The sequence below is a fragment of the Kitasatospora terrestris genome, assembly GCF_039542905.1.
In the GTDB taxonomy this organism is placed as follows: Bacteria; Actinomycetota; Actinomycetes; order Streptomycetales; family Streptomycetaceae; genus Kitasatospora; species Kitasatospora terrestris.
This window is the reverse complement of the sequence record NZ_BAABIS010000001.1, coordinates 730138-840015: the sequence shown is the minus strand read 5'-3', so window position 1 is coordinate 840015 and position 109878 is coordinate 730138. Positions and strand designations below refer to the sequence as shown.

Genomic DNA, 109878 nt, shown 5'->3' with positions numbered 1-109878 from the left:
GGAGAACGCGGAGGCCGGCAGCTCCCCGATGCCCTTCTGGACCTCGCGGACGGTCGGGTCGTAGTCGTCCAGGGCGGCTGCGACGTCGAGGTTGGCGAGGAAGGGGGTCGCGGTCATCCCGGGCTGGATGATCGTGACCTTGATGCCGAGCGGTGCGACCTCGGCCGCGAGCGCGTCCGACAGCCCTTCGACCGCGTACTTGGTGGCGGCCAGCAGCCCAACGCCGGGGTGGGCGGACTGCCCGTAGACGGAGGAGCCCTGGAGGACGTGCCCGGACCGCTGGGCACGGAGGACCGGCAGCGTTGCGCGGAGCACGTTGAGGACGCCGAAGACGTTGGTGTCGAACACGGCCCGGGCCTGCGGGTCGGAGGCCTCCTCGACGGCTCCGAACAGCCCGTAGCCCGCGTTGTTGGCCACGACGTCGATCCGGCCGAAGCGGGCGAGCGCGCCGTCCACCGCGTCCCGGACGGCTCGTTCGTCGCGGACGTCCGCCGTGACGGGGAGCAGGCGCTCGCCGTGGGCCCGGGCCAGGTCGTCCAGGGGCGAGGTGTCGCGGGCGAGGGCCGCGACGGTGTCGCCGTTCTCCAGTGCCTGGAGCGTCAGTTCGCGGCCGATGCCGGAGGTCGCGCCGGTGATCAGCCAGGTGCGGGGGTGGGTCCGGTGCTTGGGTGTCTCATTCATGTTGCGACCGTAAGCGGTTAGCTCGCAACAAGTCAACGCCGGATCGGATGTCGGTTGCTCGCTAGTCGGATTAGCGCAGCTCGTGCTGCTGTACTGTGGGGGCATGGTCACTGCGTCAGCCGGATCCCCCGAACCCAGCCCGCGCGCCGTCACGCCGACGGTGGAGACCGTGCTCGCGTTCGTGAACACGCGCGCCGACGGATCGGGCCGCCGAGAGCTCTTCGCGGACGGGGAATCGTTCGGGGCGTGGCTGGCGGAGCACGACGCGTTCGGCGGCGAGACCGTGGTGACCGACGCCGACGCCGCGGTCGCGCGCGAGCTGCGCGACGCCCTCGTCACCCTGCTGCTCGCGCACTCGGGCGACGAGGAGAGCCTGGGCGAGCCGCTGCTGCGCGCCGAGCGGCACCTGCGGCGGGTGGGCTCGCTCTACCCGCTCGCGACGGTGGTCACGGCCGGCGGTGTCCAGCTGGCCTCCCCGCAGGCGGGGGTGCCGCGCGTGTTCGGGACGGTGCTGGCCGCGGTGGCGACGTTCGCGCAGAGCGGCGACTGGGGGCGGATCAAGGCCTGCCGGAACCCCCCGTGCCACTTCGGCTTCCTCGACCGCACCCGCAACGGCGGGGGGCTGTACTGCAGCACCGGCTGCGGCTCCCAGGTGTCGATGCGCAAGCACCGCCGGCGGCAGCGCGAGGACGCCGCCGCGCAGGCACCGGAGGCGTGAGGCCGCCCGCCTCCGGGGCAGGAGCGCGTCCGTGTCGGTGCCGGATGCGAGTCTGGCGGGCATGGACGACGAGGCGCTGATGCGGGGACGGGTCTACGGAGCCGACCACGACGACCCCGACCCCGGCCCGCGGCCCGGCCGCGCCTACCGGGAGCTGTGCGGCGGACCGCTGGACGGCCTCCTCCTGGACGTCACCGGCTGGAGCGCCGAGGACCTCGCCGACGGTGCCGCGCTGCCCACCGAGATCGGCCGCTACGGCGCGGGCGGCCGGGCCCACTACGAGCCGCGCCCCGCCGACCCGCGCCGCTGGGACTGGACCGGCGACAGCCGATGACCCCCGGACCGGCGCTCCCCCTCGACGGTGCGCCGTAGGGTGGCGGCCATGTCCCTCCTCGACGCGATCCGCGCCAACGACACCGCCGCCGAATACCTCGCCTGGCCGGGCGAGTTCGACCCCTCCCGCCGCTACGGGCACGTGGAGGAGGTGGTGCTGGCCTCCGGCGCGGAGCTGGAGGTGGTGGCCAAGGACGGCGCGGGCGGCACCTACTTCCTGTGCGGCGCGGGCGGCGAGGAGCGGCCCGTGCTGTACGCCGACTCCGAGGGCGGCGCGGCCCTGCTCGCCGTGGGGGTGCCGGAGCTGGTCCGGCTGCTGCTGGCCGTCCCGTGGTGGCGGGACTGCCCGGGGCTGACAGTGGAGGAGAGCGCGGCGGCGGCCGAGGAGTACCTGGAGGAGGAGCCCGGCCTGTACGCCGACCGCGACGCGGCCGCGGCCGCGCTCGGCCTCGAAGTCCCTTCGGCGGCCGAGGCGTTGGCCCGGCTGCGGGAGGTCGCGTCCGGCCTCGGGGCGTCGTACGCGCTGCTCAACGCCGAGGAGGGCGGCGCGTACCGGCAGCTGCTCGCGCCCTAGCCTCGCGCCCCAGCCCCGGGTCGTGCCGGGGGGCGGGGCGGGCTTCACCCCTTCGCGTGGCCGACCGGGACCGGGCCGTCAAGGGCCGCGACCTGGCCGCCGGCCCCGGCACGATCGACGGCACCCGCTCCGTCCACGCCCTCGGGGGCGCCGAGCCCGTCCCCGAGGGCGCCCGACGTGGCGGAATCAGGCACATAAACGGTGATCCGTTACATTCGGTGCATGGAGATCGACGTCGACGCCGTGCTGCGTGAGGTCGCGCTCCGGCTCCAGCCGCGCACCCGCCGGCTGGCCGCGCGGCTGGTGGTACGGGTCCGCGAGGCGGTGCCCACGGTGTGGGCGCACGAGGACCTCGCCGAGCTCGCCACGCTCTCCGTCCAGCAGCACCTCGACAACGTGCTGGGCGTCATCGAGCACGGCCGGGACGCCGCCGCCGCCGAGGCGCCACCGGCCGCGATCGATTTCGCGACCCGCCTGGCCGAGTACGGCGGCGACATCAGCGAGCTGCTGCGCAGCTACCGGCTGGGCCACGTCGCCGCGCTCGGCCTGTTCCGCGACGAGGTGGCGCGCTCCAGCGCCGACCCGCAGCTCCCCGGCGCGGTGGCCGGCGCGCTGATCGAACTCTCCTTCGCGTACGTCGACCGCACCTCCGGGCAGGCGGTGGCCGCGTACCAGGACGCCCGCGACCGCCGGCTCCAGCGGCGGCTGATGGTGGTCAACGAGGCGGGCCGCCGGATCGGCACCAGCCTGGACATCACCCGCACCGCGCAGGAGCTCGCCGAGGTGGGCGTGGAGAACCTGGCCGACTTCGTGGTCGTCGACCTCCTCGACGCGGTGCTCGGCGCGGAGGACCCGCCGCTCGACCACGACGCCCTGACGCTGCGCCGGATCGCCCAGTACTCCGTCCTGGACGGCTACCCGGAGGCCGTGGTGCCGACCGGGCACACCCACACCTACCCGCCCGGCTCCGGCCCCGCCGAGGCCGTGCGCACCGGACACCCCTCCCGCTACCGGATCGCGGCCGACGGCATCCCGCTGTGGGCCGCGCACTCCGAGCCGCACCGGCACTCCGTCGAGGCGTTCGGCATCCACGAGGCGCTGATGACCCCGCTCTGGGCCCGGGGCGTCCCGCTCGGCATCGCGCAGTTCTTCCGCCACCGGGACGCCACGCCGTTCGACGACGACGACCTGCTGCTGGCCCAGGAGATCGCGTCCAGGGCCGCCGTCCACATCGACAACGCCCGCCGGTACACCCACCAGCGCACCACCGCGCTCGCCCTCCAGCAGAACCTGCTCCCCAGCCTGGTCACCCGGCACGGCGCCGTCGACACGGCCGTCCGCTACCTGCCCTCCGGCGCGCGGTCCGGCGTGGCGGGCGACTGGTACGACGTGATCCCGCTGTCGGGCGCCCGGATCGCCCTGGTCGTCGGCGACGTCGTCGGCCGCGGCCTGTACGCCTCCGCCACGATGGGCCGGCTGCGCACCGCGGTCCGCACGCTGGCCGACGTCGACCTGATGCCGGACGAGCTGCTCACCCACCTCGACGACGTGGTCATCCGGATGCAGCACGAGGAGGGCCGCCTCCCGGACGAGACCAGCGCCACCTGCCTGTACGCGGTGTACGACCCGGTCGCCCGGGTCTGCTCGCTGGCCAGCGCGGGGCACGTCCTGCCGGCGGTGGTCGAGGGCGGCGGGGCCGGGCAGGCGCGCTTCGTGGAGGCGCGGGTCGGGCCGCCGCTGGGGCTCGGAGGGCTCCCCTTCGAGACCACCCAGTGCGAACTGCCCGCGGGGAGCCTGCTCGCGCTGTTCACCGACGGCCTCGTGCAGGGCGCCGCCCGCAACCCGGTCGGCGGACTGGCCGACCTGCGCAGGCTGCTGGGCCGGCCCGGCCCGTCGCTGGAGGCGGTCTGCGACCGGATCGTGGCCGGCCTGCTGCCGGGGCGGCCCGCCGACGACGCCGTCCTCCTGCTGGCCCGCACACGCGCCCTGGACGCCGACCACGTCACCACCCTGGACCTGTCGGCGGACCCGTCGTCGGTCTCGCTCGCGCGGACGTTCGCCACCGACCGGCTCGCCGCCTGGGGCCTGGACGACCTGGCCTTCAGCACCGAACTCATCGTCAGCGAGCTCGTCACCAACGTCATCCGCTACGGGCGCCAGCCCGCGACGCTGCGGCTGATCCTCCAGTCGACGCTGATCTGCGAGGTGGCGGACGCCGCCAACACCTCGCCCCACCTGCGGCGCGCCCGGGTCTACGACGAGGGCGGCCGCGGCCTGTTCCTGGTCGCCCAGCTGTCCAAGAACTGGGGCACGCGGCACACCCGCGACGGCAAGGTGATCTGGGCGGAGCAGTCCCTGCCGGAGTCCTGACCGGGCGCACCGGTGGAGAGTCCTAGCGCTCCGTCAGGTGGCGGGCCAGGCACGCGGTGACCAGGAGGTGGTCCTCGACCTGCGGCAGGCCGGAGACGGTGACCGTTCCCACCATGCCGGTGCCGCGCACCAGCAGGGGGAAGGAGCCGCCGTGCGCGGCGTAGCGCACCGGGTCGAGGTCGAAGGACCGCCCCTTGGCCCGGTGGCGCTCGCCCACCAGGTACGAGGCCTCGCCGAACCGGCGGACCACCGCGGCCTTGCGGCGGATCCAGTCGTCGTTGTCGGCGCTGGTGCCCGGCAGCGCGGCGTGGAAGACCTGCTGCTCGCCGTGCTGGATGTCGACCGTGACCGCGAGGCCCCGCTGCCGGGCCTCGGCGACGATCAGGGAGCCGAGCCGCCAGGCGTCGTCCAGGTCGAAGGCGGGGAGCTGCAGTTCGCGGTGCTGGCGTTCCAGCTCGGCGACGTCCGGGGTCAAAGGGTCACCGCCGCGCCGTCGCGGGCGGAGCGCTGCGCGGCCTCCAGGACGCGCAGCGCCTCGATGGCGTCGTCCGCCCCGACCGGGACGGGCCCGTGCCCGTGCAGTGCCCGGACCAGGCCCGCGTAGTAGTCCTGGTAGGCGCCGGGCAGGGTGGCCACCGGTTCGACGGTGTCCCCGGCGCGCAGGGAGCCCCAGCGCTCGCGGGGGAGGACGCCCCAGTCGGGGTCGGCGGGGGTGCGGCCCCGGCGCAGCGCGTCCTCCTGGCCGTCGAGGCCGTGGGTGACGTATGCGCCCCGCGAGCCGAGGACCCGGAAGCGGGGGCCGAGGTCGCCGGCGGTGGCGCTCATCCACAGGTGGGAGCGGGTGCCGTCGGCGTGGGTGAGAGCGACGAAGCTGTCGTCGTCGGTGGCGGCACCGGTGCGGCGGGCGTCCAGTTCGGCGTAGACCCGGGTCGCGGGGCCGAAGAGCTGCAGCGCCTGGTCGACGAGGTGGGAGCCGAGGTCGAAGAGCAGGCCGCCGGCCTCGGCCGGGTCGCCGAGCTCCCGCCAGGCGCCGCTGAGCGCGGGGCGCCAGCGCTCGAAGCGCGACTCGAACCGGTTGACCCGGCCGAGCCGGCCGGAGGCGACCAGCTGCCGGACGGTGCGGAAGTCGCCGTCCCAGCGGCGGTTCTGGAAGACGCTGAGCAGCAGGCCCCGCTCGGCGGCGAGGGCGGCCAGCTTCTCGGCCTCGGCGGAGGTGGCGGCGAGCGGCTTGTCGACCACGACCGGCAGCCCGGCCTCCAGGGCGGCGGTGGCCAGCGGGATGTGGGTGCGGTTGGGGGAGGCGACCACGACCAGGTCCAGGCCCAGCTCGGGGGCGGCAGCCCACAGCGCGTCGGCGTCCGGGAGCAGCGCGGCCTGCGGGTGGTTGCGGGCGGCCTGCTCGCGGCGGGCCGGGTCGGAGGTCACCACGGCCGCGAGGCGCAGGCCCGGCGTGGTGCTGATCAGGGGCGCGTGGAAGACCGCACCGGCGATGCCGTAGCCGATGAGTCCCACATTGAGGGGCGCAAGGTCCGTGCTGAGGTCCATGCCCCCAAGTTAAACAACAGTGTGGACTAACCGGCAAGCTCCCATAATCGACAGGTGAGCACCGACCCCGCCCCCCACGGCGCCCTCAACCTCGCCCTGCTGCGCGACCGGAACGACACCGCGGTCCTGCGGGCCGTGCGCGCCGCGGCCGACAGCGGCACCAGCCGGGTCGAACTGGCCGCCCGCACCGGCCTCACCGCCCAGGCCATCAGCAAGATCACCGCACGCCTGCTCGACGAGGGCCTGCTCACCGAGGCCGGCCGGGAACGCGTCGCCGGCCGGAGCGGCAAGCCCCGCACCCTGCTGCGCCTGGTACCCGGCTCCCGCTGCGCCCTCGGCGTCGAGATCGGCCGCCGCGACCTGCGCCTGCTCCGGGTCGACCTCACCGGCACCGTCACCGCGCTGGCCGAGGCTCCGACGGACCCAGGCGGCGAACCCGGCCCGACCCTCGACCTGATCGCCGCCGCGGTCCGCGACCTGACGGCGGACTCCGCGCCGGGCCACGTGCTGGGCCTGGGCGTGGCCTGTCCGGGGCCGCTCGACACCCGCGACGGCGTCCTGCACCAGGTCACCGGCATGCCCAGCTGGCACGGCCTGCACCTGCGCGAGGCCCTGGCGTCCCGCACCGGGCTGCCGGTCCTGGTGGAGAAGAACACCACCGCCGGCGTCCTCGGCGGCCTGGGACCCGACAACCGGGCCTTCGTCTACCTCGGCGACGGCCTCGGGGCCGGTCTGGTCCTCGGCGGGCACGTCCAGCGCGGCGCCCGCACCAACGCCGGCGAGTTCGGCCACCAGTGCATCGACCCGGCCGGCCCGCCGTGCGCCTGCGGCGCCCGGGGGTGCCTGGAGGCCGTCTGCCTCGACGCCCTGCGGGCCGGTCGCACCGCGGACGCCGCGACCGCGCTCGCCATCGGCGTCGCCAACCTGGTCCGGCTGCTCGACGTCGAGGAGGTCGTCCTCGGCGGCGCCGCGCTCCTCGCGGATCCCGCGCCGTACGAGGCCGCGATCCGGGCCGAGCTCGGCGACCGCCTGCCCGACCCGCACTGGCAGCACGTCACCCTCTCCCGCGCCACCGGCCTCGCCGTCCCCCGGGGCGCCGCCGGTCTCGCGCTGGCCCGCCTCTTCGGCTGACGGCCTCGGCCGCCGTGGGCCGAAGAGACGGCGGGGCGCTCGCGTCCTCGCGTGACGGACGGCGCGGTCGACCGTTTGACCGGCAGAGGAGTGGTTCCGCCGCGCGCAGGGAGAACACATGACGACCGAACACCCCGTCGCCGCGGACCGGGAGCAGGCGGTGACCGACCGCGTGCTCGCGAGCTTCGACGGCGCCGCCGACCCGAGGCTGCGCGAGGTGATGCGGAGCCTGGTGAGGCACCTGCACGCCTTCGCCCGGGAGGTGCGGCTCAGCGAGGCGGAGTGGGAGGGCGCGATGGGCTTCCTCGCCCGGGCCGGCCGGATCACCGACGAGCGGCGGCAGGAGTTCGTCATGCTGTCCGACGTGCTCGGGCTGTCGATGCTCACCGTCGCCGTCAACGAGCACGGCGCGCCGGGGGCGACCGAGGCGACCGTGCTCGGGCCGTTCTTCGCCGAGGACGCGCCCGAGGTCCCGCTCGGCGGGGACCTCGGGCGCGGGGCCGCCGGGCCGCCGTGCTTCGTCTCGGGCCAGGTGCGCTCCCTGGACGGCACGCCCGTCGGCGGCGCGCGCCTGGACGTCTGGGGCGCCGACGCCGACGGCTTCTACGACGTCCAGTACGCCGGCGACCGCTCGGCGGGCCGCGGCCGGCCGGCGACGGACCCCGACGGCCGCTACCGCTTCTGGACCGTCCTGCCGGCGGCGTACCCGATCCCGTGCGACGGCCCGGTCGGCGACCTCCTCGCCGCCGCCGGCCGACGCCCGATGCGCCCGGCCCACCTGCACTTCCGGGCCGCCGCACCGGGCCACCGGACCCTGGTCACCCACGTCTTCGTGGCTGGCGACCCTTACCTCGCGGACGACGTGGTGTTCGGCGTCAGGGACAGCCTCGTCGTCGACGCCGAACACCACCCCGCCGGCCCCGCCCCCGACGGGACGCACCGCCCGACGCCGTGGACGAGCATCGCCTTCGACCTGGTGCTCGTCCCCGACGACCGGTCCTGACCGCGCGCTCCCGACCGACCGGGACAGGGGCGGGCGGGTCAGCCGAGCGGCAGGTCGAGGCGGGACTCGCGGCCGGCGGGGGAGCCGAGGTCGAGGGCGGCGAGCGGCGGGTTGGCGTCGGAGTAGAGCTTGTCCTTGGCGCCGACCACCAGCATCACCCGGTGGTCGGCGGCGACGTCGTAGGCCGCGGCCTGGAGGTCCCACTCGACGGTGGCGGGCCGGCCCGCCTCGGCCCCGGTGAGCGTGTACGGCTCGTGGGTGATGATGCGGGCGGTGCCGTCCGGCGCGAGGTCGAACAGGTAGGCCACCAGCGTCGCCGACGCGGCGGCGGGGGTGACGGTCAGCCGGACGTGCGGGGTGCCGCGCACCTTGCGCGCCCCGGCGGGGGAGACCCAGGTGGCGAGGTAGCGGCGGTCGAACTTCCCGGTCGCGTACGACTTCGGGTTGCCCTTCCACTCCTCCTGGCCGGTGGTCAGCAGCTCGTCCACGGCCTTGGCCTCGGTGAGCTGGCCGGTGGTGAACGACACCTGCCACCCGGCGGCGGGCGCCGTGCCGAGCACGCCGTCCTGGCCGCCGGTCGCCGCACCCAGGTACAGCTGCTCGGTGCGCCGGGTGACCTCGGCCCAACTCGCGCTGTCCTCGCGGACGGTGGGGGCGAACATCAGCTGGCTGCGGACCGGCTTCCAGCCGGGCACCTCGCCGGCCTTGCCCAGGACGTGGTGGTCGAGCCAGGCGAGCGCCTCGTCCACCGGCACGTTCTCGCCCGGCATGATCAGCCCGCTGCCCTCGGGCGCGGCGTGGTCGCCGATCCAGAGGTTGAGGTGCTTCGGGCCGGTCAGCGCCTCGAACACGGCCAGCGCGCCGTTGACCGGGAACAGCGTCTCGTGCCAGGTGTTGGAGAAGAAGGTCGGGACGGAGCGGGCGTTGGTCCCGGCGAGGTGGGTGCGCGGCGAGCGCTCCCGGGTCCAGTCGCGGACGCCTTCGAGGTTCGTCCCCTCGCGGAAGTCCTTGAGCAGCTGCCGGGTCGGCGGGTCGAACTTGCGCTCCTCCGGCCCGCCGGTGAACGCGGCGAGCGCCTCGACGGCGGCCAGGTGCCGGGTGTCGTTGCCGAGCAGGGCCTCCTCCAGGTCGCCCCAGGTGCTCAGCGCCACCACGGCGTCGACCCGGGCCGCCGGGTCGTTCGCCGCCACCAGCTGGCTGATGCCCGAACCGTAGGACTCGCCGAAGAACGCGACCTTGCTCGGCTCGAAGTACTGCTGCGCGTAGTCGATCACCGTGGAGCCGTCGTGCCAGTCGTTCGGCCCGGCGACGTCCACGAAGCCCTGGGAGGTGAACGGGGCGTCGAGGTAGCGGCCGTCGGAGAGCGGGAAGGTCAGGCCGATGCCGCGCGGGGAGTACGCGATCACGTGGTAGCCGCGCAGGGCCAGCCGCAGGTAGAGGTACTCGAACAGCACCCAGCCGAACGGCGTCCACCCGGACGGGACGACGACCACCGGGTGCGGCTTGCCGTCGTTGATCCGGATGGTGTGCGCGGAGAGCCGGATGCCGTCGTGCGCGGTGATGTACGGCCAGTCGAGGGTGGCGATCTGCTGCACGTCGCTCACCAGCTGCTGCAGCTCGGGCGTCAGCAGCGGCTGCTCGGCGGAGCCCTTCAGCGTGGCGACCAGCGCCTCGCCCACCCCGGCGGCCTCGGGCGAGACGGTGGTGGCCGAGGACCAGAGCCCCGAACTCCGCACCTTCGCCAGCTGGTTCGGGGTGATCGGGGTGGGTGCGCCGTCGGCCATGGGGTCGCTCATGGGATGCCGCCTTTCGCGGGAACCAGGGATGGTGGTTCGTGTGCGGCCATCCTCTCGGCCGGATCCGTTGGTGTACGGACGCCCCGCGCGGTGTTCACCGGAAATGGTGGCGCGGGCCCGGCGGGTTGACGCCCGTGGTGCGGGGGACTCCCGTCGGGCGGAGGGCCGGAGCGGCCGCCACCGGCCAGGGGTGGCGGCCGCTCCGGGCGCGGTCGGCGGGTGTGCTCGGCGGGGGCGTCAGCCCTTGAAGGCCGCGGTGCCGTTCGGCGTGCCGAGGCCGGTCGGGCCGTCGTAGCCGGCGCCGGCCTTGCAGAGGTAGGCCGGCGAGCAGCTGCCGTTGGAGCCGGTGGTCACGTCGAACAGCGCGGTGGTGCGGGCGTACGGGAAGGACGCCGGGGCGGAACCGCCGGACGGGGCGCCGCCCAGCGCGTACACGCCCGCGATGATCGGCGCGGAGGCGCTGGTGCCGCCGTACACCGCCCAGCCGCTGCCGCCGTAGGTCTGGTACACCGCGACACCGGTGGCCGGGTCGGCGACGGCGGAGACGTCGGCGACGGTGCGCTTGGCGCAGCCGGTGTCCTTCTGCCAGGTGGGCTTGGCGTCGTACTTGGAGCAGCCCGAGCCGGTGCCCTCGGTGGAGTTGGTGAGCCAGACGCTCTCCGTCCAGCCGCGGGCGGTGGAGGACCGCTTGAGGGCGGTGCCGCCGACCGCGGTCACGTACCGGGAGGCGGCCGGGTACTCCGCGCCGTACGCGGAGTCGCCGGAGGAGACGGTGATGGCGACGCCCGGGTGGTTGAAGTAGGAGCTGTCGTACGAGGTGTCGGCGGAGGACTCGCCGCCGCCGTAGCTGTTGGAGACGAACCTCGCGCCGAGGCTGACCGCGGTGTTCACCGAGGTGCCGAGGTTGGCCATGGTGGCACTGCTCGCCTCGACCAGGACGATCTTCGCGTTGGGGGCGATCGCCGAGACCATGTCGAGGTCGAGCGAGATCTCGCCCGCCCAGCCGGTGTTGTTCGCCGGGAGGCTGCTGCCGCCGGTCTGGTTGACCTGCCGGAAGCAGCCGCTGGCCTTGGTGCAGGCCGGCAGGCCGTACTGGGAGCGGTAGACCGCCATGTCCGACTCGGCGCTGGGGTCGTTGTAGGCGTCCACGATCGCGACGGTCATCCCGGCCCCGCCGTTCGCGGGCAGCTTGTACGCGCTCAGCAGGTCGCCCGGGCCGTAGCCGGACGGGACGGCGTTCGGGGTCACGCCCAGGGCGTTGACGTGCTCCACGGTGCTGGTCACGCGCAGCGCGTGGCAGGCCATGGTGTCGCCGTGGGCGAGGGTGTCGCACGCCCTGACCCAGGACGTGCCGTCCTTGGAGTACACCTGCGGGTCGGCGGCCGCGCCCGCCGGGGCGGCGGTCGCGAAGGCGGAGAGGGCGAGGGCGGCGGCGCCCGTGACGGCGAGGGCCGTGCGGCGGGCTGCGGCGGGAGTGCGCATGCGGAGGTGCCTCCTGTGGCTGGGGTGACCGGAAGCGGTGCGCGCCGGGCCGCGCGGACGGAGGGTGTCCGGGCGCGCGGCGGGGCGGGGGCCGACGGCGGGCGTGGGGCCGCCGTCGAACCCGGTGCGCCCCCGGGAATCCGGGGGTCGGGGTCCGACGCTAGAGGGGCATGCTCATGCCGAACAAGGAGGTGGAGCACATCCGAACCGGCCCTTTACCTCCGGCCCCTGAGTCTTTGTCAGCCGACGCCGATCCGCCTGGGGAGGGTTTGCCTCCGCATCCGGCCGGCGGCGCGCGGTGGCCGGCCCGCACGCCACCGGGTGCACCCGGGTCGCGGTCAGCCCCGCAGGGCGGCGATGGCCTTCTCGATCCGCCGCTGCCGCGTCTCCGGCTTCTTCGCACTCTCGACGGCGCGCACGTGCTCGCGCCGGCGGCTGGACGAGAGCCCGTCGTACGCGGCCCGGGCGGCCGGGTCGGCGTCCAGGGCCCGGGCGAAGTCGTCCGGCTCGACGACCGCGCGCGGCTCGGTGTCCAGCTCCACCTCCACCTCGACCTCCTCGCCGATCTCGACACCCGCGGCGTGGCGGTTGGCGTTGCTGAGGCCGAGCAGGTGGCGTCCGCGCAGGATCGCGACCCGGCTCTTCCACACGTGCCCGTTGACCGTGATCGTCACCGGCGGCCGCGCGCCCCCGCCGAGGGCCTCGACCACCTCGGGCGGAACCTCCAGGCCCCGCATGGGCTCGGGCGGCTCGACGAGGGCCAGAAACTTCATGATCTCTCCTCCTGTGGCTGGACGTGTTGCCGGGCCGGGCGCCGGACCGCTACTACTCGGCATAGGGCTGGTCGACGCCCGCGTCGCTGTGGCCGAGGCTCCAGATGTAGCCGTCCGGGTCGGCGAAGGTGCCGCCGTACCCGCCCCACGGCAGCGCGCCGGCCGGCTTGACGATCGTGGCGCCGGCCGCCGAGGCCTCCGCCATGATCTCGTCGACCCGCGCCTCGCTGCGCACGACGTACGTCAGGACCAGTCCGCTGAAGCCGCTGCCCTCCGCGTCCGTGCCCACCTGGGCGGCCAGGCCCTCGCGGTCGTAGAAGCCGACCGGCGAGGCGCCGTCCGACTCGAAGAACACCGAGATGCCGAAGTCGTTCCGGATCTTCCAGCCGAGGCCCTCGGTGTAGAACCGCTTGGCCCGGTCCAGGTCCCGGACGCCGAGCAGGATCGAGCTGACGTGCGCCTTCATGTGCGGTGCTCCTTGGGTTGGGACTGTCGCACCGGCGCGTGTTCGCCGGTCTACCGGTATGACGCGCCGGGAGACGGGAACGTGACGGACCGTCGGGCGGAACCTGCCGGGCGAACAAGGCCGACCCGGACGGCGCTCGTGCCGCAGAGGTTTCCGACCCGGTACCGCCGGTCAGTCCCCGAAGGCGTCCCGGCCGCCCGGCTCGGTCGTCAGCGACTCGCGGTAGAAGGTCAGCAGGCCGGCGAAGGTGATCAGTACCAACAGCACCCGCTCCGCTGCCCCGTCGAGGTGGTCGTGGATGATCGCGGCGACCGGGGAACCGTCGCCGCTGATCCGCGGGACGTCCTCGATCGCGACGGTGAGGGTGGTCAGGAAGAGCAGGCCGAGGACGCTCGCGGCCACGACCGGCTCCGCGATCGCGCGCGGGACGCTGCGGTGCGAGTCCTTCGCCTCTTCGGCGAGGTCGGCCGCGGAGTCGAAGCCGACCAGTGTGGCCGGACCAGTTCCACGCGAGCCGACGCGCACGTCCGCCGCCCGTTCGGCCGCCACGTCGCCGGGGTGGCCGTCGAGCCCGGGTCGGTGGACCGGTCGTGGTTACGTGTCCGCCCGTCCGGCCAGAAGCACCTGGAGGGGCCGGGGTGTGGTGCGCCCCTTCCGGCGGGGCGTCCGGCATCGCGACACATCGCCGAGGGAGCAACTGATGAAGATCACCACAAAGATCGCTCTCGGGATCGGGGTCCTCATCGGATACGTCCTGGGGCGGCTGAAGAAGGGCCGGTGGGCCATCGCCGTGGCGACGTTCTTCGCCGGACGGAGCCTCGACCTGCGGGCGCTCGCCGCGGACGCTCGGCAGAAGCTGCGCGAGGAGGTGCCCGGGGCCGCGAAGCTCTCGTCACCGTGACCGTGACTGTCCTCGCCGTGCCCAGAGATGCGGGCCGCCCCGGTCTCGTGTCCCCTGGATCGAGATCTCGGCCGCGGCTCGGCGCGGGGATCTCCGCCGCGCAGGCCGGCGCCCGTTCTGGACGGGCTCCGGCCGCGGCCGTAGTGTTCGGGGCTGCCGGACACACGGGGGAAGATCTTGAAGCGGTGGCAGCGCGGTGCGGTGATCGTCTGGGCGGTGCTGATGGCCGGCGGGTCGGCGGTGACGCTGCTCCTCGGGCAGGGGGAGGAGCCGTCGGCGGCGGTGCCGCCGGCCGTCCGGCCGTCGCCGACCCCGTCGTCCCCCTGCCAGGGCGTGAACGTGATGTGCGCCGCGACGTTCGAGAGCGGCCGCTGATCGCGGCTACGCGCTCCCCCCGCAGGAGGTCGGCTGCTGGTCGAGCCAGGCGCGGGCGGCCCCGGGGGCGTCGGTGATGAGCGCGTCCACGCCGTTGGCCCGCAGGGTCTGCCAGGTGCCGCTGTCGTTGGCGATCCAGCCGTAGACGGCCCGGCCGGCGGCGTGCTCGGCCCTGGTGCGCTCGGGGGTCGCGAGGACGTGCTCGACGGCGACGGCGGCCAGCGGCAGTCCCTCCGGGTCGCGGGCGTACCAGGAGCCCTGGATCAGCGTCAGCGGGAGGTCGGGCGCCGCCGCGTGCGCGGCCTTGAGGTGCTCGGGGTAGAAGGACGTGATCTCGATGTCCGCGCCGCTGGCGGCGGCGAGCCGGCCGATGGTCGTGGCGTCCTCCGGGCGGCCGATCTCCTTGATCTCCAGCAGCAGGTGGACGCCGGCCGCGCGCACCCAGTCCAGCAGGTCGGTCAGGTGCGGGATCGGCTGGGGGTCGCCGGGCCCGACCGTGATCCGGAGGCGGTCCAGTTCGGCGACGGTGAGGTCGGCGACCCGCCCGGCGGTGCCGGTGAGCCGTTCGAGCGTCGAATCGTGGAGGATCACCGGGACGCCGTCCTTGCTGACCAGGACGTCCGTCTCCAGCCAGTCCGCTCCGTCCCGGACGGCCGCCGCGAACGAGGCCATCGTGTTCTCCGGTGCGGTCGCGGGCGAACCGCGGTGCCCGACCACGGTCATCCGCGGGCAGGCGGGCGCCGCCCGCGCGGGCCCCGAACCGACCAGAGGCCACACCGCCGCAGTGAACAGCGCTGCGAGGGCGAGCGGCGACGCGAGGAACTCACCACGGATCCGTCCCATGGACCAGTGATAACCGGGCCGCGAGCCGTACGTATGCCAATAACGCGAGTCCGCCGGGCCGACCAGCCGATTGGCGGACAGCCTGCCCGCCCGGCGGTGCCCCAGTCAGCTTCTGTGAACATCCGCGCGATTTTCGTTATCCTCCGCCCCGGCGGGGGTCTCCTGTTGCGTAGAGCAGTTGACCTGAGGAGTGCGGAATGGCGGAGTACGCGACCGAGGACCAGGCCGGCCGGAGCGCCGCGCCCGGACGCGGGACGGGCGGCGGATCGCACCGGCGGACCGGCAGCGGCCGGCACCGGGCGAGAGCCCGGTCCGCCGCGAAGCCGCTGCTCACCGTGGTCGCGGTCGCGGCGACGGCGGCGAGCGCGGTGGTCGGGAGCAAGGTGCTGTTCACCTCCGGCCCGCAGGACGGCCGGACGGCCGCCGCCCCCGACCCCTCCCTCCCGGACGGCGACGTACCGCTCGCCTCCAGCCAGACCGCCCTGCCGCCGGTGGCCCCCTCCCCGCAGAACTCGGCGAGCCCGACCAGCCTGCCGAGCGGATCGGCCAGCACCGTCGCCGTCCAGCAGTCCAGCACCCCCACCGCCGCCCCGAGCACCCCGCGCACCACCGCTCCGTCCACCCCGCGGGCCACCCCGGCACCCACCGGCAAGCCCGGCACCGGCACCGGCGCCGACCTCGACGCCGCGGCCAACCAGGTGCTCGCCCTGATCAACCAGGCCCGCGCCGCCCAGGGCGTCGCCCCGCTGCAGATGCTCGCCGGCCTGCAGACCAGCGCGGACGCGCACAACCGCACCATGGCGGCCGGCTGCGGCCTGTCCCACCAGTGCCCCGGCGAGCCCGCCTTCGGCGACCGCGAACGCGCCGCCGGCGTCAAGTGGGGCACCGCGGGCGAGAACATCGGCGACGGCGGCCCGGTCGCCAACACCACCGACGCGATAGCCAAGATGGCCCTCGGCCTCACCAACAGCATGCTCGCCGAGCAGCCGCCCAACGACGGCCACCGCCGCAACATCCTCAACCCGGCGTTCCACCACGTCGGCATCGAGCTGCTGCGCGACGCCTCCGGCACGGTCTGGATGACCCAGGACTTCTCGGACTGAGACCGCGGGCGGTGCCGGGCGCGGGGCCCGGGGTCATCGGGGCGGGGCCGGGGGCTCCGTCGCCTCGCCGCCTCGGCGCCCGCGATCCGGATGCGGGGCCGTTCCCGGCAGGTCGTCGGGGTGCAGGACGAAGGCAGCGGCGTCGTGGCCGACCGCGTAGGCGCCCCGCGCCATGTACGGCGGGGCGGCTCGGTGTCCGGAGCGCCTCCCGGCGTCCCGCGACGGCGGTGCCCTCCGCACCGCGCCGGTGAGCGGCCACCGGCAGTTCGCACGGATGAACCGGGCCGTCCGGCCGTCAGACCATCCCCGCCCACCGCCCCTGCCCGCAGAGGGCCGTCGCGGCGGGGGAGCCGCTCACCGCAGCCGCGCCGTCGCGAGGTGGATCCTGAAGGCGCAGGGGACGCGTCCGTCCGGCGTCGTCAGGTCCCGCACCTCGGCGAAGAACGCCTCGCGCAGCCGCTCCACGGTCGCGGGATCGAGCGGGCCGAGGTCGTAGAGGCCGGCGACCGCGGCCCAGACCTGCGCCACCGGTCCGCCGAGGTCGATGGGAACGGTCTCCCAGGTCACCGCCGCGAAACCGGCCGGCCCGAGGACCTCGTCGAGCCCCTCGCGGCTGCGGGTCCTGCGGTCCCCCAACGCCGGGATGCGCTGCGAGGCCGGCGCCTGCTCGACCGTGCGCCGCACCAGGGTGAGGAACCGCTCGAACGCCTCGCCGCCGACGGCCCCGCCCCCCACCACGCAGGCCAGGAGCCCGCCGGGAGCCAGCACCCGGGCCACCTCGGCCGCGACCTGCTCGATCTCGCCCATCAGCATCAGGGCCAGGTGGGAGACGCAGGCGTCGAAGCCGTCGTCGGCGAACGGAAGCTCCTGGGCCCGGCCCTCCGCCAACCGCGCTCCGGCGAGCGCCGGTCGACGTCGCGCCAGCGCCAGGGAGTGCGGGGACAGGTCCACCCCCGCGAGGCGCTTTCCGGCCGTCCGGGACAGCAGTTCGAGCAGGTGGCCGTCGCCGCAGCCAAGGTCCAGCACGCGGGTCCTCCCGGCGACCCGGTCGCAGAGGAGCTCGTAGCTGGACCGGCCGTCCGGAGCCCGGCCGCGGCCGAACGCCTCGGTGGTCGCTGCCGGGTGCTCGGCGTGGAACGCCTGCAGGAACGCCTCGTTCGGCGCGGTGGTCGTCACCCGCCCAACCTACGCCCCACCCGTGCCCGCGCCGCTAGCCGACGGACGCGTTCCCGGGGGAGGCTTCGCGCCGGCGGGCGGTGTCGGCGACGAGCAGGGCCGCGGTGAGCAGCCACGCGGCGACGGCGATCCAGAGCAGGGCCTGGCCGAGCGGGCGCAGCCAGGCGATGTGCGCGGCGGTGGAGGTGGAGAGGGTGGCGACCGCGGTCATGCCGAGCGGGAAGACGGTGGCCCAGCGGCGGATGTTGTAGTGCAGCCGGGGGTGGCGGATCTCCGCGGTGAACAGCACCAGGTACCAGGCCAGGTCGAGGGCCAGCAGGACGAGGGTGGTCGTGCGCAGGGCGGTGTGGGCGGCTCCGGTCCAGGACGGCCAGCCGGTGAGCTTGGTGGCGGCGAGGGCGCAGATGGCGAGGGCGCCGCCGGCGATCCAGTGGTCGCCCGGTCCGGTGGTGACCTGGCGGAGGTCGAAGCGGGTCAGCGCGGCGACGTACAGGCCGATCCCGAGGACGAACGCGACCAGGGACGGCCAGATCAGCCAGGTGCCGTGGTGGGCGAGGGCGAGGGTGCCGGAGAGGACGGCGAGGCCCTCGGTGGCGACGCAGACCAGGAAGGCGGCGCCGGGCATGTGGTGGTGCCAGTGCCGCAGGACCGCGGCCAGCAGCCCGGGCCACGCCGCGGCGGCGACCGCCAGCAGGGCGGCCGCGACGCCCTGCCAGCCGAGCAGCGACAGCCGGGTGCCGAGGACGGCGGTGGCGGCGACGGCGGTGAGTGCGGGCGGGGTGTCGGCGTTGGCGGCCCACCGCTTGCGGTCGCGGAGGAAGGTGAGCGCGAACGCGGTGGCGAGCAGGGCCCACCCGGCGGCGGCGACCACGAGCAGGATCCCGGAGAGGACCGGCCGTCCGACCAGGTGCAGGCCGACGGACACGATGCCGGTGGCCATCACGGCCGATCCGGCGGCGGGTGGCAGGCGGGCCCACCAGCCCGGGGGCGCGTGGGTGTCACCGGACGGTGCCGTAGCGATCATGTGCACCATCTCAGCGTCCGCCCGGCTCCCGCGCCCGCCGGTGTGCGCCCGTCCGGGCGACGGGTGCGTGACCGGGTGGGGGTGCGGGCGGTTGGGTCTTGCGGTGAGAGGAGGCCGCTGTGCTGACCAGTCCGTCCGGGTGGGGGGCCGTGTTCCGGAACGAGCAGGAGAAGGAGGCGAACCAGCCGGGCCGGAGGCAGCCGGTGGTGCGGTGGGACGACTCCGGTGACGCGCTGGTGGTGAACGAGCACATCGGGGTCCTGGAGCCCGCGCGGCACCGCTCGGACTTCCTGAAGCTGCTGGAGGTGGACAGCCCGGTCGTGGCGGCCCTTCCCGGCCTGGGCTGGCGGGCCGTCATCCCCCGGGACGGCGGCGGGCCGGACGTCGTGGCGGACGTGCTGGGCTGGGTCGTCCGCGCCGACGGGTTCGCGACGCCGCTGGTCGTCGACGTCGAGTTGATGTCCGCCGACCGGGTCGACACCACGCACGGCGCCCGGCTCCTCCCGCCCGCTCCGCCGGAACACCCGCATCCCGTGAACCCGGGCCCGCCGGTGCCGTAGCCTCGGCGGGGATCCACGGGCGTGGATCGACGGCGTGACGCGGGGGGTGGCCGGGGATGTCGGAGACCGGGCGGTCGTGGGCGGCGGGCTGGGCGGTGTCCCGGCGGGTGCCCGCGCCGGTGGAGGTGCCGTGGGGGCTGCGGATCGAGGTCGGGCAGCCGACGCAGGTGGTCCGGCACATCGTGCTCGACACCGGGGAGGACGTGGCCCGCGGGCTGGTCGGGTCGGTCACCGAGCCGACCACGTGCGTCAAGGCGTTCGTCCCGGAGGCGGAGATGGAGCCGTGGTTCCCGTCCGGGTGGCACCCCCTCGACCCGTGCTTCTTGATGGCCGTCGACCTGCGGCCCTCGCGCGTGCGCGCGCCGGACGGGTACACGGCCTCCGTGCAGACCGCGGACGGCGTCGCGTCCGTGCGCGTCCTGGGCCCCGGCGGCGACCTCGCGGCGAGCGGCCAGGCCGGGCTGACCGACGCCGCGTGCGTCTTCGACCAGATCGTCACCGAGCCGGCCTACCGGCGGCGCGGCCTCGGGACGGTGGTGATGGGCGCGCTGACGGACGCCGCCGTCGAGCGCGGGGTGACCACGGGCATCCTGGGCGCGACCGTCGAGGGCCGGGCGCTCTACGCGACGCTGGGTTGGAAGGTGCTCGCGCCGCTGACCGGATTCGTCTACCGGCCGGTCGCGGCGTGATGAGCGGACCTGTGGAAGCGGCCTGGCGCGGGATCCTCGCCGCGGCCGGTGAACCCGCCCCGCCGGGGCGCTCGCCGCTGCTGGCGCCGTTCGCCGAGCTGGTGCGGGTGGCGCACGCCGAGCCGCTGCTGCGGCAGCTCCACCCCTGGACCGGCATGTGGGAGCTGCACTTCAGCAGGTGCACGGAGCTCCGCCACACCTGGGACATTCCCTACATCGGCACCCTCCGCGACGGCCGGTACTACGTGGAGGGGCCGAGCCGGAGCAGTCCGCGGATCGCCGAGACGGGCAGCGCGCGGCTCGCCGTCGCGATGGTCGTCGAGCGTCTGCCGCAGCCCTGCGGTCCCGCCTTCCTCGGCAGCGCCGAGGAGCTGGCGGCCCACGAGGCCGCCCGAGGCCGCGAGTAGCTCAAGGCCCGGGCTTTTCAGGGGCGCTCGGGTCCGACCGCCAGCGTCCACCGTGGCAGTGCCCGGTGAGGACGACCGGGAAGCTGCGACGGTCGGGGGGGGCGAGGGTGCGGCGGACCCGACCGGCACAGCACGGCAAGGACGTCGAACTCCCCGCGGAGATAGTTGGACGCAGTACCGTCGCTCGTGGAATCGACGGTACGAGGGGACAGGGATCCGCCATGTCGTTGATGGGGCACAAGGCCGTGCTGGTGCGCAGCGAGGAGGCCGAGACCTTCGGCCTGGGCGGGAGCACGATGCGGCTGCTCGCCGACGCGAGCGCGACCGGCGGGGCGCTGAGCACCGTCCGGGTCACCCTGGCGCGCGGCGCGGACGGGGCGACGCCGCACTTCCACACCGGCTCGTCCGAGCTGTTCTACGTCACGGAGGGCGAACTGCAGGTGCTGGTCGGCGAGGAGGTGGTCACCGCGCACGCCGGCGACCTGCTGGTGGTGCCGCCGCACCTCCCGCACGCCTTCGCGGCGCCGCGGTCCTCCGGGGCGGACCTGCTGGTCGTGATCGCCCCGGGCGTCGAGCGCTTCGAGTACTTCCGCACCCTGGAGCGGCTGCGCCGCGGCGAGGCGACCGCGGAGGAGCTGCTGGCCGGCCAGGAGCGCTTCGACAACCACTTCCTGGAGGCCCCGACCTGGCAGCAGGCCCGCGAGGCGGAGTCGTCCGGCTGACGCCGCCCGGCGTCTCGGAGCCCGCGGCCCGGAATCGCGCGCACGCGTCCCCCCTCGAGGTGACGGGACGACGGGGAGACCCGTCGCACCGTGGACGCGGCCCGGTGTGGCACGGTTGCGCCTTGCACGGGTACGCAGGTCGCGGCAGTGGGGGAGTGGCATGGACGTGGTGGACGCGCCGGGCGGGGTTCCCGACGCCGGGTGAGTGGAGCGGGTGTTCGGTGCGGACGGCGTGTGGCGGCCGACGGCGGAGCAGCTGCCGCCGGCGCTGACCCACGGGCCGACGAGGGCGTTCCTCACCGAGGTCGGGCTGCCGTGCGCGAAGGTCGGGCGGATCGGGCTGGACTCGCTCTTCCTACGGGAGGAGGGGCTGTGGGCGCAGGACGCGGACGGCCTGTACGGGGCGTCGCGGCCGACCGGTGACGGCACGGTCTCCGACAGCTGCTTCAAGCTGATGGAGCACAGCGACACGGTGTTCGTGCTGGACGCCGACAGCGGCGCGGTCGACCTGTTCAGCCCCGACGGGTGGGACTGGGGCCGCGGCTACGGCGGCCGGTACGCGCCCTCGCTGCCGCTGTTCGTCCGCGTGCTCGGCCTGGCGGCGCAGACCGTCGCGCGGGTGGACGGGATCGGCCGGGACGAGGCGATCGAGGAGTTCGACGTCCGGCTGGACGGCCTGGGTCTGCTGGAGGCCCACCCGAACCTGTGGGCCCAGGTCTTCGAGTACGTCGACGAGTACGGTGACGACGTCCCGGAGGACTGAGCCACGCGCAGCCCGGCAGTCTCGCGGCCGTCGACTCCGCGACGTCGGTCGGTGCGGACGGCCGGCCAGGAGTGCAGGATGGCGGGGACGCAGCCGACGTGCCCGAGGAGGCCCCCCAGCATGGCGATCCAGCGGATGGACAACGTCCTCATCGTGGTCGAGGACCTGGACGCGGTCATCGCGTTCCTCGTCGAGCTCGGGATGGAGCTGGAGGGCAGGGGGCCGCTCGACTGGCCGGGTGCGGAGCGGGTGATCGGGCTGGAGGACGTCCGCCAGGACATCGCGATGCTGCGGGTGCCGAACGGGCACGGCCGGGTCGAGCTGGCGCGGTTCCACCGGCCGGCGGCGATCGCCCCCGAGCCGCGGGAGGCACCGGCGAACACCCTGGGCCTGCGGCGGATCATGTTCGCCGTCGACGACATCGAGGACGTCACCGCCAGGCTGCTGGCGATCGGCGGTGAACTGGTCGGCGAGATCGTGCAGTACGAGGAGATCTACCGGCTCTGCTACGTCCGCGGCCCCGAGGGCATCGTCATCGGGCTGGCCGAGCAGCTCTGACGGCGCACGGACGGGTGCGGGGCCACGGGCCCCGCACCCCTCGGGGTGACGCCGGGTCAGCGCAGCGCGAACTTCTGGGCCGCGCTGCCGTTGCAGTCCCACAGCTGCAGGCGGGTGCCGTTCGCGGTGGCACCGCCCGGGGCGTCCAGGCAGCGGCCGGACTGCGGGTTGAGCAGCGAGCCGTCGGCCTGCTGGACCCACTTCTGGCCGCCGACGCCGTTGCAGTCCCACAGCTCGACCTGCGAGCCGTTGGCGGTGCCGTTGCCGTTCACGTCCAGGCAGCGGCCGAGGGTGCGCAGCGAGGTGTCCGCGGCGTGCGCCCAGTGCTGGTCGACCGCGTAGGACTGGCAGTTCCACAGCTGCACCGCGGTGCCGTTGGTGCCGCTGTCGTCGGCGGCGACGTCCACGCACTGCCCGCCGGGGGCGGCGACGGGGCCGCCGCCGTTGACGGTGAACTTCTGCGCGCCGGCGCCGTTGCAGTCCCACAGCTGCAGCCGGGTGCCGTTGGCGGTGTTGCCGTTGGGGTCGTCGAGGCAGCGGCCGGACTGCGGGTTGAGCAGCGAGCCGTCGGCCTGCTGGATCCACTTCTGGGCGCCGCCGCCGTTGCAGTCCCAGAGCTGGAGGGGCGTGCCGTTGGCGGTGCCGTTGCCGGTGGCGTCGAGGCAGCGGCCCAGGGTGCCGAGGGAGCCGTCGACGTTGTGGACCCAGTGCTGGTCCTCGGCGTACGACTGGCAGTTCCACAGCTGGACGCCGGCGCCGTTGATCCCGGTGTCGTCGGCGGCGACGTCGACGCACTGGCCGCCCGGCCCGGTGACGGTGCCCTGCGGGCCGTTCGGCAGGTCGGTGCGGCCGTTGTAGCCGACCGAGACGACGTTGGCCTGGACGGCGTTCTCGGTGGCGTCGCTCGGGTAGCCGTAGACCATGACACCCTCGAAGAAGGTGCCGCGGTTCCAGTTGGAGTTGTCGCCGCCGATGCCCAGGATGATGCCGCCCTCCTGCTTCATCGGGCGGTAGCCGGCGCGGCTGGGCAGCGCGCCGTTCCACCAGGTGGTGAGCTGGCCGGACTGGGAGTTGCCGCCCTTGAGGGCGTACGTGGTCTGGCCGTTGTTCTTCAGCACGGCCGTCACGAAGGGGCTGCTGTTGCCGAGGTTGGCGGTGTTGGAGCCGTTGTCGCCCTGGAACATGCCGTTCTCCAGGTCGGCCTCGATCCACGGCCCGCTGCCGGTGCACGGCGGGAAGTAGCAGGTGGTGGCGATGGAGACAGCGTCCATGTGCCCGTTGCCGGTGTCGGCGGGGGTGGCTTCGGCGTTGCCGTAGTCGAAGCAGCAGTCCGCGCCGACATGGGTGCCGCTGGCCACCATGTAGACGCCCTCGGGCTGGCCGTTGACGGCCACGCCGGAGGCGACGCCGGTGTAGCGGTAGCCGACGCCCGGGGAGATCCACACGCCGTAGACCTTGTGGCCGCCGGCGGTGACGGCGATCTCGCTGGCGTCCGCGCCCCGGTCGTTGCCCATGCCGGAGGTGCCGGCCGGGCCCGGGGTGAGGTCGTTGTGCCGGGAGGTCTGGTCGTAGATCCGGGTGATCCGGCAGCTGCTGCCGTTGCAGAACTGGTCCTGCGCCTGGGCGTTGGCGTAACCGCCGGCGGCCAGCAGGCCGATGTCGGCGGCGGCGCCGTCGCTCGCCCGGGTGACCCGGTACAGCGGGCCGTTGTAGGTGCCGAACAGGGCGCGGGTGGTGCTGTGCGCGGCGACGCAGGGGGTGCCGCCCGCGGCGTAGATGTCGCAGGGCAGCGAGGCGGCCGCGTGGCCGACCCCGGGCAGGCCGATCAGCGCGGCGACCACCAGCGCGAGGGCGGCCAGGGCCGCGCGCGCGTCGCGCCACAACTTCCTTGCGGGGAGTAAGGCTTGGCTGGACAAGGTGCGCTCCTTCTGGGTGGGGGTGCGAGGGGCGGTACCGGTCGGCGGCGCGCTGCGGGGGTGCCCGGCCGCGGGCGCGCACGTGCTGGCGGTTCATCGGCGACCTTGTATTCTCACGTTGTAGTAGCGGCGTCGAGGCGTTGCCGGCCCCGCTCCCTCGCGCACGGCCGGCGGGAGGAGGGGTGCGGTCTTGTCCGTACCGAGCGGCAGTGGCAACGGCAGTGGCGGTGGCGGCGCAGCGGCGCCGCGGTTGAAGGACGTGGCCGAGCTGGCCCGGGTCTCCGTGAAGACCGTCTCCAACGTGGTGAACGGGACGACGCCGGTGGCGGAGGCGACCCGGGAGCGGGTGCAGCGGGCGATCGACACCCTCGGCTACCAGCCCAACGTGATGGCCCGCCGGCTGCGGACCGGCCGCAGCGGCGTCATCGCGCTGGCCTTCCCCGAGCTGCCGTCACCGTACTTCGCGGAGCTCGCGGTGGAGGTCATCGCGGCGGCCCGCCGGGTGGGCATCACGGTGCTGATGGACGACACCGGCGGCGACCCGGCGGCGGAGCTGCGGATCGCCTCGGGCCTGGGCGCCCCGATGATCGACGGGGTGATCCTCAGCCCGCTGGGCCTGGACCGGGCGGCGCTGCTGGCCCGCGACCGGGAGATCCCGCTGGTGCTGCTCGGCGAGGCCGACCTCGGGCCGGTCGCCGACCGGGTGCACATCGACAACGTGGCCGGCGCCCGCGAGGTGACCCGCCACCTGCTGGACGAGGGCTACCGCCGGATCGCCGCCATCGGCTGGCAGGACCCGGCCCCGCGGGCCACCGCCGAGCAGCGGCTCGCCGGGTACCGGGAGGCCCTGGAGGACGCCGGGCTGACGGTGGACCCGCAGCTGCTGCCGCCGGTGCGCGCGTACTTCCGTCCCGACGGCGCCTCCGCGATGCGGCGGCTGCTGCGCCTGCCGCAGCGGCCCGACGCGGTGTTCTGCTTCAACGACCTGCTGGCGCTCGGCGCGCTGCGGGCCGCGCACGAGGCCGGGCTGCGGGTGCCCCAGGACCTGGCGATCGTCGGGTTCGACGACGTGGAGGAGGCGGCGTACGCGATCCCTTCGCTCACCACGGTCGCCCCCGACAAGCGGCTGATCGCGGAGCTCGCGGTGCGCTGCCTGGAGGAGCGGATCGAGCAGCGCTACACCGGGCCGGGTCGGCGGATCACGCCGGGTTTCCGGGTCGTGGTGCGGGAGAGCAGCACGCTCGCCCGCTGACCACGGCCTGCCCGTGACCGCTCCCCGGGCGGTCACGACCGTTTCCCGGCCGGTCACGACCGCTCCCCGCGCGGCGCGGTCAGGTGCGGGAAGCGGAACTCGGTGGTGCTGCGCCGCGGGGGGCCGGGGCGCAGCACGGTGTCGGGGTAGCCGGGCCGGTTGGGCGCGTCGGGGAAGTGCTGGGCCTCCAGGCACACCCCGGCGTGCCGCGGGTGCGGGGCGCCGTCGAGGCCGTTGCCGGTGTAGACCTGCAGGCCGGGCTCGGTGGTCCACACCTCCATCCGGCGCCGGCTGGCGGGGTCGCGCAGGCGGGCGGCGCGGCGCAGCGCGCCGGGTGCGGGCGGCGGGGCGAGGACGAAGCAGTGGTCGTAGCCGCCGGCCCGGCGCAGCTGGGGGTCGGGGTGGGCGAGGCGTTCGCCGAGCCGCTGGGGGACGCGCAGGTCGAAGGGGGTGCCGACGGTGGGCACGGGCGCCCCGAGCGGGATCGCGGCGGCGTCCACGGGCAGGTACGCGTCGGCGTCGACGGCGAGGCGGTGGTCGAGCACGTCGGTGCGGTCGGGGCCGGCGAGGTTGAAGTAGGCGTGGTGGGTGAGGTTGACCGGGGTGGGCCGGTCGGTGCGGGCGGTCCAGTCCAGCCGCAGGGTGCCGGAGCGTTCCAGGGTGTAGACGGCGGTGACGTGCAGGGCGCCGGGGAAGCCCATGTCGCCGTCGGGGCTGTGCAGGTCGAGGCGGAGCGCGGCGCCGGTGCGGCCGGACGCGGCGGTGGCCCGCCAGGTGCGGCGGTGGAAGCCGTCGGGTCCGCCGTGCAGGGCGTGGCCGCGGTCGTTGGCGGGGACGCGGTGGGCCGTGCCGTCGAGCTCGAAGCGGCCGTGGGCGATGCGGTTGGCGTAGCGGCCGATCAGCGCGCCGAGGTAGGCGGTGTCGGCGGTGTAGCCGTCCAGGCTGTCGTGGCCGAGGACGACGGTCGCGGTCCGGCCCTCGGGGTCGGGCACGTCGAGGCGGTGCAGGACGCCGCCCAGCTCCAGCACCTCGGCGCGGACGCCGGTGCCGGCGTCGAGCGTCCAGCGGGCGACGGGGGTGCCGTCGGGCAGGGTGCCGAACGGGCTGCGGGTGACGGACGGGAGCGGCAACGGGGGTCCTTCGACGGTGACGGCCCGCCAGGGAGACGGGTGGACGGGTGCCAGGGGCGGCCGGCTGCCAGGGGCGGCCGGGTCCCGGGCAGGGCCGGGTTTCAGGCGCGGCCGGCGGTGGACTCGCGGACGACCAGGGTGTGGCTGGGCAGGATGCGGCGCGGCCGGGGCGGGACGGGGTCGGTGGCGGCCTCGATCCTGGTGATCAGGCAGTCGACGGCGAGCCGGGCGATGGCGGCCTTGTCGGGGGCGATGGTGGTGAGGGTGACGGCGCCGTAGCGGCCGTCCTCGATGTCGTCGAACCCGACCACGGCGATCTCCTCGGGCACCCGCACGCCGCGCTCGGCGAGGACGCGCAGCGCGCCGAGGGCGACCAGGTCGTTGTAGGCGAACACCGCGTCGGGCGGTTCGGGCAGGTCGAGCAGGCGGGTCATGGCCACGGCGCCGTCCAGGCGGTCGTAGCCGTCGGTGGCGACCACCAGGTCCTCCCTCGGGGTCCGGCCGGTGGCGAGGAGCTCCTCCCGCCAGCCGCGCAGCCGCAGGTGGGCGGGTTGCCGGCGGCTGTCGCGGCGGGCGCCGACGAAGGCGATCCGGCGCCGGCCGAGGCCGATCAGGTGGCGGACGGCGAGCCGGGCGGCGGCCACGTTGTCGATCGCGATGTGGTCGAACGGGGCGTCGTACTCGCGCTCGCCGAGCAGGACCAGCGGCGGCCCGGCCCGGCGGCGCAGCAGGTCGTCGTTCTCCAGGTGGATGGGGCTGAGGATCAGCCCGTCGATCAGGTGGGAGCGGAAGCCGAGGGAGACCAGGGTCTCCTTGGTGCGCAGCCCGGCGGTGTGGTCGAGCAGGACGGTGTGGGCGTGGTGCGCGGCCGCGTCGATGACGGCGGCGGCCAGGTCCGCGAAGTACGGGTTGCCGAGCTCCGGGACGGCGAGCGCGATGATGCCGCTGCGACCGGTCCGCAGGTGGCGGGCGGTGGCGTTGGGACGGTAGCCGAGTTCGTCGATGGCGCGCTGGACGCGGTCGCGGGTGTCGGGTCTGACGTGCGGGTAGTCGTTGACCACGTTGGAGACGGTCTTGACGGACACCCCGGCCCGCATCGCGACGTCCTTGAGGCTCACGCCCACGGCCCTGGTCTCCCTCGGCTCGGTTCCGTCCTGGTCGGCGGCGGGTCGCGGCCCGCCCGGTGCGGTGGTGCTCACTCGTCCTGGCGCCCTCGGTGGAGCAGCGCCTGGGCGAGGACGACGGCGGCGAGGAAGCCGCCGTTGACGGTGTCGGTGACGGCGGAGCCGAACTGCGAGGCGGACCGGTCGATCAGGTTGTGGATCACCGACAGCAGCAGGACGCCCGCGACGGTGCCGCCGACCGAGCCGCTGCCGCCGGTCAGCAGGGTGCCGCCGATCACCACCGAGGCGATGGCGGTGAGTTCGTAGCCGACGCCGACGGTGGTGACGCCCGAGCCGAGCCGGGCGCTGCCGAGCGCGCCGGCCGCACTGGCCAGCGTCGCGGACAGCACGTACACCAGGGTCTTGGTCCGGGCGACGGGCAGGCCCATCAGCCGGGCGGCGTGCTCGTTGCCGCCGACGGCGGTGGTGGTGGCGCCGAACCGGGTGCGGGCGAGCAGCAGCGCCCCGAGCCCGAACAGGACGGCGGCGATCAGCACCGGCGTCCAGGTGCCCTCGCCGAGCGAGCGGAACGCCGAGTCGCGCGGGACCAGGTACGTGGTGGTGCCCTCGTCGGTGATCACCTGCAGCAGGCCGCGGGCACCGAGCAGACCGGCGAGCGTCACGATGAACGGCGCCATGCCGGCCCGGGCGACCAGCAGCCCGTGCACGCAGCCCCACGCGGCGCCGACCACCAGCGGCACCAGCAGGGCGGCCCAGGTCCCGTGGTGCTGCGCGGCCCACGCGGCCAGGACCCCGCCGAGCGCGTACATCGAGCCGACCGACAGGTCGATGCCGCCGGTGAGGATGACGAAGGTCAGCCCGAGGGCGAGCAGCCAGACGAAGGCGTTGTTGCCGAGGACGGCGCCGAGGTTGTCCGCCCCGGCGAAACCGGGCGAGAAGACCGCGGCCGGCAGCACCACCAGGGCGAGGACGCTGAGCGCGCCGTGCCGCTGGATCCGGCCGGCGAGCCGCTCGGAGGCGGTCTCGCCGCTTGGCCGCGCACCGCGGCGCGAGGCCCGGGCGGCGGCGGGGGAGGACGTGCTCATCGGGTACCACGCTCCTGGGAGGCGTACACGGCGAAGCAGATGACGGCCGCTTCGACGATCTTGGTGATGGAGCCGTGCACGTCGTGCTGGGTGAGCACGGCGGTGATCAGCTGCATGAACAGCGCCCCGGCGACGGTCCCCAGCACCCGGACGCTGCCGCCCGCCAGCGGGGTGCCGCCGACCACCACGGCGGTGATCGCGTCGAGTTCGACGTTGCGGCCCTGGTTGGCGGGGTCCGCCTCCGCGCCGTGCCCGACGATCACCGCGCCGGCCAGCGCGGCGAGCACCCCGGAGAGCAGGTAGACCGTCAGCAGCACGCGGCGCACCGGCAGCCCGGCCAGCCGGGCGGCCCGCCGGTTGTCGCCGATCGCCACCAGCTGCCGGCCGAAGGTGGTGCGGTGCACCAGCACGGCGGTCAGCGCCACGCACCCGGCGGCCAGCCACGCGGTCAGCGGCACGCCTGCGAACGCGTCCGAGCCGAGCGAGAGCAGCGCCGGGTCGGTGACCGGCTTGGCGGAGGCGCCGTTGATCAGCGAGGCGACGCCGCGCACACCGATCATCAGGGCGAGCGTCGCCACGATCGGCTGCACCCGGGTGAACGCCACCATCGCGCCGCCCGCCAGCCCGCTGACCGCGCCGAGCGCGACGGCGACCAGCAGCGCGACCGGCAGGCCCCAGCCGATGTACAGCGGGACGACCGCGGCGGCCAGCGCGATCACCGCGCCCACCGACAGGTCGACGCCCTCGGTGCCGATCACCAGCGCCATGCCGAGCGCGACCAGCAGCGTCGGCGCGACCTGGAACAGCTGGATCCGGACGTTCCCGGCGGACAGGAAGCCGGTGTCCAGCACCACGGCGGCCAGGAACAGCACGGCCAGCGCCGCGTACACGCCGTAGCGCCGCAGCAGGTGCGGGGCGGGACCGCGGCGGCGCAGGGTGCCCGCGAGGACCGGGGCGCTCATCGGATCGCTCCGTTCGGGGTGGGGTTCGGGTTCGGGTCGTCGGTGCCGTCCGGGTCCTCCCGGACGGCCGGCGGTTCGTGGGCGAGGGCGTCGAGCAGGCCGTCGGCGCTGACGTTGTCGCCGGTCAGCTCGTCGACCACCACGCCGTCCTTGAGCACCAGCACGCGGTCCGCGCCGGCGATCAGCTCCTCCGCGTCGGAGGAGACCAGCAGCACGCCGAGGCCGTCCGCCGCGAGCTCGTCGATCAGGGCCTGCACCTCCGCGCGGGCACCGACGTCGATGCCACGGGTCGGCTCGTCCAGCAGCAGCACCTTCGGGCCGAGGCAGAGCCAACGGGCCAGCAGCACCTTCTGCTGGTTGCCGCCGGACAGGTCGGCGACCTTCTGGTCCGGGCTCGCCGCCTTGATCCGCAGCCGCGCGACGAACCGGTCGACGATCTCGTCCTGCCGGGCCCGCGAGACGATGCCCGCCCGGGACAGCCGGGGCAGCGCGGCCAGCACGATGTTCTCCCGCACCGACAGGCCCGGGACGATCCCCTCCGCCTTGCGGTCCTCCGGCAGCAGCACCACACCCGCCCGGATCGCGGCCGCCGGGCTGCGTCGGGCCAGCACCCGACCGTCCACCTCCACCCGGCCGGCGTCCGCGCCGAGCGCGCCGACCACCGCCTTCGCGGTCTCGCTGCGCCCCGAGCCGAGCAGGCCGCCCAGGCCCAGCACCTCGCCCCGGTGCACGTCGAAGCCGACACCGTGCACCTTGTGCCGGACCGCCAGGTCGCGGGCGCGCAGGGCCGGCGGGCCGTCGTCCGGGTGGCCGTCGTTCGGGTGGCCGCGGCGTCCGTCACGGGCACGGGCGGTGCGGTCGCGGGCCGCGCCGAGCTCCCGGCCGAGCATCATCGCCACCAGGTCGAGCCGGGCCAGCCCGGCGAGCGCGCCGCTGTGCACCACCCGGCCGTCGCGCAGCACGGTGACGTCGTCGCAGATCGCGTACAGCTCGTCCATCCGGTGGCTGACGTACACCACCGCGATGCCCTGCGCGGTGAGGTCGCGGACCACCGCGAACAGGGTGTCCACCTCGCGCGGCTCCAGCGAGGACGTCGGCTCGTCCATGATGACGACCCGGGCGTCCACCCGCACCGCGCGGGCCAGGGCCACCATCTGCTGGGCGCCGAGGCCCAGTTCGCGCAGCGGCCGGGTGACGTCGGTGTCCACGCCGTACCGGACCAGCAGCTGCGCCGCCTCCCGCTCCATGCGGCGGACGTCCAGCAGGCCGCGGCGGCGCGGCTCGCGACCGAGGAAGAGGTTGCGGGCCACCGACATCATCGGGACCAAGTTCACCTCCTGGTGGACGGTCGAGATCCCGGCCCGCTGCGCCTCCAGCGGGGTGCGGAAGTTCCTTTCCCGACCGGCCAGTTCGATCCGCCCGCCGTCCGGCTGGTGGACGCCGGTGAGGACCTTGATCAGGGTGGACTTGCCGGCGCCGTTCTCGCCGACCAGGGCGTGCACCCGGCCGGGCCGCAGCGTCAGCCCGACGCCGTGCAGGGCGTGGACGCCCGCGAAGCTCTTGTCGATCCCGGTCGCCGCCAGAACGGGGCCGGCGGCCGCGCTCTGCTGCCCGGCCGGGACGGCCGGTTCGGCCTGGGCCATGGGTCTGCTCCTCCTACCGGTGGTGAGGGGTCCGGGGTGGTCCGCCGCCGGGGCTGCGCGCTGCCACGCGCCGTCCCCGACGACGGGGCCGGTGGGGGCGGGATCAGTACACGAGGCCCTGGGCGAGCGCCTGCCGGGCGTTCTCCGCGGTGAAGTGGCCGTCCTTGATGATCACCTTCGGCTGGACGCCGGCGGAGCCGTAGAAGTCCTGCAACGACTGGAACGCCAGCGGGCCGAACCGCGGATTGGTCTCGATGTCCGCCACCAGCTGCCCGTCCACCACGCCCTGCACCGCCTGCCGGATGCCGTCGATGGAGACGATCCTGATGTCCTTGCCGGGCGTCCTGCCCGCCGAACGCATCGCCTGGATCGCCCCCAGCGCCATGCCGTCGTTCTCGGCGTACACCGCGGTGATGTCCGGGTGCGCCTGGAGCAGCTGCTCCATCACCTTCTGACCCTCGGTCTGGTCGAAGTTCGCCGTCTGCGAGGCCACCACCTGCAGGTTCGGGTACTTCGCGGCGACCTGGTCGGTGAAGCCCTTCGTGCGGTCCGCCGACACGTTGTTGCCCGGCGTGCCCTGCAGGATCGCCACGTGCGCCTGACCGCCGGTGGCGGCCGCCAGGTCGTCGGCGGCGATCTGCGCCTGCCCGTAGAAGTTCGAGCCGATGAACGCGACGAAATCGCTGCACGCCGCGCCCGTCACCGTCCGGTCGATGGTCAGCACCGGAATCTTCTTCGCCTTCGCCGCCGCCAGCGCCGGGCCCAGGCCGTCCGAGTTCTCCGGCGCCACGATCAGCACCTGCGCGCCCTGCGCGATCATGTCCTGGATCTGCGCGTTCTGCGCGTTGACGTCGGCGTTCGCGTTGCGCTCGATCAGCTTCACGCCGAGCCTCTTCGCCTCCGCCTCGATGCTCGCGGTCTCCGCCGCGCGGAACGGATTGCTGGTCGACTCCGACTGCGAGAACCCCACCACGGTCTTGCCGTCGGTCAGGTTCAGCTTCGGCGCACCGTAGGCGTCCGCGGTGCAACCGGGGCCGCTCGCACCGGCCGACGGAGACACGACCTGCTGGGCCGCCGCACTGTTGTCGCCGGCCCCCGGGCTGCGCCCGGACGCCGTGCCGTTGCCCTGGTTGGTGCACGCGGACGCCGACACGCACAGCCCGGCGACGAGCAGCGCGGCGACAGCGGACTTGGCGCGCTGGGTGGGGTTCATACGCCCGATCACATCCTTGACTGCGGGGGATTGTCTGCGGGGGAGGACGAAGGGGAGCGCCGGCGCTACCCGTCGGTTTCCAACGTTGCAGAGGGACTGTGGGGCATCCGCCGAGAGGCTGTCAAGAACTCGCGCATCCCGGCCGGGCGAATTGAAGAGCCGTCAACTGGCTTTGAACAGCGGCAATCTGCGCATGCGTCGCAGCGCGGGGACGGATTCCTGCGAGAGGTCTGGACAAGGTCGGGGTGTCCTGCTGAGATGCCTGCGTGTCCACGGTTTCCAACGTTGTGAAAACGGCGCGGCGGCACAGGAACGGCCGTGGACCGGGGGCAGCAGCCCGGGTCCACGGCCGGACGTCGGTGCTCTGGAGCTCGGTGTTCCGGAGGCCGGTACTACCGGTCGCGTGCGACGGTCCAGGTCGGGAGGTGCTCGAAGAACGCCACGGCCTCCGCGCGCCAGTGCCCCCGCCAGCCGCCGGCGACGGCCGCCGCCTCGCGTGCGTGGCGGCCGGCCTCGGCGCGCAGCGCCGCGTCGACGCCGTGCGCCCGCGCGATCTCGCGGACGCGGTCGAGGGTGTCGTCGTCGCAGTCCGGGTCCCCGAGGGCGGAGTCCAGCACCCTGCGCTCGCCCGCGTCGACGGCGGCCAGCAGCGCGCGGACCACGTAACTGTGCCGCCCGGAACGGATGTCGGACCCGGCCGACTTGCCGATGGACCCCGGATCGCCGAACAGGTCGAGCCAGTCGTCGTGGATCTGGTTGGCGATGCCCAGCGCCGTGGCGTACGCGCTCAACCCGCCGTCGTGCGGGGCGGGATCGGCGCCGGCGGCGAGCAGGCCCATCCGCAGCGGCGCCAGCACCGAGTACCGGCTGGACTTGTACTCGGTGACCGCGTGCAGCAGCGGGAGGTCGGGGGCCGGACGGAAGTCCCGTTCCAGGTCCAGCACCTGCCCGGCGACCGTGCTCGCCCCCACGTCCGCGTGCACCGCCGCCAGGGCCACCGCGAGCGCCGGCGGCAGGCCACCGGTCAGCAGGACGCGCATCGACAGGAACGCGGCCAGGTCGCCCGCCAGGACGGCGAGCGCCAGTGCGGTGTCCGGACGGTCCGGGAACTCGTGGCGGTAGGCGTAGTACGTCGAAGGGCCGCCCCGGCGCACCGGCGAGTCGTCGATGATGTCGTCGTGGATCAGGCCGTGCGCGTGCAGCAACTCGATGGCGATCGCCGCCTCGTCCAGCCCGGCCACCTCCTCGCCGGTCACCAGCGCCGCCGCCTCGTGCAGCACCACCACCCGCAGCCGCTTCCCACCGCGCAGCGCCAGCTCCCGCACCAGGTCGAGCGCCCGCGCGGGGAACGCGCCGTACGGCGGGAGGTCCAGGCCGCCCCGGCGGCCGGCCAACGAGTCGAAGTACGCCGCGAAGCGCTCGTCGAACCGGCGCTGGTGACCGGCGGCGCGCCGCATCAGGGCCGAGAGATCGTCATTCACCGCCCCAGCCTCGCACGCCCGGTCGCCCCGCCGAGCGGCCCTCCCGGGGGCGACCACCTCCCGCCGCTGCGCGCGCCCGGCGCAATCCTGCGCGCGATCGAGGAGGCCGCGGCTGGCCTCGAACAGCGGGCTCAGGCAGCCCGCGACGTGAAACGCCAGACGGCGTGCTCCAGTCCGCCGCGGTCGTGACCAAGAACGGCGGCGGCCTCCTCGCAGACGGCTCGCAGCTCCTCGTACCCGAGCTCCGGGACACCGGCCCCGGCGGCGAACGTCCGGAGGTGGACGTCGACGGCGACGTGCGAGCGGCCGACGAGGTTGCCGATGTAGTCGACGGTCTTCGGCCCCACGCCCTTGACCCTCCGCAGCGCGGCCCGGTTGGCCGGCTCGCCGAGCCACGCGTGCAGGTCCTCGCGGGTGTCGACGCCGTTGGCGGCGAGCAGTTCGGTGGTGCCGTGGGCCGTGGCGACCCGGCGGGGGCTGTGGAACGTCATCGCGGCGGCCAGGTCCTCCGTGGCGATCCGGGCTTGGAAGCCGCGGACGGTGGCGGCGTCGGGCCATGCGGACCGGAGCTCCAGGAGCCGCGGCCGGATCTGTGACGCGTACGTGCGCCGCGCGTGGAAGCTCGCGTCGCAGATCACCGCACCCATGTGGCTCCAGCGCCCGGCCGGAGCGAACGGTCCGTCACCGAGGACCGTCCGGACGTGAGTGGCGAGCCGTTCGACTGAGCTGGGTGCGGTCATGGAGCCATCATGCTGCGCCTGTCGCTCCTCTTCCGCCGGTGTTCGAGCTGTTCCGGGGCGGTGGCCGGTGGGGCAGGGGGGCGGTCACAGTCGGGTGGCCGTGCGGACCAGGGCGGCCAGGGCAAGGGAGCGGCTGTGCGCGGGCCAGGCGATGTGGGTCACGACGGGGGGCGCATCGGTCAGGGGGACGGCCGCGTGCTCGGCCCACAGCCAGGAACGGGCGGAGTCGGGGACGACCGCCACCGTGCGGCCGAGGGCGATCAGCTGGGCCAGTTGCGTCTGGTTGTGGATCTCGGGGCCCGGGCCGGGCGCGTAGGTGCCGCGGTTGGGCCAGCGGGCGAGCGGCAGATCGGGGACGTCCCTGACGTCGGCCAGGGACAGGGCCGCGCGGGCGGCCAGCGGGTGCCCGGCCGGCAGGAGGGCGACCTGCCCCTCGGTCGTGAGCGCCTCGCTGTCGAATCCGGCGAGGGAGTTCCACGGCGTGTGCATCAGCGCGACGTCGGCGCGTCCGTCGCGCAGCAGCTCCTCCTGCTCGCACATGCCGCACAGCAGCACCTCGACCTCGGCGCTGTCGGGTTCGGCCGCGTAGGCGTCGAGCAGCTTGCGCAGCAGTTCGTGCGACGCGGCGGCCTTCACCGCGAGCACCAGCCGCTCGCGGGGGCCGCCGGGGTGGTCGGCACCCCCGGCGCGCCGGGTGCGGCGGACGGCGGCAGCGGCCGCGTCGAGGGCCGCCCGTCCCTCCTGCAGCAGCACCTCCCCGGCGCCGGTCAGCCGGACACCGCGGCGGTTGCGTTCCAACAGGCAGACCCCGAGGCGCCGTTCGAGCTGCTGGATCGCCCGCGAGAGCGGCGGCTGGGCCATGCCGAGGCGCTCGGCGGCGCGTCCGAAGTGCAACTCCTCGGCCACGGCGACGAAGTACCTCAACTCGCGGGTCTCCAGGGTGTCCACGGTCCGCAGCATACGCCGTGATACCCGCCGGGTATGACAGGGCACCGAACCGGTGTTGGCCGCACCACCCGCCCACCGGCCAGCATCATCGTCATGAGCGAAACGAAGACCGCGCTGGTGACCGGCGCGAACAAGGGCATCGGCTACGAGATCGCGGCCGGACTGGGCCGCCTCGGCTACCGCGTCGGAGTGGGAGCCCGCGATGCGACCCGACGCGAGGCCGCCGTCGAGAAGCTGCGCGCCGACGGCGTGGACGCGTTCGGCGTCCCCCTGGACGTCACCGACGACCGCAGCGTCACCGCCGCCGCGGACCTGGTCGATCGGCTGGCCGGGCGCCTGGACGCCCTGGTCAACAACGCCGGCATCCCGGGCGGGATGGGCCCGGGATGGCTGCAGGAGCCGACGGCGCTCGACCTGGACGTGGTCCGCACCGTCGTGGACACCAACGTCCTGGGCGTCGTCCGGGTGACCAACGCGATGCTGCCGCTGCTGCGGCGCTCGGCCTCGCCGCGCATCGTCAATGTCTCCAGCAGTGTCGGCTCCCTGGCCCGGCAGGCGGACCCGGACGTCGAGGTCGGCCCCGTCATGGCGGCCTACGCGCCGTCGAAGTCCTTCCTCAACGCCCTGACCCTGCAGTACGCCCGGCAGTTCGCCGGCACCGGCGTCCTCATCAACGCGGCCTGTCCGGGCCTGGTCGCGACCGACTTCACCGGCTTCTTCGGATCCCGCACCGCCGCCCAGGGCGCGGCCACCCCGATCCGGCTCGCCACCCTCCCCGACGGCGGCCCGACCGGCTGCTTCTTCGAGGACGACGGCGTCGTCCCGTGGTGACCGCAGGCGGCGTCAGGACCGGGCGGTCGGCGTGAGGTTCTGCTCGCACCACCGGCGGAAGCCGGTGGCGCCGGCGGTGCCCGGGTCACGGGGTTCGGCGTCGTAGATGCCGTTGTTCTGCGCCTCGACCATGTCGGCCATGTCCTGGACCAGGGCCGGGCTCGCGCCGCGTCGCAGCATCGTGGCGCGGAGGTCGGCGAGCGGGAGCTGCCGGTAGCGGACGGTGCGGCCCAGGGTGTCGGAGATGACCTCGGCCATGGCGTCGGGGGTGAGCTCGTCGGGGCCGGTGAACGGGACGCGGGCCCGGCCGCTCCAGGTGGTGTCGAGGAGGAGCGCGGCCGCGGCGGCGGCGACGTCGCGGGTGGCGACGGTCGGCAGCGGCCGGTCCGCGGCGTTGGCCAGGGAGAGGGTGCCCTGTTCGGTGATCGCGGCGGCCTGGTGGAGCAGGTTCTCCATGAAGAACGGGAGGGCCAGCGCCCGGTAGGGAGCACCGCTCGCCCCGATCAGTTCGTCCATGGCCAGCGCGGCGGAGAGCAGCCCGGCCCGGCCCGGGTAGCCGTGGCCCAGCGAGGTCACGCCCACGATCCGCACGCCCCGGCTCGCGGCTTCGCGGCAGGCGGGCCGGGTGAAGTCCAGGTAGTGGCGCCGGGCGTCGGCGGCGTCGTGGAATCCGGCCGGGGGGACGAGCCAGAACATCCGGTCGGCGCCTGCGAGCGCCTTCGCGATCGTGTCGGGGGCGCCGTGGGAGCCCGGCACGACCTCGGCGCGGGCGCGTACGTGCGCGGGCAGCCGGGCGGGGTCGCGGACGACCACCCGGAGGGACTCGCCGCTGTCCAGGAGGCGGTCGACGAGTCGGGCGCCGATGTCGCCGGTGGGCGTGGTGATGACGATCATGAAGTCCTCCGCGGACGCGTGGTGTCGATTGCGCAGGCCCGGTGGGGCGCCGCCGCTCGCCTTCGAGTCAACCGGGCACAACGGCGCAGGTGAAGGACGGTCCCGGTCGCCATTGATACCCTGGGGATATGAATGACCTGGAGGTGCGGCAGCTGCGGTACTTCGTCGCGGTCGCGGAGGAACTGCACTTCGGACGCGCCGCCGCGCGGCTGGGCATGGCGCAGCCCCCGCTCTCCCGCACGATCCGGGACGTCGAGCGGCAGCTCGGGGTGGCCCTGTTCGAGCGGACCACCCGGCAGGTGCGGCTCACCGCGGCCGGGGAGGTCCTGCTGCGCGACGCCCGGACGGCACTGGAGGCGGTGGCCGCCGCCGCCCACCGGGCCCGGGAGGCGGGCAGGGCGTCGCCGCGGCTGCGGGTCGCGCTCAAGGCCGATGTCGACGGCGGGCTGCTGCCGCGGATCCTGGACGCCTACGGAGCCGACGAGGCGTCCCTGCCGCCCGAGCTGGTCCTCGGCGGGTTCGGCGAGCAGGCCCGGACCCTGCGCGACGGACTCGCCGACGTGGCACTCGTCCTGTGCCCCTTCGACGGCCGCGGCCTGGACAGCGAGCCGCTGCTGACCGAGCCGGTCCTGGTCGCCCTGGCCGCCGCCGATCCGCTCGCCGCTCGGACCGAGCTGCGCCTGGACGACCTGGCCGGCCGCACGCTCCCCGACGGCGCCCCGGCCGACCGGGGCCGCTCCGGCGAGCACGCCCGTCGCCCCGGGGCGGCGCGGCCCGCGTCGAACCTGTCGGAGATCTTCAGCCTCGTCGAGACGGGCGGCGTCGTGTTCTTCGCACCGGCCTCGGTCGCCCGCCGCTACCCGCGGCCCGGCGTCGCCTACCGCCCGGTCGGCGACCTCCCGGACGCCACCCTCGCCGTGGCGTGGCCCCAGGACGCCCGCTCACCGGCCGTCGCCGCCTTCGTCCGCGCCGCCTGCGCCGTCGCGGGGACCATCCGAGCGGACGACCAGGGGGTCCGGGACCGTGCAGCACGATGAGACGGACATCGATCCGGTGCGTCGCAGGCTGGGCGCCCTGGTCGGGTGGACACCGGCCAAAAGCGCTCGACCGCCCGCGAGGAAGCAGGAACTTTCACTTCAGGGAAGCGTACTCACCTGGCAATGAATACCCCGTCCGCGCATACGCTACGAGCCATCCTGAAGGAGTCATTGCGACAATCTTTCGGCGCTTGTTCATCTCATCTTTCTCGTGAGTTACAAGGTTCGCATCCTTCAGCATCCTAATAGACGATCGCATTGCATCGGGCGAATGGAATCCAAAATCATCATAGTCGCTACTAGGGCGGCAGATGCCACCATGCACGGCCAGGGTGTCGAATATTATCCATTCTCGCGCATCTATCCACTCCTGGGCGGCCGCATGACATTTATCCGCGGTCTCCGCCAGCCACACCTCGAGCAGTTCAAGGTCTTCACTCTTGCTCGAATCTGCACCAAATTGCCAATGCAGCCACTCAGAGAAATCGTCCGCCAGGCTCAGGGCGGTTCGCAAATTCCTATTCACCAAATCATACAAATACCAAAATCCGCCCGCCCCTACTGGAATTACGGGGGCTGGCCTATTTTTGATCCTGTAGTGCTCAATTCTCCGACTCACGACCTCTGGCATTAGCTCGTCGGGGATCGGGTCAACCTGAATCGGGTCCGCCAGATGGTCGGCCAACCTTGGAGTTGCCGCGGCGGTCCGGAAGACTCCCGGCCCGCCACACAAAATCCAGCGGATTCCCTTCTGAGAAAACACTGTATCCCGCATTAGTTCGAGCAAGTCTCGGACACTCTGAGACGTCCGCATGAGTTCCAGATTGTCGACCACTGCAATAAATCCGCCATAGGCAGGGGACGGGAAGCAGCTCTCCAGTGACGCTTTCATAGCCCTCGGAAATCCGAAGTCGTAGTATGCCGCAGTGGCGTTCGGCGACCTAGATCTTCCGGCAGAAAGGCCGCCCAGTGGCGTCGAAAATCCTGCACTCCGCATGTGGAATATGGGCTCATGGAGCCACCGGTCCACATCCTTCTGTTTAGGAACTCTTCGTCCGGTTGCATCAAGCCTGGCACCGTGCACTCTAAATGCTTCGGCAACCCTATAGAAAAGATCCCTCTGAAATGATTCCAAGGTTGCTTCCGGGGAGACCTGAAAAGGCTCACCCAATGGAATTAGTGGACCAAAATTTGACTCACCCTTTTGGAAGGATTGCTGCAAGCGAAAACCGGCAACAGAAATTAAGCTAGTTTTCCCGACGCCAAATTTGCCTTCAACCGTCGTATGGCGCGGGGATGACTGAAGGCGGGAAATTAGCTTATTTATCTCCTGTTCTCGCCCGACTAGGAGGCTATCCCCTTGCGCGGTGGCGGAGATGGGGTCGGTAGTATATGGGCAGCTAACAAATCCGAAATCAGTCCAGATGGTCATAGCGCCCCCGCCAATCTCGACTTTCCTGACCTGGATCTTCCATCATACGCTTGCATGCGTGGACAGGCGCGACGCGCCTAAGCTGTTGAATCGTCCACGGCCTCAGGCTGCGGGGCGTTAGCCACCGGCATGGATTGACTGTATATGTTGTCGATTCAGGGTTCGTTCGACTGCTGGCCTGGGCCTGCATTATGAATCTGTCCAGCTCCTCACGGAGAGTAATATCAAGGGATATCTGTTGACGCATAGTCGCATTGAGAAGTCTACTTGGTTCCAACCACTCCGGCGCATCTCAACAGTCGCTGAGGTACTGCTAGCGATGGCGTTGAGTGCCACTCTTTCTGATACCGGGCGATCAGGTTTGGGCTGAGGCCGCTTCTGTGCCCGTTCGGCCAGGAAACGGGGGCGAGGCGCCTCGCTCCCCCATAGGTCGGCGGGTCGCTAGGTCAGTACAGATCCCTTGGTTGACGGCACCCCGCAGGGTCTCCGTGTTGTGGATCGCACTTTCTGGGCAGAGTGCTGCCAGCGTGCTGGCCGGTGGAAGCAAGAACGGTCTGGACGAGTGGAAAGACGATCAAGGTCGCTCCCTGAAGTGGAACCAAGAGCAAGCACGCAGGCGGCAGTCGAACCCACTTAATCGACGGGATGGCTCCTAACCGGAGCCCGGACCCGAGTGTCTAAATGCGCTACAACGACGGCGAACTTTGGCAGACGCCCGCAGACGTTCGGGGCATGGCAGCGCTGGTCAGCGACACCTTTACCGCTCGTCGAACAACCACCCAAGTTGCTTCGGGAAGAAAAGGAAAGTAATTCAAATACCGCGCCTCCGATTCAGGTCGGAGGCCAAGTCAGAGATGGCTGGCTGGGGACCCCGTCGACTTCCCTAACTGCAGGTCAGAACGCTTGATGGTGCTCGTTGATTCTGGGTCTGTTGCCCAGGGTGGGACGGTTCGAATCAGGAGCGTCACATCGGAGGGATGACGGCTGGCCTGGCTCTCGGACAGGGATGGAGATGTTCCGGGCGTGACGCTCGCCAACTGCCGCAACCCGGCCCGAGCTGCCCGGGCAACCTCTACAGGCACCCGATCGGATGAACAACTCGTTCCGATGCGAAGGACACGCTCTACTAGCCAACTGCACTCCCAACTCCGACTCTACCGTGACAACATGGCAGAGGATCAACCCGTCAGGCACGAGACCCGTCTTGCCCTAGTCCTCAACGGGGGCGTAAGCCTCGCCGTCTGGATGAGCGGGGTCACCCACGAACTCGATCTACTTCGGCACGCTTCTAGCGGCGCCGGCGAGGGCACTGTCCGACCGGAGGACCAGGCGGTGTTCAAGATCTGGAAGCGACTGGCGGAGGCCTCCCAGACGCGCGTAGTTATCGACGTCGTGGCTGGCTCTTCCGCGGGGGGGATCAACGGGATGCTTCTGGCCACCGCGCTCGCCCGGGGCGCCCGGCTGCCGTACCTGCGCGAGGTCTGGGATGAGTCGGCCGCGCTCAGCAAGCTGCTCGAGCCCCGCTCCGACAACAGTGTGCTCAGCGGCGAAGCCTTCGCGACCAAGGTGACCGAGGCCGTGAACAAGATCGGCCTCGGCGCGGATTGTACCCAGAATCCCGTCACCCTCTACCTCCCCGCCACCTCCGTGGACGGCCGCTCCCGCACGTACCTGGATGGTTTTGGCAATCAGTTCGAGGTCCATGACCACCGACGGCTGTACTGCTTCCGGCACGACGCCAAGGCCGTCGCCTACGTGCGGCAGGATGGTGCCTGGAAGTTCGTTCCCGCCGAGCGGGGAGACTTCCGGGTCGACAACAACACGGCTTTGGTGCAGGCCGCGCGGGCCACCGGCAGTTTCCCCGTGGCTTTCCCGCCCGTGAGCGAGTATCCGCTGCTGGACTTCCGGGTGCAGCCGAGGGAGACCCTGGACGACCCGGCGAGCGATGTGATGGACGCCGGGGTGCTTAACAACGCCCCCTTCAGCCCCGTCCTGGAGACGATTTCCCAGCGGACCTTCGACAATCCAGTGCGGCGGGTGGTGGTCTACGTGGTGCCCTCCTCTGGCCTCCGCGAGCGGAACGACCAGGACAAACCACCTCGGGACGCCTCCTGGGTGCGGACGGCGCTCAGCGCTGCCCGGTACCCGCAGGAGGTCGACTTCCGGACCAGCACCGAGGAGCTATGCAATCGCCTGGCTAACAGCACCAGAGACATCCAGCTTGATCTTTTCGACCGCCTCGACAAGAATCCCGAGCTCGCCCAGGGCCTCGGAGCGATCGCAGAGAGCCTGCTCGGCGAGTACCGGCGCACCCGCGCCCGGGCTGTCCTCTTCGAGGTCCGCAGGCAGCTAGCCGACGAGCAGGCGGAGGTTTCACTGGTCGCCACCCCGGAGGCTGACGCCGATCGGATCGATCGGATCATTAACCGCTCATCGGCACCGCATCGGGCGCCCAGGCTGCCCCCGACTTCGGATGAGGAGCCTAAAAAGGAGCTGGCCCCGAACTGGGTGCCCGGGAAGGACCCGGAATCGATCAGCCGCCCGTTCAACGACGAATGGCGCTGGGGGCTGGTCACGGCCGAGCGTGTCCTGCAGTCCCTGAGTACTCGGCTGCACAACCAGCTTAAAGATCCTAACCTGCTCAAGAACCCCGACCAGCAGCATACCGAGGCCCTACTGAGCCTGGCCATGGGCGCCAGACAGGTGACGGATCGACTCCGCGAGATGCTGGCCGTTCAGGAGACATACTTCACCGAACTGCGCCGACGCAGCTCGGACCTTCAGCTCTCTGACGAGGACACCGCCGCGCTGATTCACCAGGTCTTCGAGGAGCTGAACATCCCGAAGCAGCTGCTCAAGCTGATCCGCCAAGCGGCTAACGACTACACCGAGGCCCTGTCACTGGCCGGGCAGCCGAGCCCCCACTCGCCCGAGGAGACCGTCGCCGCGTGCCTGGCGATTGAGGTGGTCACCCGGGCCTACGCTCCCCCATGGAGGCTCCTCGACCCGCTGATGCCCGAGTTCGACTTCCTTCGGCTCGGGCCGGACAAGATGAGCCGACTCTTCAACGAGCAGCAGTACGCTGGGCTCGGTGACCGCAAGCTCTACGGCATCCGCTTCCAGCACTTCGCGGCCTTCTTCAGGAGCGAGTGGCGCCACAACGATTTCGCCTGGGGCCGCCTGGACGCGGCCCACCACCTGCTGCACCTCTTCCACCGGACCGAGGACCGGGAGTTCCACCAACTGGAACGGGAGCTGCACGAAGCCATCCTGCGCGCCGAGGCGCCCGGCGGGACCGTACCCCAGCAGTGGATGCTGGACCACCTCACCGAGCTCCGGACGCCGACCGATAACGCCCTCTTGCACAAGGCCACCTCCTCGGAGGGCGGACGCAAGGTCGTTGCGAAACTCAGCGACTCCATCCTGGAGCTAGTGGGCTTCAGCGGATGGTGGACGAGATTTAGTGCCCGCTTCTTCTGCGGCCTCACCCTGCAACTATACGGCACCCAGCAGAACATGAAGCTCACGCAGGCAGCGCAGACAGCGTTCGCAATCCTGGCTGGCATGGCCCTGGCGGGAGCCCTGGTGGCGGTGGCTTTCCTAGTTGCTCTCCTGTTTGTCCTAGGTAAAGGCGTTCAAGCCCTAGTGTCCTGAGTCGGAGATTCGTCGTTGGTCTGATGTGAGCCGTCATGGACCGAAGGCCCCGCCCGTGGCGCTGATCGAGGCCGAGAAGGCCTTGAGAACCAAGCTCTCGGGAGCAGCCTTGGTCAGGCCGACGTACTCCAACTGTGTGACTTGCGATTTTCGCTGGTTGCCCAAGTGGCGCAACTCCTCGGATCCCATTCGAGACAAAGAGGCCATTTCTCCATGGGCTGTGTCGTCGGGTTGCTGACGATTGGCCCCGTGGCCCTGCTCAAACGGGCTGGTCCCCTCCACAACGGGGGCGGAGCTGTGGGGTGCAGCCGCCAGCCGATGCAGGGATGGAGCAGAGTACATCGGGGACGCCGTGCCACAGTCCTGCCATGTTGGGCCGGGGAACTGCGGGGAGTCGCGGCTTGCGACGGGCAGAAGGTCCGGGCTGCCAAGCGTGGCTATATCGCAGGTCAGGCCAAACGCCTGACGCCCGTTCTCCTGAAGCAGGGCTCCGGCCTTGGGCCGTCTGGAGGCCGTGCGAGGCGAACCGAGGGCGACCAGCGGTGACAAACGCCAACGACTCCGCAGCAGGTCAAAGGCGGTTTGCTGGAAAAGGCCGCAGGTGACCGGAGAACGGCGTCAGTTCCAGAGGAAGAAGCCGACCAGCACGAAGCTCAGCGGCATCGGCATCCAGTAACGGCGCTCGCTGACGATGTAGTTGACCCTCGCCCCGGCGGTGACCGCGACCAGCAGGGCCGCCAGCGGCCAGCGGACGTCCGGCAGCCAGTGGCGGCTGAGGAAGTTGACGGTACAGTGCGCCCGCCACCGCCGCGGTCGCCCGCGGCCGGTACCCGGTCAGCTCCAGTCCGAGCAGCCGCCACACGGCGCAGATGTAGCTGCCGACCGCCGCGTACATGAACCCGCCGTAGAACGGTACGCCGCCGAACTTCAGTACGGCGGGCTCGGGATAGGATCAGGAGCCCTGGGCCACCTTGACGCACTCGAAGACCAGGCCGAGCAGGTGGCAGCCGCCGATCATCAGCAGGTCCCGGGGGCGCTCCCGGCCTGGCGGAGGCCGAAGCGGCCGAACTGGCCGAGCCCGTGGGCGGCGGCTCGACGGAGCGGAGTCGATCTCGCTGACTGCATACAGCCGGGGATGCGCATCGGGTACGGACGGTTTCCCCGCCCCCGCGCAGACCCGGCTCGGGTCAGGGGGCGGGGCGGGAGGGGACGGGGCCGGTGGGGGCGGCCCAGGCGAGGAGCATGTGCAGGGCGTCGTGGGAGGGGGTGCGGGGTTCGGCGGTGTAGGTGATGAGTGCCTGCTCGGGGTCCTCGGTGGAGCGCAGGGTCTCGTAGGTGAGGTCGAGGTCGCCGACGACGGGGTGGTGGAAGCGCTTGACGCCGGAGGTCTTGTCCTGGACCGGCTGTTCGGCCCACCAGCGGCGGAAGTCCTGGCTCTTCATGGAGAGTTCGCCGATCAGGCCGGCCAGCTGCGGGTCGTCGGGGTAGCGGCCGGCCTCCAGTTGGAGGTAGGCGACGTTCTCGCGGGCGCAGGCCGTCCAGTCGGCGTAGAGCTCGCGGGCGGCGGGGTCGAGGAAGGTGATCCGCGGGATGTTGCGCTCGGCGGCGCGCCGGGTGGCGAAGTCGCCGAGGAGGGCGCTGGCGGCGGCGTTCCAGGCGAGGACGTCCATCCGGCGGCCCATCACCATGGCCGGTACGTCGCGGAGTTCGTCGAGCAGGCGGCGGAGCATGGGGCGGACGTGCTGCTGCTCGGTGCGGGCGGTGCGCGGGGTGCGCCGGGTGGCCGGGCGGGGCTGGGCGAGCCGGCGGAGGTGGCGGGTCTCGTCCTCGCTGAGCCGCAGGGCGCGGGCGAGCGAGTCCAGGACGAGCTCGGAGGGGTTGGCGACCCGCCCCTGTTCCATCCGGGTGTAGTAGTCGACGCTGACGCCCGCGAGTTGGGCGATCTCTTCGCGGCGCAGCCCGGCGACGCGGCGGTGGCCGCCGAAGTCGGGCAGGGCGACGTCCGCCGGCTGCAGCCGGGAGCGGCGGGAGCGGAGGAAGGCGCCGAGGTCGATCGTTGGGCTCATGGGCCGATTGTGCCCGATCCGTCGGCGGCGAGCCTGGTCCTGTCAGGACCAGGCTCGCCGCGGCCGCGCGCGGGTGTCAGGCCTGGCGGGTCGGGAGGATCACGGTGTGGCGCAGGTTGACGTGCTTGGGCCGGCTGACGGTGAAGGCGATCAGTTCGGCGATGTCCTCGGCGGTGAGGGAGGGGATCTGCTGGAACATGCCGTCCAACTGGCCGCGCAGCTCGGGGTTGTCGATGGCGTGGGGGAGCTCGGTGTCGGTCAGGCCCGGCTCGATGTTGCTCACCCGGACGTCGCGCGGGCCGAGTTCGGTGCGCAGGGCGGCGGAGAGCTGGGTGACCGCGGCCTTGGTGGCGCCGTACACGGCGTAGTCGGGGAAGGCGATGTGGGAGGCGATCGAGGAGACGTTGACCAGGTCGGCGGGCCGGCCGTCGGCGGCGGCCGCGGCGAGGTCGGCGGTGAACGCGTCGATGACGCGCAGGACGCCGGTCAGGTTGGTGTCGATCATGCGGGTCCACTCGTCGACCCGGCCGGCGGCGACGGGATTGGGGAGCATCACGCCGGCGTTGTTGACGACCAGGTCGACCCGGCCGAAGGCGTCGTGGACGGCCTTCGCGGCGGCGTCGACGGAGGCCTGGTCGGTGACGTCGGCGGTGACCGCGATCGCCCGGCCGCCGGCGGCGGTGATCTCCGCCGCGAGGGTGTCGAGCCGGTCGGTGCGGCGGGCGAGCAGGGCGACGCGCGCACCGTCGGCGGCCAGGGCGCGGGCGGTCGCGGTGCCGATGCCGCTGGCGGCGCCGGTGACGACGGCGGTACGGGCTGCGGTGCGGGCGGTGTTGCTCACGGTCTTCTCCAGGGAGCGGTCGGTACTGGCTGGCGGGGACAACTCTCCGCCGTGTGCCGAGGGGCAGCCAGGGCTCACCTGTTCCTGGGACTGCCAGGACCAGTCAGCGCCCCGGCCGGGGGCTGCCGACCGGGGCCTACCGGTCGGCAGGCGTGCTTGACAACGCCTCATGTTCCTGGGAGCAGTTGCCCCTCAAGGCTCCACCCTTCGAAGGGAGCACCAGCACATGACCATGCCCCAGGACGCGGCACCCGAGTACGACGTGGTGATCGGCGGAGCGAGCCTCGCCGGCTGCGCCGCGGCGATCCTGCTCGCCCGGCGCGGTGTCCGCGTCGCCCTGCTGGAACGCCGCTCGGACCCCTCGGCGTACAAGGTGCTGTGCACCCACTCGATCACCGCCAACGCCTATCCGGTGCTGGACGAGCTGGGGCTGGTACCCGCGCTGGAGGAGGCCGGGGCGGTCCGCAACGACGCCCGCTGGTGGACGCGATGGGGATGGATCGAGCCGAAGCCGGCGCCCGGCGGGCCCCCGCTGCCGTACGCGTACAACGTCCGGCGCAGCACCCTCGACCCGCTGATCAGGTCCAAGGCGGCCGAGACTCCCGGCGTCGACCTGCTGCTCGGCCACCAGGTGGCCGGGGTGGTGCGGGCGGGCGGGCGGATCGTCGGGGTGACGGCGTCCTCGCCGAACGGCGGGGAACGGGAGTTCCGGGCCCGGCTGGTGGTCGGCGCCGACGGCAAGGACTCGGCCGTGGCGAAGTGCGCGGAGGTGGCGACGCGGCGGTTCGAGAACAGCCGGTTCGGCTACCTCGCGCACTTCCGCAACCTGCCGCTGCACGGCGGGATCGGCCAGACCTGGTTCCTGGAACCGGACATGGCGTACGCGTTCCCCAACGACGACGGGGTGACGGTGCTGGCGGTGCTCCCCGACAAGAAGAAGCTGCCCGCCTTCCGGGAGGACCGGGAGGGCAGTTTCCTGGAGTTCGTCCGCGGCCTGCCCGAGGCGCCGCCGATCGACTCCGCCGAGCGCGTCTCGAAGATCATCGGCACCGTGGACCACCCGCTGCACAGCCGCAGGCCCACCGCGCCGGGCCTCGCGCTGATCGGCGACGCCGCGCTCACCGGTGACCCGCTGTGGGGCGTGGGGTGCGGCTGGGCCCTGCAGTCCGCGCAGTGGCTGGCCGAGGCGGTCGCCCCCGCGGTGGCCGGCCGCGGCGGCGTCGACCGGGCGCTCGCGGTGTACGCGCGCCGCCACCGCCGTCTGACGGCCCACCAGTTGATGGCCGCGGACTTCGCCAGGTCCCGTCCGTTCAACCCCGCCGAGCGGCTGGTGTTCGCGGCGGCCGCGCGGGACGCCGACCTGGCCCGCCACATGCACCGCTTCGCCTCGCGGCTGATCGGGCCGGCGCGCTTCCTGAACCCCGCCGTCCTGGCGAAGTCGGCGTACGTGAACCTCACCCACCGGGGGTGAGCCCGTCCGGCCGGTCCGCCGGCCAACAGGGCCACGCTGTTTATGGATTCCGTCAGGATTGACCGAGGCGGTCGGAGGGGCGGGCGCCGCAGTCTCGATCACCGGGGCGGTCGCCCAGTAGGGTGGTGGACCGTGGCCAGTCGTAAAACATCCATCCTTGAAGCGGCCGCGCGCGTGATCGCCCGCCGCGGTGTCCGCGGCCTGCGGGTCGAGGAGCTCGCCGCCGAGGCCGGCGTCTCCACGGCACTGATCTACTACCACTTCAAGGACCGCACGGGCATCCTGCGGCAGACGCTGGAGTTCATCAACGGCCGCGCGGAGCGCTACACCGCCGAGCGCGACCCGGACGCGCCGCCGCTCACCCCGCGCGAGGAGCTGGAGCAGACCCTGCTGCTGGAGCTGCAGGACGCGCCCGAGGTGCGGGAGAACAGCACCGCCTGGGGCGAGCTGCGGGCCAGCGCGGTCTTCGACGACTCGCTGCGCGAGGACCTGGCGAGGGCCTCCCTGAGCTGGGTCCAGGAGATCGCCGAGTTGATCGGCCGGGTGCACCCGATCAACTCGGCGACCGCGCCGGCGGCGGCCGAGCGGTTGACCGCGCTGCTGGAGGGGCTGAGCATGCGCTGGCTGAGCGGTAGCCTGCCGCTGGGCCACGCCCGGACGCTGATGAGCGAGGCGATCGAGGTCGAGCTGGCGCGGCTCGCCCCCTGACCGGCGCTCCACCAGACCCGGACGTTCTGCTTCCCGGCTCCGCTTCCCGGCTCCGCCTCCCGGCCCTGGTGGACGGGACGCCTTGAAGTCGGCTGTTTTCCCAGTCGGTTCAACGTCGTGGATCGCCCCGCCACCGCGGCCTGAAGCTCCGCCGGGCCGACGCACTCGCCGTCCGCGAACACCAGCACCTGGTGGCACGTCCCGCGCTCCACGTGCGCCCGCTTCGCCGTGCCGACGCCCAGCAACCGGGTCGCGTACACGGGATCCTGACCGTCCACCATCCCCGCATCATCGACCGCGCCCCGCCCCCCGGCAAGGCCATCCGCCCCCGCCGCGCACGGCCCGTACCCCTCCCGTCCGGGACGGCGGTCGAAAACGGCTGTTCGGGTGCCGGAGCGCGGTGGTACAACTCCGGCGTGCAGAACAACATCCACTTCTCCGAGCTGCTTCGCCTGATCGACGAGCGGTCCACCGCCTTCCGGGCGGCGATCGCCGCAGCGCCCGACCTCGACGTCCAGGTCCCCACCTGCCCCGAGTGGACGCTCTACGACCTGGCGCAGCACCTGGGCGAAGGACGCCGCGCCTGGGCCGCCACCGTCGCCGCCGGTGCCGCCGCCACCGCCAAGGCCGCACCGCTCGGCGACCCGGTCGCCCCCACCGGGCGCGAGGCCCTGGTCGCCTGGCTCGCCGAGTCGACCCGGCTGCTGCTCGACGCCCTCACCGAGGCCGGCCAGGACAGCCCCTGCTGGGGCTGGTGGGGGAAGTCGCAGACACCCCTGACCGCGTACGGCGCGGCCCGCCGCCAGCTCCACGAGATCACCGTCCACACCTACGACGCCCAGCTCGCCGCAGGCGACCCGCAGCCGGTCCCGGCCGAGGTGGCCGTCGACGGCGTCGAGGAATTCCTCTCCACCATCTGCACCACGACGGAGGCCTGGCCGCACGGGGCCGCCGCCGTCGACTACCGCACCACCGAGGGCCGCTCCTGGCGCAACCGGCTGTCCGAGGAGGGCTCCCGGCTCGGCGCCGTCCCCGCCGACGGCACGGAGCCGGCCGACGCCACCGCCGCCGGAACCGCCAACGAGCTGCTCCTCGCCCTCTACTGCCGGATCCCGTTCGACACCCTCGAGCTGGAGGGGCAGCGCATCCTCTTCGACCAGCTCTTCGAGTGGGACCCGGAACGCTAGGCCGATTTGACGCCCCGAAGCCCTCCGAGGACACCCCGTCCCCGGGGGCTTCGCCGATCAGAAGTGCTCCTCGATCCACCGGGCGTCCGTCAGGTACCGCCGGTCGTGCCCCTCCGCGAGGTGCTGCGCGAACGCCGGGTGGCCGGCCTGCGCCTGCTGCCGCATCGACGCCACCAGCGCGCGCAGCCGCTCCGCCGCGACGGCGGGCAGCCGCTCGCGCTCCTCCCGCGACAGGCCGTACGCGTCCGCGAACAGCGCCAGCCGGCGCCCCGCCTCCGGCAGGGGCAAGGTGTGCTCCACCTCGTCCGGCGCGTACAGCGGGACGAAGCGGTACGCGGTGTACGCGGCGTCCCACAGCCGCGGCCCGGGGTGCGCCGTGTCGAAGTCGATGAACGCGACCGGCAGTCCGTCGCGGAACACCGTGTTGTACGTGGCCGCGTCGCCGTGGCAGACCACCTCCGCCGGCTCGCGCGGCGGGAGTTGCCACACGTCCTCCGGCGTCCGGCGGAACCCCGTCGAGGCGTCGTGCAGGCCGCGCAGCAGCCGCCCGGCCGCCACCAGCGAGGCGTCGCTGCGCACCTGCGGCGCCGCGAAGTCGTGCCCCACCTCCCCGGCCAGGTACTCGACCAGCTCCTCGCGGCCGTCCGCGCCCAGCCCGTACGGCCGCGGCGCCCCGCCGAACCCCGCCGCGCGCAGGTGTGCCAGCAGCCGCTGGACGGTCCCGCTCCACGCCCCCGCCGGCCGCCGGACCACCCCGCCCTCCCGGACGACCCGGTTCACCCCGCCGACGAACTCCTCCCGATCCTCCACGCCGCCCGTCCCCGCGCTAGAAGAGCCTGGGCCGCTGGTCGGGATCGTCGCGGCGGACCGCCGGGACGGGCGCTCCGTCGGCAGTCAGGCCCGTCATCCCCCGAGCGACGCACACCATCACATGGCCGGTCCGCAGGACGCCGAGGACGAACGTCACGCTCAGGACGGTGAAGAGCGTCGATCCCGAGGCGGCCGCCCGGAGTCCGTAGCCGGCCAGGCCGGCGAAGATCGCGAAGTTGGCGAGCAGCAGGGGCCAACCCGAGTCGGTCTTGGCGCGGTTGAAGCGCTGGAACGCGTTGCGCGGAGAACTCGGGGGATGGGGGCTGAACCGCTGCCTGAGGGTCGGCCGGGGAGGTCGCTCGGTCATGGCAGCCCATCAGACAGGCCCGGGCGGCGTCCGCGCAACCGTATTCGGGAGCCACCCCGGGCCCGCCGTCCGAGGCCGTCGCGCGTGGCATCCTTGACCGGTGCTCACAGGGGATCGGGCCGGCGCCGTCTTCTTCGACATCGACGGCACCCTCGTACCGGGGACGAGCTCGTCGGCGTTCCTGGCCAGGTTCCTCGGGCACGGCGCGGAGGTGACGCGGGCCGAGGACGCCTGTGCCGCCGGCGACCCGGACAACCGCCAGGTCTCCGAGCTGGACGCGGCCGGCTGGGCGCAGGGGCGCGGGCGGCGGCCACCGCCACGGTGGACAGCGGCGACCTCCGCGACGTGCTGCCGGTCCTGGCCCGGATGGTCGCGGCCGTGCGCTGACGGCCGCCCCCGTCAGGTCAGCCGTCGTCGAACGGCTCGTCGCTCCACCGGAACCACGCGCGCCCGTCCTTGACGTGCAGGAGGAACTCCGCGACCGGGCCCTCCGGCGCCACCAGCGACAGCGCGCCCGCGATCCGGTCGTACGCCTCGTCGAACCGCTCGTACTCCCCGGCGTCCAGCAGGGCCCGCGACTCGTCGAACCACGGTTCCACCTCGCCGAACGCCTCCGTCGGAACGAAGCGTCCGGCGAGCCAGGGGAAATCCGCCTCGTCGATCACGATCTCGCCGAGCAGCTCCTCCTGCCGCACCAGCCGCCAGACCTCGTCCACGAAACCCACGCCGCCCACCCCGTTCCACCGCCCCGATTCCGCCCGCAGTCTGCCAGGCGGCACGGACAGCGGCCCCGTCAGGCGTCGCCCAGGCGGCGGAAGACGTCCTGCAGCGCCTCGACGGCGTCGTCCGGCGCCCTGCCGTCGTCGCCCTGGGAGCCGGGGACGATCGAGAGCATGACCCAGTCGGCGCCGCGGCAGGCCTGGGCCCTGGCCATCGCGACCCTCCCGTTCTCCCGCTCGACCTCGCGGAACCCGCCCGCGCCGAGGGCGGGCATGTCCTCGAAGGTGAACGCGGGGGCCAAGGACGCACTCTGGGCGGCCTCCTGCCGGTGCAGGTCGGTGGCGACCAGGGCGCAGCGCTGCTCCGGTGACATGCTGGTGTTCGGCCCCGGCAGCGCACGGGTGAAGGTGACCCCGACCCCGCCCGGCCCGTCGCCGGCCCTCACCCTGCACCCGCCGGAGCTCAGTTGCGGTCCGGTGCCGCCCCGCTCGGTGCGCAGGACGCGGTCCTCGGGAGGGTTGAGCGGGTCCGGCTTCGCGTTCTCCGGGGTGTAGCCGGGCGCGTACCGGGAGAGGAAGCCGGGGCCCAGCAGCGTGCAGAGGTCCACGCCGACGGCGGGGACGATGCCGTCCGCGGGCAGTGGGCGCGGGGAGGCGGTGGCGGTCGCGGCCGTGCTCGCGGACGGGCCGGATCCGCCGGGAGCGCCGATCGTGACCGAGCAGGCGGTGAGGACGGCGACGCCCAGCAGGGCGGCCACCGGTGCCCGGCGTACGTGGTGGAGTGCGATGAGTGGTTCCCCCGTGCTTCCCGTCGTCCACTGCGTGTCACGTGCGACGCGCCCCAGTCTCCCCGACCGCTTCCCGGGCCGGTTCGGTAGGGTCGGGCCATCACGGGTGGGTGTCGCGCCGGGACGGGGGAGGTCGACGTTGCTGGTCGGGTCGCGGACCGGATTCGGTCTGGAGTTCCACGTCGACCGCGACCCCGGGCTGCTGTGCGTCGACGTCCACGTCGGCGGGCTCCGGGTGAACACCTGGGACAACGCGTTCTACCCGCCGCTGCTGGTCAAGAAGCTCACGGACGAGCTCGGCCGGTTCCGTGCGCCCACCGCGCCGCCACCGGGGTTCACCGCGCCGCTCGCGGCCTTCCGCCGGGCCGAACACGCGATGTACGGGGAGGTCGGCGCCGGGAACGACGAGGCCTTCGCGCGGTGCGTCTTCCTCGCGTGGGGCGAGTGCACCGACGAGGTCCTGGCCTTCGCGTTCCCCGACGGCGACGCGGTGCACCTGGCCTGCCGGGTGCGCGACGGAGGCGGCCCGGCCTGGGGCACCGAGGCTTGGGACGAGCCGACGGCGGTGACGGTGAGCCGGGCGGCGCTGGTCGGCACCCTGGAACGCGGCCTCGCCGTCGCGGAACGCGAGTGGACCGCCCGGCTCGCCGCGTCCTCCACGCGGAATCCCTGACCCGGCGCCCCGCCCGGTCCGGTGCCCCGGTGCGCGAGCGACCCGGTGCGCGAGCGACCCGGTGCGCGAGCGGCCCGGCGGGCCGGGCACCGGCGGGGACGGCCGACGGTGCCCGGTGCCGGGGGAGTCAGCTCCGGTAGGGCCCGCCGACCGGGTCGTCCCGGGAGGCGGACGCTTCGAAGTCCAGTGCCAGGGCGGGTTCCAGAACGGGTCCGAGGTCCGGCTCCAACAGGCCGCCGGCACCGGCACCGGCACCGGCGGTCGGCACCGCCGGAGGGCCGGCAGCCGGCTTCCGCCGCGGCACCCGCCGGAGCGAGGCCCCCAGCTCGCCGAGCCGCTCCACCGCCGGCTGGGTGTACCGGGCGGCGAGCGGCCCGGTGACGACCAGGATCAGGACGTACGCGGTGGCCAGCGGCCCGAGGCCCGGTTCGATGCCCGCGGTGACGGCCAGGCCCGCGATGACGATCGAGAACTCGCCGCGGGCCACCAGGGCCCCGCCGGCCCGCCACCGGCCGTGGACGGCGATGCCGGCCCGACGCGCGGCCCAGTACCCGGTGGCGACCTTGGTGAGAGCGGTGACGACGGCCAGCGCCAGCGCCGGGAGCAGCACGGGCGGGATGCTGGCGGGGTTGGTGCTGAGCCCGAAGAAGACGAAGAACACCGCCGCGAAGAGGTCGCGGAGCGGGCTGAGCAGGGTGTGCGCGCCCTCCGCGGCCTCACCGGAGAGCGCGATGCCGACCAGGAACGCGCCGACCGCGGCCGACACCTGGAGCTGCTGCGCGATGCCCGCGACCAGCAGGGTCAGGCCCAGCACCACCAGGAGCAGCTTCTCCGGATCCTTGTGGGAGACGAACCGGGAGATCAGCCGCCCGTAGCGCAGGGCGACGAACAGCACGCCGCCGGCCGTCGCCAGCGCGATGGCCAGGGTGATCGAACCGGCGAGGAGCCCGGCCCCGGCCAGCAGCGCGGTGAGGATCGGCAGGTAGACCGCCATCGCCAGGTCCTCCAGCACCAGGATGCTGAGGATCACCGGGGTCTCCCGGTTGCCGAGCCGGCCCAGGTCGCCGAGCACCTTGGCGATCACCCCGGAGGAGGAGATCCAGGTGACCCCGGCGAGGACCACCGCCGCGACCGGCCCCCAGCCGAGCAGCAGGGCGGCGGCCGCGCCCGGTACCGCGTTGAACAGGAAGTCCACGGCACCGGCCGGGTACTGGGCCTTCAGATTGGTCACCAGGTCCGCCGCGGTGTACTCCAGACCGAGCATCAGCAGCAGCAGGACGACGCCGATCTCCGCACCCGTGGCGACGAACTCGCCGCTGGCGCTGAGCGGCAGCAGCCCACCGTGGCCGAAGGCCAGACCGCCGAGCAGGTAGAGCGGGATCGGGGAGAAGCCGTACCGGGCGGCCAGCCGGCCGAGCAGGCCGAGGACCAGGATGATCGAGCCGAGCTCGACGAAGACGCTCGCGGTGTGCATCCGATCACTCCCTGCCCAGGATCGCCGCGGCGGCGTCGACGCCTTCGCGGGTGCCGATGACGATCAGGGTGTCCCCGCCGGCCAGCCGGAAGTCCGGTGCGGGCGACGGGACGGCGCCGGTGCGGCGCAGCACGGCGACGATCGAGGCGCCGGTCTCGGTGCGCATCCGGGTCTCGCCGAGCAGCCGGCCGTTCCAGCGGGACGTGCCCGTCACCGGGAGCCGCTCCGCGACCAGGCCGAGGTCGTTGTTGTGGAGCAGGGCCGGGCTGTGGTGGTCCGGCAGCAGCGCGTCCACCAGCGCCGCGGACTCGTCCCGCGTCAGCCGGAACGACTGCGAGCAGGAGTCGGGGTCGTCCGAGTGGTACACGTTGAGGGTCCGTGAGCCGTCCCGGTGCGCGATCACCGACAGTTGGCGGTGTTCTCGCGTCGTCAGGCCGTACTGGGTCCCGACCCCGGGAAGCGCGGTGGTCCGGACACGGGGAATCGCCATGGTGGCAGTCCTCTCCTCGGCGGGAATGACCGCCACCATGGTAATGAGAAAGTAAAAACCTTCGAAATTCCGTCCGGACTACGGCATGTGACCGTCCAGGTAGTCGATCAGCGCGGACTCCCTGCGCAGCAACTGCGCGCGGTCGTCGGCACGCAGCGACGCCAGGGCGTCGACCAGGACCCGCCTGCGCGGGACGTGGACCATCGTGGCCCAGTAGATCCGGCACCCGGAACACCACACGAACCCGATGCACCGCTCGAAACCGGAGGACCCGGGAGGGTGGCAGCGGTACTCGTACGACCGGACGGGCTCGTGGCACACCACGCAGAGCCAGCGGTCACCATCGCGGACGAACCAGTCGTTTCCCCGCGCGCGCCAGGCCTTCCGCCCGGCCGGTGCTCTTCACATCGTCATGTCCTCATTCTGCCCGAACCGCCGGTGAGCCCGCTCCGCCCGAGGGCCATGAGGTGTGGACCGGGCGACTGCGGCCCGGGCCGGATCCGTCGGTGCCGGGGGGAGCCCTCTCGCCTACGATCGACTGATGCACAACACCGTCGTCCTGCACGCGGCCGCGTTGCCGGCCGCTCCCGCCCTCCTGCTTCGTCCCTGGGGCACGGAGGATGTTCCCGCGCTGGTGGAAGTGTTCCAGGACCCGGTGTTGCGCCGCTGGACGAACTCCGTCGTTGAGGACGACGACGACGCGATGCGGTGGGTGCAGACCGAGCAGCGGGGCTGGGCGACGGGAGGCCGATTCGGCTTCGCGGTCCTCGAAACGCAACCCGGCACACCGCACGGGCAGTTGGTGGGCAATGTTGTCCTCAAGGAGGCAGCCCCCGGCAAGCCGTCCGCGGAGGTGGGCTATTGGACCGCGGCGCACGCCCGGGGCAAGGGTGTGGCGCCGCGGGCTCTGGAGGCCCTCACCGGCTGGGCCTTCGGCACCCTGGGGCCCGACGGGCTGACGCGGCTCGAACTCCTGCACCAGGTGGACAACCCGGCCTCGTGCCGAGTGGCGGAGAAGAGCCGGTACGCCTTCGACAGGGTCCTCGCCGCGGCACCGCCCGCCTTCCCCCGCGACGGCCATCTGCACGTACGGCGCAGGGACACCGTCGAGTAGCCGTCGAGACCTCTGAACGAGGGCCGATCTGCCGCTGCCGGCCGACGGACTCGGATCTCCGGCGACAACCCGTAGCAGCGCCACGACCTGCAGATCCAAGGGGAACGAGCTCGGTGGAGCAGCCGCGTCCAGCGGTCAGACCGTCAGACCGTCAGATCGTCAGGACACCGGCGAACGCGCCGTGGCCGACGCCGGGGGCGGTCAGGGCGAACCAGCCGTGGCCGGTCATCGGGGTGTCCTCGTCGATCTCCTCCGGGTCGACGGAGAGCCGGCCGGCGACGGCGTGGGCGTCGCACTCGAGCGAGGCGTTGGGCTCGTACCTGCCCGGCTCCCAGAGCGGGTCGTCGGTCTGCGGCTCCTCCCACGCCAGCGGCTCGCCCGTGAACGCCGGTTCGCGGTAGGTCTGGTAGGAGCGGACGACGCCGCGGCCCCGCTCGGCGACGGCCCAGTGGTGGCAGTCCTCGTACTCGTCGCGGTAGTGGTAGTGCGCCTGGCCGCAGGCGTCGGCGACCCGTTCGAGCGAGCCGTTGTCGGGGCTGTTCAGCAGGGCGCGCCCGAAGAACAGCCGCCAGCCGCCGATCTCGGGTGTGACGAACACCCGCTCCGCCACCCGCAGGGTGCCGTCGGGGAGGGTGACGGAGGCTTCGTCGTGCATCCGGCCGGACAGGCCCATCGCCAGGGTGGCGGGGATCCGGTCGCAGAGCCCCAGTGCCTCGAACGCCGCCTCGTAGGTGTCGCCCGGGACGGCGATCCACTGGTGGTCCCAGAGCTCGTCGGGGACCGGGTCGTCCAGCAGCTTGATGCGCACCAGGCGCTCCAGCGCGGCCCGGTCGCGGTCCGTCAGCCCGGCGCAGCCCCCGAGGTGGGCGAGGGCATGCAGGGCGTGCCGGCGCAGCCGGCCCGGGCCGCCGGCCCGGACGGCCAGCAGCTCGGGGACGACCGAGGGGCCCATCGCCTCCAGGACCCAGCGGGCCGAGGTCTCCTCCCGCCGGTTGCCGAGCAGCGGCAGGACGGCGGCGAGCGCGGGCCGGGCGGCCGTCCCGAGACGGCGCAGCGCGGTCAGCGCGGCATCGCGGACCGCCGCCGAAGGATCGGCGAGCCCGGCCGCCAGCACCTCGACACCGCCCGCCTCCATCGCCTCGGCCTGCTCGGTCGTCTGCTGCGCCGTCACGTTCTGCATGCGGAGAGACTAGGCCGTCCGGCTGACACTCCGTCGGTCGGGGCCGGGCGCGTGAGAGGCTCGGGCGGCGGATGGCGGGTCGAGGAGGCCGGGCGTGGTGGAGTGGCGGACCTTCGGGCGGCGGCAGGTGTACGGGAGCCCGTGGGTGGAGGTGTGGCTGCAGGACGTGGAGGTGCCCGGCACGGGCCGGATCGAGCACCACGTCGTCCACTGCCCGCGCGCGTCGACCACGGCCGTGGTGACCAACGAGGCGGGCGAGTTCCTGCTGATCCACCGGCACCGGTTCATCACCGGGCGGTGGGGCTGGGAGGTGCCGGCCGGCTGGGCGGACCCGGGGGAGGCGCCGGTCGAGGCGATCACCCGGGAGGTGGAGGAGGAGACGGGCTGGCGGCCCGGCCGGGTGGAGCCGCTGACGGAGTACTTCGCGATGGCGGGCATCTCCGACGCGCACTTCCGCTCCTTCCACGTGACCGGCTGCACGCGGGTGGGCGAGCCGCAGGACGTGTCGGAGGCGGCCCGGGTGGAGTGGCTGCCGGAGGAGGACGTGGTCGCGCTGCTCACCGACGGGGGGATCTCCGACGGCCCGTCGCACGCCGCGCTGTCCTACTACCTCGGGCCGCACCGCCTCGCCGGCCGGCGCTGATCGGCGCCTGTCGGCCGGTGAGGGGTGACCCGGGTGACGAACCGGGTGGGCCGGGTCAGCCGGGTCAGCCGGGGGATCCGGCCCAGACGACCTCGCGCCGCTTGAGGCCCTCGCCGTGGGAGAACTGGACGGAGATGGTGTCGGTCGTGCCGTTGGGCAGGGCGTACACCTCCTGGGCGGAGACCGACTGACCCGGGGCGAGGGAGTCCGGGATCGGGTGGACCCGCCCGGTGATGTCGATGAGTTGGAAGAGCAGCTTGCCGTTGGCGTCCTTGACGAAGAGCACCTGGGAGCCGCTCATCGAGAGGGTCGCCGAACCGGTGTTGACCAGGGTGACGGACAGGACGACGACCTTGGCGTTCTTGGGTGCCTCGAAGACGGACTCGTCCGGGACGAACGGCTTCGGAGCGGCCAGGGTGACCTTCAGGCCGGTCTCCTCGAAGGTGTAGGACCCGCCGAACGACAGCTTCCGGGCCGCCTCGTCCAGCGCCTTCTTCCGGTCCTCGGCCGCCTTCTGCTCGCGCCGGACCGCCTCCTCGGCATCGAGCTTCTCGCGCAGCCGGTCCGCCTCCTCCCGTCGCCGCTGGGCCTCGGCGTCGGCGGCGGCTGTCGCCGCGCGCTGCGCCTGGTGGGCGGAGTGGACCCGTACCGCGAGGACCACGCCGCCGCCGACCGAGAAGAGCAGGCCGCTCACGCCGAGGACCACTCCCGCCAGGGCCATGGCCCGGTTGTTCGCCAGGCCCTTGCGGACGTGGCCGAGGGCGACGGAGCCGAGGACGACGGCGAGCAGGGCCGGGAGCCAGGCGACCCAGAAGAAGAACGTCAGGCCGAGGACGGTGCCGACGATCCCGAGCGTCATCGCCGCGGTGCCGAGACCGTTGCGGGGCGGCGGCACGGGCTGCGGGAACGGTGTCCAGTACGGCACGACCGGGCCGCCACCGGCGTTCAGGTCCGGAGCCGGGGACGACGGCGGAGCCCCAGTCGCACCCGGACCCGGCGGCAGACCCGGAGCCGGGGCCGGGGCGGTCGCCGTTCCGGACGCCGCCCCGGCGTCCGGCGGCGCCCAGGGGTTGAAGGCGGCCGGCTCCCCGGCGGCCTGCGGGCCACCGGGCTGGGCGGGGTCGGTCATGCGGCGGATCCTCCGGGCGGTGCGGTCGACGGACGGACGTCCGAGGCGGAAGTCTGCCCTGACGGGTGGCCAGGAGGCGAATCGTTTCTTCGCAGGTGAGGCCGGGGCTTCGCCGCTCAGCGGCGGGTGTACGTGAGGAACATGGCGCCGCCCGGCAGCACCACCTGGTCGGCGAGTGCGAAGGTGCGCGGGTCGGTGCCGTGCTTGCCTGCGAACAGCGGGATGCCCGCGCCGACGGTGACCGGGCTGACCTTGAGCACCAGTTCGTCGATCTCGCCGTACAGCGCGCCGGCCAGCTCGGCGCCGCCGACCAGCCAGATGCCGCCGCCGTCCTCGGACTTGAGCTCCCGGACCTTCGCCACCGGGTCGTCGGCGACCAGTTCGACGGCCGGGTCGGGGCTCTCGGTGAGGGTCCGGGAGAACACCAGGTGGCGCAGGTGCGGGTAGGCGTCGGCGACGCCGGCGTCCAGCCCGATCTGGTACGAGCGGCGGCCCTCCACGACGGTGTCGAAGCGCGTCCCGGGCGCGGTGACGCCGAGCGCCGCGCGGGCCGGGCCGGGAAGGGTCTCCGGGTAGTGGGTGACGATGTGCTCCAGGTAGTCCGGGGTGACGGGGAAGAACCCGTCGGGCCCGCTGGGGTCGCCGCCGTCGGCGCCCGCGATGAAGCCGTCCAGGGTGGTGGCGACGTAGTAGGTCAGGGTGCGCATGCGGTGGCCTCTCAGTTGGTGAGGGAGTAGTGGTGGAGGGTCTCGTCGGAGGAGGTCCGCCGCAGGCCGGCCTTCTCCAGCACCCGCTGGGAGCCGAGGTTGTCGTGGGTGGTGTCGGCGACCGCGCGCCGGACCCGCTCGTCCGCGAACGCCGTGTGCAGCAGGCCCAGCAGCGCCTCGGTGGCGTAGCCGCGGCCCTCGACCTCGGGCGCCACGCCGTACCCGAGCCCGACGGTGCCGGACTCGTCCGGCGGGCCGAACAGGCCGATCCCGCCGATCACCTGGTCGGTGCTCTGCAGTTCGATCATCAGGGGGCCGAAGAGCGGCTCGCCCTCCGGCAGCCCGAGGAACATCCGGGCCACGTCCCGGTCGTCCTCCCGGGGGAAGCCCGCGCACCAGGCGCTCTCGGGCCGCCCGCCGGCCACGATCAGCTCGGCCTCCTCCCGGGTGTACGGGCGCAGGCGCAGCCGGGCGGTCTCGATGGTGAAGGTCACTCTGTCTCCAGTGGTCTGCCCCGGCCGGTGCCGGGTGCGTTCTCGCAACACGTCAGACCTTACGGACCGACAGACCGGCCGCGAATCAGTCACCATGACCCAATGCGACCGGCGGCAGGCCGGCGGGGCAGGTAGGTCGTGCCCGGTAGACTCCCCGGATGCTCTACGGTCGGGACGGGGAATCGGGCCTGCTCAGAGGCCTGTTGGCGGAGGCGGCGGGCGGCACCAGCGCGGCACTGGTGCTGTACGGGGAGGCCGGCATCGGCAAGACCGCGCTCCTCGACGAGCTGGCCGCCGGCGCCGGGCGGGCCCGGGTGCTGCGCACCGTCGGCATCGAGGCGGAGACCGAACTTCCCTTCGCCGCCCTGCACCAGCTGCTGCGCCCCGCGCTCGACCGGCTCGGCGTCCTGCCCGGGCCGCAGGCGGACGCGCTGCGTTCGGCCTTCGGCCTGGCGGCGGCCGGCGGGCAGGACCGCTTCCTGACCGGCCTCGCCGTCCTCACCCTGCTGTCCGAGCACGCGGGCGAGGACCCGGTGCTCTGCCTGGTCGACGACGCGCAGTGGCTCGACCGACCGTCGCTCGACGCCCTCGCCTTCGCGGCCCGGCGGCTGGACGCCGAGGGCGTGGTGATGGTCTTCGCGATGCGCGAACCGCAGCCGCTCGGCCTGCCCGAGCTGCGCCTGGACGCCCTCGACCCGGCCGCCGTCACCGCGCTGCTCGACGGCCGGGACGCCGCCGGGCTCCCGCCGCACGTCCGCGAGCGGATCGCCGCCGAGGCCGCCGGCAACCCGCTCGCCCTGATCGAGCTGCCGCGCTCGCTCAGCGCCGAGCAGCGGACCGGCCTGCTCGGACCGCTGCCCGCCGCACCCGGCGACCCCAGCCCGTCCAACCGGGTCCGCGCCGCGTTCGGCGCCCGGATCGACCGGCTCCCGGCCCCGACCCGCGCCGCGCTGCTGGTCGCCGCCGCCGACGACACCGGCGACCTGGCGACCGTGCTGCGCGCCGCCGGGGCCACGCCGGAGGCCCTCGAAGCGGCCGAGACCGCCGACCTGATACGCCTCGACGGCACCACCCTGGTCTTCCGCCACCCGCTGGTCCGCGCCGCCGCCTACCGCAGCGCCACCCTCGCCCGGCGGATCGCCGCCCACCGGGCCCTCGCCGACACCCTCGACGGCGCGGAACACGCCGACCGCCGGGCCTGGCACCGGGCGGCCGCCGCCACCGCACCCGACGAGACGGTCGCCCGGGAGCTCGACCTGGCCGCCGAACGCGCCACCGGCCGCCAGGGCACCGCCAGCGCCTCCGCCGCCCACGAACGCGCCTCCCAGCTCAGCCCCGACCCCGCCGACCGCCGGCGCCGTCTGGTCGCCGCGGCCCAGGCCGCCGCCGACGCCGGACAGTTCCAGCGGGTCGCCGCCCTGCTGGAGCGCACCGAGGACGCCGCGCAGAGCGCCGAACTCGCCCGCGTCCAGGCCGCGCTGCAACTCAACGAGGGATCGGCGGTACGGGCCGTCGAGGTGCTGCTCGCCGTCGCGGACGCCGCCCGGCCGATCCTCGTCGAAGCCTTCCACGCCGCCCGGTCGGCCGGGGTGCCCGAGCTGGTCGCACGCGTCGCGGCCCGGGCCCGCACGCTGCCGACCGGCCCGCACGACACCCTCGCCGCCGCGGCCGCCCTCTACGGCGACGAGGACGGGGACGGCCACGGGGACGGCGACGGGGACGGCGGCGGCCGCGGAACGGTGCGGGAGTGGCCCTTCGGAGGAGCGGCGCGCGACGGCGACCTGCTGTTCAGCGAACGCTTCCTGGCCGCCCACGCCACCCACGCGCTCGCCGACCACGGCCTCGCCCGCGACCTCGCCACCCTGCTGCTCGCCCACTGCCGGGCCCAGGGCCTGCTCGGCTGGCAGGCCACCAGCCTGCACCTGCTCGCCGAGGCCCGACTCGCCCTCGGCGAGCTGGAATCCGCGGCCACCGGAGCCGCCGAGGGCCTGCGGATCGCCCAGTACGCCGGACTCGACCACCGCGCCTGCTACCTGCGCACCACGCTCGCCGCCTGCGCCGCCATCGAAGGCGACGAACCGCGCAGCCGCGAGCTCGCCGAGACCGCCCTCGCCCACGCCACCGCCCACGACCTCGGCGCGGCCGTCCTGCACGCGCACCACGCCCTGGCCCTCAACCACCTCGGCGGCGGCGACCCCGCGCAGGCCCTCGCCCACCTCGACCACCCCCTCACCGGGCCACCCGTCCTCAACGCCTTCCTGCTGCCCGACCTCGTCGAGGCCGCCGCGCGGAGCGGCGCCGACCGGACCGCCGTCGCGGCCACCGCCCGCGCCCAGGCCTGGGCCGCCCGGTCCGCCACCCCCGCCGCACACGCGCTCGCCGCCCGCTGCCGCGCCCTGACCAGCACCGACGCACACGCCGAGGCGGCGTTCGACTCGGCCGTGGCACTCGGCGAGCAGGCCGGCGGCAGCCTGGAACTCGCCCGCACCCGCCTGCTCCACGGCGAATGGCTGCGCCGCCGCAAGCGCCGCTCCGACGCGCGGCGCGTGCTGCGCGAGGCGATGGAGGCCTTCGAGAAGGCCGGCGCCCGGCCGTGGGCCGAACGCGCCCGCGCCGAACTGCGCGGCACCGGCGAGGTGATCGACGCCACCAGCGCCACCGCCACCCCGCTCGGCCGGCTCACCCCGCAGGAACGCGAGGTCGTCCGCCTCGCCGCCGCGGGCCACAGCAACCGGGAGATCGCCGCCCAGCTCTTCCTCAGCCCCCGCACCGTCGGCCACCACCTCTACCGGGCCTTCCCCAAGCTCGGCGTCGCCTCCCGCGACCAGCTCGCGCACGCCCTGGGCGAACCGCCGACCAGGCAGAAAACCGGCTGAGCCGCGCGGGGCGGCCGTGACAGCATGCGGCCATGCCCGTCATCCCCCACCCTGGTGGCGAGTACGCGATCACCGTGCTCTACGCGCTGCCCGACGACGCCTGGTGCCTGGAACTCGACCTCGTCGGCCGGCAGCGCACGCTGGCGATCGCGATCGTCCCCGACGAGGACCCGGCGCGGGAGCCGACCCTCTGCTTCGACTCGGCCGGGCCGCACGTCGACATCCCCTGGGACGTCATGCGCTGGTTCACCGAGCACGTGGAGGAGGAGATCCGCACCTCGAGGGCCTGGATGCGGTTGCGCCCCGACCTGGTCCGGGCCGTCCACGAGCTGCGCCAGGAGTACCTGGGCGCGATCGACGACGAGGAGTTGGAACGGATCCTGCCGGGCCTCCGGGCCGCCGTGGGGGAGGCCGACCTCCCCACCGTCCTCGAGTTCGCCTTCGGCCGGTCCGGCACGGAGGGCGTGGGATAGGTTGCCTGTCATGACTGACAACGGATCTGACGCCTGGCCGACCGCTCCGATCCGGACCGAACGGCTCGTGCTCCGCGAGTCCGAGGCCCGTGACCGCGCGGCGTTCGTCGAGCTGTTCTCCTCGCCGGAGGTGGGCACGTACACCGGCGGCTCCCGGTCGCGCGCGGACGTGGAGATCGCCATGCCGACGCTGCCCGGGCGGCGCTTCGGCGTATTCGTGGTCGAGCTCGACGGGGAGATGGTCGGCGTGATCACGCTCGACCGGCGCGGTGTGGAGCGGGTCGGGCACATCCGGCCGGAGGGCGGGGAGACCGAACTCGGCTACCTGTTCCTGCCCCGGGTCTGGGGACGGGGCTACGCCGTCGAGGCGGGCGCGGCGGCACTGGACTGGCTCGCCGGCGTGCGTCCGGGCGAGCCGGTGGTGCTCTCCACGCAGGTCGCGCACGCGGCCTCGCTGCGCGTCGCCGAGAAGCTGGGGTTCACCGAGGTCGAGCGCTTCGTGGACTTCGGCGCCGAGCAGTGGCTCGGCGTCCGGTACCCGGCCGCCTGACCGGCGGCCGTCAGCGGAGGCGGCCGCCCTCGGTGACCAGCCACTCGCCGGTCTCCCAGCCGGACGGCCCGCCCTCCGCGCGGTGGTACAGGTCGAAGCGGAGGTCCGGTCCGGTCGGCCACGGGCTGCGGACCGGGACGACCCGGAAGAACTCGGCGAGCTCGGGATCACCGTCCCCCGGAGGCTCGGGGAAGAGCCGCTCCAGCTCCGCGCGGGTCAGGTCGGCCAGCAGCGCGAACTGCCACAGCGTCCGGGGCTGCCACCGGTCGTGGACCATGCCCCCGACCGTAGCGGAATCCGCGGCAGCCGCCGGGGGCGTGTCGGCGCGGGCGGACCTCGGCGTGCCGACCGTCGGGCGCGGGGGAAATGCGGTCGCGCTCCCCACCGCCGCGCCGTAGCGTGCGCGCGTGGACGTCGAGAATCCGAAGGAAGTCGTGCGGCGCGGATATGACGCGCTGTCGGAGCGGTACGAGCGGGCGTTCGGCAGCGGGACGAAGTACGGCCCGTGGATCGAGGAGCTGCTGGGCCGGCTCCCCGAGTCGGCCGCCGTCCTGGACATCGGCTGCGGCACCGGGATCCCCGTCGCCCGGGACCTGGTCGCGGCGGGCCACCGCGTGACGGGCGTCGACATCAGCGAGGTCCAGATCCGCCGGGCCCGGGAGCTCGTGCCGGGTGCCGAGTTCATCCGGGCCGACGTCACGGCCCTGGAGCTGCCCCGGGCCGGCTTCGACGCCGTGGTCTCGCTGTACGCCCTGATCCACGTCCCGGTGGAGGAGCAGCCGGCCCTGCTGGAGCGGATCGCCCGCTGGCTCCGGCCCGGCGGCTGGTTCCTGAGCACCACCGGGCACCGGGCCTGGACCGGCACGGACGAGAACTGGCTGGGCGGCGGGGCCGCGATGTGGTGGAGCCACGCCGACGGCGCGACGAGCCGCTCCTGGCTGGTGCGGGCGGGCTTCGACGTGGTCCACGAGGAGTTCGTCCCCGAGGGCGACACCGGCGGCCACGCCCTCTTCTGGGCGCGGCGCCCCGGGGGTGCTCCGGACCCGGCCCCTGAAGTCGAACTCTAGGCTCGCGACCCATGGGCGACCACACGTGGTTCGAGACCGGCGACCCGTCCGGGTTCACGGCGGGCGAGCTCGCGTGAGCGTGCCCTGAGTGCCTTGGGCGGAGGCCGCTGCCGTCAGTCGGCGAGGTAGTCGCGGCAGGCGCGGGAGACCTGTTCGAGGTAGCGCTGGGCGGCGGCGCGTTCGGCCGGGGTGAGGCCGTCCGCGGCGTGGTGGATCAGGTCGAGGAGCGGGGCGAGTTCGCCCATCACGTGCTGGAACCCGCCGTCGGTGACGTCGAGGACCTGGCGGCGGCGGTCGCTGGGGTGGGCCTCGCGGGAGAGGTGGCCCTCGCCGACGAGGCGGTTGACGGACTGGGTGGCGGCGGCGCTGGTGACGCCGAGGCGTCGGGAGAGTTCGACGGGGCCGATGGGGTCGCCGGCGCTCCTGGCGATGATGACGTGCTCGACGGCCTCGACGTTGGTGAGCGGCATGCCGAGGCGCTCGGCGAGTGCGGCGCGGGCCAGGTGGGTGAGGGTGAGGACGTCGCGCAGGGCACCCGAGAGCGGGTCGCCGGAGGGCGTCCGGTCCGGGCGGTCGGGCTGGTTCCGCCGGTCCGCGGAATCCGGTGGGGCGGCGGCTCCGGAGCGGTGTTGTTGCGCCATGGCGACAATTCTGACATGGCGTGCATCAGTAAGTGACTTAACGACTTTGGAGTGCGCACCCATCGTCGGCCGCGGCGTCCCACCCGGAACGGCGTGGGCGCGGGGCCGCCCCGAGGCCCCGCGACCGCGCCGGTCTGCCGGGGGTCAGCCGATGGCGACGTCGTCGACCAGGAAGATCGTGGAGGCGTAGGCGTCCTCCTGGCCGGCGAACTCGAGCTTCACTGTCTGGCCCTTGTAGGCGCTCAGGTCGACGGTCCTCTGCACGTACGAGGTGCCGGCGTTGGCGTTGGAGTACGTGGCGAGGGTGGTGCCGTTGACGTTGACCTTGAGGGTGTCGTAGACGGTGGTGCCGGTCTCCTGGGTGGTGACCTTCAGCCAGAAGGTGAGCTTGGGGGTGCCGGCGGTGGGGACGGCGATGCCGCTCTGGGAGAGCGACTCGGTGGCGGCGCTGCCGTAGCCCATCATCCAGGCGTACCAGGAGCCGCCGTGGGCGGGCTGCTGGGTGGAGTTGGTGATGTCCTCGGCGCTCTGGGTCCAGCCGGTGGTGCCCTGCTCGAAGCCGCCGTTGACCAGGGAGTTGCCGCCCGGGGTCGGGCTGGAGGTGGGGCTCGGGGTGGGGGTGGGGGTGCCGTTGCCCGGGTCGGGCAGGGCGGTGCCGACGCTGACGGCGGCCCACGCCTTGGAGGCGAGGTACCGCTCCTGGGAGTTGGTGCCGTACAGGTCGGCGGCGGCCTTGAGGACGGCGGTGCGGGCGCCGGAGTAGTTGGTGGTGGAGGTCATGTAGGCGCTCAGCGCGCGGTACCAGACGGCGGCGGCCTTGTCCTTGCCGATGCCGGCGAAGGTGTCGTTGTTGCAGGTGGTGCCGTTGTGCGAGCGGCCGCCGATGGTCTTGGTGCCGGTGCCTTCGGAGAGCAGGTAGAAGAAGTGGTTGCCGATGCCGGAGGAGTAGTGCACGTCCACCGAGCCGGCGTTGGAGTTCCAGCAGCCGAGGCTCTTCCCGTCGACGGCGGGGTTGTCCATCCGGCGGAAGTAGCCGCTGGACATGTTGAGCTTCTCGCCGATGTAGTAGTCGCCGGGGTCGTTGGCGTTGGCGGAGTAGAACTCGACCATGGTGCCGAGGATGTCCGAGGTGGCCTCGTTGAGGCCGCCGGACTCGCCGGAGTAGTTGAGGCCGGCGGTGGCGGCGGTGACGCCGTGGGTCATCTCGTGGCCGGCGACGTCGAGCGAGGTGACGGGGGTGTAGTTGTTCTGCGAGCTGCCGTCGCCGAACGACATGCAGAAGCAGTTGTCGTCGTAGAAGGCGTTCAGCAGGTTGTTGTCGACGTGCACGTACGCGGGTGCGCCGCGGCCGTCGTTGCGGATGCCGCTGCGGTTGAAGGTGCTCTTGTAGTAGTCCCAGGTCTTGGCGAGGCCGAACGCCGCGTCGACGGCGGCGCTCTCCCGGTTGCCGGTGGAGCCGTTGCCCCAGCTGTTGCTGCTCGACTTGCTGAACAGCCGGGCGTTCTGGCCGGGGTTGGACTGGGGGCTGTTGTTGGAGTCGTAGATCGCGGTGTTGCCGTGCAGGCCGTCCACCAGCTGGTAGTTGCTGCCGGACTGGGTGGTCTCCAGCGACACCTGGCCGTCGTGGACGCCGTTGCCGGTGCCGGAGACGTCCTGGTGGAGCTCGTACTGGTCGAGCACCGCGCCGCCGGTGGCGTCCAGGATCACCGCCTCGCGGGAGGCGGCGCCGTCCTCGCCCGCGCCGGAGACCGTGGAGCGGTACGCGAGGACCGGCACCTTGCCGACCGCGTACACCACCAGCCGGCCCTCGGCGGCGTCCGCCTTGGCGTCCTTCACGTGCTTGGCGCTGCGGACGGCGTGCGCGGACGCGTCCGCGGCGGTGAGCCGCGGGGTCACGGTGGAGAGCGTGACCGCACCCCGGTGGGCGAGGTCGGTGCCGGTGATCCGGCCGTCCGCGGCGCGGTGCACCACCAGGTCGCCGCCGATGACGGGCAGGCCCCGGTAGGTGCGGTCGTAGCGGACGTGGCGGGAGCCGTCGGCGTCCACCAGGACGTCCTTCACCACCAGCTGCTCGTCGCCGCCGAGGCCGAGCGCGCGGGCGGTCGCCGACGCCTCCCGGTCGGCCGCGCCGAGGGCCTGCGCCCGGGCGTCCGCCGAGAGCGCCTGGAAGCCGGGGGTGGGGCGGGCCGAGCTGGCGAGCGCGGTGGACTGGGTGACGGCGACGGTCGCGGTGCCCAGGGTGAGGGCGGCCGCGACGGCGGCCGCGAGGGCGGTCTTGCGGGTCATCAGATTCCTCCCGCCGAGCCGGGGTTGTTGGGGGAAACCGGTTCGGCGGGAGGACGCTAGGGGCGGCCGCGGTGACGGCTCCATCCGGAGGACGAATTCACGGATACGCAGAAATCGCGGCGGCCGGCCGGCGGGCCTCCGCAGGGGCGGGGAGCGCGGCGGGGCCATTGATTAGGTATCCGGATCCCGGCCCACCCGTATGTTCGCCGGGCGGCCCGGGCCCGTAGGTTCCCGGTTGTCGGCCCACCGGACGGGCGAGAGCCAGCAGGAAATCCCTGACCGTCCGCCTCGGTCGCCGACACCGCCCCGGTCCGCGGATCGCGCTGTGCGACCGCATCCCGGCAACCGCCGTACGCACCCCCACGCCCCTGTGCGACGGAAGCCCGTACGCGGACCGGGGCACCTTCGCGACCGCGGCCCGCCCGCGGTCGCCGGAGTCCGGGGAGGCTGCCCCCGGCGCGGCCCTGTGGGACGATCGGTGGTTCGACACCGGCGCCTGCCCGGGGCGGCCCGGCGTGGCGTACGAGAGAGGTGACGCGGTGGCCGCGACACACGGTTTCGCCTGGCCGTCCGTGCTGGGGCGCGCCCTGGCCGCCGGCGGCGCCGAGCCGGTGCTGGTGCTGGTGGAGGGGGCCGCGGGCCTCGGCAAGAGCCACCTGCTCGACGCGCTGAGCACCCTGCCGCAGGCCGCCGAGGCGAACCGGGTGCGCCGGCGCTGCGGGTCCGGCGGGACGCGGCCGCGGGAGGACCGGTGGGAAGGGCCGGTCCTGCTGCTGGTGGACGACGCGCACCGGGCGGACGAGGACGAGCGGGAGTGGCTGCGCGGCCTCCTGGAACACCCCGGGCGCGGCCTGGCGGCGGTGGTCGCCTACCGGCCCGAGGAGCTGGCCGTGCCCGGTCTGCCGCTGGGCGCCCCGCCGGTGCAGTACCCGCCCGAGCTGGTGGTGCTGCGGCACCGGATCACGCCGTGGGGCCCGGACCGCGTCCGGGAGGCCGCCCGGGAGGCGCTGGGGGAGCGGTGCACGGACGAGGCCGCCGAGCGGCTGCACGAGCGCTCCGCCGGGGTGCCCCGGGTGGTGGTCGACCTGCTCGCCGCGCTGCGCGACCGGACGGACGGCGGACGGCCCGGCGCCGAGCACCAGGGCGGCGACCGGTCGGGGAACGGCACCACGGGGGAGGCGTGCACGGCCGAGGACGTGGACGCGGCCGGGGTGCCCGTCCGGCTGGCGGAGCTGGCACTCGGCCGCACCGACGCGCTGCCCCCAGCCCACCGGCCGATCGTCTGGGCGGCCGCCGTGCTGGACGGCCCGGCCGCCCGCGACGAGCTGGTCGCCGTGGCCGGCCTCGACGCGGCGACCGGCCGGGACGCCCTGCTCGCCGCCCTGGCCGGTGCGTCCCTGAGGGAGTGCTCGGAGGCCGCGTACGGGCTGCCCGTCCCGCTCGCCGCCGCCGCGCTCGGCGAGGCCGTGCCCGGACCGCTGCGCCAGGAGCTGCACGGCCGGGCGGCGGCCGCCCTGGTGCGCCGCCAGCCGGTCCCGTGGGAGGCGGTGGCCCGCCACCGCCGGGCGGCCGGCCAGGTCGGCGGCTGGCTGCGGGCGGTGGAACGGGCGGCCCTGGCCGACGCGGACGCGGGCCGGCACCAGCGGGCGATCGGGCTGCTGGAGCGCACCCTCGCCTCGTCCGCCGTCCCGCCGCAGGTCCGGGCCCGGCTGGCGCCGCTGCTGGCCCGCAGCGCGGTGGTCGCGCTGCGCTCGGACCAGACCGTGGAGGTGCTGAGCCAGATCGTCCGGGACGCCACCCTGCCCGCCGCCGTCCGCGGCGAGCTGCGGCTCGACCTCGGCCTGATGCTGTGCAACCAGATCGGCCGGTACGGCGCCGGCTGCGCGGAGCTGGAGACCGCGGTGGCCGAGCTGCGCGAGATCCGGCCCGACCTGGCGGGGCGGGCGATGGCGGGGCTGGCCTTCCCGTACCTGTCCGGCAGCCCGATCGACCTCAACCGGTGGTGGCTGCACCAGGCCGTCGCCGCCGCGGAGGCCGGCGGCGACGAGGCGCTGAGCGCGGCGGTCCTCGCCAACCGGACCACCTTCGCGATGAGCTGCGGCGACCGGGAGGCCTGGGAGCTGGTGGAGGCCCTGCCCACCGACAGCCCCGACCCGGTCTGCCGCCAGCACGCCGCCCGCGGCCTGTGCAACGCCGCCGACGCCGCGGTCTGGCTCGGCTTCTACGAGCGTGCCGAGCACCTGCTCGCCGACGGCCTCGACCTCTCCACCACCAGCGGCGCCCCGTACAGCGAGCACACCGCCCTCGGGACCAGGCTGCTGCTGGAGTGGTGGACGGGTCGCTGGGAGGGGCTGGCCCAGCGGTGCGAGCGGTTCGTCTCGGCCACCGCCGACATGCCGTTCATCGCCTCCGACGCCCGGGTGGTGCGCGGCCTGCTCGCCTTCGCGCAGGGCGACTGGGGTTCGGCGCTCGGCTGGCTGTCCGACCGGGGCGCGGCCGGGCCCGGCGACCTGCCGGCGCCGCTGGCCGCGACCGTGTCCGGCGCGCTGGTCCGGCTCGCCCTGGCCCGCCAGGACCCGGCCGCCGCCGAGCCGGCCCGCCGGGCGTGGGCGGAGGTCTCCGCCAAGGGCGTCTGGCCGTGGGCCGCCGAGCTGGCCCCCTGGGCGGTGGAGGCAGTCGCCCGCGCGGGCGACCTGCCGGCGGCCGAGGCCATGGTGCGGGACCTCGACCGGGGCATCGAGGGCCGGGAGGCACCCGTGGCCCGCGCCGCGCTGCTGTGGAGCCGGGCCGCGCTCGCCGAGGCGCGCCGGCAGCCGCAGGAGGGCGTCGGCCTGTACCGGGAGGCCGCGGCGGCCTACGCCGCGCTGCCCCGGCCCTACGCCCGGACGCTCACCGCGGAGGGCGCGGCCCGCTGCCTGCTGGCCGCGCGGCCCGGGGCGGCCGACCCGGAGCACCCGGCGAACGACCCCGGCACGGCCCGGGCCATCGCCGAACTCCAGTCCTGCGAGCAGCAGTTCACCGACCTCGGGGCGACCTGGGACGCCGCCCGGGCCCGCGCGCTGCTGCGCACCGAGCAGCCGGCCAGGAAGGGCCGCCCGCCCGGCCGCCCCTCGCACGCGGACGGGCTCTCGCCGAGGGAGAGCGAGGTGGTGGAACTCGCGGTGGGCGGGCTGACCAACCGGGAGATCGCCACCACCCTGCACCTGTCCCCGCGCACGGTCGAGCAGCACATCGCCAGCGCCATGCGCAAGACCGGCACCCTCTCGCGGCACGACCTCGCGCGGTTCACCTCGTGAGCGGCGGGCGGGTCACCCGGCGAGCGGGAGTCGGGTCACTGGGTGAGCGGCGGGCGGTTCACTTCGTGAAGAGCAGGCTGTCGCAGTGCCAGTGGGCGACGGTCGCGGCCGACCAGTCGTGGGTCCAGCCCGGACGCACGCCGCGCGCACCCCACCCGTCCGGGCGCCGGATCGGCACGGCCAGGCCCGCGGACCGCGCGGCCAGCGCCGCCTCGCAGGTCGCTCGCGCGAGGGACAGCGCCTGCGACCCGCTGGCGGCCTGCCCGACGAGAACGTGGAAGCCCTGCCCGGTGGGCGCGTCGGTGCTCCTGATCGGCACGTCGACCTGGAACCAGAGCTGATCCATGATCCCATCTCCCTTGCTGCGCTGACGTGGAGACGAACCTAGGGCGCGAAGCGGTGGGGTGAATATACGGGTTCCGGATCCCGCTATACCTGTTTTATCGCGGTCCGCGTCCGGCGTGTCCCGGCAGCGGCCGGGTTCAGGCGGTCACGGTCCGCTCGATCAGGTCGAGCGCGCTCAGCAGGCTGCGCGGCGCCGCGGTGCCCTCCGGGTGGTCGGAGCGGCCCCAGCCGGGGCCGGTGGCCAGCACCAGTGCCCGGTTGCGGGAGCCGCGCGGGCCCCACACCGCGTGGACCACGTGCCGGACCAGCCCGGCGTCGGCGGTCTGCGGGCTCTGCGCCCACAGCACCACCGCGCCCGGCCCGATCCGGTGGACGGCGTCCAGCAGCGCCCGGGGCGGGACGGCCGCGCCGAGCATCCGGAACGGGAGGGCGCGCTCGGTCAGACCGGCGGCGACCGCGTCCAGCGGGAGGGTGTGCTGCTCGGCCGGCATCGCGGCCAGCAGCACCGGCGGCAGCGCGCGCAGCGGCTCGGGGCGGACGGCGGCCGCCCGCAGCGCGGTCGCCACGTGCCAGGACAGCAGGTGCTCGACCTCGACGTACTGCTCGCCGTCGGTCGCCCACTTGCGGCCGACCGCGCGCAGGGCCGGCATCATCACCTCGGTCCAGGCGTCGACCGGGCCGAGCGCGGCCAGGACCTCCTGGAGGATCCGGGCGACCTCCGGCGCGTCCAGCCGGACGGCGGCGCGGGCCAGGCCCCGGCACTCCGGGCGCACGGTGCCCACGTGCAGGGCGCGGCTGCCGCCCGGGCCGGTCGCCGCGGGCGCGGTGGCCGCGGCCCCGGTGCCTGCCGGGGCGTCGGGCTGTGCCGACGGGTCGGTCCGGCGCTCGGCGCCCTCACCGGCGAGCACCACCCGGGCCGCCTCGGCGGGCGGCACCCCGCGGGCCGTCAGGCGGCACATGGCCTCCAGGACGGCGATGTCCGCGGGGCTCCAGCGCCGGTGGTGGCCGGGCCTGCGGCCGGCCGGACCGATGCCGTAGCGCCGCTCCCAGGAACGGACCGTGGTCGGCGACACCCCGAGGTGACGGGCCACCGCGCCGGTCGGCATGCCGGCCTCGTCCGGGGCTCCGGGCGCCGCGGCCCCTCCCGGGGGGTCCTGGGTGTTCGACCGCGCCGCGGTGCCCTCCGGGCCGGCCTGGGCGGCGGTGTCCTTCGCACCGGCCTGGGCGGCGGTGTCCTCCGCGCCGGCCCGGGCCGCGGTGTCCTCCGCGCCGGCCCGGGCCGCGGTGTCCTGCCCGCTCACCGCCGCCTCCGTTCCGCCGCCGCCGTAGCCGTCGTTCCTGCCGGCTCGCGGTCGTCGAGGGCGGCGCGCAGCCGGAGCAGCCCGTCCCGCATGCGCGTCTTCACCGTACCGAGCGGAAGGCCCAGGTGGTGCGCGATCTCGCGCTGCGAGTAGCCGCCGTAGTACGCCAGCACCAGGGACTCCCGCTGAGCGTGGGTCAGCGCCGCCAACGCGTGCCGCACCCGCTCCCCGTCGAGCAGCCGCTCGGTCTGGTCGGCGACGGACTCCGCGGCGGGCCGCTCGCGCAGCGCGACCCGCACCTCCCGCGCGTCGGCCGCCTGCGTGGAGCGCACCCGGTCCACCGCGCGCCGGTGGGCGATGGTCAGCGCCCAGGCCAGGACGGTGCCCCGCTCGGGCCGGTAGGCGGCGGCCGTGCGCCACACCTCCAGCAGCACTTCCTGCGCCACCTCCTCCGCGTGCGCCGGGCTGCGCAGCGTCCGCAGCGCGATGCCGTACACGGGCGGTGCGAGCGTCCCGTACAGCGCGGCGAACGCGTCCCGGTCGCCGCGGGCCACCGCCGCCATCAGGTCGGCGGGGTCGGCCGCGCGGGCCGGGACGGCCGGCGGCGGGACGGGTGGTGCACAGGTGCTCGGGGTCACGACGCCACGGTGCAGCGATTGTGCAGCGCCGGACGACTCGCATCCATTGTGCAGCGTTTCCGTCCGGCGCGGCGTAGCGTCGGAACCAGGGCAATCCGGTCGCCGGACGGACTCCGAACATCCGGGAAGACGCCGGCCGGCGGCTACCGCACCGACCCCGAGGAACACCGATGACCGTCTCCGTCGCCCTGTTCACCCAGGACCTGCGACTGCACGACAACCCGGTCCTGCACGCCGCCGCCCGCGCGGCCGACCAGGTCGTTCCGCTGTTCGTCCTCGACCCCGCCGTCGAGGCGGCCGGGTTCGGCGCCCCCAACCGGCAGGCCTTCCTCGCCGACTGCCTCGCCGACCTCGACGAATCGCTGCGCCGCACCGGCGCCCGCCTGGTCGTCCGGCACGGCGACCCGGCCGAGCAGGCCGCCAAGGTCGCCGCCGAGACCGACGCCGACAGCGTGCACGTCGCCGCCGGCGTCAGCGCCTTCGCCCGGCGGCGGGAGAACCGGCTGCGGGAGCGGCTCGGCGGGCGGCTGCACGTCCACGACGCCGTCCTGACCGTGCTCCCGCCCGGCCAGGTCACCCCCGCCGGGCGCGACCACTACGCCGTCTTCACCCCCTACCACCGGGCCTGGCAGCAGGCCCCGCGCCGCTCCGTGCACGGCGCGCCGCGCAAGCTCAGTACCCCCGACGGCGTCGGCGGCGAAGCCCTGCCCACCGCCACCGCGGCCTCACCCGCCCTGCCGCCCGGCGGCGAGAGCGCCGCCCGCGAGCAGTGGCGGCGCTGGGACGTCGACGCCTACGCCGACCTGCACGACGCGCTCGCCGCCGACGGCACCTCCCGGCTCTCCCCGTACCTGCACTTCGGCTGCCTGTCCGCCGGCGAACTCGCCGCCCGCGCCCTGGAGCGCGGCGGCGAGGGCGCGGAGGCCTTCGTCCGGCAACTCGCCTGGCGCGACTTCCACCACCAGCTGCTCGCCGCCCGGCCCCGGGCCGCCCACCACGACTACCGCAGCCGCGAGGACCACTGGCACCACGACGAGCGCGAGGCCCGCGCCTGGCGCGAAGGCCGCACCGGCTACCCCATTGTCGACGCCGGCATGCGCCAACTCGCCCACGAGGGCTGGATGCACAACCGGGCCCGGCTGCTCACCGCCAGCTTCCTCACCAAGACCCTCCACCACGACTGGCGGACCGGCGCCGCGCACTTCCTCGCCCTGCTCGTCGACGGCGACCTCGCCAACAACCAGCTCAACTGGCAGTGGGTCGCCGGCACCGGCACCGACACCCGCCCCAACCGGGTGCTCAACCCGCTGCGCCAGGCCGACCGGTACGACCCCGACGGCGCGTACGTCCGCCGCTGGATCCCCGAACTCGCCCACCTGCCCGGCCCGTCCGTCCACCGCCCCTGGCTGCTCGCCCCCGACTACCCCGCCCCGCTCGTCGCCCCCGAGGACCTGAACACCAGGCTCCGGGCCGCCCGCTCCCTCGACTGACCCGGAGACCGCCATGACCGCACCGCTCACCTGCCTGGTCACCGGCGCCACCGGCTACATCGGCGGCCGCCTGGTCCCCGAACTCCTCGCCGCCGGCCACCGGGTGCGCTGCCTCGCCCGCGACCCCGGACGCCTGCGCGACCAGCCCTGGCGCGCCCGGGTCGAGACCGCCACCGGCGACGTCACCCGCCCCGACACCCTCCCCGACGCGCTGCGCGGCATCGACGTCGCCTACTACCTCGTCCACTCGCTCGGCACCGGCCGGGACTTCGAGGCCACCGACCGGCAGGCCGCCCGCGACTTCGGCGCCGCCGCCCACGCCGCCGGGGTGCGCCGCATCGTCTACCTCGGCGGACTCGTCCCGCGCGGCGTCCCCACCGCCCGGCTCTCGCCCCACCTGCGCTCGCGCGCCGAAGTCGGCCGGGAACTGCGCGACAGCGGCGTCCCCACCGCCGAACTCCGCGCCGCCGTCATCATCGGCTCCGGCTCCGCCTCCTTCGAAATGCTCCGCTACCTCACCGAACGGCTCCCGGTGATGGTCACCCCGCGCTGGGTCAACACCCGCATCCAGCCGATCGCCGTCCGCGACGTACTGCGCCACCTCGTCGCCGCCGCCGACCTCCCGCCCGACGTCAACCGCACCTTCGACATCGGCGGCCCCGACGTCCTCACCTACCGGCAGATGATGCAGGGCTACGCCCGGGTCGCCGGCCTGCCACCCCGCCTCATCCTGCCCACCCCCGCCCTCACCCCTTGGCTCTCCAGCCACTGGGTCGGCCTGGTCACCCCCGTACCGAACTCCATCGCCCGGCCGCTCGTCGAATCGCTGCGCCACGAAGTGGTCTGCTCCGAACACGACATCGCCAAATGGTCACCCGACCCGCCCGACGGCCCGATCGGCTTCGGCCGGGCCGTCGCCCTCGCCCTGCGCAGGATCCGCGACGCCGACGTCTCCACCCACTGGTCCTCCGCCACCCTCCCCGGCGCCCCCAGCGACCCGCTGCCCACCGACCCCGACTGGGCCGGCGGCAGCCTCTACCAGGACCTGAAGGAACTCACCGTCGCCACCCCGCCCGAGGACGTCTGGCGCGTCGTCGAAGGCATCGGCGGCGGCAACGGCTGGTACTCCTTCCCGCTCGCCTGGGAGGTCCGCGGCCGGCTCGACCGCCTCGTCGGCGGCATCGGCCTGCGGCGCGGCCGCCGCGACCCCGCCCGGCTGCGGGTCGGCGACTCCCTCGACTTCTGGCGGGTCGAGGAGATCCAGCCCGGGCAACTGCTGCGGCTGCGCGCCGAGATGCGCCTCCCCGGCCTCGCCTGGCTCGAAATCTCCGTCACCCCGGACGGCAACGGCGGCACCCGCTACCGCCAACGCGCCCTGTTCCACCCGCACGGCCTCGCCGGACACGCCTACTGGTGGTCCGTCGCCCCCTTCCACACGTTCGTCTTCGGCGACATGGCCCGCAACATCACCGACCGCGCCCGCGCCGCCCACTGACCCCCCGACGGAGGAACCACCACGATGGACCGCACCCTGCTCCGGACCGTCGGCGCCGCAACCGCCGCGTACGGCATCGCCGTCGCCGCCCGGCCCGCCCTGCTCGCCCGCCCGTCCGGCCTCACCGCCCCCGACGGCACCGTGCCCGCCGACGTCGCGACCTGCCTGCGCCCGCTCGCCCTCCGCGACGCCGCCTGCGGACTCGCCATGGCCTGCGCCCCCGACGACCGCAGCCTGCGCACCGCCACCCTGCTGCGCATCGCCTCCGACCTCGGCGACGCCGCCCTGCTCACCGGCACCCTCCCCGGCCGCCGACACCGCGCCATGGCCCTGACCGTCTCCGTCGGCTGGGGCCTGCTCTCCGTCATCGGCCTCGCCCGGGCGGACCGCTGACCTCAGCCGGCCTCCGGCGCGGGGGCCGGCAGCGCCGCCACCACCGGATGGTCCTTCGGGAACGGGCCCACCTTCGCAGCGCTGCCAGGGGAGCCGATGTCGGCGAAGAACTCCGCGTTCACCGAGTTGAACACCCGCCACTCCTCGGGCGTGTCGTCCTCGTAGAAGATCGCCTCCACCGGGCACACCGGCTCGCACGCACCGCAGTCGGTGCACTCGTCCGGCTGGATGTACAGCATCCGCTCACCCTCGTAGATGCAGTCGAGCGGGCACTCGTCGATGCACGCCCTGTCCTTGACGTCCACACAGGGCAACGCGATCACGAAGGTCATCGGACAGCCCTCCTCTCGGGGTTGGTTCCTGCCTGCCGTTCCGACGCAGCCGACGCTATGACCTCAAGTAATGTTGAGGTCAAACAGGAGGCCGCCCCGCATGACCAGCAACCCCACCGGCAACCCCCGACCCACCCCCGACGACTGGCTGACCATCGGCGAGGTCAGCGCCCGCACCGGTGCCGCCGTCTCGGCCCTGCGGTTCTACGAGGAACTCGGCCTCATCGCCTCCGAACGCGACCGGCGCAACCAGCGCCGCTACCCGCGCCACATGCTGCGCCGCGTCGCCCTCGTCTCCGTCGCCAAACGCATCGGCATCCCCCTCCAGGACCTCCGCGACGCCTTCGCCGACGTCCCCCTCGACCGACCGCCCAGCCACCAGGAATGGCAGCGCGCCTCCCGCGGCTGGAAACGCCGCCTCGAAGAACGCCGCCAGACCATCGAACGCCTCGAGGCCGAACTCACCGGCTGCATCGGCTGCGGCTGCCTCTCCATGAAGGCCTGCGCCCTCCTCAACCCCGGCGACACCCTTGCCGAGGACGGCGCCGGCCCCCGCCGCCTGTGACGCCCCGTCCGGGACACCGGAGCCACAACCGCCGCCCCGTGCGAGGCCGAGCCGAGCGGGAGCCTGCTCCGTCCTCGCTGCCCAGCGCCGCGAACGAGCCCGTATCCGCAGGGCGACGGGCTTGCGCCGGGGCGGACTGGTGGACCGGAGCCGTCACCGAGGCCGGACCACTGCCCGTTGCGGACCGCTGAGCCGCCCTCTGCAGGAACCCGGCGAGCCGGTGAACGCTGTCGGTCATGGCGCCTTGCCGACGGTGGGCCCGAAGGCTCACCCGTTCAGGACGCGAGGTTCCAGACGTGGACCGTCCGGTACAGCGCCGCGGCCAGGACCAGCACCGACAGCGCCCGGGCGAACCACTTCCGGGACGCCCAGAAGCCGCCGGCGGCGAGCAGCACGGTCACCCCGTTCATCAGGAGGCCGAAGCCGAGGTGGCCGGCGTCCGGCATCCCGGCCGGGTCCTCCTCCTCCACGGTGGCCGCGTAGCCCAGCAGCAGCCCGAGGACCGAGGCAGCCACCAGGAGGAACGCCAGGCAGCCCCGCAGCAGCGCGGCGTCCGACTCCTCGTGCGGGTCATCCGTCTCGAAGGAGCCTCGTTCCATGCGCCAGTCCTCGTCGTCCGTACTTGATCGCCCCAGCGTCCATGCCGCAGAGCGCCGGGCCTCCGTCGTACAAGGCGCCGATCTGCTGCTTCTGCTCGGTGGTCATCTTGGCCGGGTCGTAGCCGAGTTGCACCGGCGCGGTCCGGACCCGCACGGAGAGCTCGCGCAGGCCGCCCGCGATGCCGCGGTTCCAGGCCCGGCGGAGGGTGCCGGTGCGCGAGCCGCGCGGTCTGCGGTGTCCTGGTGCGACCCGCGTCCGCTCCGTCACTCCGACCGCTCCGGCCAGCGCTTGCCCCACTCCTTGACCACCCGGTCGCCGACGGCGAGAGACCGGTACGTCCGGTCGCTCACCTCGATGCTGAGCTCCCGCCCATCGTCGGTGCGGATGTCTATCACGTGGTGGCTCATCGGGCCGTAGGTACCGGCCGAACTTCGCACCACCCGGCCGGTGACCTCACCGGTGTAGGTGTCCTTGCTCTCGCTCCACCCGTGCCCGGCGATCATCGCCAGGACCATGGCGAGCGGGCCGAGGGAGAGGAGCAGGAAAACGGTGTTCGACACGTGCGATCCCCCTGCATCGACGACGGCACAGGCCAGCCACGGCAGCGTACCGGCCTTGTGGGCGCCGGCCCAGAGGGCCATACCCGGAGGGGCTGTTCGGCCCCGGTCGACGGGGTGACCGGCCACAGCCGCCCTGCCTCACCGGAACTTCGATGTGCCCCCGGTCCACCACCGTCCGCCTGATCAAGTCGCCCGGCCCCGCCACACGCGAACTGTCCTTGTTGACGGATCGGTTGACGGCTCCGCGCGACCGTCGCGGACGACGACACCTGCTCGGCGCCAACCCTGCCGGGACCGACACAGTAGCCGTGGACGGCAAGACCGCGCGCGGCCCGCGCCCTTCGATCCGGCCGGCGTCACCGTCACCTTGGATGCCCTGCACACCCAGCGCGACCACGTCCACCACCTCGTCGAGGAACTGGTCACTGGTCAAGGGCAACCAGCCCCGCCTTCACGCCGCCCTTCGGTTCCTGCCCCGGAACCAGGTGCGGGCCCGGCGCTACGAGCGCGAACGCGGGCACGGGCGGCGCGAGCCCCGCTCCACCCGCGCGCTCACCGTGGGTGCGTGGTGAGGCCCCAGGGCGACGGGGCGGGTTCTGGGGCCTTGCCGGTGGGAGGGGATGTGGCTGGGTCAGGGCTTGAGGATCTGCTGGATCCGGGCGGCGACCTGAGCGGCTTGCAGGTCGCGGCCCTTCTCGTTGGGGTGGGCGTAGAAGGGGACCGGCTGGCCGAGGAGTGTGACCCGGGAGGGTTCGAAGAGGCCGCCGATGCCGCGATCGGCGCCGTCGCACGCCGTGTTGGCGCCGGTCGTGTCGTAGAGGTCGACGAAGTCGGCGCCGGCGTCGGCGGCGGCCTTCTCCATGGTGTCGTCGAGGCGCTTCTGGGCCTGGTCGAGGACGGGCAGGGCGTCCTGGGGGACGTCGGCGAACGGCAGGTCCCTCTGGCCGGGGGCGGCGGTCAGGCACTTGGCGGTGTCCTGGGGCACGAGGCGGGGGTAGCCGACCAGGACGCGCTTGGCCTCGGGGGAGCGGGGGGCCATGTGCTGGAACATCGTGGCCAGGTCGCTGCCGACCTGCTTGAACTGGCCCTCCAGCCATGTCTTGCCCCCTCCCGACGAGAAGAAGGACCCGCACTGGCCGGCCGGGGAGGTGGCGTCCACCGGCTCCCCGGGCACCGCGGGCGCGCCCCGGAGCCGGGCGGAGCACTGCTTGAGGATGCGGATGAAGCCCAGGGTGTTGCCGCCCAGGCTGCCCACGGCCAGGCGGGTGTCCGCGTTCAGGGCGTCCTCCTGCGCCGGGACCGACTGGAAGAACCCCAGGCTCTGCTTCTGCCAGAAGTTGCCGATCACCGCGCCCGAACAGGAGACGTCCGCCTGGACGTTGAGCGCGACGCCCTTGGCCGCCAGGGTCCGGACGGCGACGGTGGGGTAGTTCTCGTTCGCCTGGAAGCACAGGGCGTGGCGATTGCCGTAGGGGGCGATGCCGAAGTTGGAGGTGTAGGAGTCGCCGAAGAACACGGTCGGCACCGGATCGGCGTCCGCCGCGACGGCTGCAGTCGCCGGGAGGGCGAGCGCCAGGCAACTGCCCAGGGCGACGGCTGCGGCGGCCAGCCGTGCCCGTGGAGTGGCGGTCGTCGTGGTGCGCATGGCTGTGCCCTTTCGTGGGACCCGGAACGAGAAACAGGATCTAACGATCCGTATTCATACCTTTACGATCCGTCACGCTCCAACGGGCCGCGCCGCAGCCGGGCGATCCCGACGGTCTTTCCACGAGGAGGTTCGCCTCGCCACGCTCTCACCCGTCCGATGTGACAACCACTCCCCGCACCTGATCACCAAGCGGTGCCAGCGGGTAGGAACCCGGGCCGCGGCGAACAACGTCGAGATCGCCTGCATCCCGCCCCGCGGCTCCGCCCTGCGCTGCTTCGCCCACGACGGCACCGACCACCCCACCCACGAGGCCCAGGGCGGCATGTTCCGCCGCTCCATCGTCCGGCGGAACAAGAACGCCGCCGACCAGCGCCTACGCGAGTCTTCACCAGGGCGAACGTCGCCTGATGCGAAGGCGATCGGGCCGGCGCTGAAGAGCCGCAACTCGCCGACGGTCGCGGCTTCGTACTCCGCCTCGGTGATGTCCACCACCAGGTGCGGGTGGGCGGTACGGTCCTTGTAACGGCGGTGGTAGCCGTGCGCGTCGGCGAAGACGTCGTCCGCCGACGCCGCGCCGCTGACGAAACCGACGAAGGCCAGCAGGACCAGGGCGTCGTGGACGGCCCGCACCCGTCCCGGCACCAGCCCGATCCAGGGCAGCAGCGCGGAGGCGTCCCGGTGCCCCACCTCGGTCAGCCCCTCCACGGACGGCAGCAGGAACGCCATCGCGAAGACCGGAGCCACCGCGAGGAACAGGGCGAAGACGAGCCACCTGGGCGCGACGTACGGTTCGGGCAGCCACGTCGAGACCAGGCAGAGCACGCTGAGCCCGCACAGCACCCACGCCACCACCACGCTCACCCGGTAGTGCGGCGGAAATCCGCCCAACCCAGCCATGCCCCAGCCTCCACCGCGTGCTCGCCCTGCCCCCTCGACCCGCCGGGCCGCGGTCAGCGCGCCCACGCTACTGGTCCGGCCGCTTGCCCGTACCACCGTTGTTCGCCGGGCGGTGAGCCAGCCGTGCAGGCCGGTCGCAGGGCCGCGCGTGCTCATCTCCCGGAGTTCCGAAACGGGTGGAAGCCCAATGGATTTCCACCGGGTGCAGTCGGCCGGTTCTGTCGGTGCCGGTGTTCCGTCAGGATGGCCCGGTGAATCCAGACGTTCTTCTCGACGGTGACCGGCTCCGGATACGCGAGACGGCGCCCACAGCCGCAGGCGCTGCCCGGGAGCGTGCCGTTCCCGCGACGTCGGTACGGGACACCGATCCGGATGCGTTCCCGCCGGAGATCCGCACTGCCGAGGGGGAGACCCTCTTCGTCCCGGCCGACCGGCGAGGCGAGCTCGAACGCTTCTGCGCCGTCAACCGGATACCCCGTCGGCCCCGCCCCGACGTCTGGGGCGATCTTCTCGAACCCTTCTCCGACACCGGGTTCACCGCAGATCACCAGGGCGCCACCCTGACTCGGCTGCGACGGGCGGCCGGGCTCGACGCGGACGACGTGGCCGCGATCCGGGCCCGGGTCGGCCCGCTCGTGCGGGCGTACAACGCCGTCCACCAGGACTGGTGCCACCTCGGCCTGGCCGACCTCCTCGACGCCGCCACGGCCGACTGGATCCCCGAAGGCCTGCGGGTCGCCCCCGCGGACCGGGCCGCCTTCCGCACCTGGGCGATGAGGATCGCCGACCTCGGCCACGGCCACGGCCCCAGCGGTGGTGGGGCAGTTGGGCACCCGTCGACCTGACGCTTCGTAGGAACGGGCAAGGGAACTGCTCGGCGACCGGGAGTGGATGACCGGGGCGGTCGCCCACCTGGGCGGGGTTGCCGCGCTCTCGGGCCGGGGTGCTCCGGGGCCGAAGTCGGCCGCGTTCCGGGCGGCCGGCGACGGGTACGGCGGCCCTCGGCGGGGCGCGTCTAAGCGGGGCGCCGGCGGGCGAGGTGGAGGGTGATGTCGGCGGTGATCTCGACCGTTTCGGGCAGGGCCGACGCGATCGCGGTGCAGGCCTGCTGCCGGGTCGGCGGTGGGAGCTGCAGGTAGGCGGAGACGGTCGACAGGTAGCCGACGTAGTCCTCGGCGCTCACTGTCAGGCGCCGCCGGAGGGCGGTCTGCCGGACGTCGTGGAACAGCGGTGAGCGTTGCAGTTCCGTGCCGGGCCACTGCATCTCCGCGTCGGGTGCGGTCCCGTCGGGGGACGGGATCTCGTCGCCGGCGAGGAACGGCGCCCGGGCGGCGCGCATGGACTCCTCGACGGCCGGGTCCGCGAGCCGGACCGGGCCGCCGAACGAGGCGAACACGCCGTCGGGTCCGAGGAGGGCGGCGACGTTCGGCCACCGGTTCTCCGGGCGCGTCCAGTGCAGGGCGGCCGCCGCGTAGACCAGGTCGTACGTCGTACCGGGCCGCAGGTCCTCGAACGCGGCCCGGACGGCCGTCACGTTCGGGGGAGCGGTCCTGGTCAGTTCGGCGAGCATGGCGGTGTCGGGTTCGGTCGCCGTGACCGCGATCCCGTGTCCGGCGAACAGGCGGGTCGCCTTGCCCGTCCCCGCCCCGATCTCCAGGGCGGTCCGGAGCGGCCGGCCCGCGTACGCCGCCACCGCGTCGAAGAGTTCGTCGGGGTACCCCGGCCGGTACCGCTCGTAGGCCTCGGCGATCGCTCCGAAGCTCAGTGCCCGTGCAGCAGCCATGCCGAGCATCCTGCCACGGGCCCTCCGGGTGACGCGTCGGGCCGGGCCGACGGGCGGGGGGTCGGCGGGCGAGGGGCCGGCGGGGGCCGATCCGCGGGCGGGGCCAACCCGCCGGCGGGGGCCTGCCCGCGGGCGGGGGAGATCCGCGGGCGGGGCCAATCCGCGGGCGGGACGGCTCCGAATGGGTGGTGCAAACCGTGGTCGGCCGCGCAGCGGTCCCGGTCAGAGAGGCCCCTCAGTGAGCATGCCCATCTCCGAGCAGATCGGCTCGCCCGTGCCGCACCGCCAGGACGGCGGCGGCGGACGTCCGCACCGCACCGTGGCCGTGGTCGGCGCCGGCGTCGCGGGCCTGACGGCCGCGTACGAGCTGCACCGGGCCGGGGCGGAGGTGGTGCTGTTCGAGGCGGAGGACCGGTTGGGCGGGCATGCGCACACGCAGTCGGTGACCGGCGCGGACGGCCGGGAGCTCGCCCTGGACACCGGCTTCCTGGTGCACAACGAGCGCACGTACCCCCATCTGATCGCGCTGTTCCGCGAGTTGGGGGTGCAGACGCAGGACAGCGAGATGAGCATGTCCGTGCACTGCGACGGGTGCGGCCTGGAGTACGCCGGGGCGCGCGGCCCGGCCGGGCTGCTGGCGCAGCCGTCGGCGCTGCTGCGCGGGCGCTACATCGCGATGCTGGCGGAGGTGCCGCGCTTCCACCGTCGGGCGAAGGCGCTGCTGGCGAATCCCGGCGCGGGTGATCCGAGCCTGCGGGAGTTCCTCGCCGCGGAGGGGTTCAGCCGGTACTTCGTGGGCCACTACATGACGCCGGTGGTGTCCGCCGTGTGGTCGTGCGCGCCGGACCTGGCGGGCGACTACCCGGCCCGGTACCTGTTCACGTTCCTGGAGAACCACGGGATGCTGTCGGTCACCGGTTCGCCGACGTGGAAGACGGTGGTGGGCGGCTCCCGCACGTACGTGGAGCGGATCGCGGAGCGGCTCGGCTCAGTCCACCGCCTCGCGCCGGTGCGGCGGGTGTGGCGCCGGTCCGACGGCGTGACGCTGGCGACGGCGGACGGCCGGCGCGCGGACGTGGACGCCGTGGTGATCGCCACCCACGCCGACCAGGCGCTGCGGATGCTGGCCGACCCGACCTCGACCGAACGGGAGGTGCTCGGTGCCTTCCGGTACTCGCGCAACCCGACCGTCCTGCACCGCGACGCCTCGGTCCTGCCGCGGGCGGCGTGGGCGCGGGCGTCCTGGAACTACCGGATGCCGACCTGCGACGGGCCGGCCGACCGGGTCCGGGTGACGTACCACCTCAACCGGCTGCTGCGGCTGGGCACCCCGGCCGACTACCTGGTCACCCTGAACGAGGACCGGGACGCCCCCTTCCCGTCGGACGTGGTGGTCTCCCGCACGGTCTACGAGCACCCGGTGTACACCGGCGAGACGGTCGCGGCCCAGCGGCGGCTGCCCCAACTCACCACCGGTCGGACCGCGTTCGCCGGGGCGTACCACGGCTGGGGGTTCCACGAGGACGGCTGCCGGTCCGGTGTGCTGGCGGCCCGCGCGCTGCTCGGGGTGGGGGCGCCGTGACCGCGCCGGCCGCCCCGCGCACCCTCCCCGGCCGGTGGGGGGCGGTGCTCTACCCCTGCGTGACGACCCACGTGCGCACCGCGCCCGTCCGGCACGCCTTCCGCCACCGCGGCTACCTGTGGCTGGTCGACCTGGACCGGATGCCGCCCGTACCCCGGTGGCTGCGGCCGCTGGCCGGGTTCCGCGCCGCCGACCACGTGCGGGACCACGCGGGGGAGTCGGTCCGGCAGGGCCTGGCACGGTTCCTGGCCGGGCACGGCATCGACCTGGCCGGCGGCCGCGTGCTGATGCTCACCCAGGCGCGGGTGCTCGGGCACGTGTTCAACCCGCTCACCGTCTACTGGTGCCGCGATGCCGCGGGCCGTCCGCTGTGCACCGTCGCCGAGGTGCACAACACCTACGGCGGACGCCACCGCTACCTGCTGCGGCCCGACGCGGCGGGCACGGCCGGGACGCGGAAGGAGTTCTACGTCTCCCCGTTCTTCCCGGTGGCCGGCCGCTACCGGATGCGCCTGCCCGAGCCGGGCGCCCGGCTGGATCTGACGATCCACCTGGAGCTGGACGGCGGACGGCCGTTCACCGCCACCGTGCGGGGTGCGGCCCGCCCCGCCGGTCCGGCGGCGCTGCTGCGGACCGCGTTCGGCCACCCGCTGTCGACGCTCGCGGTCAGTGCGCACATCCGCTACCAGGGGATCCGGCTGTGGCTGCGCGGCCTGCCCGTCCACCCCCGGAACAACGCCGGACCCGTACCGCCCGCACCACCCGCACCACTCGTACCGCCCGCACCACCATCTCCGTCCGAACTCCCGCACGAGGAGCGCACCGCATGACCGTCCAGGCCGACCCGACCACCCCGCCGCCGTTCCCGACCGCGCTCCGTCCGGCCGCGCCGGCGCCGGACGTCGACCCGACCCGCTGGCCGGACGTCGCCCGGGTGCCGGCCGGCGGCCCGCTGCGGTCCGCCGTCGCGCGGCACCTGCTGGGCCGAGCGGCCCAGCAGTGCGGCATCCACGTCCGCACGCCCGACAGCGGGCCGGTGCCCGCCGGTGCCCCCGTGCTCACCCTGCACCGCCCCGAGGACTTCCACCGGCGGGTCGGCGCGAGCGGCCTGATCGGCTTCGGCGAGGCGTACCAGGCGGGCGACTGGGACAGCCCCGACCTGGTCGGGCTGCTCACCGCGCTCGCCGCCGCGCCGCAGCGCCTGGTCCCGGCCGGCACGGCGTGGCTGCGCCGGCTCGCAGTCCGCCGCACGCCCCCCAGCGAACTGCCGACCACGGGCAACGCCCGGCGCAACATCCAGCGGCACTACGACCTCTCGAACGAGCTCTTCGCCCTGTTCCTCGACCCGACCATGTCGTACTCCTCGGCGGTCTTCCCGACCGGCCCGGACGGCCTGCCGGTCGCCACCTGGGAGGGATTCCCGGCGGCGCAGCACCGCAAGATCGACCGCCTGCTCGACCTGGCGGAGGTCGGCCCCGGCACCCGGCTGCTGGAGATCGGCACCGGCTGGGGCGAACTCGCCCTGCGCGCCGCCGCGCGCGGTGCCCGGGTGGTCAGCCTGACCCTCTCCGAGGAGCAGTTGACGCTCGCCCGCCGCCGGATCGCCGCCGCCGGCCTCGCCGACCGGGTCGAGGTGCGGCTGTGCGACTACCGCGCGGTGCAGGGGAGTTACGACGCGGTGGTCAGCGTGGAGATGATCGAGGCGGTGGGCCGCCCGTTCTGGCCCGCCTACTTCGCCACCCTGGACCGGGTGCTCGCCCCCGGCGGGCGGGTCGCGCTGCAGGCCATCACCATGCCGCACGAGCGGATGCTCGCCAGCAGCGGCACGCACACCTGGATCCTCAAGTACATCTTCCCCGGCGGGCAGATCCCGTCCCTGCGGGCGATCGAGGAGAACGCCGAACGGCACGGCGGCCTGCGGGTGACGAGCGCCGAGGCGTACGGGCCGCACTACGCCGAGACCCTGCGGCTGTGGCGCGAACGCTTCACCGAGCACGCCGAGCAGGTCGCCGCGCTCGGATTCGACGAGGTGTTCCGCCGGATGTGGGAGCTGTACCTGGCCTACTCCGAGGCCGGGTTCCGCACCGGGTACCTGGACGTCCAGCAGGTCCTGCTCACCCGCGACCGGGCGACCACCGGCACCGACCGGCGGGCGGGGGCACGCCGGTGAACGTCCCCGCGCTGCTGGTCAACTTCGCGGTGACCGCGGGCGTCGCGCTCGCGGTCATGCTGCTGGCGTTCGCGGTCGGCGTCCGCACCGGGCGCCACCGGGGGGTGGACGTCGCGTGGGGCCTGGCGTTCACCGCCGTCGCGGTGACCGGCTACGCCCTGTCGGCCGGCGATGGCGACCCGGGCCGCAGGGTGCTGGTCACCGTGCTGGTCGCGGTCTGGGGGCTGCGGCTGTCCGCGCACATCTGGTGGCGCGGCCGCGGCACCGGCGAGGACCCGCGGTACGCCCGCATGCTCTCCCGCGCCCCCGAGGGCCCGGCCCGCACCCGGTTCGCGCTGCGGATCGTCTACCTGTTGCAGGCGGGCATCGTCTGGTTCGTCTCGCTGCCCGTGCAGGCCGCCCAGTACCTGCCCGACCGCCTCGGCCCGATCGACGCCGCGGGCGCCGCCCTCTGGTGCGTCGGCCTGTTCTTCGAGGGCGTCGGCGACTGGCAGCTGGCCCGGTTCAAGGCGGACCCCGCCAACCGGGGCCGGGTGATGGACCGCGGACTGTGGCGCTACACCCGGCACCCCAACTACTTCGGCGACGCGTGCGTCTGGTGGGGCCTGTACCTGATCGGCGCCCACCACGCGGCGGCGCTGTTGTTCCTGCCCAGCACGCTGCTGATGACCTGGCTGCTCGCCTTCGGCAGCGGAAAGCCGATGCTGGAGCGGCAGATGACCTCCCAGCAGCGCCCCGGATGGGCCGAGTACACGGCCAGGACCAGCGGCTTCCTGCCGCTGCCGCCCCGCCGGTCGCCGTCGCGGTGACCGGCGGGGCGCCCGTCACCTGAACCCGGAGCCCCGGGTTCAGGTGACGGGCAGCAGGAGCACCGGAGCCCCGGTCGGGTGGAGCGACCCGCCGGCCGGCTCCACCGTCACGCCCACCCCGCTCGCCCCGTCCAGCGGGCCGCTCAGCAGCAGCGCACCGGTGGGGGAGGCCATCAGTCCGGCGGACCGCATCGTCGCACCGTCGGCGAACCACAGCTGGTACGTGGTGCCCTGGGCCAGCGGCGGCATCTCCGAGGCGAGGAAGCCCGCCGCGTTCCGCTCGTGCGACCACACCACGGTGGCGACGCCGCTGCCGCCGGCCACCTTGGTGGACGTGGAGCGCGCGTCGGGGGCGGTGAGCAGATCGGTGATCCGCTCCTGGTCCTGCTGGATCGCCGCCGCCCGGGCCCGCGCCTGCTCCGCCTCCCGGTGCTGCTGCACGGCGAGTCCGCCGGACGTGGCGGCCAGGGCCAGGCAGGCGGCCAGCGCGAAGCGCGGCCACGTCCGGCGCAGCCCGGCGCGGGCCGGGCCCGATGCGGGCCGCGGTCCGAGCGGCGGCTCCTGGCGGACGGTGTCGAGCGAGGCCATCACCCGGAGCTTGAGGCCGTCCGGGACGGGCACCGCCTCGGCGGACCCGAGCCGGGCCAGCGTCGCGGTGAACTCGGCGACCTCCTGGGTGCAGGCGGGGCAGTGGGCCAGGTGCCGCTCGAACTCCTCCCGCTCGTCGCGCTCCAGCGCGTGCGCGGCGTACGCACCGGTGAGGGTATGCAGGTCGGCGGTGCTCATGCGGTCACCCCCAGGCAGTCGCGCAGCCGGATCAGGCCGTCCCGGATCCGCGTCTTGATGGTTCCCAGCGGGACGCCCAGCAACTCGGCGACCTGCGGGTAGGTGCAGCCCCGGAAGTAGGCCAGGGTCAGCGACTCGCGCTGCAGCTCGGTCAGTCCCTTGAGACAGCGCCGGACCTGCTCGCGCTCCAACCGCCCCTCGACCTGCTCGGCGACCTCGTCGAAGGCCGGAGTGCCGGAGGCGGCGGCGATCCGCTGCTCGCGGTCGGCCGCCGCCTGTGCGGCCCGGACCCGGTCCACCGCGCGGCGGTGCGCGATGGTGAGGACCCACGCCATCACCTCGCCCCGGTCCGGGCGGTACTGGGCGGCCTTGCGCCACACCTCCAGCAGCACCTCCTGCGCGACCTCCTCCGACTGGGCGGGATCGCGCAGCACCCGCCGCACCAGCCCGAGCACCGGGCCGGCCACGGCGTCGTACAGCCCGCCGAAGGCGTTCTGATCGCCCAGGGCGACCTTCCCGACGAGCTCCTTCAGATCGGGCCCGGGACGCCCCGGACCCGACAGGTGCACCACGGCGCTCACCGCGGCACCCCCTCGGCCCGGAGGCCGGCGAGCCGGACCGGTGGCGGGACGAACAGCATCAGGGGTCCTCCCATGGCCGGCGGGACAGCGACCGCCGGCGCGGACGAAGAGATGTGACACCCGCTGTTCGGAGCCGGGAGCGCCGCGGATTGGCCCCCGGGTGCGCCGACTCCCGCCGGCCGCGGTCGGACATCCTTGCGCCGCCGGCCCGCGCTCGCCGGGCAGGGCGGCCGTCTTCACCCGATCGGGTGATCGGCGAGGTGCGACCCGTCCGACGGCCACCACGCGCCGAATGGCGGACGTGAGCACCCAGACACCCACCCCCCGGAGCCCGGTGCGCCGCCGGACGGTCCGGCTCGCGGCCGCCGCCGCCACCGGACTCGCCGCCGCGGCCGCGGCGGTCGGCGCCGGTGAACTCGTCGCGGCCTTCACCGGTCCCGAGACCGCCCCGGTGTACGCGGTGGGTTCGGCGACGATCGACCTGACGCCCACGCCGCTGAAGGAGTACGCGGTCCGGACTTTCGGCACGAACGACAAGCCGGCCCTCCTCGCCGGGATCCACCTGACGATGGCCCTGCTCGCCGTCCTCGCCGGGCTGCTCGCCCACCGCCGGCCCACGCTCGGCGCCGCCGTGTTCGTGCTTTTCGGCGGCATCGGGGTCTGGGCGGCCCTCTCCCGGCCCGGCGCCACGCCCGCCGACGCGGCGCCGGCCCTCGCCGCCGGCCTCGTCGGAGCCGCCGCGATGCTCGTGCTCGCCCGCCTCCTGCGCCGGGCGACCACGCCCCGGGCCGTCGGAACCGCGGCCACCGAGGTCCCGACCGCAGGGCCGGCGGCCACAACGCTCCCGGCCGGTACGCCCGGGGCCGCCGGAGGCGATCGCGTCGGGCCGCCGGCCGGCCGGGCCGGGGGCGAGGTGCCTGCGGTCGACCGGGCCGGGGGCGAGGTGCCTGCGGCCGGCCGGGCCGGGGGCGAGGTGGCACCGCAAGCCGGAGCGGAAGCCGCCGGCACCGGCCGCGACCGTCCTGCCGGGGGCACCAGCCGCCGTACGGTCCTGCTCGCCACGGGTGGCGCCCTGGCCTTCGGTGCCGTCGCCGGATTCGGTGGCCGCGCCCTCTCCGACCGCCGGTACGACATCGGTGCCGCGAGGGCGTCCGTGCGGATCCCGCCGGCCGCCGACCCGCTCCCGCCGCTGCCCGCCGCGCTGCACCCGGCCGTCCCCGGCCTGTCCGCGTTCACCACCCCGAACGCCGACTTCTACCGGGTCGACACCGCCCTCACCCTGCCGCGGATCGACCCTGGGCACTGGTCGCTGCGCATCCGCGGCATGGTCGACCACCCGCTCCTGCTGACCTTCGACGACCTGCTGCGCCTCCCGCTCGAGGAACTGGACCACACCCTGTCCTGCGTCTCCAACGAGGTCGGCGGCCCGTACGTCGGCACCACCCGCTGGCTGGGCGCCTCACTGCCCGCCCTGCTGCGCCGGGCGGGGGTGCGGCCGGGCGCCGACCAGCTGGTCGGCCGCTCCCAGGACGGCATGACCATCGGCACCCCGCTGGAATCGGTCCTCGACGGGCGCCCGGCGCTGCTCGCCGTCGCGATGGACGGCGAGGCCCTGCCGGTGGCCCACGGCTTCCCGTGCCGCAGCGTCGTGCCGGGCTTCTACGGCTACACCTCCGCCACCAAGTGGCTGGTCGACCTGGACGTCACCACCTTCGCCGCGTACGACCCGTACTGGGTGCGCCGCGGCTGGGACCGCCGCGGCGAGGTGCGCACCGCCTCCCGCATCGAGGTCCCCGCCCCGTTCGCCCGCGTCCCCGCCGGGGACGTCACGCTCGCCGGAACCGCCTGGGCCACGCACCGGGGGATCGCCGCCGTCGAGGTACGCATCGACGCCGGCCCCTGGCAGCCGGCGCAGCTCGCGGCCGACGGCGGCCCCGACCTGTGGCGCCAGTGGACCCACACCTGGACCGGCGCCACGCCGGGCCCCCACCGCATCGAGGTCCGCGCCACCGACGCTTCGGGCGCCGTGCAGACCGAGCAGCGCACCGCCCCGTTCCCGGCGGGCGCGACCGGCTGGCACAGCACCGTCGTCACCGTCACCTGACCGGCTCGCCCGCCCGCTGGCGGGTCCGCCCCTGAAGGCTCCGGGCGGCGGTCGACGCTGCCCGGACGAACAACAACCGTTCACCCATCCCCTTTTCCCAGGAGAACCCCCATGTCGCTGACCAGCATCCGCCGCTCGTCCCTCGCCACCGTCGTGGCGATCAGCGCGCTCGCCCTCGGCCTGAGCGCGTGCAGCAGCAGCGGTGGCGGCAAGGCCATGGACAACGCCTCCGCGTCCGCCGCGGTCTCGCAGGCCGCATCCTCGGCCGCCCCCGTCGAGCAGGTCGCGGACCAGCCGTTCGGCGCCGCGTGCGCGGCGGTGCCGAAGGACGGCGCCGGCTCGTTCGCCGGCATGGCGAAGGATCCGGTGGCGACGGCGGCGTCCCACAACCCGGCGCTGTCGACGCTGGTGGCCGCGGTCAAGCAGGCGGGCCTGGTGGACGCGCTCAACTCGGCGCAGAACATCACGGTGTTCGCGCCGACCAACGACGCCTTCGCCAAGATCCCGAAGGCGACCCTGGACGCGGTCCTCGCCGACAAGGAGAAGCTGACCAAGATCCTCACCTACCACGTCACGCCGAACCGGATGGCGCCGGCCGCCCTCCCGGGCAGCCACAAGACCCTGGAGGGAAGCGAGGTGACCGTGAACGGGTCGGTCGAGGACTTCACCGCCAACGGCAGCGCCAAGGTCGTGTGCGGCAACGTCCAGACCGCGAACGCCACCGTCTACATCGTCGACACGGTCCTGATGCCGACCTCCTGACCCGCAGGTCCGGACGCCCGGCTCGGTCCCCGACCAAGCCGGGCGCGCGGTGTCTCCGAAGGACCGGTAGGAAGCACACGGCAAAGGCGACGGCCGCTACGACGACGTCCTCGGCGTCGGCGAACTCGACCCCGCCTTCCCGCAGGAGGCCACCGCACCGGCCCTGTGCGGGCCGCTGCACCGACCGTCCAGGAGAACGAGGAATTGACGAACCGTCAGATCGAGGAGCCGTCCGCGCTGAAGGTGCTCCACACCCCCGGGAGAGCGCGGGCGGCCGTCCTGCTGCTGCCGGGCGGGCGCAGCGAGGGCCTCGACCCGCCGGGCCGGCTCGACCTGCCGGCACGCCGGATGACGCCGTTCGCCCGCGCGGTGCGCCGCCGACTGCCCGGGGACGTCGTCCTGACCGCCCGGGTGCGCTACCGCTGCCGCGGGTGGAACGGGCCGCGCGCCGACCCCGTGCGGGACGCCCGCCGGGCCCTCGACGAGTTGGCGGCCTTCGCGCCGCACCTGGCGGTCGTCCTGGTCGGCCACTCGATGGGCGGCCGCGCGGCCCTCGCGGTGGCGGACCACCCGCGGGTGCGCGGGGTGGTGGCGCTGGCGCCCTGGTGCCCGCCCGGCGAACCGGTCGACCACCTGGCCCGGCGGAGCCTGGTCGTCCTCCACGACCCGCACGACCGGCGGACCTCGGCCGCGCAGTCGTTCGCGTTCGCCCGCCGGGCGGCCGCGGCCGGGGCGCGGGTGCAGACCGTGCCGATGCCGCGCGGGGGCCACGCGATGCTCCGCGGAGCGTCCGCCTGGCACCGCCTGGCGGTGGACGCGGTCGCCTCCGTCCTGACCGGACTCCCGCTGTGACGGGGTTTGCGGACGGCGGCTGCGGCTAGAAGGGCGTCCATGAGACGGACAACTTCGGTCATTTCGGCGGTGGCCCACATCGTCGCGAGCATCCTGGTCATCTGGATCCTGCTGGACCTGTTCGACGCCAACCAGGCCAACACGGTGGTCCGTTGGTTCCACAACGCAGCCGACTGGCTGGCCGCGTGGTCCCGCGGGCTGTTCACCGTGTCCAACCACACCGCGCAGGTCCTGCTGGACTACGGCGTCCCCGCCGTCGTCTACGTCGTCATCGGCAACCTCGCCACCCGCGGCCGGGTCGTCGACTGAGCGCCGTCCGACCGGCAGGGGAAGGGAGGGACCGTATGGACACCGGGTTCGCCGGCCGCCGCCTCTCGCGGGGCCGGCTGGTCAGGACGGCGGGCCGCTCGGGCTTCGTGGCGCGCGGCGTGCTCTACACGCTGGTGGGCGTGCTCGCCCTGCGGATCGCGTTCGGCGACGGTGGTGAGCAAGCCGACCGGCAGGGTGCGCTGCATCGGATCGCCGGGCAGCCGTTCGGTTCGGCGATGCTGTGGGCGCTGGCCGCCGGGTTCGCCGGAATGGCCGTGTGGCGGGCCTCGACCGCGGTCTTCGGCGAGGCGGGCCGCAAGGAGACCGGCAGCAGGGTGCTGTCGGCGGGCCGGGCCGTGTTCTACGCGTTCGTGTGCTGGGCGACAGCCGCGAGTGCGGCGGGTGCCGGCGGCGGGTCCGACGGCGACGCCGCCTCGCGGGACTGGACGGCCACCGCCCTCGGCTGGCCCGTCGGCCGCTGGCTGGTGGGCGGGGCGGGCCTGGCCCTGCTGGGCATCGGCGTCGCGATCGCCGTCCGGGCCGCCCAACGCCGCTTCCTGCGCAAGCTCGACACGGCGGCCATGCGGCCCCGGACCCGCGCCGCGGTGACGGCGATGGGGGTGTCCGGGAACCTGGCGCGCGGGGCCGTCTACGGCGCCGCCGGGATCTTCGTGGTGCTGGCCGCCGTCCGGTTCGACCCGGGGCGCGCCAAGGGGATGGACGGCACGCTCCGGTCGTTCGCGGACAGCTCCACCGGCCCGTGGCTGCTGGTCGGGGTGGCCGCGGGGCTCGTCGCGTACGGGGCGTTCTCGTTCGTTTCGGCGCGCTGGCGCCGCTTCGGGGGCGCCGGAGCGTGAGGGGCCGCGTCTCAGCCGCCGCGCTGCGGGCCCTGCAACTGCAGGGCCCGCAGCGCGACCTCGATGGCGAACCGTTCCTCGGAGTCGGTGAGTCGGCTGCCGAAGGCGCGGGTGAGCAGCCGCATCCGGTAGCGCACGGTCTGCGGGTGGACGCCGAGGGCCTCGGCCATCTGGGCGGCGGTGCCGCGGGTGGTGAGCCAGGTCCGCAGGGTGTCGATCAGCCGGGCGCGCTGGGCCGGCGTCAGGTCGGCCAGGGGCGCCAGGTGGCGGGCGGCGAGCTGCCGGACCAGGCCCGGGTCGCTCAGCAGCCAGAGCGGCAGAAGGTTGTTCTCGGTGCGGGCGAGCGGCTGGTCGGTGATGACGTCGCTCTCGACGAGCACCAGGGTCTGCCGGGCCCAGCGGAGCGAGTCGGCCGCCTCGTCCAGCGGGGTGGTGGGACCGATGGCGGCGCGGCAGTCGCTGAGCGCCTTCTCCAGGGAGGCCCGGCGCTCGCCCTCGATCCGTCCGGGGACCAGCAGGTGGGGCTCGGGATCGGCGAAGTCGATCAGGACGTCCCGGTCGAGGACGGTGCGCGAGGGGAGTGCGGTGGCGCGCAGCGCGACCAGGGTGACTTCGGTCGGCAGCGGCCAACCGGCGTGGTCGGCGAGCTCGTTGAGGGCGCTGCGGGCGACGGCGGTGCCGCCGAGGATGCGTCGCAGCAGCCGCCGGCGCCGGTGGTCGGGCTCCTCGCCGAGTTCGGCCATGGCCTGCTGGTAGCCCTCGCGGGAGAGTTCGGCGAGGTCGCCCATGTAGGCGAAGAGCGCGTCGGCGAAGGCGAGCATCACCGTGACGGAGAAGTTGTAGCGCTTGCCGACGGCGCGGGCCCGGCGCAGCCCGACCTGGCAGCCGATCCGGTACGCGGTCTGGAGCATGTCCAGGCTGCGTCCCTCGTGCGCCTCGAAGCGGCCGAAACGGCGGCAGATCTCGTCGCGTAAGGAGGTGGTGGCGGTGGGGGCGGCGATCTGGTCGACGAAGGTGGCGATGTTCTGCTCGATGCCGACCCGGATCACCCGGGCGTTGGGGCCGTCGAGCAGTTCGGCGTACTCGGGGATGGCGGCCACGATCTCGGACGCCATCTCCTTGAGGAGGCTGGGGAGTTCGGGCCTCATCACGGCGGCCAGCTCACGTGGGAGCGGTCCCAACGGCTCGGTGCGCTCCGGGGGCTGTCGCCCTGCGGTCATGTCGGTGCTCCCAGTTGGTCGGCTGCTGTGAGCGGTGCGGGTCGCCTTCGGGTACGGGCGGGGCGTGGTGGGCCCCGGCGAGGCGCGCAGCGTACAAACTCTCGGCGACAGTTGAAAGATAGACCACCGGTGGCCGTCCGCGCACCCTCCGTGCACGGAGCCGGTCCAGCCGCCGCGGACGGCCGTTCCGGGGCGCCGGGGCGGGGCGGTGCGCCGGCCCGGGTGGGGGTGCTCATTTCCTTATAAGCGTGAACTCCCTTTCTGTTGTGCGGAGACAAGAAAATACCCGCCGGTAAGTTCTGCCGGGAAATCTCCGGCGGGAGTGTTGCGCGGCCCTGTTACCCGTGCGTAACGTCCACTTCCACGACGACGGCCGATTCGCATCGGTGCAACGTCCCAGATGGTGGGCCGCTGTCGGAATTCCGCTTCGAGCCGTTTCAGAATTCCGGAAGAACCGGCCCGCGAACTCCCAGAAAGGATCAGCACGTGCGCAAGTTGACCAAGTCCACCACAGTGGCCGCCGCCGCACTCACCGCGGCCCTCGGCATGACCGCCGGCTCGGCCTCGGCCGCCGGCACCTGGACGGCCACCCCCGGTGGGGCGTGGACCGCGAAGGCGACCTCGCCCAAGCTGCTCGACACCAGGACCGGGACGCAGCTGACCTGTTCCTCCTCCAGCGCGGCGGGCACCCTGCAGAGCGGCTCCGGCCTCTCGGGCACCGGCATCTCCTCCATCACCTCGGTGAGCTGGACGAGCTGCACCGGTCCGCTGGGCATCACCTTCACGGTGACCCCGAACGGGCTCCCCTGGAGCCTCAACGCCGTGAGCTACAACTCCGCCACCGGCGTGACCACCGGCACCCTCACCGGGGTCAAGGCCCACATCAGCGGCGCCGGCTGCACCGCCGACTTCGCCGGTCCGACCAGCGCCACCCCGGCGACCCTCACCGGGACCTACAGCAACTCGACCCACACGCTGAGCCTCAGCGGCGGTGATCTGCACGCGTACAACGTGTCCGGCACCTGCCTGGGTCTGCTCAACAACGGGGACGCGGCGACCTACACCGCGAACTACGTCCTCAACGGGTCGCAGACGATCACCTCCCCGTGATCCCGGGCCCGTACCGACCGGACTGGCCGTACTGACCGGACTGACGGGACTGACCGCCGAGGGTCCACCGCTCCCGCCTCCTTCCGGGTGCGGTGGACCCGTCCTCAGCCGCCTCCCGGCTCAGACCCCGGGCCGGGAGGCGGCTGAGGCGTGCTCATCGAATGACAAGGGCTCCGCGCGGGCCTTATCAGCGGATGACAAAATTCTCCGCCCCGGCGAGATCGCCGACTTTTCCCGTGTGCGATCACTTGTCGCTGCTTGTTACCGGACCGTAGTGTCCTGCCTCCCGAACGAAAATCCAGCCCCGGGCCGGCCGGCGATCCGCCCCGCGCCCGGGGCTTCCACCCGCACGCCCCGATCCGGGGCCGAGGAGACGCAGCCATGAGGAATGCAGTGGGCACGCGCCGCTCGGTGCGCCTCGCGGCCGTTGCCGCAGCGGGGCTGCTGGCGGGGCTGCTGCCGGGGACGGACTCGGCCTCCGGCGGCCAGGACGGGCGGCTGTCGCTGGACTACACCTGCGGCTTCCCGGGCGGGAACCGGAGCGTCACGGTCGAGCTCCAGCAGGCCTACCCGGGCGGCGCGTCGGCCGGAACGGCCTTCCGACCGGGGCAGTTGACGGTCCGGGTGCCGCTGCCCGCCGACCTGGCTGGTGCCGCGGCCGGCGCGGGCGAGGTGGTGGCCGCGAGCGGGACGGCGGCCCTGACCACGGCGATCGGCCAGGGCGCGACGTCGGTGCGCGCGGACTGGACCGCGCTGGCGGCCTCGACGACCCCGCTGCCCGGGGACGGGGACGGCCTGCTCGCCTTCACCGGCACCGTGCCGGCCGTCACCGTCGCCGCGCCCGGCGAGGTGACGTTCACGGCCGGTGCCCTCGCCCTCGACCTCACGGTCCAGCGGGTCGCCAACGCGGCGGCCCCCACCCCGACCCCGAGCTCCCCGACCGCGAGCGCCCCTGCCGCGAACGTCGCTGCCGCGAGCGCCCCTGCGGCGAAAGCCGCTTCGGCGGGCGCCGCGCGCATCGCCGTCGCCTGTGTCCCCGTCGCCGGTCAGGCCGCGGAGCTGGGCCGGGTCGTGGTGGCCGAGGGGCCGGCGGGCAGCGCCGTTCCGTCGGCCCCCGCGCCCGGTGGGAGCGGTCCCGCTCGGCCGCCGGGCGGGGCCGCCGGGGGCGGAACCCCGACCGGAACCGCCGCACCGGGCGGATCGGCCTCCGCGAGCGGCTCGCCGACCCCGTCCGGCCCGTCCGCCTCCGCCGGCCTGACCGTGCCCGGCGCGGCGGCCCGCGGGGCGGCCGCCATCCGGGTGCAGGCCGGCTACCACTCCGGCACCAACCAGTGCCCGGAACCGCCGGAGGGCGCGCTGGACGCCGGGCGGCTGCCCCCGGTGCCGGAGGGCGCGATGGTGCTGCCCGACCCGGAGTACCCCTTCCCGTCGGTGCCCGCCTGCGCCTACGCCGACGGCTTCGCCAACGTCGCCAAGCTCGGCCAGGCCACGCTGGTCAACGACCCGGCGAAGTCGCCCGCCCTGGTCGGGCTGAACCTGACCCGGCGGCTGGTGATGCTCTGGGGCGACACCGACGGGTACTTCGAGGCCGACTCGCTGGGCGAACTGAAGCTCCCGGTCGCCGAGTCCACCTTCCTGACCTACGGGTTCGTGCCGACCACCGCGAAGATCGAGTTCACCCCGCTCGGCCTGCTGACCATTGTCGCCACCGGCAACGCCAACTGGAACCAGCCGAGCCTGTTCACCATCGGCGGCCACCAGTCGATGCGGATCTACGACGTCAAGGTCAACGGCACCCCGCTGGACGTCGGCCCCGACTGCCGCACCGCCGAGCCGGTCGACCTGGTGCTCAAGGGCCGCCAGGACGGCTACCTGCCGGACGGCGGCGACGGCAAGCCCGACTACACCCTGCAGGGCGGCGGTCCGCTCGCCCAGACCGACCTGTACGTCCCGCCGTTCACCGGCTGCGGCAGCCACGGCGAGGACCTCGACGCCCTGTTCACCGCCGCCGTCTCGGGCCCCGGCAACTCGCTCAACCTGATGCAGGGCCCGATCTGCACCCCCACCAGTGACCAACCCAACGGCTGCGAACCCGAGATCGTCATCCCCGACCCGCCCACCCGCCGCCGCTGACCGCCAACGACCGCGACCCCGGGAGGTGTCATGGGCATCGAAGTCACCGTCGAAGGTCTGACCAAGTCCTTCGGCGAGCAGACCGTCTGGAGGGACGTCTCCCTCACCCTGCCGGCCGGTGAGGTCAGCGTGATGCTGGGCCCCTCCGGCACCGGCAAGACCGTCTTCCTCAAGTCCGTGATCGGGCTGCTCAAGCCCGAGCGGGGCCGGGTCGTGGTCGACGGCGTCGACATGGTCAACAGCCCCGAACGGGACGTCTACGAGGCCCGCAAGCTGTTCGGCCTGATGTTCCAGGACGGCGCGCTGTTCGGCTCGATGACGCTCTTCGACAACATCGCCTTCCCGCTGCGCGAGCACACGAGGAAGAAGGAGAGCGAGATCCGCCGCATCGTCATGGAGCGGATCGAGATGGTCGGCCTGGTCGGCGCCGAGGGCAAGCTGCCCGGCGAGATCTCCGGCGGCATGCGCAAACGCGCCGGACTGGCCCGGGCCCTGGTGCTCGACCCGCAGATCATCCTGTGCGACGAACCCGACTCCGGACTCGACCCGGTGCGCACCTCCTACCTCTCCCAGCTGCTCATCGACCTCAACACGCAGATCGACGCGACGATGCTGATCGTCACCCACAACCTCGACATCGCCGCGACCGTGCCCGACAACATGGGCATGCTGTTCCGGCGCGAACTTGTCGCCTTCGGCCCGCGCGAGCTGCTGCTCACCAGCCAGGAGCCGGTGGTGCGGCAGTTCCTCACCGGCCGCCGGGCCGGCCCGATCGGGATGTCCGAGGAGAAGGACGAGGCGCAGCTGGCGCTGGAAGGCCACGTCCCCGAGCCGCCCGGCCCGCTGCCGCCGCAGCTGGAGCCCTCGCCGGGCCTCGGCCCGCGGGCGGCCGTGCAGCGCCGCCGGGCCCGGGTGCTCGCGATGGGCGACCGGCTGCCCCCGGCGGCCCGGGCGGCCGTCGGCGCCGGGCCGATCCCCCGCCAGGGGGGCCCGGCATGAGCGTTCCGTGGACGCGCACTCCCGGCCTCGGCGCGCTGCGGCAGTCCGGCGGGCTGTTCCAGCTCGCCGCCACCACCGTGCGCGACGCCTTCCGGCGGCCGTTCCAGTGGCGGGAGCTGATCGAGCAGTTCTGGTTCGTGGCCAGTGTCACCATCCTGCCCGCCGCCCTGGTCTCGATCCCGTTCGGCGCCGTCATCGCCCTCCAGGTCGGCTCGCTGGCGCAGCAGTTGGGCGCCCAGTCGTTCACCGGCGGGGCCAGCGTGCTGGCCGTCGTCCAGCAGGCCAGCCCACTGATCGTCGCCCTGCTGATCGCCGGCGCCGGCGGCTCGGCGATCTGCGCCGACCTCGGCTCGCGCAAGATCCGCGAGGAGCTGGACGCGATGGAGGTGATGGGCGTCTCGCCGGTCCAACGCCTGGTCGTCCCCCGGGTGCTGGCGACCATGCTGGTCGCGGTGCTGCTCAACGGCCTGGTCTCGGTGGTCGGCGTGCTCGGCGGCTACTTCTTCAACGTCGGCCTGCAGCACGGCACTCCGGGCGCCTACCTGTCCAGCTTCTCCGCGCTGGCCCAGCTGCCCGACCTGTACGTGGGCGAGTTCAAGGCGCTGGTCTTCGGCTTCATCGCCGGGATCGTCGCCGCCTACCGCGGGCTCAACCCGCGCGGCGGACCGAAGGGGGTGGGCGACGCGGTCAACCAGTCCGTGGTCATCACCTTCCTGCTGCTGTTCCTGGTGAACGTCGCCGTCACCGGCATCTACCTGCAGCTCGTCCCGCAGAAGGGAGCCTGAGCCATGGCCCTGCTCGACAAGCTGGACGAGAGCGGCGACCACCTGCTCTTCCACCTCCAGGCCCTGCTCCAGGTGCCGCGCACGCTCCGCCGCTACTCCCGCGAGGTGCGTCGCCTGCTGGCCGAAGTCGCGTTCGGCAGCGGCGGGTTGGGCGTGATCGGCGGCACCGTCGGGGTGATGGTCGGGATGACGCTGTTCACCGGCACCGTGGTCGGCCTGCAGGGCTACGCCGCGATGGACCAGCTCGGCACCACGGCCTTCACCGGCTTCGTCTCCGCCTACTTCAACACCCGCGAGATCGCCCCGCTGGTGGCCGGGCTCGCCCTCTCCGCCACCGTCGGCGCCGGATTCACCGCACAGCTCGGCGCGATGCGGATCAACGAGGAGGTGGACGCCCTGGAAGGGATGGGCGTGCGCAGCATGCCGTACCTGGTCACCACCCGGGTGATCGCCGGCATCGTGGCGATCGCCCCGCTGTACGGCATCGGCCTGCTCAGCAGCTACCTGGCCTCGCGGGCGGTCACCGTGTACGTCAACGGCCAGTCGGCGGGCACCTACGACCACTACTTCGACCTGTTCCTCTCCCCGGCCGACGTGCTGCTCTCCACCCTCAAGGTGCTGCTGTTCAGCGTGGTGGTGATCCTGGCGCACTGCTACTACGGCTACACCGCCAAGGGCGGCCCGGCCGGGGTCGGCATCGCGGTCGGGCGCTCGGTGCGCAACGCGATCGTGGTGATCAGCCTCGCCGACTTCCTGCTCAGCCTGGCGATCTGGGGCGCGACCACGACGGTGCGGGTGGCCGGATGAACGCCGCCCGCACGTACCGCCGGCGCGGCGCCGGGCTGGTCTTCCTGCTGGTGCCCGCCCTGCTCGCCGGGCTCTCGGTGGCCGTCTACGAGAAGGCGTTCACCGACTCCGCCGAGGTCGTCGTGGAGACCGGCAGCGCGGGCCACGAGCTGCACCCGAACGCCGACGTGAAGCTGCGCGGCGTGGTCGTCGGCCAGGTCCGGCGGATCAGCAGCGACGGCGGCGGCGCCCGGCTCACCCTGGCGCTCGACCCGGACCGGCTGCCGCAGATCCCGGCCGGGGTCTCCGTCCAGCTGCTGCCCACCACGCTGTTCGGCGAGCGGTACGTCGCCCTGGTGCCCGACGCCGCGCAGCCGGCGGCCGGCCACCTGCGGGCCGGCGCGGTGATCCGGCAGGACCGCTCCGCCGACGCGATCGAGCTGCAGCAGGTCCTCGACCACCTGATGCCGGTGCTCACCGCCGTCGAGCCCGCCAAGCTCTCCGCCACCCTCAGCGCGGTCGCCACCGCGCTGGACGGCCGCGGCACCGAGCTGGGCGCGACCCTGACGAAACTGGACGGCTACCTGGAGCAGCTCAACCCCGAACTGCCCACCCTCAACGAGGACATCCACCAGCTGGTCGCCGTCAGCCGCTCGTACGACCAGGCGGCGCCCGACCTCCTCCAGGCCCTCGACGACCTCACCCGCACCGGCGCCACCCTCGTCGACCGGCAGGCCGCGCTGGCCACGCTCTACGGCACCGGCACCGCCACCGCCCAGGACCTCACCGCCTTCCTGCGGCAGAACCGGGACAACCTGATCCACCTCACCGCCGACAGCCGGGGCACCCTCGACCTGCTCGCCCGCTACGCACCCGAATTCCCGTGCACGCTGCGGACGATGGCCAACTTCGTGCCCGCGATGGACCGCGCCCTCGGCAAGGGCACCGACCGACCCGGCCTGCACGTGAGCGTCACCACCCTGCCCTCGCGCGGCCGGTACCTCCCCGGGCAGGACACCCCGGTGTACCGGGCGAGCGGCGGCCCCCAGTGCTACGCCGTCCCCTACACCGGCCGGACCACCCCGCTCAGCGACGTGCCCTCCTTCGCCGGACCGGACCCCAGCGGCCTGGGCCTGCCCAACTCCCCGCAGGAGAACCAACTCGTCGGCGAGCTCCTCAGGGCCCGGAGGCCCGGCGCGCCACTGCCGGCCGGCGCCCCCGACTGGGCCAGCCTGCTGGCCGGCCCGCTCTTCCGCGGGGCGGAGGTGACGGTCGAATGAGGAGCGACGACCGCACCGGCCGGCGCGGCCTCGCCGGGCCGCTCACCAAGTCCCTGGTGTTCGTGGTGGTGACCGGCCTGGCCACCGGCGCGCTGGCGCTGAGCATCGCCGACACCGGCGTCGGGCGCACCGTCGGCTACACGGCCCGCTTCACCGACGTCACCGGCCTGGCCCCCGGGGACAGCATCCGGATCGCCGGCGTCCGCGTCGGCCAGGTCGACAGCGTCAGCGTGGTCGACCACCGGATCGCCCAGGTGCACTTCTCGGTCGACCGCGGCAAGCCGCTGCCCGAGTCGGTGACCGCCTCGGTCAAGTACCTCGACCTGGTCGGACGGCGCTACGTCGACCTGGAACGCGGCCCCGGCGCCGTCGACCGCACCCTGCCGCCCGGCGGCCTGATCCCGCTGGAGCACACCACCCCCGCCCTCGACCTCGCCCAGCTGTTCCACGGCTTCCAGCCGCTCTTCCAGGGCCTCGCCCCGGACCAGGTGAACCAGCTGGCCAACGAGATCGTCCAGGTGCTCCAGGGCGAGGGCGGCACGGTCGACAGCCTGCTGCGGACCGTCGGCTCGCTCACCAGCACGCTCGCCGGCAAGGACCAGGTGATCGGCCAGGTGATCGACAACCTCAACACGGTGCTCGCCACGGTGAACAGCCGCGAGGCGGGCTTCACCGACCTGGTCGGCACCCTGCAGCAGCTGGTCAGCGGCTTCGCCGCCGACCGCGAGCCGATCGGGCAGTCCCTCGACGCCATCGCCGGGCTGACCACCAGCACCGCCGGACTGCTCGACCAGGGCCGTGCCCCGCTCAAGGAGTCCGTCGCCCAACTCGGCCGGCTCTCCACCAACCTCGCCGACAACAGCGGGCAGCTGGAGACCTTCCTGCGCACCACCCCGGAGAAGATGCGCACCGTCGGCCGGCTCACCTCCTACGGCTCCTGGCTCAACCTCTACCTCTGCGAGGCCAAGGTCACCGGCGTCACCACCTACGACGGCAGCGCGCCGCCGACCGGCCTGCCCGTCACCGAATCGAGGTGCCGCGGATGACGGCCTTCCGCCCCCTGCGGGACCGCAACCCCGCCGCCGTGGGAGCCGTCGGCCTGCTCCTGCTGCTCATGGTCGCCGCGCTCGCCTACCGGGCCGACGCGCTGCCCTTCGTCGACTCCGGCACCGGCTACAGCGCCGACTTCACCGACGCGGCCGGCCTGCGCCCCGGCAACGAGGTCCGGATCGCCGGAGTCAAGGTCGGCAAGGTCACCGGGGTGTCCCTGGACGGCGCGAAGGTGAAGGTCGCCTTCGCCGTCCAGGACGCCTGGATCGGCGACGCCAGCACCGCCGCCATCGGCATCAAGACCCTGCTGGGCGAGAAGTACCTGGCCGTCGACCCGCTCGGCGCCCGGAGCCAGACCCCGGGCGAGCGCATCCCGCTCACCCGCACCACCTCCCCGTACGACGTCACCCGGGCCTTCGACGAGCTCGGCCGCACCACCGGGGCGATCGACGGCGAGCAGCTCGCCGAGAGCTTCCGGACCATCGCCGACACCTTCAAGGACACCCCGGCCTCGGTGCGCAGCGCCGCCGACGGACTCTCCGCGCTCTCGAAGACCGTCGCGAGCCGCGACAGCCAACTGGCCGAACTGCTCGCCGGGAGCCGGCAGCTCACCAAGACCCTCGCCGACCAGGACGGACGCTTCGAGCAACTCCTCTCGGACGGCGGCCTGCTGCTCGACGAGATCCGGCAGCGCCGCGACGCGATCCACCAACTACTGCTCGGAACGCAGAAGTTGAGCACCGAACTGAGCGGCCTGGTGGCCGACAACGAGCGGCAGCTCGCCCCGACCCTGGACGCGCTCGGCCGCGTCACCGCCGTCCTCACCGCCAACCAGAGCAGCCTCGACCAGACCCTCGCCCTCGCCGGGCCGTACTACCGCCTGCTCGGCAACACCCTGGGCAGCGGCCGGTGGTTCGACGGCTACCTGTGCGGGGTCGTCCCCCGCAACTACCTGCCCGCGGGCAGCGCCCCGGAGAGCGGCTGCCGGCCGCCCAAGCCCCAGGGAGGCCAGTGATGACCGCGCGTTCCCCGCGTGAGCTGCCCGCACTGCGCCGGCGGGCACTGGCGGGCGCCGCCGCGCTGGCCGTGGTCGGCGGCACCGTGACCTTCGGGGTGCTGGCCGCCCACCAGCCGGACGGCAAGCACCTGACCGCCTGGTTCGACCACACCACCGGCGTCTACCCGGGCTCCGACCTGCGGATCCTCGGCGTGAAGGTCGGCACCGTCGACGCGGTGCGGCCGCAGGGCACCCGGGTGCGCGTCGACCTCACCCTGGACCCGGGCGTACGGGTGCCGGCCGACGCCAAGGCGGTCGTGGTCGCGCCCAGCGTGGTCGCCGACCGGTACGTCCAACTGACCCCGGCCTGGACCGGCGGCCCCGAGATCACCGACCGCACCGAGATCCCGGTCGAGCGCACCTCCAACCCGCTGGAACTCGACCAGCTCTACCAGTCGGTCACCCAACTCGCCGACGCCCTCGGCCCGAACGGCGCCAACGCCACCGGCGCCCTCTCGCAGCTCCTGGACACCGGCGCGCAGAACCTCTCCGGCAACGGCCGCGCCATCGGCGACTCGATCGCCGGCCTCGGTCAGGCCGCCCGCACCCTCTCCGGGCACAGCGACGACCTGTTCGCGACCCTCGACCACCTGCAGTCCTTCACCGCCATGCTCAAGGAGAACGACGGCAAGGTCCGCTCGGCCACCGACCAGCTCGCGTACGTCACCGGCTTCCTCGCCGAGGACAAGCAGAACCTCGGCGCGGCCCTGCAGCAGCTCGCCACCGCGCTCGGGCAGGTGAAGGGCTTCATCCAGGACAACCGGGCCCGGCTGAAGACCGCGGTCGACCGGCTCGTGCCGATCACCCAGTCCCTGGTCGACCAGCGCGCCTCGCTCGCCGAACTGATGGACGTCGCGCCGCTCGCCGCCGACAACGCCCTCAACGCCTTCGACGCCGCCCACGGCACCCTCGACGGCCGGGTGAACCTCAACGAACTGAGCGGCCCGCCGCTCCCGCTGCCCCGCGTGGGCGCCGAGACCACGGGAGCGGGCCGATGAGACGCGCCACCGCCGCCACCGCGGCCACCGCGGCCCTGGCCCTCGCACTCGCGGGCTGCTCCGGCTCCTTCCACGGCATCCAGGACGTCCCGCTGCCCGGCGGCGCCGACCTCGGAGCCCACCCGATCGAGATCACCGCGCACTTCGCCGACGTCCTCAGCCTGGTGCCGCAGGCCGCCGTCCGGGTCAACGACGTGGCGGTCGGCCGGGTCACCAGGATCGAACTCGCCCCCGGCGACTGGTCGGCCGTCGTGACCATGAGGATCAACGGCGCGGTGCGGCTGCCCGCCAACGCCTACGCCCACGTCGAACAGTCCAGCCTGCTCGGCGAGAAGTACGTGCAGCTGTCGGCTCCGCCCAGCGGCGAGGCCCAGCAGGGCAGCCTCGCCACCGGCGCCGTCATCCCCGCCGCGCACACCGACCGCAGCGTGGAGGTGGAGGAGGTCTTCGGAGCGCTCTCGATGCTGCTCAACGGCGGAGGAGTGGCCCAACTCCAGACCATCACAGCAGAGTTGAACAAGGCCATGGCGGGCAACGAGCCGCAGCTGCGCTCCATGCTGACCCGGCTCGCCACCCTGACCGCCGACCTGGACGCCCACCGGCAGGACATCACCGACGCCCTCGACGGCGTCAACCGGCTCTCCGCCACCCTGGCCGCCCGCGACCAGCAGATCGGCACCGTCCTCACCGACTTCAGCCCCGGCCTGAAGGTGCTCGACCAGCAGCGCGGCGCCCTGGTCACCATGCTCCGCGCGCTCGACGGCCTCTCCGCCGTCGCCGTCGACACCGTCAACCGCAGCCGGGACGACATGGTCGCCGACCTGAAGGCGCTCGCCCCCACGCTGCAACGGCTCGCCGACGCGGGCAAGGCCCTGCCGGACTCGCTGCAGGTGCTGCTCACCTACCCGTTCACCGACGAGGTGCTCAGGGGCGTCAAGGGCGACTACCTCAACGTCTACCTCGACCTCACCGCGGCACCCGGCACCCAGATCATCCCGGCCCTCGACCCGGCGGACAACGCCCCGCCGCCCACCCCCGACCCGACGCCGGAGCCCACACCGACCGACGAACCGACCGACCAGCCGACGGACGAACCGACCGACGAGCCGACCGGCACCCCCACGGACGTGCCGACCGACCAGGCGGCGCTGCTGCGGCACCTCCAGGGCGGCGGGCTGCCGCTCCCGCTGCCGCCCGTCACCGCCCCCCAGAAGCGAGGCCGCTGATGCTCACCCGCGCCACCAGGCTGAAGAACCTCGCCTTCCTGCTCCTCTCCGTCCTGGTGCTGAGCTACCTGGGCGTCCGGTACGCCGACCTCGGACGGTACGTCGGGCTGCGCGGCTACTACACCGTCCGGGTCCAACTCGCCGAGACCGGGGGCCTGTTCGAGCACGCCAACGTCACCTACCGGGGCGTCTCGGTCGGCCGGGTCGGCCCGATCCGGCTCACCCCCGACGGCGTCGAGGCCGAACTGCGGATCAACAACTCCACCCCGCGCATCCCCGCCCGCCTCAAGGCCGTGGTGGCGAACCTCTCCGCCGTCGGCGAGCAGTACATCGACCTGCGGCCGACCGAGGACGCGCCGCCGTACCTCACCGACAACGCGGTGGTCGCCCGCGCCGACTCGTCCGTACCGCCCCCGGTCACCAATCTGCTCACCAGCGTCGACGCGCTGGCCGGCTCGGTGCCGGTGGAGTCGCTGCGGACCGTGGTCGAGGAGTTCGGCGCCGCCTTCAACGGCCAGAGCGCCAACCTCCAGGCCCTGCTGGACAACAGCAGCCACCTGCTCGACGCGGCGAGCAAGTCCCTGCCGAACAACATCACGCTGATGGAGGACGGCCGCGCCGTCCTCACCACCCAGGCCGAGGAGAGCGACGCCCTGCGCTCCTTCGCCGGCAGCGCGGCAGACCTCGCCGGACAGCTCAACGACTCCGACACCGACCTGCGGCGGCTGATCGCCGCAGCGCCGGAGGCGACCGGACAGGTGAGCGCGCTGCTCCGCGACCTCGACCCCGGCCTGAGCGTGGTGATCGCCAACCTGCTCACCACCTCCGACCTCGCGGTCACCCGCCAGCGCGGCCTGGAGGAACTGCTGGTCCGCCTCCCCGCCGTGGCCGCGGCCGGAGCCACCGCGATCGACGACAAGGGCGCGCACCTGGGCATGGCCGTCACCTTCTTCTCCCCGCTGCCCTGCACGTCCGGGTACGGCGGCACCACCTACCGCAACGGCCTCGACACCGGTCCGGCCCCCGCCTTCAACACCGCCGCGCGCTGCACCGCGGGCCCCGGCACCGGCACCGCCGTCCGCGGCTCGGCGAACGCCCCGCGCGGCGGCGTCCCCACCCCGGCCAAGCCCGGCTCCACGTCCTCCGCCACGACGACGGCCCGCACGGACCCGGGCCGGACCGCACTCCCCGGCGCCCTCGGCCTCCCCGCACTCCCGGCCGGCGGCCCGAGCGGCCTCGCGGCCCTGCTCGGCCTGGAGGCGGCGCAGTGACCGCCCGCAAGCAGCTCGCGGACCCGGAGCAGGCCCTGCCGCCGGCCCTGGCAGCCGAGCCCGCCCCGGCGGAGCCCCGGCAGGTGGTCGAGCCGACCCGGGCGGAGCCCCCGCTCGCGGCCGAGACCACTCCGGGTGAGCCCTCGCAGGCGGCCATGACCGCCACGGCGGAGCCCCCGCGAGCGGTCGAGCTGCCGCAGGCCCTGGCAGTCGAGCCCGCCCTGGCGGAGCCCTGGCAGGGGGTCGAGCCGACCCGGGCGGAGCCTCCGCGAGCGGTCGAGCTGCCGCAGGCCCTGACGACCGAGCCCGCCCCGGCGGAGCCCTGGCAGGGGGTCGAGCCGACCCGGGCGGAGCCCCCGCTCGCGGCCGAGAGCACTCCGGGTGAGCCCCCGCAGGCGACCATGACTGCCACGGCGGAGCCCCCGCGAGCGGTCGAGCTGCCGCAGGCGGTCGAGCCGCAGTACCCCGACGAGCCCTTGCCGGAGGTCGACCTGCCGAAGGCCGGCGAGCCCTCGGACACCCCCGCCGAGCCCGCGTGCGAGGTGCGGGGCGCGGCAGCCCCTCCGGCGGTGGGCCCGGGTGCCCGCACCGGGTGGCGTCGGGCGGCCGCCTGGGCCGCCGTGCTGCTCGCCGCGGCGTTCTGCGTGCTGGCCGGCGGCCGGTACTGGCAGGTGCGGACGTCCGACACGCTCGCCTTCGGGCAGGCGCGGGACGCCGCGCTCGCGCAGGGGCGCTCGGCGCTCGACCGGCTCAACACCGTGGACGCCGGGCAGGCCGAGGCGAGCCTGCGCGGGTGGCTGGAGGTGACCACCGGTCCGTTGCACGACCAACTGCAGCGCACCGGCGACGCCGACGCCACCACCCTGCGCCAGGCCGGTACCTCCGCGCACGGCTCGGTCACCGACGCCGCCCTCACCGAACTGGACACCCGCGCGGGCACCGCCCGGTTGATCGCGACCGTCACGGTCGAGCTGTCACCCAAGGCCGGCAGCCCCAGCACCGACCGCAAACGCTTCGAGGCCGGGCTCGCCCGGACAGCCGACGGCTGGAAGGTCACCTCGCTGACCGCCGTGCCCGTCGGCGCCAGCTGAGAGGACCACCCGTGACGGCCGACGACCTCCCCGCACCGCCGCCCCGGCAGAGGCTCCGGCCGCTGCCGCTCGCCCTCGCGGTGCTCGTCCTCGTGGGAAGCACCTTCTTCCTCCTCGCCAACCGGGCCGAGGCCCGGGCGAACGCCGACCGGGCGCTCACCGACGCCCAGACCACCGCCGAGGTGGTGGGAGACGTCGGCAACGCGCTCGGCCGGATCTTCTCCTACACGCCCGCCGACACCGCCGCGACGGCGAAGGCGGCCGGCGAGCTGCTGGACGGCACGGCCGCCACGCAGTACCAGGCCCTGTTCGGGCAGGTGCAGCAGCAGGTGAAGGACCAGAAGCTGACCCTGACCACCCGCGTCGTGCGCGCAGGGGTCACCGAACTGGTCGGCGAGCAGGCAAAGTTGCTGGTCTTCCTCGACCAGACTGCCCAGCGCGAGGGGAAGTCCGCGAACACGACCGCCGCCCAGCTCTCGGTCACGGCCCGCCGGACGGGTGGCCACTGGCGGATCACCGAACTCAAAGCCCGTTAGGAGAACGGAACATGGCGACACGACGGCTCGACCCGGTCCTGACGGCGGCCGTGGCGCTCCTGGTCGCCGCGGCGGTAGCGGCCGCCTGGACG

111 protein-coding genes and 1 pseudogene (2 of these 112 cut by a window edge) are annotated in these 109878 nt (G+C 74.0%); 59 read left to right on the top strand and 53 right to left on the bottom strand.

Annotated features, from left to right (window positions below; all coding sequences use genetic code 11):
- Positions 1–681: the 5' portion of an SDR family NAD(P)-dependent oxidoreductase gene (locus tag ABEB06_RS04160; RefSeq protein WP_345695402.1), read on the bottom strand. 171 nt of this gene lie to the left of the window's left edge; the window shows 681 of its 852 coding nt (coding positions 1–681); it begins with the start codon at positions 679–681; the stop codon falls past the left edge of the window.
- Positions 682–784: 103 nt separating this feature from the next.
- Here ABEB06_RS04160 and ABEB06_RS04155 point away from each other — a divergent pair, with 103 nt between their 5' ends.
- From ABEB06_RS04155 to ABEB06_RS04140, 4 genes are all read left to right on the top strand, one after another.
- Entirely contained in the window at positions 785–1399 is a 615-nt protein-coding gene (locus ABEB06_RS04155; RefSeq protein ID WP_345695401.1) for a CGNR zinc finger domain-containing protein, read from the top strand.
- A gap of 61 nt (positions 1400–1460) precedes the next feature.
- Complete coding sequence (locus tag ABEB06_RS04150) at positions 1461–1733, top strand: hypothetical protein (protein WP_345701733.1); 273 nt, start codon at positions 1461–1463, stop codon at positions 1731–1733.
- A gap of 48 nt (positions 1734–1781) precedes the next feature.
- Positions 1782–2306: a hypothetical protein gene (locus ABEB06_RS04145; protein ID WP_345695400.1), complete on the top strand. Its 525-nt coding sequence runs from the start codon at positions 1782–1784 to the stop codon at positions 2304–2306.
- A 222-nt stretch (positions 2307–2528) separates the two neighbouring features.
- The gene (locus ABEB06_RS04140; RefSeq protein ID WP_345695399.1) at positions 2529–4676 is read left to right on the top strand and encodes an ATP-binding SpoIIE family protein phosphatase; all 2148 of its coding nucleotides are present in this window, start codon (positions 2529–2531) and stop codon (positions 4674–4676) included.
- A 22-nt stretch (positions 4677–4698) separates the two neighbouring features.
- Here the strand turns inward: ABEB06_RS04140 and ABEB06_RS04135 are convergent, their stop codons facing one another.
- Both ABEB06_RS04135 and ABEB06_RS04130 read right to left on the bottom strand, forming a co-directional pair.
- Positions 4699–5151: a heme-degrading domain-containing protein gene (locus tag ABEB06_RS04135; RefSeq protein WP_345695398.1), complete on the bottom strand. Its 453-nt coding sequence runs from the start codon at positions 5149–5151 to the stop codon at positions 4699–4701.
- Positions 5148–6221, bottom strand: a complete 1074-nt coding sequence (locus ABEB06_RS04130; protein WP_345695397.1) for a Gfo/Idh/MocA family protein — start codon at positions 6219–6221, stop codon at positions 5148–5150. Before ABEB06_RS04130 ends, ABEB06_RS04135 begins: the two co-directional genes overlap by 4 nt.
- A 54-nt stretch (positions 6222–6275) precedes the next feature.
- Between ABEB06_RS04130 and ABEB06_RS04125 the strand changes: the two genes are divergently transcribed.
- Together ABEB06_RS04125 and ABEB06_RS04120 are read left to right on the top strand one after the other, a co-directional pair.
- Positions 6276–7352, top strand: a complete 1077-nt coding sequence (locus tag ABEB06_RS04125) for an ROK family protein (RefSeq protein WP_345695396.1) — start codon at positions 6276–6278, stop codon at positions 7350–7352.
- 118 nt (positions 7353–7470) lie between these two features.
- Positions 7471–8355, top strand: coding sequence for a dioxygenase family protein (locus ABEB06_RS04120; RefSeq protein WP_345695395.1), 885 nt, complete (start codon positions 7471–7473; stop codon positions 8353–8355).
- A 38-nt stretch (positions 8356–8393) separates the two neighbouring features.
- Here ABEB06_RS04120 and ABEB06_RS04115 read toward each other — a convergent pair whose 3' ends face one another.
- The 5 genes from ABEB06_RS04115 to ABEB06_RS04095 all read right to left on the bottom strand — a co-directional run bounded on the left by ABEB06_RS04115 (position 8394) and on the right by ABEB06_RS04095 (position 13421).
- Positions 8394–10151 carry an alpha/beta fold hydrolase gene (locus ABEB06_RS04115; RefSeq protein ID WP_345695394.1) on the bottom strand — a complete coding sequence of 586 codons (1758 nt, stop codon included), beginning with the start codon at positions 10149–10151 and terminating at the stop codon, positions 8394–8396.
- Between the two features lie 237 nt (positions 10152–10388).
- Positions 10389–11633, bottom strand: coding sequence for a S53 family peptidase (locus ABEB06_RS04110; RefSeq protein ID WP_345695393.1), 1245 nt, complete (start codon positions 11631–11633; stop codon positions 10389–10391).
- A gap of 338 nt (positions 11634–11971) precedes the next feature.
- Entirely contained in the window at positions 11972–12406 is a 435-nt protein-coding gene (locus ABEB06_RS04105) for a YdeI/OmpD-associated family protein (protein WP_345695392.1), read from the bottom strand.
- Positions 12407–12458: 52 nt separating this feature from the next.
- Complete coding sequence (locus tag ABEB06_RS04100; protein WP_345695391.1) at positions 12459–12872, bottom strand: VOC family protein; 414 nt, start codon at positions 12870–12872, stop codon at positions 12459–12461.
- Positions 12873–13043: 171 nt separating this feature from the next.
- A complete protein-coding gene (locus tag ABEB06_RS04095) occupies positions 13044–13421 on the bottom strand; it encodes a hypothetical protein (protein ID WP_345695390.1) in 378 nt (125 codons plus the stop codon).
- A 151-nt stretch (positions 13422–13572) separates the two neighbouring features.
- Between ABEB06_RS04095 and ABEB06_RS04090 the strand changes: the two genes are divergently transcribed.
- Positions 13573–13773, top strand: a complete 201-nt coding sequence (locus ABEB06_RS04090) for a hypothetical protein (protein ID WP_345695389.1) — start codon at positions 13573–13575, stop codon at positions 13771–13773.
- A 177-nt stretch (positions 13774–13950) separates the two neighbouring features.
- Entirely contained in the window at positions 13951–14148 is a 198-nt protein-coding gene (locus ABEB06_RS04085; RefSeq protein ID WP_345695388.1) for a hypothetical protein, read from the top strand.
- A gap of 6 nt (positions 14149–14154) precedes the next feature.
- Here the strand turns inward: ABEB06_RS04085 and ABEB06_RS04080 are convergent, their stop codons facing one another.
- Positions 14155–14991, bottom strand: coding sequence for a glycerophosphodiester phosphodiesterase (locus ABEB06_RS04080; protein ID WP_345695387.1), 837 nt, complete (start codon positions 14989–14991; stop codon positions 14155–14157).
- 197 nt (positions 14992–15188) lie between these two features.
- On the opposite strand from ABEB06_RS04080, the gene ABEB06_RS04075 reads away from it, so the two are divergent.
- Positions 15189–16094 (top strand): CAP domain-containing protein, encoded by a 906-nt coding sequence (locus tag ABEB06_RS04075; RefSeq protein WP_345695386.1) that lies wholly within the window; start codon positions 15189–15191, stop codon positions 16092–16094.
- A 354-nt stretch (positions 16095–16448) separates the two neighbouring features.
- Here ABEB06_RS04075 and ABEB06_RS04070 read toward each other — a convergent pair whose 3' ends face one another.
- Positions 16449–17270, bottom strand: a complete 822-nt coding sequence (locus tag ABEB06_RS04070; protein WP_345695385.1) for a class I SAM-dependent methyltransferase — start codon at positions 17268–17270, stop codon at positions 16449–16451.
- A 34-nt stretch (positions 17271–17304) separates the two neighbouring features.
- Entirely contained in the window at positions 17305–18294 is a 990-nt protein-coding gene (locus ABEB06_RS04065) for a tellurite resistance/C4-dicarboxylate transporter family protein (RefSeq protein WP_345695384.1), read from the bottom strand.
- 119 nt (positions 18295–18413) lie between these two features.
- Here ABEB06_RS04065 and ABEB06_RS04060 point away from each other — a divergent pair, with 119 nt between their 5' ends.
- The 6 genes from ABEB06_RS04060 to ABEB06_RS04035 all read left to right on the top strand — a co-directional run bounded on the left by ABEB06_RS04060 (position 18414) and on the right by ABEB06_RS04035 (position 21993).
- On the top strand, positions 18414–18854 hold the full coding sequence (locus ABEB06_RS04060; protein WP_345695383.1) for a hypothetical protein: 441 nt from the start codon (positions 18414–18416) through the stop codon (positions 18852–18854).
- Between the two features lie 56 nt (positions 18855–18910).
- On the top strand, positions 18911–19543 hold the full coding sequence (locus tag ABEB06_RS04055; RefSeq protein WP_345695382.1) for a GNAT family N-acetyltransferase: 633 nt from the start codon (positions 18911–18913) through the stop codon (positions 19541–19543).
- A complete protein-coding gene (locus tag ABEB06_RS04050) occupies positions 19543–19950 on the top strand; it encodes a DUF6193 family natural product biosynthesis protein (RefSeq protein WP_345695381.1) in 408 nt (135 codons plus the stop codon). The genes ABEB06_RS04055 and ABEB06_RS04050 overlap by 1 nt, the downstream gene beginning before the upstream one ends.
- Positions 19951–20171: 221 nt before the next feature.
- Positions 20172–20672, top strand: a complete 501-nt coding sequence (locus ABEB06_RS04045) for a cupin domain-containing protein (RefSeq protein WP_345695380.1) — start codon at positions 20172–20174, stop codon at positions 20670–20672.
- Between the two features lie 205 nt (positions 20673–20877).
- On the top strand, positions 20878–21435 hold the full coding sequence (locus ABEB06_RS04040) for an SUKH-4 family immunity protein (RefSeq protein ID WP_345695379.1): 558 nt from the start codon (positions 20878–20880) through the stop codon (positions 21433–21435).
- 120 nt (positions 21436–21555) lie between these two features.
- A complete protein-coding gene (locus tag ABEB06_RS04035; RefSeq protein ID WP_345695378.1) occupies positions 21556–21993 on the top strand; it encodes a VOC family protein in 438 nt (145 codons plus the stop codon).
- Between the two features lie 56 nt (positions 21994–22049).
- On the opposite strand, the gene ABEB06_RS04030 is transcribed toward ABEB06_RS04035, so the two are convergent.
- Complete coding sequence (locus ABEB06_RS04030; protein WP_345695377.1) at positions 22050–23909, bottom strand: arabinofuranosidase catalytic domain-containing protein; 1860 nt, start codon at positions 23907–23909, stop codon at positions 22050–22052.
- A 190-nt stretch (positions 23910–24099) separates the two neighbouring features.
- On the opposite strand from ABEB06_RS04030, the gene ABEB06_RS04025 reads away from it, so the two are divergent.
- Complete coding sequence (locus ABEB06_RS04025) at positions 24100–25161, top strand: LacI family DNA-binding transcriptional regulator (protein WP_345695376.1); 1062 nt, start codon at positions 24100–24102, stop codon at positions 25159–25161.
- 53 nt (positions 25162–25214) lie between these two features.
- Here ABEB06_RS04025 and ABEB06_RS04020 read toward each other — a convergent pair whose 3' ends face one another.
- The 9 genes from ABEB06_RS04020 to ABEB06_RS03980 form a co-directional block, all read right to left on the bottom strand.
- Complete coding sequence (locus tag ABEB06_RS04020) at positions 25215–26291, bottom strand: aldose epimerase family protein (RefSeq protein ID WP_345695375.1); 1077 nt, start codon at positions 26289–26291, stop codon at positions 25215–25217.
- A gap of 101 nt (positions 26292–26392) precedes the next feature.
- Positions 26393–27415 carry a LacI family DNA-binding transcriptional regulator gene (locus ABEB06_RS04015; RefSeq protein ID WP_345701732.1) on the bottom strand — a complete coding sequence of 341 codons (1023 nt, stop codon included), beginning with the start codon at positions 27413–27415 and terminating at the stop codon, positions 26393–26395.
- A 71-nt stretch (positions 27416–27486) separates the two neighbouring features.
- Entirely contained in the window at positions 27487–28500 is a 1014-nt protein-coding gene (locus ABEB06_RS04010) for an ABC transporter permease (RefSeq protein ID WP_345695374.1), read from the bottom strand.
- A complete protein-coding gene (locus tag ABEB06_RS04005; protein WP_345695373.1) occupies positions 28497–29462 on the bottom strand; it encodes an ABC transporter permease in 966 nt (321 codons plus the stop codon). Before ABEB06_RS04005 ends, ABEB06_RS04010 begins: the two co-directional genes overlap by 4 nt.
- A complete protein-coding gene (locus ABEB06_RS04000) occupies positions 29459–31105 on the bottom strand; it encodes a sugar ABC transporter ATP-binding protein (protein ID WP_345695372.1) in 1647 nt (548 codons plus the stop codon). Before ABEB06_RS04000 ends, ABEB06_RS04005 begins: the two co-directional genes overlap by 4 nt.
- 103 nt (positions 31106–31208) lie before the next feature.
- Entirely contained in the window at positions 31209–32318 is a 1110-nt protein-coding gene (locus ABEB06_RS03995) for an ABC transporter substrate-binding protein (protein WP_345695371.1), read from the bottom strand.
- Positions 32319–32710: 392 nt separating this feature from the next.
- Positions 32711–33775: a polyprenyl synthetase family protein gene (locus ABEB06_RS03990; RefSeq protein WP_345701731.1), complete on the bottom strand. Its 1065-nt coding sequence runs from the start codon at positions 33773–33775 to the stop codon at positions 32711–32713.
- A 155-nt stretch (positions 33776–33930) separates the two neighbouring features.
- Complete coding sequence (locus tag ABEB06_RS03985; protein ID WP_345695370.1) at positions 33931–34539, bottom strand: HhH-GDP family DNA glycosylase; 609 nt, start codon at positions 34537–34539, stop codon at positions 33931–33933.
- Between the two features lie 84 nt (positions 34540–34623).
- On the bottom strand, positions 34624–35487 hold the full coding sequence (locus tag ABEB06_RS03980; protein WP_345695369.1) for a LysR family transcriptional regulator: 864 nt from the start codon (positions 35485–35487) through the stop codon (positions 34624–34626).
- 93 nt (positions 35488–35580) lie between these two features.
- Between ABEB06_RS03980 and ABEB06_RS03975 the strand changes: the two genes are divergently transcribed.
- Entirely contained in the window at positions 35581–36318 is a 738-nt protein-coding gene (locus ABEB06_RS03975; RefSeq protein WP_345695368.1) for an SDR family oxidoreductase, read from the top strand.
- Between the two features lie 12 nt (positions 36319–36330).
- On the opposite strand, the gene ABEB06_RS03970 is transcribed toward ABEB06_RS03975, so the two are convergent.
- The gene (locus ABEB06_RS03970) at positions 36331–37212 is read right to left on the bottom strand and encodes an NmrA family NAD(P)-binding protein (protein WP_345695367.1); all 882 of its coding nucleotides are present in this window, start codon (positions 37210–37212) and stop codon (positions 36331–36333) included.
- 128 nt (positions 37213–37340) lie between these two features.
- Between ABEB06_RS03970 and ABEB06_RS03965 the strand changes: the two genes are divergently transcribed.
- Positions 37341–38249, top strand: a complete 909-nt coding sequence (locus ABEB06_RS03965) for a LysR family transcriptional regulator (protein WP_345695366.1) — start codon at positions 37341–37343, stop codon at positions 38247–38249.
- A gap of 94 nt (positions 38250–38343) precedes the next feature.
- On the opposite strand, the gene ABEB06_RS03960 is transcribed toward ABEB06_RS03965, so the two are convergent.
- Positions 38344–39681, bottom strand: coding sequence for a hypothetical protein (locus ABEB06_RS03960; RefSeq protein WP_345695365.1), 1338 nt, complete (start codon positions 39679–39681; stop codon positions 38344–38346).
- 1167 nt (positions 39682–40848) lie between these two features.
- Between ABEB06_RS03960 and ABEB06_RS03955 the strand changes: the two genes are divergently transcribed.
- The gene (locus tag ABEB06_RS03955; protein ID WP_345695364.1) at positions 40849–43335 is read left to right on the top strand and encodes a DUF3376 domain-containing protein; all 2487 of its coding nucleotides are present in this window, start codon (positions 40849–40851) and stop codon (positions 43333–43335) included.
- A 624-nt stretch (positions 43336–43959) separates the two neighbouring features.
- Here ABEB06_RS03955 and ABEB06_RS39260 read toward each other — a convergent pair.
- The 3 genes and pseudogenes from ABEB06_RS39260 to ABEB06_RS03935 form a co-directional block, all read right to left on the bottom strand.
- Positions 43960–44380, bottom strand: a pseudogene (locus tag ABEB06_RS39260) (DUF817 family protein); the annotation flags it as partial.
- Positions 44381–44522: 142 nt separating this feature from the next.
- On the bottom strand, positions 44523–45401 hold the full coding sequence (locus tag ABEB06_RS03940; protein ID WP_345695363.1) for a helix-turn-helix transcriptional regulator: 879 nt from the start codon (positions 45399–45401) through the stop codon (positions 44523–44525).
- Positions 45402–45477: 76 nt separating this feature from the next.
- The gene (locus tag ABEB06_RS03935) at positions 45478–46242 is read right to left on the bottom strand and encodes an SDR family oxidoreductase (RefSeq protein WP_345695362.1); all 765 of its coding nucleotides are present in this window, start codon (positions 46240–46242) and stop codon (positions 45478–45480) included.
- Between the two features lie 226 nt (positions 46243–46468).
- On the opposite strand from ABEB06_RS03935, the gene ABEB06_RS03930 reads away from it, so the two are divergent.
- The 3 genes from ABEB06_RS03930 (at position 46469) to ABEB06_RS03920 (ending at position 49608) form a co-directional block, all read left to right on the top strand.
- The gene (locus ABEB06_RS03930; protein ID WP_345695361.1) at positions 46469–47713 is read left to right on the top strand and encodes an NAD(P)/FAD-dependent oxidoreductase; all 1245 of its coding nucleotides are present in this window, start codon (positions 46469–46471) and stop codon (positions 47711–47713) included.
- Positions 47714–47845: 132 nt separating this feature from the next.
- Complete coding sequence (locus tag ABEB06_RS03925; RefSeq protein WP_345695360.1) at positions 47846–48421, top strand: TetR/AcrR family transcriptional regulator; 576 nt, start codon at positions 47846–47848, stop codon at positions 48419–48421.
- A 416-nt stretch (positions 48422–48837) separates the two neighbouring features.
- A complete protein-coding gene (locus ABEB06_RS03920; protein WP_345695359.1) occupies positions 48838–49608 on the top strand; it encodes a maleylpyruvate isomerase family mycothiol-dependent enzyme in 771 nt (256 codons plus the stop codon).
- Between the two features lie 57 nt (positions 49609–49665).
- Here ABEB06_RS03920 and ABEB06_RS03915 read toward each other — a convergent pair whose 3' ends face one another.
- The 4 genes from ABEB06_RS03915 to ABEB06_RS03900 form a co-directional block, all read right to left on the bottom strand.
- Positions 49666–50418, bottom strand: coding sequence for a phosphotransferase (locus ABEB06_RS03915; RefSeq protein WP_345695358.1), 753 nt, complete (start codon positions 50416–50418; stop codon positions 49666–49668).
- Positions 50419–50434: 16 nt separating this feature from the next.
- On the bottom strand, positions 50435–50785 hold the full coding sequence (locus ABEB06_RS03910) for a hypothetical protein (RefSeq protein WP_345695357.1): 351 nt from the start codon (positions 50783–50785) through the stop codon (positions 50435–50437).
- Positions 50786–51189: 404 nt separating this feature from the next.
- Positions 51190–51510, bottom strand: a complete 321-nt coding sequence (locus ABEB06_RS03905) for a hypothetical protein (protein ID WP_345695356.1) — start codon at positions 51508–51510, stop codon at positions 51190–51192.
- A gap of 68 nt (positions 51511–51578) precedes the next feature.
- A complete protein-coding gene (locus tag ABEB06_RS03900; protein WP_345695355.1) occupies positions 51579–52262 on the bottom strand; it encodes a hypothetical protein in 684 nt (227 codons plus the stop codon).
- A gap of 169 nt (positions 52263–52431) precedes the next feature.
- Here ABEB06_RS03900 and ABEB06_RS03895 point away from each other — a divergent pair, with 169 nt between their 5' ends.
- A complete protein-coding gene (locus ABEB06_RS03895) occupies positions 52432–52965 on the top strand; it encodes a hypothetical protein (protein WP_345695354.1) in 534 nt (177 codons plus the stop codon).
- A gap of 127 nt (positions 52966–53092) precedes the next feature.
- Here ABEB06_RS03895 and ABEB06_RS03890 read toward each other — a convergent pair whose 3' ends face one another.
- The 3 genes from ABEB06_RS03890 to ABEB06_RS03880 form a co-directional block, all read right to left on the bottom strand.
- Complete coding sequence (locus ABEB06_RS03890) at positions 53093–54439, bottom strand: cation:proton antiporter (protein WP_345695353.1); 1347 nt, start codon at positions 54437–54439, stop codon at positions 53093–53095.
- Positions 54440–54443: 4 nt separating this feature from the next.
- Positions 54444–54929 carry a cation:proton antiporter regulatory subunit gene (locus ABEB06_RS03885; RefSeq protein ID WP_345695352.1) on the bottom strand — a complete coding sequence of 162 codons (486 nt, stop codon included), beginning with the start codon at positions 54927–54929 and terminating at the stop codon, positions 54444–54446.
- A gap of 78 nt (positions 54930–55007) precedes the next feature.
- Positions 55008–55133 carry a hypothetical protein gene (locus ABEB06_RS03880; protein WP_345695351.1) on the bottom strand — a complete coding sequence of 42 codons (126 nt, stop codon included), beginning with the start codon at positions 55131–55133 and terminating at the stop codon, positions 55008–55010.
- Positions 55134–55470: 337 nt separating this feature from the next.
- On the opposite strand from ABEB06_RS03880, the gene ABEB06_RS03875 reads away from it, so the two are divergent.
- Positions 55471–56043, top strand: coding sequence for a GNAT family N-acetyltransferase (locus ABEB06_RS03875; protein ID WP_345695350.1), 573 nt, complete (start codon positions 55471–55473; stop codon positions 56041–56043).
- Positions 56044–56194: 151 nt separating this feature from the next.
- Here the strand turns inward: ABEB06_RS03875 and ABEB06_RS03870 are convergent, their stop codons facing one another.
- A complete protein-coding gene (locus ABEB06_RS03870; protein WP_345695349.1) occupies positions 56195–57223 on the bottom strand; it encodes a HEAT repeat domain-containing protein in 1029 nt (342 codons plus the stop codon).
- A 94-nt stretch (positions 57224–57317) separates the two neighbouring features.
- Between ABEB06_RS03870 and ABEB06_RS03865 the strand changes: the two genes are divergently transcribed.
- Positions 57318–57866, top strand: a complete 549-nt coding sequence (locus tag ABEB06_RS03865; protein WP_345695348.1) for an NUDIX hydrolase — start codon at positions 57318–57320, stop codon at positions 57864–57866.
- A 64-nt stretch (positions 57867–57930) separates the two neighbouring features.
- On the opposite strand, the gene ABEB06_RS03860 is transcribed toward ABEB06_RS03865, so the two are convergent.
- The 3 genes from ABEB06_RS03860 to ABEB06_RS03850 form a co-directional block, all read right to left on the bottom strand.
- Positions 57931–58995, bottom strand: coding sequence for a DUF4190 domain-containing protein (locus ABEB06_RS03860; protein ID WP_345695347.1), 1065 nt, complete (start codon positions 58993–58995; stop codon positions 57931–57933).
- A 116-nt stretch (positions 58996–59111) separates the two neighbouring features.
- Positions 59112–59702: a dihydrofolate reductase family protein gene (locus tag ABEB06_RS03855; RefSeq protein WP_345695346.1), complete on the bottom strand. Its 591-nt coding sequence runs from the start codon at positions 59700–59702 to the stop codon at positions 59112–59114.
- Between the two features lie 11 nt (positions 59703–59713).
- Positions 59714–60196, bottom strand: coding sequence for a GNAT family N-acetyltransferase (locus ABEB06_RS03850; RefSeq protein WP_345695345.1), 483 nt, complete (start codon positions 60194–60196; stop codon positions 59714–59716).
- A 158-nt stretch (positions 60197–60354) separates the two neighbouring features.
- Here ABEB06_RS03850 and ABEB06_RS03845 point away from each other — a divergent pair, with 158 nt between their 5' ends.
- The 3 genes from ABEB06_RS03845 to ABEB06_RS03835 are packed head-to-tail and all read left to right on the top strand — an operon-like array spanning position 60355 to position 64095.
- Entirely contained in the window at positions 60355–63072 is a 2718-nt protein-coding gene (locus ABEB06_RS03845) for an ATP-binding protein (protein ID WP_345695344.1), read from the top strand.
- Between the two features lie 32 nt (positions 63073–63104).
- The gene (locus tag ABEB06_RS03840; protein ID WP_345695343.1) at positions 63105–63545 is read left to right on the top strand and encodes a hypothetical protein; all 441 of its coding nucleotides are present in this window, start codon (positions 63105–63107) and stop codon (positions 63543–63545) included.
- Between the two features lie 10 nt (positions 63546–63555).
- On the top strand, positions 63556–64095 hold the full coding sequence (locus ABEB06_RS03835; protein ID WP_345695342.1) for a GNAT family N-acetyltransferase: 540 nt from the start codon (positions 63556–63558) through the stop codon (positions 64093–64095).
- 10 nt (positions 64096–64105) lie between these two features.
- On the opposite strand, the gene ABEB06_RS03830 is transcribed toward ABEB06_RS03835, so the two are convergent.
- A complete protein-coding gene (locus tag ABEB06_RS03830) occupies positions 64106–64372 on the bottom strand; it encodes a hypothetical protein (RefSeq protein WP_345695341.1) in 267 nt (88 codons plus the stop codon).
- A 130-nt stretch (positions 64373–64502) separates the two neighbouring features.
- On the opposite strand from ABEB06_RS03830, the gene ABEB06_RS03825 reads away from it, so the two are divergent.
- Positions 64503–65162, top strand: coding sequence for a class I SAM-dependent methyltransferase (locus ABEB06_RS03825; RefSeq protein ID WP_345695340.1), 660 nt, complete (start codon positions 64503–64505; stop codon positions 65160–65162).
- Between the two features lie 113 nt (positions 65163–65275).
- On the opposite strand, the gene ABEB06_RS03820 is transcribed toward ABEB06_RS03825, so the two are convergent.
- Positions 65276–65803, bottom strand: a complete 528-nt coding sequence (locus ABEB06_RS03820; RefSeq protein ID WP_345695339.1) for a MarR family winged helix-turn-helix transcriptional regulator — start codon at positions 65801–65803, stop codon at positions 65276–65278.
- A gap of 144 nt (positions 65804–65947) precedes the next feature.
- Complete coding sequence (locus ABEB06_RS03815; RefSeq protein WP_345695338.1) at positions 65948–68089, bottom strand: M4 family metallopeptidase; 2142 nt, start codon at positions 68087–68089, stop codon at positions 65948–65950.
- Between the two features lie 539 nt (positions 68090–68628).
- Between ABEB06_RS03815 and ABEB06_RS03810 the strand changes: the two genes are divergently transcribed.
- Positions 68629–71385 (top strand): helix-turn-helix transcriptional regulator, encoded by a 2757-nt coding sequence (locus tag ABEB06_RS03810; RefSeq protein WP_345695337.1) that lies wholly within the window; start codon positions 68629–68631, stop codon positions 71383–71385.
- A 58-nt stretch (positions 71386–71443) separates the two neighbouring features.
- Here the strand turns inward: ABEB06_RS03810 and ABEB06_RS03805 are convergent, their stop codons facing one another.
- The 3 genes from ABEB06_RS03805 to sigK all read right to left on the bottom strand — a co-directional run bounded on the left by ABEB06_RS03805 (position 71444) and on the right by sigK (position 73669).
- The gene (locus tag ABEB06_RS03805) at positions 71444–71731 is read right to left on the bottom strand and encodes a hypothetical protein (RefSeq protein ID WP_345695336.1); all 288 of its coding nucleotides are present in this window, start codon (positions 71729–71731) and stop codon (positions 71444–71446) included.
- A 136-nt stretch (positions 71732–71867) separates the two neighbouring features.
- Positions 71868–72836: a MerR family transcriptional regulator gene (locus tag ABEB06_RS03800; protein WP_345701729.1), complete on the bottom strand. Its 969-nt coding sequence runs from the start codon at positions 72834–72836 to the stop codon at positions 71868–71870.
- A 191-nt stretch (positions 72837–73027) separates the two neighbouring features.
- Positions 73028–73669: an ECF RNA polymerase sigma factor SigK gene (gene sigK, locus ABEB06_RS03795; RefSeq protein WP_345695335.1), complete on the bottom strand. Its 642-nt coding sequence runs from the start codon at positions 73667–73669 to the stop codon at positions 73028–73030.
- A 170-nt stretch (positions 73670–73839) separates the two neighbouring features.
- Here sigK and ABEB06_RS03790 point away from each other — a divergent pair, with 170 nt between their 5' ends.
- The 3 genes from ABEB06_RS03790 to ABEB06_RS03780 are packed head-to-tail and all read left to right on the top strand — an operon-like array spanning position 73840 to position 77047.
- Positions 73840–75159 carry a cryptochrome/photolyase family protein gene (locus ABEB06_RS03790; protein ID WP_345695334.1) on the top strand — a complete coding sequence of 440 codons (1320 nt, stop codon included), beginning with the start codon at positions 73840–73842 and terminating at the stop codon, positions 75157–75159.
- Between the two features lie 13 nt (positions 75160–75172).
- Positions 75173–76654 carry an SDR family oxidoreductase gene (locus tag ABEB06_RS03785; RefSeq protein ID WP_345695333.1) on the top strand — a complete coding sequence of 494 codons (1482 nt, stop codon included), beginning with the start codon at positions 75173–75175 and terminating at the stop codon, positions 76652–76654.
- Positions 76655–76678: 24 nt separating this feature from the next.
- Entirely contained in the window at positions 76679–77047 is a 369-nt protein-coding gene (locus ABEB06_RS03780) for a hypothetical protein (RefSeq protein ID WP_345695332.1), read from the top strand.
- A 2-nt stretch (positions 77048–77049) separates the two neighbouring features.
- Here ABEB06_RS03780 and fdxA read toward each other — a convergent pair whose 3' ends face one another.
- A complete protein-coding gene (gene fdxA, locus ABEB06_RS03775) occupies positions 77050–77379 on the bottom strand; it encodes a ferredoxin (protein WP_345695331.1) in 330 nt (109 codons plus the stop codon).
- Positions 77380–77479: 100 nt separating this feature from the next.
- Between fdxA and soxR the strand changes: the two genes are divergently transcribed.
- Positions 77480–77944, top strand: a complete 465-nt coding sequence (gene soxR / locus ABEB06_RS03770; RefSeq protein ID WP_345695330.1) for a redox-sensitive transcriptional activator SoxR — start codon at positions 77480–77482, stop codon at positions 77942–77944.
- 275 nt (positions 77945–78219) lie between these two features.
- On the opposite strand, the gene ABEB06_RS03765 is transcribed toward soxR, so the two are convergent.
- Genes ABEB06_RS03765 through ABEB06_RS03755 form a run of 3 tightly spaced genes read right to left on the bottom strand, consistent with a single transcriptional unit; the run spans position 78220 to position 79104 of the window.
- Positions 78220–78543, bottom strand: coding sequence for a hypothetical protein (locus ABEB06_RS03765; protein WP_345695329.1), 324 nt, complete (start codon positions 78541–78543; stop codon positions 78220–78222).
- Positions 78515–78811 (bottom strand): hypothetical protein, encoded by a 297-nt coding sequence (locus tag ABEB06_RS03760; protein WP_345695328.1) that lies wholly within the window; start codon positions 78809–78811, stop codon positions 78515–78517. Before ABEB06_RS03760 ends, ABEB06_RS03765 begins: the two co-directional genes overlap by 29 nt.
- The gene (locus ABEB06_RS03755; RefSeq protein ID WP_345695327.1) at positions 78808–79104 is read right to left on the bottom strand and encodes a DUF7489 domain-containing protein; all 297 of its coding nucleotides are present in this window, start codon (positions 79102–79104) and stop codon (positions 78808–78810) included. Before ABEB06_RS03755 ends, ABEB06_RS03760 begins: the two co-directional genes overlap by 4 nt.
- 371 nt (positions 79105–79475) lie before the next feature.
- Between ABEB06_RS03755 and ABEB06_RS03750 the strand changes: the two genes are divergently transcribed.
- Positions 79476–79676, top strand: coding sequence for a hypothetical protein (locus ABEB06_RS03750; protein ID WP_345695326.1), 201 nt, complete (start codon positions 79476–79478; stop codon positions 79674–79676).
- Positions 79677–79735: 59 nt separating this feature from the next.
- On the opposite strand, the gene ABEB06_RS03745 is transcribed toward ABEB06_RS03750, so the two are convergent.
- Both ABEB06_RS03745 and ABEB06_RS03740 read right to left on the bottom strand, forming a co-directional pair.
- The gene (locus ABEB06_RS03745; RefSeq protein ID WP_345695325.1) at positions 79736–80749 is read right to left on the bottom strand and encodes an SGNH/GDSL hydrolase family protein; all 1014 of its coding nucleotides are present in this window, start codon (positions 80747–80749) and stop codon (positions 79736–79738) included.
- A gap of 72 nt (positions 80750–80821) precedes the next feature.
- On the bottom strand, positions 80822–81715 hold the full coding sequence (locus ABEB06_RS03740) for a hypothetical protein (protein WP_345695324.1): 894 nt from the start codon (positions 81713–81715) through the stop codon (positions 80822–80824).
- 185 nt (positions 81716–81900) lie between these two features.
- Here ABEB06_RS03740 and ABEB06_RS03735 point away from each other — a divergent pair, with 185 nt between their 5' ends.
- Entirely contained in the window at positions 81901–82494 is a 594-nt protein-coding gene (locus ABEB06_RS03735) for a hypothetical protein (RefSeq protein WP_345695323.1), read from the top strand.
- Positions 82495–82664: 170 nt separating this feature from the next.
- Here the strand turns inward: ABEB06_RS03735 and ABEB06_RS03730 are convergent, their stop codons facing one another.
- Positions 82665–83432, bottom strand: coding sequence for a class I SAM-dependent methyltransferase (locus ABEB06_RS03730; RefSeq protein ID WP_345695322.1), 768 nt, complete (start codon positions 83430–83432; stop codon positions 82665–82667).
- Positions 83433–83676: 244 nt separating this feature from the next.
- Here ABEB06_RS03730 and ABEB06_RS03725 point away from each other — a divergent pair, with 244 nt between their 5' ends.
- From ABEB06_RS03725 to ABEB06_RS03710, 4 genes are read left to right on the top strand one after another with little or no spacing between them, the layout of a single operon-like run.
- Positions 83677–85014, top strand: a complete 1338-nt coding sequence (locus ABEB06_RS03725; protein ID WP_345701728.1) for an NAD(P)/FAD-dependent oxidoreductase — start codon at positions 83677–83679, stop codon at positions 85012–85014.
- A complete protein-coding gene (locus tag ABEB06_RS03720; protein ID WP_345695321.1) occupies positions 85011–85844 on the top strand; it encodes a DUF1365 domain-containing protein in 834 nt (277 codons plus the stop codon). Before ABEB06_RS03725 ends, ABEB06_RS03720 begins: the two co-directional genes overlap by 4 nt.
- A complete protein-coding gene (locus tag ABEB06_RS03715; RefSeq protein WP_345695320.1) occupies positions 85841–87184 on the top strand; it encodes a class I SAM-dependent methyltransferase in 1344 nt (447 codons plus the stop codon). The genes ABEB06_RS03720 and ABEB06_RS03715 overlap by 4 nt, the downstream gene beginning before the upstream one ends.
- Before the next feature lie 56 nt (positions 87185–87240).
- Positions 87241–87993: a DUF1295 domain-containing protein gene (locus ABEB06_RS03710; protein WP_345701727.1), complete on the top strand. Its 753-nt coding sequence runs from the start codon at positions 87241–87243 to the stop codon at positions 87991–87993.
- A gap of 39 nt (positions 87994–88032) precedes the next feature.
- Here the strand turns inward: ABEB06_RS03710 and ABEB06_RS03705 are convergent, their stop codons facing one another.
- Positions 88033–88779 (bottom strand): anti-sigma factor, encoded by a 747-nt coding sequence (locus ABEB06_RS03705; RefSeq protein WP_345695319.1) that lies wholly within the window; start codon positions 88777–88779, stop codon positions 88033–88035.
- Complete coding sequence (locus ABEB06_RS03700) at positions 88776–89360, bottom strand: sigma-70 family RNA polymerase sigma factor (protein WP_345695318.1); 585 nt, start codon at positions 89358–89360, stop codon at positions 88776–88778. The genes ABEB06_RS03705 and ABEB06_RS03700 overlap by 4 nt, the downstream gene beginning before the upstream one ends.
- A 301-nt stretch (positions 89361–89661) precedes the next feature.
- On the opposite strand from ABEB06_RS03700, the gene ABEB06_RS03695 reads away from it, so the two are divergent.
- The 5 genes from ABEB06_RS03695 to ABEB06_RS03675 all read left to right on the top strand — a co-directional run bounded on the left by ABEB06_RS03695 (position 89662) and on the right by ABEB06_RS03675 (position 94244).
- Positions 89662–91464, top strand: a complete 1803-nt coding sequence (locus ABEB06_RS03695; RefSeq protein WP_345695317.1) for a molybdopterin-dependent oxidoreductase — start codon at positions 89662–89664, stop codon at positions 91462–91464.
- A gap of 111 nt (positions 91465–91575) precedes the next feature.
- A complete protein-coding gene (locus ABEB06_RS03690) occupies positions 91576–92226 on the top strand; it encodes a fasciclin domain-containing protein (RefSeq protein ID WP_345695316.1) in 651 nt (216 codons plus the stop codon).
- Between the two features lie 204 nt (positions 92227–92430).
- The gene (locus ABEB06_RS03685) at positions 92431–93078 is read left to right on the top strand and encodes an alpha/beta fold hydrolase (protein ID WP_345695315.1); all 648 of its coding nucleotides are present in this window, start codon (positions 92431–92433) and stop codon (positions 93076–93078) included.
- 39 nt (positions 93079–93117) lie between these two features.
- Positions 93118–93387: a hypothetical protein gene (locus ABEB06_RS03680; RefSeq protein ID WP_345695314.1), complete on the top strand. Its 270-nt coding sequence runs from the start codon at positions 93118–93120 to the stop codon at positions 93385–93387.
- A 35-nt stretch (positions 93388–93422) separates the two neighbouring features.
- Complete coding sequence (locus tag ABEB06_RS03675; RefSeq protein ID WP_345695313.1) at positions 93423–94244, top strand: DUF1206 domain-containing protein; 822 nt, start codon at positions 93423–93425, stop codon at positions 94242–94244.
- Between the two features lie 11 nt (positions 94245–94255).
- Here ABEB06_RS03675 and ABEB06_RS03670 read toward each other — a convergent pair whose 3' ends face one another.
- The gene (locus ABEB06_RS03670) at positions 94256–95464 is read right to left on the bottom strand and encodes a PucR family transcriptional regulator (protein ID WP_345695312.1); all 1209 of its coding nucleotides are present in this window, start codon (positions 95462–95464) and stop codon (positions 94256–94258) included.
- 486 nt (positions 95465–95950) lie between these two features.
- On the opposite strand from ABEB06_RS03670, the gene ABEB06_RS03665 reads away from it, so the two are divergent.
- The 14 genes from ABEB06_RS03665 to ABEB06_RS03600 all read left to right on the top strand — a co-directional run.
- A complete protein-coding gene (locus ABEB06_RS03665; protein WP_345695311.1) occupies positions 95951–96574 on the top strand; it encodes a hypothetical protein in 624 nt (207 codons plus the stop codon).
- A gap of 381 nt (positions 96575–96955) precedes the next feature.
- Positions 96956–98707 (top strand): DUF6801 domain-containing protein, encoded by a 1752-nt coding sequence (locus ABEB06_RS03660; RefSeq protein WP_345695310.1) that lies wholly within the window; start codon positions 96956–96958, stop codon positions 98705–98707.
- 30 nt (positions 98708–98737) lie between these two features.
- Entirely contained in the window at positions 98738–99706 is a 969-nt protein-coding gene (locus ABEB06_RS03655) for an ABC transporter ATP-binding protein (RefSeq protein WP_345695309.1), read from the top strand.
- Positions 99703–100491 (top strand): MlaE family ABC transporter permease, encoded by a 789-nt coding sequence (locus ABEB06_RS03650; protein ID WP_345695308.1) that lies wholly within the window; start codon positions 99703–99705, stop codon positions 100489–100491. Before ABEB06_RS03655 ends, ABEB06_RS03650 begins: the two co-directional genes overlap by 4 nt.
- 3 nt (positions 100492–100494) lie before the next feature.
- Complete coding sequence (locus ABEB06_RS03645) at positions 100495–101298, top strand: MlaE family ABC transporter permease (RefSeq protein ID WP_345695307.1); 804 nt, start codon at positions 100495–100497, stop codon at positions 101296–101298.
- On the top strand, positions 101295–102557 hold the full coding sequence (locus ABEB06_RS03640) for an MCE family protein (RefSeq protein ID WP_345695306.1): 1263 nt from the start codon (positions 101295–101297) through the stop codon (positions 102555–102557). The genes ABEB06_RS03645 and ABEB06_RS03640 overlap by 4 nt, the downstream gene beginning before the upstream one ends.
- A complete protein-coding gene (locus tag ABEB06_RS03635; protein ID WP_345695305.1) occupies positions 102554–103603 on the top strand; it encodes an MCE family protein in 1050 nt (349 codons plus the stop codon). Before ABEB06_RS03640 ends, ABEB06_RS03635 begins: the two co-directional genes overlap by 4 nt.
- Positions 103600–104622, top strand: coding sequence for an MCE family protein (locus ABEB06_RS03630; protein WP_345695304.1), 1023 nt, complete (start codon positions 103600–103602; stop codon positions 104620–104622). The genes ABEB06_RS03635 and ABEB06_RS03630 overlap by 4 nt, the downstream gene beginning before the upstream one ends.
- The gene (locus tag ABEB06_RS03625) at positions 104622–105662 is read left to right on the top strand and encodes an MCE family protein (protein WP_345695303.1); all 1041 of its coding nucleotides are present in this window, start codon (positions 104622–104624) and stop codon (positions 105660–105662) included. The genes ABEB06_RS03630 and ABEB06_RS03625 overlap by 1 nt, the downstream gene beginning before the upstream one ends.
- On the top strand, positions 105659–106888 hold the full coding sequence (locus ABEB06_RS03620) for an MCE family protein (RefSeq protein ID WP_345695302.1): 1230 nt from the start codon (positions 105659–105661) through the stop codon (positions 106886–106888). The genes ABEB06_RS03625 and ABEB06_RS03620 overlap by 4 nt, the downstream gene beginning before the upstream one ends.
- Positions 106888–108159, top strand: coding sequence for an MCE family protein (locus tag ABEB06_RS03615; protein WP_345695301.1), 1272 nt, complete (start codon positions 106888–106890; stop codon positions 108157–108159). Before ABEB06_RS03620 ends, ABEB06_RS03615 begins: the two co-directional genes overlap by 1 nt.
- Before the next feature lie 569 nt (positions 108160–108728).
- Positions 108729–109250 (top strand): hypothetical protein, encoded by a 522-nt coding sequence (locus tag ABEB06_RS39255; protein WP_425559761.1) that lies wholly within the window; start codon positions 108729–108731, stop codon positions 109248–109250.
- A gap of 11 nt (positions 109251–109261) precedes the next feature.
- Entirely contained in the window at positions 109262–109786 is a 525-nt protein-coding gene (locus ABEB06_RS03605) for a hypothetical protein (protein WP_345695299.1), read from the top strand.
- Between the two features lie 11 nt (positions 109787–109797).
- Positions 109798–109878: the 5' portion of a hypothetical protein gene (locus ABEB06_RS03600; RefSeq protein WP_345695298.1), read on the top strand. The gene runs 447 nt beyond the window's last position; 81 of the gene's 528 nt are visible here — the first part of the coding sequence; its start codon is at positions 109798–109800; its stop codon lies beyond the right edge, outside the window.

Excerpts from the sequence above, each read along its gene's own strand:
- ABEB06_RS04155 (WP_345695401.1), top strand. The coding sequence starts at position 785 with ATGGTCACTGCGTCAGCCGGATCCCCCGAACCCAGCCCGCGCGCCGTC.
- ABEB06_RS04150 (WP_345701733.1), top strand. The coding sequence starts at position 1,461 with ATGGACGACGAGGCGCTGATGCGGGGACGGGTCTACGGAGCCGACCAC.
- ABEB06_RS04145 (WP_345695400.1), top strand. The coding sequence starts at position 1,782 with ATGTCCCTCCTCGACGCGATCCGCGCCAACGACACCGCCGCCGAATAC.
- ABEB06_RS04140 (WP_345695399.1), top strand. The coding sequence starts at position 2,529 with ATGGAGATCGACGTCGACGCCGTGCTGCGTGAGGTCGCGCTCCGGCTC.
- ABEB06_RS04130 (WP_345695397.1), bottom strand. The coding sequence starts at position 6,221 with ATGGACCTCAGCACGGACCTTGCGCCCCTCAATGTGGGACTCATCGGC.
- ABEB06_RS04120 (WP_345695395.1), top strand. The coding sequence starts at position 7,471 with ATGACGACCGAACACCCCGTCGCCGCGGACCGGGAGCAGGCGGTGACC.
- ABEB06_RS04115 (WP_345695394.1), bottom strand. The coding sequence starts at position 10,151 with ATGAGCGACCCCATGGCCGACGGCGCACCCACCCCGATCACCCCGAAC.
- ABEB06_RS04110 (WP_345695393.1), bottom strand. The coding sequence starts at position 11,633 with ATGCGCACTCCCGCCGCAGCCCGCCGCACGGCCCTCGCCGTCACGGGC.
- ABEB06_RS04105 (WP_345695392.1), bottom strand. The coding sequence starts at position 12,406 with ATGAAGTTTCTGGCCCTCGTCGAGCCGCCCGAGCCCATGCGGGGCCTG.
- ABEB06_RS04100 (WP_345695391.1), bottom strand. The coding sequence starts at position 12,872 with ATGAAGGCGCACGTCAGCTCGATCCTGCTCGGCGTCCGGGACCTGGAC.
- ABEB06_RS04090 (WP_345695389.1), top strand. The coding sequence starts at position 13,573 with ATGAAGATCACCACAAAGATCGCTCTCGGGATCGGGGTCCTCATCGGA.
- ABEB06_RS04080 (WP_345695387.1), bottom strand. The coding sequence starts at position 14,991 with ATGGGACGGATCCGTGGTGAGTTCCTCGCGTCGCCGCTCGCCCTCGCA.
- ABEB06_RS04075 (WP_345695386.1), top strand. The coding sequence starts at position 15,189 with ATGGCGGAGTACGCGACCGAGGACCAGGCCGGCCGGAGCGCCGCGCCC.
- ABEB06_RS04065 (WP_345695384.1), bottom strand. The coding sequence starts at position 18,294 with ATGATCGCTACGGCACCGTCCGGTGACACCCACGCGCCCCCGGGCTGG.
- ABEB06_RS04055 (WP_345695382.1), top strand. The coding sequence starts at position 18,911 with ATGTCGGAGACCGGGCGGTCGTGGGCGGCGGGCTGGGCGGTGTCCCGG.
- ABEB06_RS04050 (WP_345695381.1), top strand. The coding sequence starts at position 19,543 with ATGAGCGGACCTGTGGAAGCGGCCTGGCGCGGGATCCTCGCCGCGGCC.
- ABEB06_RS04045 (WP_345695380.1), top strand. The coding sequence starts at position 20,172 with ATGTCGTTGATGGGGCACAAGGCCGTGCTGGTGCGCAGCGAGGAGGCC.
- ABEB06_RS04035 (WP_345695378.1), top strand. The coding sequence starts at position 21,556 with ATGGCGATCCAGCGGATGGACAACGTCCTCATCGTGGTCGAGGACCTG.
- ABEB06_RS04010 (WP_345695374.1), bottom strand. The coding sequence starts at position 28,500 with ATGAGCACGTCCTCCCCCGCCGCCGCCCGGGCCTCGCGCCGCGGTGCG.
- ABEB06_RS04005 (WP_345695373.1), bottom strand. The coding sequence starts at position 29,462 with ATGAGCGCCCCGGTCCTCGCGGGCACCCTGCGCCGCCGCGGTCCCGCC.
- ABEB06_RS04000 (WP_345695372.1), bottom strand. The coding sequence starts at position 31,105 with ATGGCCCAGGCCGAACCGGCCGTCCCGGCCGGGCAGCAGAGCGCGGCC.
- ABEB06_RS03995 (WP_345695371.1), bottom strand. The coding sequence starts at position 32,318 with ATGAACCCCACCCAGCGCGCCAAGTCCGCTGTCGCCGCGCTGCTCGTC.
- ABEB06_RS03990 (WP_345701731.1), bottom strand. The coding sequence starts at position 33,775 with ATGCGGCGCGCCGCCGGTCACCAGCGCCGGTTCGACGAGCGCTTCGCG.
- ABEB06_RS03985 (WP_345695370.1), bottom strand. The coding sequence starts at position 34,539 with ATGACCGCACCCAGCTCAGTCGAACGGCTCGCCACTCACGTCCGGACG.
- ABEB06_RS03975 (WP_345695368.1), top strand. The coding sequence starts at position 35,581 with ATGAGCGAAACGAAGACCGCGCTGGTGACCGGCGCGAACAAGGGCATC.
- ABEB06_RS03970 (WP_345695367.1), bottom strand. The coding sequence starts at position 37,212 with ATGATCGTCATCACCACGCCCACCGGCGACATCGGCGCCCGACTCGTC.
- ABEB06_RS03965 (WP_345695366.1), top strand. The coding sequence starts at position 37,341 with ATGAATGACCTGGAGGTGCGGCAGCTGCGGTACTTCGTCGCGGTCGCG.
- ABEB06_RS03960 (WP_345695365.1), bottom strand. The coding sequence starts at position 39,681 with ATGACCATCTGGACTGATTTCGGATTTGTTAGCTGCCCATATACTACC.
- ABEB06_RS03955 (WP_345695364.1), top strand. The coding sequence starts at position 40,849 with ATGGCAGAGGATCAACCCGTCAGGCACGAGACCCGTCTTGCCCTAGTC.
- ABEB06_RS03940 (WP_345695363.1), bottom strand. The coding sequence starts at position 45,401 with ATGAGCCCAACGATCGACCTCGGCGCCTTCCTCCGCTCCCGCCGCTCC.
- ABEB06_RS03930 (WP_345695361.1), top strand. The coding sequence starts at position 46,469 with ATGACCATGCCCCAGGACGCGGCACCCGAGTACGACGTGGTGATCGGC.
- ABEB06_RS03910 (WP_345695357.1), bottom strand. The coding sequence starts at position 50,785 with ATGACCGAGCGACCTCCCCGGCCGACCCTCAGGCAGCGGTTCAGCCCC.
- ABEB06_RS03890 (WP_345695353.1), bottom strand. The coding sequence starts at position 54,439 with ATGCACACCGCGAGCGTCTTCGTCGAGCTCGGCTCGATCATCCTGGTC.
- ABEB06_RS03885 (WP_345695352.1), bottom strand. The coding sequence starts at position 54,929 with ATGGCGATTCCCCGTGTCCGGACCACCGCGCTTCCCGGGGTCGGGACC.
- ABEB06_RS03880 (WP_345695351.1), bottom strand. The coding sequence starts at position 55,133 with ATGGTCCACGTCCCGCGCAGGCGGGTCCTGGTCGACGCCCTGGCGTCG.
- ABEB06_RS03875 (WP_345695350.1), top strand. The coding sequence starts at position 55,471 with ATGCACAACACCGTCGTCCTGCACGCGGCCGCGTTGCCGGCCGCTCCC.
- ABEB06_RS03870 (WP_345695349.1), bottom strand. The coding sequence starts at position 57,223 with ATGCAGAACGTGACGGCGCAGCAGACGACCGAGCAGGCCGAGGCGATG.
- ABEB06_RS03860 (WP_345695347.1), bottom strand. The coding sequence starts at position 58,995 with ATGACCGACCCCGCCCAGCCCGGTGGCCCGCAGGCCGCCGGGGAGCCG.
- ABEB06_RS03855 (WP_345695346.1), bottom strand. The coding sequence starts at position 59,702 with ATGCGCACCCTGACCTACTACGTCGCCACCACCCTGGACGGCTTCATC.
- ABEB06_RS03845 (WP_345695344.1), top strand. The coding sequence starts at position 60,355 with ATGCTCTACGGTCGGGACGGGGAATCGGGCCTGCTCAGAGGCCTGTTG.
- ABEB06_RS03840 (WP_345695343.1), top strand. The coding sequence starts at position 63,105 with ATGCCCGTCATCCCCCACCCTGGTGGCGAGTACGCGATCACCGTGCTC.
- ABEB06_RS03835 (WP_345695342.1), top strand. The coding sequence starts at position 63,556 with ATGACTGACAACGGATCTGACGCCTGGCCGACCGCTCCGATCCGGACC.
- ABEB06_RS03830 (WP_345695341.1), bottom strand. The coding sequence starts at position 64,372 with ATGGTCCACGACCGGTGGCAGCCCCGGACGCTGTGGCAGTTCGCGCTG.
- ABEB06_RS03820 (WP_345695339.1), bottom strand. The coding sequence starts at position 65,803 with ATGGCGCAACAACACCGCTCCGGAGCCGCCGCCCCACCGGATTCCGCG.
- ABEB06_RS03815 (WP_345695338.1), bottom strand. The coding sequence starts at position 68,089 with ATGACCCGCAAGACCGCCCTCGCGGCCGCCGTCGCGGCCGCCCTCACC.
- ABEB06_RS03805 (WP_345695336.1), bottom strand. The coding sequence starts at position 71,731 with ATGGATCAGCTCTGGTTCCAGGTCGACGTGCCGATCAGGAGCACCGAC.
- ABEB06_RS03800 (WP_345701729.1), bottom strand. The coding sequence starts at position 72,836 with ATGCCGACCGGCGCGGTGGCCCGTCACCTCGGGGTGTCGCCGACCACG.
- ABEB06_RS03790 (WP_345695334.1), top strand. The coding sequence starts at position 73,840 with ATGACCGTCTCCGTCGCCCTGTTCACCCAGGACCTGCGACTGCACGAC.
- ABEB06_RS03785 (WP_345695333.1), top strand. The coding sequence starts at position 75,173 with ATGACCGCACCGCTCACCTGCCTGGTCACCGGCGCCACCGGCTACATC.
- ABEB06_RS03780 (WP_345695332.1), top strand. The coding sequence starts at position 76,679 with ATGGACCGCACCCTGCTCCGGACCGTCGGCGCCGCAACCGCCGCGTAC.
- fdxA (WP_345695331.1), bottom strand. The coding sequence starts at position 77,379 with ATGACCTTCGTGATCGCGTTGCCCTGTGTGGACGTCAAGGACAGGGCG.
- soxR (WP_345695330.1), top strand. The coding sequence starts at position 77,480 with ATGACCAGCAACCCCACCGGCAACCCCCGACCCACCCCCGACGACTGG.
- ABEB06_RS03765 (WP_345695329.1), bottom strand. The coding sequence starts at position 78,543 with ATGGAACGAGGCTCCTTCGAGACGGATGACCCGCACGAGGAGTCGGAC.
- ABEB06_RS03750 (WP_345695326.1), top strand. The coding sequence starts at position 79,476 with ATGCCCTGCACACCCAGCGCGACCACGTCCACCACCTCGTCGAGGAAC.
- ABEB06_RS03745 (WP_345695325.1), bottom strand. The coding sequence starts at position 80,749 with ATGCGCACCACGACGACCGCCACTCCACGGGCACGGCTGGCCGCCGCA.
- ABEB06_RS03730 (WP_345695322.1), bottom strand. The coding sequence starts at position 83,432 with ATGGCTGCTGCACGGGCACTGAGCTTCGGAGCGATCGCCGAGGCCTAC.
- ABEB06_RS03725 (WP_345701728.1), top strand. The coding sequence starts at position 83,677 with ATGCCCATCTCCGAGCAGATCGGCTCGCCCGTGCCGCACCGCCAGGAC.
- ABEB06_RS03715 (WP_345695320.1), top strand. The coding sequence starts at position 85,841 with ATGACCGTCCAGGCCGACCCGACCACCCCGCCGCCGTTCCCGACCGCG.
- ABEB06_RS03710 (WP_345701727.1), top strand. The coding sequence starts at position 87,241 with ATGCTGCTGGCGTTCGCGGTCGGCGTCCGCACCGGGCGCCACCGGGGG.
- ABEB06_RS03705 (WP_345695319.1), bottom strand. The coding sequence starts at position 88,779 with ATGAGCACCGCCGACCTGCATACCCTCACCGGTGCGTACGCCGCGCAC.
- ABEB06_RS03690 (WP_345695316.1), top strand. The coding sequence starts at position 91,576 with ATGTCGCTGACCAGCATCCGCCGCTCGTCCCTCGCCACCGTCGTGGCG.
- ABEB06_RS03680 (WP_345695314.1), top strand. The coding sequence starts at position 93,118 with ATGAGACGGACAACTTCGGTCATTTCGGCGGTGGCCCACATCGTCGCG.
- ABEB06_RS03675 (WP_345695313.1), top strand. The coding sequence starts at position 93,423 with ATGGACACCGGGTTCGCCGGCCGCCGCCTCTCGCGGGGCCGGCTGGTC.
- ABEB06_RS03670 (WP_345695312.1), bottom strand. The coding sequence starts at position 95,464 with ATGACCGCAGGGCGACAGCCCCCGGAGCGCACCGAGCCGTTGGGACCG.
- ABEB06_RS03660 (WP_345695310.1), top strand. The coding sequence starts at position 96,956 with ATGAGGAATGCAGTGGGCACGCGCCGCTCGGTGCGCCTCGCGGCCGTT.
- ABEB06_RS03655 (WP_345695309.1), top strand. The coding sequence starts at position 98,738 with ATGGGCATCGAAGTCACCGTCGAAGGTCTGACCAAGTCCTTCGGCGAG.
- ABEB06_RS03650 (WP_345695308.1), top strand. The coding sequence starts at position 99,703 with ATGAGCGTTCCGTGGACGCGCACTCCCGGCCTCGGCGCGCTGCGGCAG.
- ABEB06_RS03645 (WP_345695307.1), top strand. The coding sequence starts at position 100,495 with ATGGCCCTGCTCGACAAGCTGGACGAGAGCGGCGACCACCTGCTCTTC.
- ABEB06_RS03640 (WP_345695306.1), top strand. The coding sequence starts at position 101,295 with ATGAACGCCGCCCGCACGTACCGCCGGCGCGGCGCCGGGCTGGTCTTC.
- ABEB06_RS03635 (WP_345695305.1), top strand. The coding sequence starts at position 102,554 with ATGAGGAGCGACGACCGCACCGGCCGGCGCGGCCTCGCCGGGCCGCTC.
- ABEB06_RS03630 (WP_345695304.1), top strand. The coding sequence starts at position 103,600 with ATGACGGCCTTCCGCCCCCTGCGGGACCGCAACCCCGCCGCCGTGGGA.
- ABEB06_RS03625 (WP_345695303.1), top strand. The coding sequence starts at position 104,622 with ATGACCGCGCGTTCCCCGCGTGAGCTGCCCGCACTGCGCCGGCGGGCA.
- ABEB06_RS03620 (WP_345695302.1), top strand. The coding sequence starts at position 105,659 with ATGAGACGCGCCACCGCCGCCACCGCGGCCACCGCGGCCCTGGCCCTC.
- ABEB06_RS03615 (WP_345695301.1), top strand. The coding sequence starts at position 106,888 with ATGCTCACCCGCGCCACCAGGCTGAAGAACCTCGCCTTCCTGCTCCTC.